The sequence below is a fragment of the Streptomyces tendae genome, assembly GCF_014650435.1.
Classification (GTDB): Bacteria; Actinomycetota; Actinomycetes; order Streptomycetales; family Streptomycetaceae; genus Streptomyces; species Streptomyces tendae.
This window is the reverse complement of record NZ_BMUY01000006.1, coordinates 284,726-400,068: the sequence shown is the minus strand read 5'-3', so window position 1 is coordinate 400,068 and position 115,343 is coordinate 284,726. Positions and strand designations below refer to the sequence as shown.

The window sequence follows — 115,343 nt, the reverse complement described above, 5'->3', positions numbered from 1 at the left end:
ACGAACTGCGTGCGCTCACGCACCTCTTCCGCTGCCACGGACATGAGCTGCTTCGAGGGCACTGCGACACCGTCACACAGCTCGTCCGCCGCCCGGGCGCCCGGGTGCTTGTCGCTGAGCCGAGCGCGAAGATGGTCCATGAAAGCGCCACGGCGTTCCCCGGTGAAGAGCAGGCCGTGTCCGTCCCGCTCGATCTCCCGCAGTCCCGCGACTCCGAACTCGGTGGCGTTGTGCAGGAAAGCCACCCCACTGACCCTGTGCCCGTGCTCCGCGACGGCACCATTGAAGTTGACCAGGTACTCGCAGTACCGACGTACCTGCTCAATAGGGTTGAGGACGGGGTGGGCGTAAGCGTCCACATGACACAGGGTGGGGTCGTCCTCGTTCGGGAGTGCCTGGCTCCACTGCTTCAGTTCCACGATGACATACGACGGTTCACCCGTGTCCGGATGCACTCCGGCGAGTACGACGTCTGCGCGCTTGCTGTTGAGCGGAAGCGCATACTCGAGCATTACCTCGACGTCACCGAGACCCGCGTCGTTGAGGACCGCTGTCAGCGCGGGGATGCTCCGCTCCCAGGAGCGGACCTCCGCGGCACTGGGCCGGTAACCATGCATGTAGGCGAATTGCTCAGTGAGATGGAGGTAGAGCGAGCTGTCGAGCGCCCTCGCGGCGATCGACTTGGCGGACTCGCGGAACAGCAAGGACTTCCCCCAGGCAGCACGAAGTGACTCGTGCGGGTGGGGGCATGTCCTTCGAGACTCCACCAGGGTGGAGCGGAAGCCCGTCGGGCCGCGTTGACGATGGGTCCGAGACTACCCGCCGCCCCGGCCATTACGTAGGCGGCCTGCGTCCAAACCGGAGCCAGGTGTCAGGACGCCCGCTCGGCGGCTGGCTGGGCTCCGGTGTAAGGCTGGAACGCGGCACTTCGAGCCTGTTCTGGTAGGCGCGCGGCACGACCGGACGTGGCGCTTCTTGCCACGGATCGTGGCGGCGGGCCGCAGGGGACGACCGTGCGCCGTTGCCTGTACGGCAAACTCCCGCACAGGCACCGCGCTCTCGGTGACCCGCCCGGTGCTGGGCGGGGCTGTCCAGGGGTCCTGCCCGCGTCTCACACCGGAAGCGCGTGCAGCTCCTTCCCGTGCAGGGCGAAGACTCGCTTGCCGTCGGTTGCCACCAGCCAGGCGTGGTAGTCGCCCGTCTTGTCGTTGAACGTCCAGCGCACCGCGCCGGTCCCCGCGTCCATGGCGATGATGCCGCCCTGCTTGTCCAGGTCCGTGGCGCCGTAGAGGGTGTCGCCCGCCTTGACGTACTGCCGCGGCACCTGGAGGCCCGCGTCCGCGAGGGCCTCGGACTTCCAGAGCTGCTTGCCGGTGCGCGGGTCCACGGCCCGCATCGCCCTGGCGCTGTCGGCGACGTAGAGGACGTCCTCCAGTACCGCCGGTTCCCTGAAGAGCGCCCCGTCCGACGCTTCCAGGGTCCACTTCTCCTTGCCGTCGGCCAGGTTGAACGCCTGGAGGGCGTTCCCCTGGGGGACGATGACCAGGTTCTGGTGGACGGTGAAGAAGCCGTAGTTCGTCTTGGTCGTCTTGTGCGTCCACACCTGCCCGCCGCTCGCGGTGTCGCGCACGGTGAGGTTCTTCTTGAAGTCGGTGTAGACGAGGTGTCGGCCCTGGACGGCTGCGTGGATGCCGTTCTGCTCGGTGCCGACATCGCGCTGTTCCTTCCAGGCAACCCTGCCCGTGGTGCTGTTGAGCGCGGCGATGACGTTGGTCTTGGACGAGCCGTCGTCCTCGAGGATCTCGGCGATGACGTACACCTGCTCGCCGTCCACCGCGATCGGCCGCGGCTGCCGGTACTCCTTGCCCAGTCGGCTGCGCCAGGTCTCCTTGCCGGAGGCCGGGTCGTAGCCGATGACGGAGCCGTCGTACTCGCTGCTGGCCAGATACAGGGTGTCCTCGCTGAGCAGCAGGGGTGCGCCGGGGACCGCACCGCCCGGTAGGGACCACTTCTGCTCGCCGGTCGCGGCGTCGAGGGCGGCCAGTGGACTGCCGCTGGCGATGACGACGCCGCCCGCGGCCACCAGCTCGTCGTTGTCGCCGTAGGTCTCGGCCGAGGTCGGCTTGGTCCAGAGCGGTTCGGGAGCCTGCCCCTTCCCGTTCCCGTTCGCGTTCCCATTCCCGTCGGTGCCGGCGCCGGTCTCCTTGCCACCGTCACCGCCGGCGTTTCCCGGCTCCTCGACGTCCACGGCGTCCTCGTCGCAGCCGACCGTACCGGCGGTCAGCGCCGCCAGGGCCAGACCGCCGCCGGCCAACCGCAGTACACGTCGCCGGGAGGAGAAACCGGACTCCTCAGGTGTTCTGCCGTCCGACGTGACGTCTCGCATGGTCATGTGCCGTACCCCCGTGATCGGTCAGTGCAGGAATCCCGCCAGGAAGGCCCACGCCGTACCGAACACACGGACGTACGCCTCTGCGACCAGGAACGTTAGCCGGGCTCCCCCGTGCGCTCACACCGTCAGGTCCCAACCGCGACACCACCGTGAAGCAATCGAGACAACTCGTCGCCGATCAACTCACGACGGTGTCGCGGGCGGTCGTCCCGCATGGGCTCGGGCTTCCTCAGCCTTCCTCGGCAGCCGGATCGAGGGCCTTTCCCAGAAGGTCCACCAGCCGGCGCAGCTCGTCCTCCCCCAGCCTTGCGAACGGGGTCAGCGCCAGGGTGGCCTCGATGACCGCCGAGCGCACGCGGCGTCCGTGTTCCGTCAGGGCCACGACGCGTGAGCGGCGGTCCGCGGGGTCGGGGGAGCGTTCGACGAGGCCGCGGTCGGTGAGTTGGTTCATGACGAAGCTGAGGTTGGGCGCGTTGCAGTACAGGCGGCCGGCCAGGGTCTTCATCGAGGGCGGTGCCTGGTCCGGGTCGATGGCCCAGAGGGCCTGGGCGGTCGCATGGGTCAGGCCGTGCTCCGCCAGGACTGCCTCGATCCGGTCGCTGGTCTGCATGAACAGCTCGTGGTTCGCCGCCACCGCCGCCTCGAGGGTGCTTCGCGTCATGGATGCATCGTACGCCTATTTACTTCGAGGCTCGAAGTGTATGTTGGAGTCAATTGGTTCGAGACTCGAAGTATCTATCCCGATCCTTCGCGGGCCCTCCATGCCTTCTTCCAGTCGCACAGGAAGCACTCACCCATGCACGCATACACGAACACCACCGCCCTGGTCACCGGCGCTTCGAAGGGGATCGGCGAGGCGTACGCACGTGAACTCGCCTCTCGGGGCGCGCACTTGGTCCTGGTCGCCCGCTCGGCCGACGCGCTGCACGCCCTCGCCGACGAGATCCGGAGCACGCATGCCGTCCGCGTCGACGTGATCGCCGCGGACCTGTCGGACCGGCAGGCGCCGCAGCGGGTCGTCGATGCCCTCGACGGACTCGGTCTGGACGTGGATCTCCTGGTCAACAACGCCGGGATGGGGGCCGTGGGGCCCTTCTTCAGCCGTCCCCTCACACCCAACCTGCAGTCCGTCGACGTGAACGTCACCGCGCTGGTCGGGCTGGTCCACCTCCTGGGCGCCCGCATGGTCGAGCGCGGCCGCGGTGGCATCGTCAACATCGCCTCCACCGCCGCCTTCCAGCCCATGCCGTACCAGGCGAGCTACGCCGCGACCAAGGCGTTCGTGCTCTCGTTCACCGAGGCGGTCGCCGAGGAGGTGCGCGGCACCGGTGTCCGGGTGATGGCGGCCCACCCGGGAGCCACCGCCACCGGGTTCTTCGACCGTACGACCGCGTCCATGGATCCCAAGTTCACGGACGACCCCGCCGACGTGGCCGCCAGGACGCTCGACGACTTCGCCCGGGGCCGGGCCGTCTCCTTCCCCGGGCGTGCGTCCCAGCGCGCCGGTGTCTGGGCCTCGCGAGTGCTTCCCCGCACCACGGTCACGCGCCTCACGGGCGTGCTCAACCGCCGGCTGGGATTCCACCAGGTCGGCGATCTCGACCCTGCTGCCGCGCGGGAGCACTGATGACCCTGCTGAGCGAGCCGCTGCGGCTGCGCAGCGGTGCCGTGCTGCCCAACAGGATCGCGAAGGCGGCGATGGAGGAGTTGCTGGCCGAGCCGGGGCAACTGCCCGGTGACGCGCTCACCACGCTCTACCGCCGCCTGGCGGCGGGCGGCGCCGGGCTCCTGATCACCGGCCACGTCATGATCGACCGGAGGGCGGTCGCCCAGCCCGGCGACGTCGTGCTGGAGGAGGACACACCACTGGCCCCCTTTCGGGACTGGGCGGCGGCCGGGCAGAGCGCAGGTGGGCAGGTCTGGATGCAGATCAACCACCCCGGGCGCGTCGTCCCCAAGGACCTCGCCCGCACCACCTGGGCGCCGTCCGCGGTGCCGATCGATGTCGGGGGACTGTCCGGCATGTACCCGACTCCCCGTGCCATGACCGCCCTGGAGATCGACGAGACCGTGGAACGGTTCGCCGTGACCGCGCGGCGGGCGCGGGAGGCCGGCTTCGACGGAGTCGAGATCCACGCCGCGCACGGCTACCTCCTCTCCCAGTTCCTCTCGCCCTTGGTGAACCGGCGCGACGACCGCTGGGGCGGCAGCCTCCCCAACCGCGCCCGTCTGCTGCTCGATGTCGTGGCCGCGGTCCGTGAGCGGGCCGGTACGGGCTTCGCGGTCGCGGTCAAACTGAACTCGGCCGACTTCCAGCGCGGCGGCTTCGACAGCGACGACGCGCGGGACGTGATCAAGATGCTCGCCGACGTGGGAACTGACCTGGTCGAGGTGTCCGGCGGCAGCATCGAGAGCCTGGCCACCGCCGGCTTTCCGGCGGACGGCCGCACCCTTGCCCGCGAGGCGTACTTCCTCGCACTCGCCGAACAGCTCCTCGCCACCTCTCCGCTGCCCCTGATGCTGACCGGTGGCATCCGGCGCCGTGCGGTCGCCCAGCAGGTGATCGACTCCGGGGTGGAGGTGGCGGGGGTGGCCACGGCGCTGGCGATCGACCCCGCCCTGCCCGGGCAGTGGCTCGCCGGCCGGGACGCCCGGGCCGAACCGCCCCGCACCCGGCTGCGGAACAAGACGCTGGCCGCCGCGGCCGTCCAGGCCCTCACCTCACGCCGACTCGCCCGCCTGGGCCGGGGCAAGTCGTCCAGGCCGCCCTACTCCCCCGCCGTCGCCCTGGTCCTCGAACGTCTCGTCCGCGGTCGGCGGCGACGCGGCTATCTCGAGTGGCGTCGGCCCGACTGAGGCCGGGTTCCGGTAAGCAGTCGGTTGGGCACTCGGTCGGGCACTCGCTTGAGCACTCGGTACGGCGCGGTAGTTCACGCCTGCTGTCGCTCGCTGCGCCGGTTGGCTCGGTCCGCCTCGGCCATGTGTGCCTCTGCCCACTCGCGGAGTGCGGCCAGTGGTTCCTCCAGGGTCAGGCCGAGCGGGGTGAGCCGGTAGTACACGCGCGGCGGGACGGTCGCCTCGACCCTGCGGCCGACCAGGCCGTCGCGGGCGAGGCCCTGGAGGGTGGCCGACAGCATCTTCTGCGAGATGCCGGCCATCCTGCGTTGCAGTTCCGCGAACCGCACCTCCTCCGGGGACGCCTCGGCCAGCACCTTGACGGCCATGGATGTCCACTTGGTGCCGATCCGGTCGAGGAGGCGACGGGTGGGGCACTGCGGGTCGAACAGGTCGCCCCGGGCGCCGTCCGGGGATCGTGACGCCCTTGACGTCGGGGAGGAGGTCACCTGCGGCTCACCACCTGTGGCAGAAGTGCGGTCTTGGCTCCCCCAGCCTAGTTACCTACCGTTCTGTTGTCACCATTGGTAACCGCTCCGACAAGGGGACCCCCGTGCCCGCACACGTCACTTCGCCTCGGCCTCGTCCCTCCAATCCCCGTCCCTCGGATCGCCGTCCCTCCGACCCCCGTCCCTCCGACGACGTCGAGCTCCGGCGTGTCGCGGTCAACGGCATCGAAGTCAGCGTGGCCCTCCAGGGCGAGGGCCCCGCCGTGCTCCTGCTGCACGGCTTCCCGCACACCTGGCAGCTGTGGACCCGCGTCATGGGCCCCCTCGCCGTACGCCATCGTGTGATCGCACCGGACATGCGGGGTGCGGGGGCCAGCACGCGTGCGGCGGGCGGCTACGACGCCGGCACGCTCGCGTGCGACGCGGAGGTCCTGCTGGACGCCCTCGGAGTGCGCTCGGCGGCCGTCGTGGGCATCGATGCCGGTACCCCGCCCGCGTTCCTGCTCGCCATGCGGCGGCCGGACCTCGTCAGGCGGCTCGTCGTCATGGAATCACTGCTGGGCGGGCTGCCGGGAGCCGAGGAGTTCCTCGCGCAGGGGGCTCCCTGGTGGTTCGGCTTCCACGCGGTGCCCGGCCTCGCGGAGACGGTGCTGACCGGGCACGAGGCCCAGTACGTCGACTGGTTCCTGGGCGCCGGATCCCTCGGGGAGGGCGTCGATCCCGCCGTCCGGGACGCCTTCGTGCGGGCGTACACCGGAACCGACGCCCTGCGCTGCGCCTTCTCGTACTACCGGGCGCTGCCCACGAGCAGTGAGCAGATCGCGGCTGCTGTCGCCGGTGGGCGGTTGACCGTCCCCGCCATGGCCGTCGGCGCTCGTCCGGTGGGTCGGGCCCTCGAACGGCAGCTGCGTCCGGTCGCCGACCACCTCGTCGGCCATGTGATCGAGGACTGCGGGCACATCATCCCGCTGCACCGCCCCGAGGCGCTGCTCCGCCTGCTCCAACCGTTCCTCGGCTCGGGGCCCGGTGCCGAAGGCTCGCCCGCCAGGGGTTGAGGATCACGGCGTCGGACATACCCCGTCCGGCCCACCGATGATTTCCGGCCCGGCCGGCAGTCGTTACGGACAAGAGAGCAAGGAGTCCGCCATGTCCGTGCAACGATCCACCGCCGAGCAGCACCCGACCGAGCACCCCACGACCGAACAGCACATGACCGAACAGCCCAAGACCGAGCTCGACGCCCGCTACAGCTCAGCGCTCAATCCCCGCCCCGGCGCCGGGGACGTCACCGCCACCGAGTGGGCCGAGGCCCGGCGTCGGGTGGACGCGGCCGAGATCTTCTGGGCGGTCACGATGCGGCCCGGTGGCGGTCCGCACATCACGCCGGTGATCGCGGCGTGGCACGACGGTGTGCTGTATTTCTCCACCGGGCCGGGCGAGCAGAAGGCCCGGAACCTGGCGCACGATGCGCACTGCGCGCTGCTCACGGGCGGGAACTCGCTCACCGAGGGGTTCGACCTCGTCGTCGAGGGCGAGGCCGAGCCGGTCGGCGACCCCGCGGTGCTGGAGGAGGTGATCGCGGCGTACGAGGCGAAGTACGGGGCGCACATCACCTCGGCCGAAGGCACCTTCCACGGCATCGGGGACGCCATGCGGCGCTCGGCCGCGGTGCTCTTCGCGGTGGCCCCGGTCACCGCGTACGGGTACGGCCGGGACGACGGCGTCTACAGCCATACGCGGTGGACCTTCTGAGTCACCGGCTCACCGTCCAGGTAGCTGAGTTGGACGTGAGGTCCCTGACAGCGCCGCTGCGGACGGCGGTCGTCGTGTCGACCACCGTGGCGGTCACCTTGTGGGTGCGCCGGTCGGACGGGACGCCGAGGGCCGCCGGGAGGACCGACGTCCTGCCGCGGGCCTGTCGTGCCTCGCGTCCGTCGACGTACCAGCGGAGCTGCGGGCGGGAGAGACCCGTGTCCGGGCCCAGGTCGGCGAGTTCAACGGAGAGGCGGGTGAAGCGGGTGGCCTTGACGGCGGTGTTCCGCAGCGGGGTGAGGGCGTTGGCGGAGCGGTAGAAGCCCGCGATCATCGCCTCGCGGCCCGGGAGGTTGAACCGGTCGGTGTTCAGCGAGCGCATGATGGAGTTCTCCGTGGGACGGTAGACCCCGTACTCGTAGTAGTCGGCGCCCTCGTAGGTGCCGACCACTCCACCGCTCGGGTCGGGCTCGCCGAGCCATGCCGCCCACTTGGTGCGCTGTGCGGCCATGCGGTCCGCGGTCAGGGTCGAGGCGTTGGGGTACACCGGCTCGGGGTGCGGGTAGTCGCCGTAGCCCGCGTACTGGTACTCGTCCGCCAGGAGGCCTATGGAGTGGGCCATCTCGTGGGCGGCGATCAGGGTGGAGCGGTCGTTGTCGGAGGAGAGCGTGGAGACGCCGTCGTAGCCGTAGTCCGGCGCGAGGCCGGAGTAACCCGCGCCGCCGTACTTGGCGGAGTTGGAGACCACGATGACGAGGTCGGTCGCGGGGGCCTTGGCCGCGTAGGTCTTCGTCCTGTCGAGGTCGACACAGATCAGGCGCTCCGTGTCGCCGCACCAGAAGTACGAGCCGAGCGCGGTGTTCCTGACGACCTCCCGGCTCGGGTCGCCGGTGACGCCGGAGTCCTCGGAGACGGCCTTCACCGCCCAGACGTTGAAGAGGCCCTCGTAGCTCTTGTACGGGTCGATGTCGGTGACCTCGTCCCACTTCGTGCGGGCGTCCTCGAGGAAGTCGTCCTGCTCCGCCGCGGTGTAGCCGTCGCCGATGATGGTGACGTCGAGCCGGTCGGCGGTCGGGCCGGTCTCGGCGAGCGGGACGACCTCTCCGTCCTCGGAGTCGGTGGCGGTGCCGCGTTGGCGGGAGTCGGACGCGGTCGGCCGGGCCTGTTGCGTGTGCGGGCTGTCCGTCGGGACGCTGGTACGCGCGCCCTCGCCGGCCGGCTCCGGGAAGTACTCGACGTCGACGTACGAGCCGTTGCCGGCCGTCGGTGTGTCGGCGGCGCCCGCGATGTCGGCCGCGGCCAGGGAGACAGCGAGGGCGAGGACGGTTGCCGCCGCCGATGTACGCATGCCTGTGTGCACGAAGCTCTCCCCGACCGATCGAGTAACTGAGAATGTAAATGCGATTAACTGCGCACTTAAGTTAGGGGTCGACAGGGCGGCTGGCAAGGGGTGTTGAGTTGATGCGAGGCCATGACCCGCCACGCATCAGGTGTCGAAGGTGTCGAAGGTGTTCAGGAGCCGACCGACCTCGGACGGGTCAGTCGCCCACCCCCAGCGCCCCGAGCAGCATCGGCAGCGACGCGTGCAACTCCCGCTCCCAGTAGGCCCAGCCGTGCGTCCCCGGGCCGTAGAAGTTGGTGGTGACGTGCCTTGCGCCCACCCGCTCCAGTTCCGCCGCGAGCGCGTGGTTCTGGCGGTTGAAGTCCGCCTCCAGGGCGCTGGTGGCGCCCGGTGGGTCCAGGGGGCCGGTGGTGCCGTCGCCGCAGGAGAGGTAGACCGGGATCGACCTCAGTCGCTTGGCGAGGTGGAAGGGGTCGTGGGCCTGCCATATCCGGCGTTGGGCGACCGGGTCGCCCCAGACGCGGAGCGGGTCGTTGTCCTGGCCGGCGAAGAAGCCCATGATGCGGTCGATCGACTCCTCGTTGAGGAGGGGATGGGCGGAACCGGAGAAGGCCGCCGTCGCCTTGAACATTCCGGGGTGTCTGGCGGCGTACAGCAGGGCGCCCTGACCGCCCATGGACAGGCCGGCGACCACGCGGTTGCTCCCTGCGCCCCAGTCCCGTTCCAGGAGGTGGCGCAGTTCCTTGGTGTGGAAGGTCTCCCAGGCCGGGTCGCCGCCCTGTCCGTGGTTCCACCAGTCGCTGTACCAGCCGTTCCAGCCCGCCTCGGGCATCACGACCAGGACGTCGCGCAGGCTGTCCGTCTCCGCCACGTCGGTCATGCTCGTCCACGAGGTGTAGTCGCCGCAGCAGCCGTGCAGGAGCCAGAGAGTGGGCCAGTGCCGCCGGTGGCGCCGGTCGTTCGGGTTCCAGCCGTCCGGGGTGAGCAGGCGGACGTCGACCGTGCGGCCGCCCAGGGCCGTCGAGCGGACCGACAGGTCGACCTGCCGGTCCGCGACCCGGGTGACGGCGACGACCTCCGCGCCGGGGCTGGCGGCACCGGCCTCCGGCTTCCCGGCGGCCACGGCCCCCGGGGCGGTCGGCGCCAGGACGGCCAGCAGTACGGCGAGGACCAGGAGGAGCCTGGCTCGCAGCGGGGTGAGGACGGTGGGCACGTTCGCGAACACGGCGGCTCCCTGGGTGGGTTGCTGTTGTTGCGCGGTGCTTCGGTGCGGCTGTGCTTCGACGGAGCAGTGCATCGGTGGGGCGGTGCTTCGGTGGAGCGGTGGCACGTACGGCGGTCGGCCGTGGCCGGCCGGGTCGCGTCAGGTCAGGTCAGCTGCCGTGTCGGTGCGGCAGGATCAGCAGCGCGTCGCCGACCGGGCGTTCTCCCGCGGCATCCGAGGGAGAGTTGAGTACGGTGCCCTCGGCCACCATCGTCGTCGAGCCTCCACCGTCCAGGTTGACCGCGTCGCGCAGGCCGAGTGACTTCGCGACCTCGGCGCTCTCGCCGATGCTGAGTCCCAGGGAGCCCGTGCCGCGTCCGTCGGCGGTGACCAGGACGGTGCGGCCCGCGGCGTCCACCCCGGCCAGGGTGCGCGGGTTGCGCTTGTGGACCCAGCCGTAGTACCAGCTCGGATCGCCGGGGTGGACCATGCCATCGGTGGCGGGCGTGACGTGGATACGGCCGTCGCGGACCAGTTCCGGGCCGCCGTTGACGATGTCGGTGCGGGGCGACGGGGAGATCCGGCGGCCGCGGGCGTCCAGCAGGGTCGTGCTCACGCTCAGGCGGTGGCCCACGTGCGCCAGGGCGGTCAGTTCGGCGACGCGTTCGCCCGTCGCCTGGATCGAGCTGCCGCCCGGCGGGATGGTCCCGCCGCGCGGTGAACGCAGTTCCACGACCCGCTCGTGGGCGTCGAGTACGGCTTCCACGCCCTCGCCCCCGGGTGTGCGGGCGCCGTATTCGGGGGTGAAGGTGACCAACTCGTCGGGGTCGGTGCAGGTGACGTCGTGCAGTGGGAGCGAGGTCGGGGTGTCGCCCGCTCCGCCGCCGCAGTTCCTGATCAGGCCGGGTACCCGGTTGACGCCGTCGAGGGGGAGGGAGGAGTCCCGGCCGGTGATCCGGCCCCGCCAGGTGAGACGGGTGATCTCCGTGCGCCGGCCGTTGTCGTGGACGACGAGGCCGGGGCGCCCGGCGACCGGTTCGCTCAGCAGGCGCCCGTCGTAGACGCCCACTCCGGCCGGGTCGCCCGGTGCCCCTGCTTTGGGGTCGAGGACGAAGAAGCCGGCGTTGACCGCGGCGGTCGCGGTGGCGGACGCCGAGAGTGCGCTGGTCGTCTCGCGGCCCTCCAGGTCCGGGCCGTACGACGCGCCCAGGGTGCCGCGGAAGGTGCGCGGGTCGATGGTGAGTACGTCGACGTGCCACGGGCCGCGGTCCGTCGTCGCGCCGTCCCAGCCGGTGTAGACGGCCGAGCCGGTGTGGCCGGCCGCTCGCAGGCGGGTGCGTTCGGCCGTCGCGGCGGCCTGCGAGTCGAACGTGCCGACGCGGACCCGCCAGCCGAGGGTGCCGCCCCGGTAGTCGGCCGTTGCGGGTGTCCTCACCTCCTCCGCGCGGGCTTCGAAGCCGTCCCGTCGTAGTTCGGCGGTGAGTTCGTCGGCGCTCGCCCGGTCCTTCAGCGCCGTCGGCGGCGCGTCGGGGTCGGGGGAGGTGTCGCCGCCGGGGATGGACACCTCGACGGTCCAGTGGAGGGCGGGGTCCTGGGCGTTCCCGCGCACGATGCGGGTCAGGGTGACGCCGGGCTGGAGGGTGGTCGTGGTGCGCGTCTCCGGGAGACCGGCCGGGCCCAGGGGCAGTGCGTGCCGATGCGGCGAGGGGTGCCCGCCCGGGTGCGGGGACGCCTCGGCGGCCGGTGGGAGCGCGGCCCACGTCGTGAGGACGCCGAGAACGGCACCCGTGGCCCACAGTCTCTTCTTCATCTGTCGTCCCGCCTCGCGCCGACCACGGACACCGACCGACCCATGCTGCGCACAAGTATCGGCCGGTTGCGGCTCACGTCAAGGCGGCCCGGTGGGGGTGGGCGGCGCGGCCCCCTGCGTACGGCTCGATCCGCTCAGGGCACCCGCGCGACGCCCACGTAGAAGCCGCTGCGTTCCCGCGCCGGCGCCGGTTCCTCCTGGTACCACTCGGTGGCGAACACCAGGCCGGGCGCGACGAGTTCCAGCCCGGTGAAGAAGGGCTCCACCTCGCTGCGGGTGCGCATCCGCAGCGGGATGGCGCCCTTCTTGTACGCGGCCTCGGTGTCCTGCTTCAGTTCCGGGTGCTGGTCGGCGGTGCCGTGCGAGAGGAGCAGGAAGCTGCCGGAGGGGAGCGCGTCCACGAGGGTGTGCACGAGACCGTACGGGTCCTCGTCGTCGGGCAGGAAGTGCAGGAGCGCGATCAGGGAGAGGGCGATCGGACGGTCGAAGTCCAGTGTCTCGCGGGCCCGTTCGAGGATCGTCCCGGGCTGCCGTACGTCCGCGTGGAGGAAGTCCGTGACGCCCTCGGGGGTGCTGGTCAGCAGCGCCTCCGCATGCCGGAGGACGATCGGGTCGTTGTCCGCGTAGACGATCCGGGCCGCCGGGCGGATCGCCTGCACGATCTGGTGCAGGTTGGGTTCGGTGGGGATGCCGGTGCCGATGTCCAGGAACTGGTCGACGCCGTTCTTCGCCAGCCAGGCCGCCGCGCGGTGCATGAACGCCCGGTTCCTGGCCGCGTTGCCCCGTGCCTCCTCGGGGAGGGTCTCGCCGACCTGCTGGTCGACGGGGTAGTTGTCCTTGCCGCCGAGCAACCAGTCGTAGACGCGGGCGGGGTGCGGCTTGCTCGTGTCGATGTGGGGTCTGGGTGTACCGGCGGTCACAGAACACTCCTCCGTACGCGGGACGGCACCGTCGGGACGCCACCCTATGATGATGTTCCGACAGGCACTCAGCAGCCGCTCACCGGGTGCTCACCACGCTTGTGCCGTGGGTGGCCCGGGAGTTGAGGACGGAGTCAGGCAGCATGACCTCCCTGAGCGGTGGCGAGAACGCCGCCCACCCCGACCGGATCGACACCAGCAGGCCCCATCCCGCCCGGATGTACGACTACTTCCTCGGCGGGAAGGACAACTACGAGGTCGACCAGCGGGCCGCCGAGCAGTTCATGAAGGCGGCGCCCGAGGTGCGCGAAGGTGTCGTCGCCAACCGGCACTTCATGCACCGTGCGGTGCGGCACGTGGTGGCCGAGGGCGGCGTCCGTCAGATACTCGACGTGGGCACGGGTCTGCCCACCGAGCCCAACGCGCACCAGATCGCGCGGTCCCTCGCCCCCGGGACCCGGGTCGCGTACGTCGACAACGACCCCATCGTCGCCACTCATTCCCGGGCCCTGTCGGACGACCCGGACACCGCCGTGGTCCTGGCCGACCTGCGGGACCCCCGCGCGATCCTCGACCATCCCGAGGTGCGGGCGGTCATCGACTTCGACCGGCCGGTGGCACTGCTGCTGGTGGCCGTCGTGCACTTCGTCGCCGAGGCCGAGGACCCGGCGGGCATCGTCGCCACACTGCGCGACGCGCTGCCGGCCGGCTCCTACCTCGTCCTGTCGCACGCGACGGGCGACGTCCACGAGGACCGGCGGGAAGACGCGGCGGCCGTCTACAGCAAGGCCACCGCCTCCCTCAACCTGCGGCCGCACGCGGCGGTCCTCGACCTGTTCGGCGACTTCTCGATGGTCGAACCGGGGCTGGTGCGGGTCACCGACTGGCGCCCCGAGGAGGCCCGGCGCCCCGACGCCCCGCCGATCGGCATCTACGGCGGAGTGGCGCGCAAGGACGCCTGACGCCGAGGGACAGGGAGCCGTGGTGGGGGGAGCCGTGGTGGGGGGGCCGTGGTGGGCGCGGACTCCCGCATCCGCACCCACCACGGGGTCTCAGGCGGCCTTGCGCTCCCTCCCCCGCGCCCGGCCGATGATGTCGGCGTAGTGGTGTCCGCTGCCCTTGATGGTGCGGACCTGGGTCGCGTAGTCGACGTGGACGAGGCCGAAGCGCTTGTCGTAGCCGTACGCCCACTCGAAGTTGTCCAGCAGCGACCAGGCGAAGTAGCCGGCCAGCGGGGCTCCCCTGCGGGCGGCGGAGGCACAGGCCGCGAGGTGGGCCTTCAGGTACTCCTGGCGCTCGGGGTCGTCGATCGTGCCGTCGGGGCGGACCGTGTCGGGGAAGGACGAGCCGTTCTCGGTGACGTACAGCTTGCGCGGCCCGTACTCCTCGGTCAGGCGCAGCAGCAGCTCCTCGATGCCGCCGGCGTCGATCTCCCAGTCCATGCCGGTGCGCGGGACGCCGACGCGGCGGACGGTGCGGACCTGCGGGGCGGGCCCGGTGGGGTCGGCGGCGACGGTCTGGGGGAAGTAGTAGTTCAGGCCCAGCCAGTCCAGCTCGCCGCCGATCAGCTCCATGTCGCCGGGGTGCTCGGGGAGTTCGACGCCGTAGACCTCGCGCATGTCCGCAGGGAAGCCGCGGCCGTGGATCGGGTCCAGCCACCAGCGGTTGGTGTGGCCGTCCATGCGGCGGGCGGCGGCCAGGTCCTCGTCGCTGTCGGTGGCGGCGTGGATGGTGGAGAGGTTGTTGACGATGCCCACCTGGGCGCCGGGGGCGGCCGCACGGATGGCCTGCATCGCCAGGCCGTGGCCGAGCAGCAGGTGGTAGGAGGCGCGGACGGCGGCCGTCAGATCGGTCCAGCCGGGGGCCATCTTGCCCTCCAGGTGGCCGATCCAGGCCGAGCACAGCGGCTCGTTGAGGGTGGCCCAGTGGCCGACGCGGTCGCCGAGGCGTTCGGCGACGACGGCGGCGTAGGAGGCGAAGTGCTCGGCGGTCGCGCGCTCGGGCCAGCCGCCCCGGTCCTGGAGCACCTGCGGCAGGTCCCAGTGGTAGAGGGTGACGGACGGGGTGATGCCGGCCGCCAGCAGGTCGTCGACGAGCCGGTCGTAGAAGGCGAGGCCCTTCGCGTTGACAGGGCCGTCGCCGCCCGGCAGGACGCGCGGCCAGGCGACGGAGAGGCGGTAGGCGTTGGTGCCCAGCCGCCGCATCAGCTCGATGTCCTCGTGGGTGCGGTGGTAGTGGTCGCAGGCGACGTCGCCGTGGTCGTTGTTGTCGATCTTCCCGGGGGTGTGCGAGAAGGTGTCCCAGATCGACGGCGAACGTCCGTCCTCCGCCACGGCTCCCTCGATCTGGTACGCCGATGTGGCCGTGCCCCACAGGAAGTCGTCCGGGAGTGCGGCGAAGTCGATGGTCACGAAGGTCCTTTCGGGTTGGGGAAGAGCGGAGTGCGGCGGGACGGCCGTCACTTGACGGCTCCGGCCGTCAGGCCCGCCACGAGGTAGCGCTGGAGGAGCAGGAAGCCCGCGACCACGGGGACGCTCACGACCAGCGAGGCGGCCATGATCTGGTTCCAGTACACGTCGTTCTGCGTGGAGTAGCCCTGGAGTCCGACCGCGAGGGTGCGGGTGGCGTCGTTGGTCATGACCGAGGCGAACAGGACCTCGCCCCAGGCGGTCATGAAGGCGTAGACGGCGACGGCGACGATGCCGGGGATCGCGGCGGGCACCACGACCTTGAACAGGGCGCGCAGCGGCCCGCAGCCGTCGACGAGGGCCGCCTCGTCCAGGTCTCGGGGCACCGAGTCGAAGTACCCGATCAGCATCCAGATGGAGAAGGGCAGGGAGAAGGTCAGGTAGGTGAGGATGAGGCCGCCGCGGGAGCCGAACAGGGCGATGCCGGTGGCGTTGCCGATGTTGACGTAGATCAGGAAGAGGGGCAGCAGGAAGAGGATGCCCGGGAACATCTGCGTGGACAGGACGGTCACCGAGAAGACACGCTTGCCGCGGAACTCGTAGCGGCTGACGGCGTAGGCGGCGAAGACCGCGATCACGACCGAGCAGAAGGTCGCCGCGCCCGCCACGATCAGCGAGTTCACGAAGTACTTCGCCAGCGGGACCGTCGACCAGATGTCGATGTACGGGCGGATGGTCAGGTTGCTCGGCAGCCAGTGGAACTGGCTGGAGACGTCCTCGAGCGGCTTCAGCGAACTGGAGACCATGACGTACACCGGCAGCAGGACGAAGCCGGTGAGCAGGGTGAGGAAGACGCGGCGGGTCCAGGTGAAGGAGCGCGGCGCCGCCATCGGGGACCTGGACATCGGGGACCTAGACATCGGCCGTCCGCCTTTCCTCGTGCTTCCGCGGCGCCCGTGGGGTCCTGGTGGCCCGGGAGGTCACGAACAGGTACACGCCCGTCACCAGCAGCAGGAAGAGCAGCAGCAGGACCGACATCGCGGAGCCGGTGCCGAAGTTCCAGGTGACGAACGACGACTGGTAGATGTGGATGGAGATCAGGTCCGCGGCCTCCGGTGCGGCCTTGCCGAACAGGACGAACGGTGTGTTGAAGTCGTTGAACGTCCACAGGAACAACACCAGGACCAGGACCTGGTTGACGGGGCGCAGCGACGGCAGGGTGATGCGGCGGATCTGCTGCCAGACGCCGGCGCCGTCCAGGGCGGCGGCCTCGTACAGCTCCTTGGGGATGTTCTGCAGCCCTGCCATGACGATGAGGAAGGCGAACGGCCAGCCCTTCCACACCGACACGACGAGCAGCGCGACGAAGCTGTTGTCGCCGATCAGCCAGAAGGAGGGCTTGTCGGTGAGGCCCAGCTGGTCGTGCAGGACGTGGTTCACCAGGCCGTTGTCGTGCTGGAACATGAACGCCCAGGTGATGACGGCCGCGTAGACCGGCAGGGCGTACGGCACCAGGAAGATCGCGCGGAGCAGGCCACGGCCGCGGAAGGCGTCCTGCATGCAGATCGCGGCGGCGGTGCCGATCAGCCAGCACAGGCCGACGGAGAGGATCGTGAAGGCGCAGGTGACGAGGAAGGAGTGGAGCAGTGCCTCGCCGACGGGGGCGTCGAAGTCCACCGACATGGTGAAGTTGTCGAGGCCGGTCCACGGGGCTGTGGTCCAGTCGCGGATGTAGAACTGGGTGAGTTCCTTGAAGCTCATCACGATGCCGATGACCATCGGCACCAGGTGGACGAGGAGTTCGAGGAGCAGGGCCGGCAGGAGCAGCAGGTAGGGCAGGCCGATGCGGCGGATCCGCCCGGGACGGCGGCGGGGTCCGCGCGCCGTCCCGGGGGAGCTCTTGCCGACCGTCCGCTCGCCGGGCTGCGCCGAGGCGGTCGTGGTGGTCATGGCGAGGTCCGTGTCCGTGTCGGAGTCGGTGGGGCCGGTTCGAAGTCGAAGGTCGGGGCGCTCACTTGTTGGGCATCTGCTGCTGTGCCTTGGCGAGCTTCTCCTTGACGGACTCGGTGGTCACCTCGCGTCCGTTCGCGGCGTCGGCGAAGAGTTCCTTCACGGCGGTGCCGACCGCGGTCTCGAACTGCGACTCGTCGGGCACCTGGGGCAGGGCCGCGGCGCTGGTGGCGAGGGTCTCGCGCAGGACTGCGGTGCCCTGGGTGTTGAACGCCGGGTCGCTCTGGGCGGCCTTGACCGGCGGGATGGAGCCGTACGCCTTGTTGAGGAGCTTCTGCTCGGCGTCGCTGGTCATGAACTTCACGAAGTCGGTGGCGCCGTCGATGTTGTCGCTGTTCTTGAAGACGGCCATGTTGATGCCGGCGACCATGGAGTTGGTGGCCTTGCCCGCGCCGGGGGCCCCGGACGGGACGGGGGCGGGGGCGACGCCCCACTCGTCGTCCTTCATGCCCATGGTCTTGAAGGTGGCGGAGGCGGTCTGCCACAGCACCATCGCGGTCTTGCCCTTGGCGAAGTCGCTGAGGGACTGGTTCTGCGCGTACTCGGCGTTGCCGGGCGCGACGACCTTGTCCTGGGCCATCAGGTCGACGTACTGCTTGACGGCCGCGACGGCGCCGTCGGAGGTGAAGTCGGGCTTGCCGTCCGCGGTGAAGAAGTCGGCGCCGTGCTGCTTGGCGAGGACGAAGACCTGGTGGATGTTGTTGGACAGGTTGGAACCCTCGGCGCCCAGGCCCCACTTGCCGTCCTTGGAGATCTTCTTGCCGGTCTCGACCAGCTCGTCCCAGGTGGCCGGGGGCTTGGTGATGCCGGCGTCGGCGAACATCTGCTTGTTGTAGTAGAGCGCGTACGCCATCGAGTACAGCGGGACCGCGGCCGGGTCCTGGCCCTCGACGCCGGTGGAGCCGAGCGCCGAGTCGACGAAGCGGTCCCTGCCGCCGATCTTCTCGAAGTTCTTGGCGTCCCAGGGCAGCAGTGCGCCGGTGGCCTGGAGGGAAGCGCTCCAGGTGTTGCCGATGTTCAGGACGTCGGGACCCTGTCCCGAGGTGGTGGCGGTGAGGATCCGGTTCAGCAGGTCGGACCAGGGCACGACCTCCAGCTTGACCTTGATGCCGGTCTGCTTCTCGAACTTGTCGAGTTCGGGCTGGAGGACCTTCTTGTCGACCTCGACGCTGGCGCCCTGGTTGGACGCCCAGTAGGTGAGTTCCTTCGGCGAGTCGTTGGATCCGCCGCCCGAGGAGGAGCCCCCTCCGCAGGCCGTGGCGGCGAGTGCGAGAGACATGGTGACGGCGCCTACGGCCGCGGCTCGGATGCTGCGCATGGCTCCTGGGTTCCTTCCGGGAGTCGGTCGGGAGTCCCCGACGGCGGCTTCGGCTGTTTCCCCTCCGAAGCCCCTCATGGCTTAATTTAGGACGTGAGTTAAACCCCGAGAGAAAGACTCGTCAAGGTCTCGCGCAGGGTTGACGGTGGCGCGAGGGCACGGAAGGAAGGCTCCGGATGGCCAGGCACGGCGGGCGTACGGTCCGTGACCTGCGGCGGGAGAGCCGCAGCGCCGTTCTGCAACGGTTGTATTTCGACGGGCCGATGAGCCGGCTCGCGCTGGGCTCGGCGGCGGGCCTAAGTTCGGGTTCCGTCAGCACCGTGGTCGCGGAGCTGATGGCCGACGGGCTGGTGGAGGAGGCGGGCAGCCTCGGCGCGGACGGCGGCCGGCCGCGCACCCTCGTCCGGGTCGCGGCGGACCGGGGGCGCCTCGTCGGGGTCGACGTCGGCGAGACCCGGGTGCGCGTGGAGCTGTTCGACCTGTCGATGTCCGAACTGGCCCGGACGGAACGCTCGTTGCCGGGCCACGGGTCGCGCTCCTACGACGTCGGCGTGGTCGCCGGGCACATCCTCGACGGGGTCGCGGAGGTGCTCGGCGCCGACGCCGCCGACGGCCGGGCGCAGGGCCGCGGTGAGCTGCTGGGCGTCGGCATCGGTGTCCCCGGGATCGTCGAGCGCACGGCCGACGGCACCCTGGTGCACGGGCAGACCGTCGGCTGGGACGCGGTCCCGCTGGAGGCGCTGCTGCGCACGGCCGGCCGACTGCCCGCGCACGTACCGCTGTTCATCGAGAACGGCGCCAGAACGCTGGGGCAGGCAGAGATGTGGTTCGGCGGCGGACGCGGCGCGCACAACGCCGTGGTCGTGCTCTTCGGCTCCGGCGTCGGCGCGTGCGTCGTCACCGACGACGTGGAGCGGGGGCGGGCGGTGGAGTGGGGGCATCTGACGGTACGGGTGCGCGGGCGCCGGTGCCGGTGCGGTGCGCGGGGGTGCCTGGAGGCGTACGCCGGTGCGGAGGCGCTGCTCGCGCGGTGGCGGGAGGCGGGCGGCGAGCCGCCGTCCGGCGCCGACGAGGAGGCGGCGCTGACCGCGATGCTGTCCGCGGCCCGCCCCGGGGACGGGGGCACACCCGACCCGGTGGCGGCGCGGGTGCTCGCGGAGACCGCCGAGTACCTGGGCGCGGGGCTGGCCGACCTGGTCAACCTCTTCCAGCCCGAGCGGATCCTGGTGGGCGGCTGGGCCGGACTCCAACTGGGCCCGGCGTTCCTGGAGTCGGTACGGGCCCACACGCTGGCCCACGCCCTGCGGCACCCCGCCGGACGGGTGGGCATCGCGCTGGGCCGGCTCGGCCCCGACGCGGTGACGGTGGGCGCGGCGACCCTGCCGCTGGCGGCGTTCTTCGCCCGCGGCGGCCGGCGTCTGCCGGTCGCCTCCCCCGCCCCGGTCCCTGCGTGGCGGGCGGCGCTCGGGGGGCGGCTGGCGGGGCGGTAGGGCGCGCCGCGCCGTCGCGCCGGGCCGCTGCCCGTCCCCGACGGCCGTCGTGCGTGCGGTGCGGCCCGCCGTCAGGACCGCCGCGGCGGTGCGAGGTGGGCGAGCAGGCCGTCGAGTGCCGTCGTGAGCGCCCGCGCGTTGGCCGGGGCGAACCAGGTGGTGCGGATCCGTTCGTTGTTCCCGTTCGGCGTCTCGTGGTCGGCGGCGAGCCGGTCCAGGGAGCGGGACTCGTCGCCCAGGGAGCGGCCGACGCCCTCGAAGAGCCCGCGCACGTAGCGGTCCGCGTCGTCGGGGGCGATGCCGTGGCGGGTGGCCCACGAGGCGAGAGTGGCGAGGTAGGCGTAGTGCGTGGTCAGCGTCCCGGTCAGCGCGGAGAGGACGTCGAAGGCGGCCTCGTCCGCGACGGGGAGCGCTCCGCCGAGCCGGGCGAAGAAGGAATTCACCTCCGGGTGCGAGGGGTGCACCACCGTGACGGAGCGGCGTTCGCGGATGGTGGGCAGGGGGATGGCCCGGACCAGCGCGGCGTCGGTGCCCAGGGTCTCGCCCAGTTCGTCGTTGCACACGCCCGCCATCACGTTGACCACGATCCGGTCGCCGCCCACGTGCACTCCCGCCAGGGCCTCGCGCCATTGTTCGCGGCGCACGGCGAGGGCCACGATCTCAGAGCGGTCCACCACCTCCTGGTTGTCGGCGCACACCTGTACGCCCTCGTGGCGCTCGGACAGCGCCGCGGCCGTGCGGGCTCCCCTCGGGGAGAGGAACACCTCCGGCGCGGGGCCGCCGCCGTGATGCAGACCCGTCACGATGGCCCTGCCGATCTCGCCCACCCCGATGATGCCGATGCTCTTCACTGTGCCCTCCTCCGATGCCATTCCGGTCGCGGTCGCCTCTGCAACAGGGTGACGGCCAGGAGGCCCGCCGGGCAGGGTGGCGTCCGGACGCAGCCCAGCGTCGGCGGCAGGCCCGTCGCACCGGAGGTGTCCTCGGCTGGCAGCCCGGCCGACCCGGCGCTCGCGCCGGGCGCGGACATCACGGTCGCGACGGGCCGGGCCCACCGACCGCCCACCCTGACGAACCGTGTCGGCCAATGTCCGGCCCGGACGTCGGCCGGCCGGAGCCGCCGTCGCGACGACGGTCAGCCCGGGCTCGGTGTACACCGCTCCGAGTACGCCTCGGCCAGGGGTTGTCGTGCTCACCGGCCCGCCCCCCGTCGCTGGTGTCGCATGTCGTTCCGCTGTCACATCGTCAGAACCGCGCGAAGGAACGCGTGGATCCCGGTACGGGCCGCCGCGGCCCGCGGTTCCACACCGGGCAGCGTGAGGAACGCGTGCCCCGCTCCCACATGTTCGTCGAGCCGTACGGGCGTCCCGGCCGCGCGCAGCCGATCGGCGTAACGGCGTCCGTGATCGGCGAGCGGGTCATGGGTCGGCACCACGATCAGCGCGGGGGCGAGCCCGCTCAGGTCCTCCGCGTACAGCGGCGAGAAGGCGCGGGCGTCGGTCCCCGGCGGGGCGGCGAGCCGCTCGAGGAGCCTGAGTTGGGGCATGGCGAGGGTCGGGGTGTCCGCGTGCTCGGCGATCGAGGGGTAGTCGTACATTGCGGGGGTCATGTCGACGGCGGGATTGACCAGCACCTGCGCCTTGAGTCGCAGGCCGGCGTCCCGGGCACGGATCGCGGTCAGTGCGCTGATCAGCCCGCCGAAGCTCTCGCCGAAGACGGCCGTGCGCTCCGGATCGACTCCCCACCCCGCGGCGTGTCGCAGCACATGCCGCAGCACGTCCCAGCCGTCGTCGGCGGCGTCCCCGAGCGGGCTCCCCGGAGCGACGAGGCGGTGCTCGACCGAGACGACGACCGCGGGCAGCCGGACGGCGAGGTGGCTGTTGGCCCAGTCACACTGCGCCGCCGTGCCGACGAAGCTGCCGCCGTGGACGTGGACCACGAGCGGCAGGCCGTTCCGGCCGGCGGTCTCGCCGTCGCCCGTCGGCGCCGGCCGGTACACCCGGACCGGGAGGTCGCGGCCGGGCAGCGCGACGTCCTGCCACTCGATCGCGGCTCCGGGATCCGGTTCACCGAGGATCGCCCGCGCCGCGCCGGACGCCCGGTAACGGTTCTCCGCCTCGCGATAGGCGATCAACTCCTCGGTCGTGATCGCCTCGAAGTCCGGCTGCGGCGGCCGTGTCACAGCCCTGGTCTCGCGCATGTCCACGCCTCTCCCCGTCGTTTCCCTTGCCGCCCCGCTCTTCCGGCAAGCATGTGTCCTCAGTATGCACGCGGTGCGTGCAATGGCAAGTGCATAAGCTAGTCTGGTCCGGACAGGAGCGACGAGAGGGGCGAGATGGCAGGGCGCAGGCGTTGGTCGACCGAGCAGATCCTGGATGCGGCGGCGGAACTGCTGCTCGCGGGCGACGCCGAGACGTTCAGCGTGCGCAAGCTGGCCGCCGCACTGGGGACGGACTCCTCCAGCCTCTACCGGCACTTCCGCAACAAGACCGAGTTGCTGCGCGCGGTCGCCGACCGGATCCTGCTGTCCGCCATGGACGGCTACCGGCCCGCGGGCGACTGGAAGCAGCGTCTCACCGCCGTGGCCCTGCGCCTGCGTGACGCCTTCGGGCAGCAGCCCCAACTCGCTGCGGTCTGGGGCCGCCACGGATCGGGGGGCACGGGTTCCCGGCTGATGATGGAAGAGGTGCTGCAGAGTCTGCGCGCCTCGGGGCTGCCCGACCATGAGATTCCGGCGCGCTATCACCGGTTCGTGGTCCTGGTCGCTTCGCTGATCACCGCTGAAGGCGCATTCGGTGGCGTGGGCGCCCAGGAGCACGAGCAGGGCATGGAGCAGTTCCGGGTCGCGGTGCTGGGCGCCGATCCCGAGCGCTTCCCCGCCCTCGCCCACTTCGCCCGCGAGATCCGCCCGCTCGGTGCGGACCGGGTCGCCGCCTTCGAGGAGATCCTCGCCGCCCACCTCGCCCACCTCGAGGCCGCGCTTCCCTGACCGCCCTCGACGCGTGGCCTCCACGCGGGCCCCGGCGCTACGCCGAGTCCCGTACCACCAGTTCCGGGTCGAAGATGACCGACGTGGGTTCGCTGCGCGCACCCTTGATGTGGTCGTCGAGCAGGCGGGCCATCGCGGCCGCCATCTCCTCCACCGGCTGCCGTACGGTGGTCAGCCGGGGCCGGCAGGTGACGGCCACGCTGGAGTCGTCGAAGCCGACGACCGCGACGTCCTGCGGCACCCGGCGGCCGTGGTCGCGCAGCACCTGGACGGCACCCTGGGCCATCAGGTCGTTGGCGGTGAACACCCCGTCGGTGTCGGGGTGCTCGGCGAGCAGTGACGTCATCGCGGCCATGCCGCTGTCCACGGTGAAGCCGCCCTCGGCCACCGGCACGTAGGGGTGGCCGTGCCGGGCCAGGGTGTCGCGGAAGCCGGCCAGGCGCTCCTGGCTGGCCGCGACCGCCAGCGGGCCCGCGACGGTGGCTATCCGGCGGCACCCCAGCTCCAGCAGGTGCTCGGCGGCGAGCCGGCCGCCGTCGCGGTGGGCCAGGTCGACGTAGCTGAGCGGCACCGGTCGGCCCGGACGGGCGAAGAGCACCGCCGGCAGTCCGGCGCCGGCGAGCAGCGCGGGCAGCGGGTCGTCGGGGTGGGTGGACACCACCAGGGCGCCGTCCGCCCCGCCCTGCCTGAGGTAGGCGACGACCTCCTGCCGGGCCTCGGGCGTCTCGGCGAACATCAGCACCGGATGCATTCCGCGCGGCCGCAGATGCGCGACCACCCCGCCGACGACCCGGCCGAAGAAGGGGTCGGCGAACACCCGGGTGGCGAAGGCGTTCTGCTCCGTGTCCGAGGCGTCGCCCGCGCCCGACACGACCAGGGCGACGGTCGTCGTACGCCGGGTGACCAGCTGCCTGGCGGCCTGGTTGGGTGCGTACCCGGTCCGTTCGATGGCCCGGCGGACCAGGTCCTGGATGGCCGGGTCCACGTTGCGGACGCCGTTGACGACGCGCGAGACGGTGGCCCGGGAGACGCCGGCCTCCCGGGCCACGTCCTCCAGGGTCGGGGCCTGTCTGCTCATGCCCGCACCCTAACCGGCGGGGTCCGGCGGGTGGTAGAGCGCTCTCCGCCGCCGTCTCACGCCGGAGGCGCTACCACCTCCAGGTCCGCGACCAGCGGCAGGTCCCCCGCCGACCTCCCGGCCTGTACACGGCAGGGCCCCGGCTCCGTGCGCCAGGCGTGCTCCGCCACCGACCAGTGGGACAGCGACCGCGCCGGGACCCGTATGGTCGCCGTCACCGTCTCTCCCGGGCGCGCCCGCACCGCCGCGTACCCGGCGAGCCACCGGGCGGGACGGTCCAGCGCCGACGCGGGGCGGGCCAGGTACACCTGCACGACCTCCCGGCCCTCCCGCGCACCGGTGTTGCGCACCCGCACGCGCACGGTGAGGTCGTCGCCCGCGCGGGTCACCGGCGGGGCGGCCAGCGCCTCGTACGTCCACGTGGTGTAGCCGAGCCCGTGACCGAACCAGTAGGCGGGCGTGCGGTGGTGGCGCAGCCAGCCCCGGTAGCCGAGGTGCAGGCCCTCGTCGTAGGCGAGGCGGCCGCCGCCGTCCGGGCGGGTGCGGGTTACGGGTGCGTCGGCGAGGACGGCCGGCCAGGTGGTGGGCAGCCGCCCGCCCGGCTCGGTACGGCCGAAGAGCACGTCGGCGAGACCGGCGCCGCCCTCCTGCCCGGGGAACCAGGCCAGCAGCACCGCGCCCGCCTCCTCCCGCCAGGGCAGCTCGACCGGACCACCGCTGTTGACGACGGCGATGGTGCGCGGGTTGGCGGCCGCGACGGCGCGGACCAGGGCGTCCTGGGGGGCGCCGAGCGTCAGGCCGGTCCGGTCGTAGCCCTCCGACTCGCCGTGCTCGGTGGTGCCGACGACCACGATCGCGGCGTCCGCCGCCCCCGCCGCGCGGGCGGCCTCGGAGAGCGACGCGGTCACGTCCGGGGCGGGTGGCGCCGCGACGACGACGGTGGCTCGCCCGGTGCCGGGGGCCAGTTCACGGCGGGCCACCAGCAGGGCGTCCCGGTCGGCGGCGAGATCGGCGGTGGCGTACTGGGTCGGCGGGCTGACGTGCACCACCGCCGGGTCGTCGGTCAGGCGCGGGAAGTCGCCCTCCAGCAGGGTGCGTCCGTCCAGGGCCAGGCTCATCCGGCCGAAGCCGGCCACGCCCAGGGTCCAGGAACCCCCGGTGCACGCGCCGAGCCGGGCGCGGATCTCGACGGTGTGCGCGCCCGGCACCAGGCGGGGCTCCAGCAGCCGCCCGCCGCGGCGCCGTTCGGCGTACAGCTCGCGGCCGTCCGCGTCCAGCATCCGCAGCAGCACGCCGGGCAGGCCGGAGCGCGGGTCGGTGCAGATGCCCTGGTCCAGTGGGGGCGCGGGGCCGTCCGGCCGGGGGCCGGGGACGTGGACGACGCGGGCCCGGCCGCGCAGCGCGTCCCGGACGCCGTCCAGGACGGACACCTCGCCCTGCGGGAAGACGCCGGCGCTGCCGCCGCCCTGGGTACGGGTCCGCACGGCGTGCGCGCCGATCACGGCGACCGTTTCGAGGCGCTCGGGGTCGAGCGGCAGGACGTCCCTGTTGGCCAGCAGGACGGTACCGGCGGCGACGGCGCGGCGGGCCAGGCCCCGGACGTCGCGGGCGCGTGCCGGGCCCGGCACCGGCGGGCGTTCCGCGTCCCGCCACTCGCCGATGGCGGGCGGCCGGGGCGTGTCGCGCCCGCCCAGCGCGCCCAGCCAGGCCGCGAGGCGCAGCAGGCGCCGCGCCTTGTCGTCGACGGCGGCCTCGGGCACGTGGCCGTCGGCCACCGCGCGTGCCAGCGCCTCGCCCCAGGGGCCGTCGGGCCCCGGCATGGCGAGGTCGAGACCGGCGCGGGCGGTGTCGGTCGTGCCGCGCACCGCGCCCCAGTCGGAGACGACGACGCCGTCGAAGCCCCACTCGCTCTTCAGTGGATCGGTGAGCAGGGCGTTCGCGGTCATCGTGGTGCCGTTGACCGCGTTGTACCCCGCCATGACGAGCCGGACCCCCGCGGTGACCGCCGCCTCGAAGGGGGCGAGGTAGACCTCCCGCAGCGCCCGCTCCCCCACCCGCACGTCGACGGTGAGCCGGTCGGTCTCGGAGTCGTTGGCCACGTAGTGCTTGGCGGTGGCGGCCACACCGTGGGCCTGGACGCCGCGGACGAGCGCGGCGCCGATGCGGCCGGTCAGCTCGGGGTCCTCGGAGAGGCACTCGAAGTGCCGGCCGCCCAGCGGGCTGCGGTGCAGGTTGAGCGTGGGGGCGAGGAGGACGTCCACGCCCTTGCGCCGGGCCTCGGCGGCGAGCACGCCGCCGAGGCGTTCGACCAGGGCCTCGTCCCAGGTGGCGGCGAGCGCCGAGGCGGAGGGCAGCAGGACGGAGGTCTGCCGCTCGTCCCATGCCTCGCCCCGTACGCCCGCCGGACCGTCCGACATCACCAGCTCCCGCAGGCCCACCGCCGGTTCCGCCCGGGTGCGCCAGGTCGTGGCGCCGCTCAGCAGCAGCGCGCGGGCGCGTGGTGTCAGTTTGCCGAGCAGCCGGTCGATCTCTTCGTCACTCGTCCCCACCAGGGTCTCCCCTCCTCCCGACTCGTCCCCGGCGTCAGCTGTAGACGCCGAACTCGTACAGCGAGTAGCCGTATCCCGTGCCGCGCGCGGTGCCGTTGACGCGTACGTAGCGGCCGGTGCCGGACGCGTCGAGGGTGTCGACGCCGCCGTTGCCGTCCGTCACCGTGGACACGGTCCGCCAGTTCTGTCCGTCGTCGGAGGTCTGGACGGTGTATGCCTTGGCGTAGGAGGCCTCCCAGTACAGCTGGACGTGCCGGAACGCGGTGCGCGCGCCGAGGTCGACCTGGACCCACTGCGGGTCGCTCCAGTCGCTGGCCCACCGGGTGTTCGGGTTGCCGTCCACGGCGTTGGCGGCTGTGCAGGGGCAGTCGCCGTAGCTGGGCTGGAAGGAGGACGCGGTGGCCGGCTTGCCGAGGGCGACGTTCGTGCCGTCCACGGCGGGCGGCACGACCCGCGCCGAGAGTGTCTCGACGCCCACGTTGCCCTTGCCGTCCGTGGCCTTGACGTACAGCTTCCAGACGCCCGGCCGGTCGGGGGCGGTGACCTTGAGGCGTCCGCCGCCGAGGTCGGTGAGGGGGAGGGTGGTCAACTGCTTGCTCTGGTCGATGTAGTTGCTGTTGGCCAGCACCTCGTACGCGATCGGGTCGCCGTCCGGGTCGGTGGCGCGCACGGTGAGGACCAGGTCCTTGCCCGCCTGTACCTGGCCGGCGCCGCCCTCGACGCCGAAGCCGGAGACCACGGGCGGGGTGTTGTCGTGCGAGGTGTCACCGCCGTAGGCCCGCTTCACGGCGTAGTAGGACAGCCGCTTCTGGCCCGCGGGCAGCAGGTTGAACCAGATGCCGCCGAAGTCGTACTCGGTGCCGTAGTGGAACAGGGTCGCGCCCAGGGCGACGCCGCGGTGCCCGGTGACGCAGTTCCACGCGTCGGTGTAGCCCTGCGCCTTGGCCTGGTCGGTGGGTTCCTGCGGCACGCCGTTGGCGTCGTCGGGCACCTCCCACTCGCCGGCCGGTCCGGACTCGGTGACGATGTACGGCTTGGTGTAGCCGCCCTGTTCCCACGCGGAGCGCACATCGCACACGGCGTCGTAGGAGTTGACGGCGTACAGGTCCAGGTCGGGGGCGTTCTTCTTGTAGTAGGGCCAGGCGCCGACCCATGCGTCGGTGGAGGTGACCGGGTGGTTCGGGTCGACGGCGTGGATCTTCTTGGTGACGTCATTGACGAAGGTGGTGTAGGCGTCGCGCTGGCGCTCCAGCTCGTCGCCGCTGTAGCAGTTCTGCAGACCGAGCACCGACTCGTTGCCGACGTTCCACATCAGGACGCCGGGGTGGTCCTTGTACTCCTGTACCCAGCGCGGGAACTCGGCCAGCATCTGGTCCTTGTACGCGGTGTCGGTGAGGTAGTCGACGCAGCCGCCGCTGCCCGGACCGCCGCCGGGCTGAAGCCAGAAGCCCGCGATGACCTTGACTCCGTGGGCGGCGGCGGAGTCGAGGAGCGGGCGGCTGCTCGCGTCGGTGCCCCAGGTGCGGATGGTGTTGACGCCCATGGATTGCAGGTCGGGCATGTACCGCTCGGCGTCGGCCGGGGACGGCCCCCAGGTGAGGCCCTTGACCGTGTACGGGCTGCCGTCCACGGTCAGTTGCCAGTTGCCCTGGTTGCCGGTGACCTTCACGACGCTGCCGGCGGCGTGCGCCTGCGCGGCGGGCAGGGCGGTGAGCGCGCCGAGCGTGAGCAGGCCGGCGGTCAGGGGGGCGGTGACTCTGCGCACGGGGGTGAGTCTGCGGGTGGGCGTGGGGGTGTGGGGTCGGCTCATCGGGGTTGTCTCCGGTCTGCGGGGGGGGCCGCGTCTGCGGGTGTCCACGTCCGCGGGGTATGGGGGGTGGCCCGGCCGTGGCGGGGCATGGACGGCCGGGCCGGTACGAGGAGGGGTGGGGGGCGGAGTGGGGCCGGGTCAGGGCAGTTCGTAGTCCTCGTTGAGCGCCGCTCCGGCCTCGGGGTGGGTCTGGTCGTAGCCGCGCGCGTCGCACTGCAGCCCGCCGACGATGCAGTGGCCGACCATGGCGGCGAGGGTCGGCTCGTCCCAGGCGTTGAAGAAGTCGTAGTGGAACGAGTAGCTCGCGCCACTGGCCAGTCGGACCCGGGAGAGGTCGCCGTTGACCGGGAAGGCCATCTTGAACTCGATCATCGGCAGGGCCACCGGGTGGTCGGCCGGGCAGATGTTGTTGTTGGTCCCCGGGTTGACCACCGGATACGCCATGTGGCTCTTGTGGTCCGGCGTGTCCAGGTTCTTGCCGTCCCAGCAACTGGGCGCCTGGAAGCGGATGTTGACCTGGACGTCCTGACGCTCGGGGCAGTCGGCCGGGAAGTCGACGTTGAAGAAGCTGTCGCCGCACTCCCAGCCCTCGACGAAGCCGGGGTGGTCGCGGAACTCCTGCGCGCTCTGCATGGGGCTGGCGACGACGTAGCGCAGGCCCTTCGGGAAGGGGCGCACGCTGGTGTAGTCGGTGACGCCGGCCTTGTAGTAGATGGTCTGCGGGCCGACCGGGAGCACCGGGCGGTCGCCGTCGTACATGGTCGGCATCCAGTAGCCCGAGCGGTCGCCGGGCGCCAGACAGGTGGTGGACCCGGCGTCGAGCGAGGCGGTGGTGCTGTAGGCGTTGGTCGTCGTGTTGCCCATGAAGGTGTGGTCGTGCGACTTCCCGGGCTGCTGGGCGTAGACGATGGGGTCGTCGGGCGCGGTGTGGCTGACCCCGCAGTTGGCCTGGAACTCGTGGAAGTAGCGGTGCGGCGGCTCCTTCGTGGACGGGGTGACACCGGTGACCGGCGGATTCGCGGGGATGTAGCCGTCGCCGTCCGGGTCCTCGGGCGAGAAGGCGGTCGAGACCGCCATGGTGTGCCCGGTGTGCGCGGCGGAGGCCGGGGCGGGGGCGGCGGGGGTGTCCGCGTTGGCGGCGACGGTGCCGATGCCGATCGAGGTCAGCAGTAACGCGCTCGCGACGAGGGTGCCGGACAGAACTTTCGATCTCCGTGGCATGGAGACCTCCTGGGAAGGTCGGGCTGAGACGGTCGGAGAATTTCTCGGAGAGCGCTCTCCCGACTCGGAGTGTTGAGGGCGCGAGGGGAGGGTGTCAAGGGATGCGGCAGGAGGAACGTGGGCCGGACCAACACACGTCGTGCGCCTATTTGTTGAACGCAACACACAAGAAGTGGGCGCAACTCTTGACGTCCCGTGGCGGGCGGATGAAGCATGCACACCCAGAGAGCGCTCCCCCACCCCCACTTCGTTCACTTCCCGAACAAGGAGAGCCGCCCGCATGCCCTCTTCCCCCACGCCCTCCCCCACACCCGAGCCCTCCGGCGTGCGCCGCCGCAGCCTCCTCGGGGCGGCCGCGGCGGCGCCCGTGCTGGCCTCGCTGGCGGGCGCCGGATCCGCCTCCGCGGCCCCCGCCGCCTCCGCCACCGCCGGCCCCCGCGCGCTGCCCGGCGGTGGTGACCTCGGACCGAACGTCATCGTCTTCGACCCGTCCACGGCGAACATCCAGGGCAGACTGGACGAGATCTTCAAGCAGCAGGAGTCCGCCCAGTTCGGCACCGGCCGCTACGCGCTGCTGTTCAAGCCCGGCACCTACAGCGGCCTCAACGCCCAGCTCGGCTTCTACACCTCCATCGCCGGCCTCGGCCTCTCCCCCGACGACACCACCATCAACGGCGACGTCACGGTCGACGCGGGCTGGTTCGACGGCAACGCCACGCAGAACTTCTGGCGTTCGGCGGAGAACCTCGCCCTGGTCCCGGTCAGCGGCACCAACCGCTGGGCGGTCTCGCAGGCGGCGCCCTTCCGGCGGATGCACGTGCGCGGCGGCCTCAACCTCGCCCCCGACGGCTACGGCTGGGCCAGCGGCGGCTACATCGCCGACAGCCGGATCGACGGCACGGTGGGCCCGTACTCCCAGCAGCAGTGGTACACCCGGGACAGCTCGGTCGGCGGCTGGCTCAACGCCGTGTGGAACATGGTGTTCTCCGGTGTGGAGGGCGCGCCCGCGCAGAGCTTCCCCGAGCCGCCGTACACGACGCTGGAGACGACGCCCGTCTCCCGTGAGAAGCCGTTCCTGTACCTCGACGGCGCCGAGTACCGCGTCTTCCTGCCGGAGAAGCGCACCGACGCCCGCGGCGTCTCGTGGGGCAACGGCACCCCGCGCGGCACCTCGCTCCCGCTGGCCCAGTTCTACGTGGCCAGGCCCGACGACTCGGCGGCCACCCTCAACCAGGCGCTGGAGGAGGGCCTGCACCTGCTGCTGACGCCGGGGATCTACCACCTCGACCGGACCGTCGAGGTGAACCGCGCGGGCACGGTCGTCCTGGGCCTCGGCTACGCCACCCTCATCCCCGACAACGGCGTCACCGCGCTGAAGGTCGCCGACGTGGACGGCGTACGGCTGGCCGGGTTCCTCGTGGACGCCGGTCCGGTCAACTCCGCGACCCTGCTGGAGGTCGGGCCCGAGGGCGCGTCCGCGGACCACTCGGCCAACCCGACCACCGTGCAGGACGTGTTCGTCCGGATCGGCGGTGCGGGTCCCGGCAAGGCGACCACCAGCCTGGTCGTCAACAGCCGGCACACGATCGTCGACCACACCTGGGTGTGGCGCGCCGACCACGGCGACGGCGTCGGCTGGGAGACCAACCGCGCCGACTACGGCGTCGTCGTCAACGGCGACGACGTGCTGATCACCGGCCTGTTCGTGGAGCACTTCAACAAGTACGACGTGCAGTGGAACGGCGAACGCGGCCGCACGGTCTTCTTCCAGAACGAGAAGGCGTACGACGCCCCCGACCAGGCCGCGATCCAGAACGGCTCGGTCAAGGGCTACGCCGCCTACAAGGTCGGGGACGACGTCGCCGAGCACGAGGGCTGGGGCCTGGGCAGCTACTGCTACTACAACGTGAACCCGTCCATCGTGCAGCACCACGGCTTCGCCGCGCCGAACCGTTCCGGCGTGCGCTTCCACGGCCTGCTCGTCGTGTCGCTCGGCGGCAACGGACAGTACGAGTGCGTCATCAACGACACGGGTTCGCCCACGTCGGGGACGGACACCGTGCCGTCGAAGGTCGTGCAGTACCCCTGAGCCGTGATGCCCCGGGTGCCTCCGAGCGGGGGGTGCCCGGGCAGGCGGGGCGGCCGTGTCGTGGAGTGCGCGGGCCCCGGTGGCGGCGGGTCATCCGGCGCCGCCCGGGGGCGCCTTCGGCACGCCCGGTGACTGGGCGATCTCCCGCTCGGCGGCTTCGATCAGGGCCAGCGCGGCTTCGGCCGCGGCCGCGGGGTCGCGGGCCTCGACGGCCCGCACGATGGCGCGGTGCCCCGGCAACGACGCCTCCACCGCTCCCGGGGTCTGCGTGCTGATCAGAAAGCTGTGCTCCAGGGCGATCTCGACGGCCCGGCCGAGTGAGCCGAGGAGACGGTTGCCGCTGGCAGCGAGCAGGGCCCGGTGGAAGGCGAGGTCGGCCTCGACGTAGCCGCTGCGGCCGGGTGCCGCCGCCGCGGCCTCCATGGCGGCCAGCGACTCGTGCAGGACGCGCAGGTCGTCGGGTCCGGCCCGGTGGGCGGCGAGGCGAGCCGCCTTCGGCTCGACGATCAGACGCAGTTCACCCGTGTCGCGCAGCAGCGACGCGGCGTCCCCGTCCTGCTTCCAGCGCAGGACGTCCCGGTCGAGATGGTTCCAGTGTTCCGGAGGCAGCACCCGGGTGCCGGTGCGCGGCCGTACGCGCAGCATCCCCTTGGCCATCAGCGCCTTGACCGCTTCTCGCACCACCCCGCGGCTGACGCCGAGTTCGGCCGCGAGCGCGTCCTCGACGGGCAGCGGGTCCCCCGGGGTCCAGACGCCGCCCACCACGCGCCGCCCGAGCTCGTCGACCACTCGCTGGTGCGTGGTCGGGAAGTGTTCCACTACCTCTGCCCGCCCCCTGGACGCCATTCATCGAATCATTTAATGATTGTGCCACAGGGTACGGCTCGCCGACCCTCACCCGAGAACGCCCCTTCGTGAGACGGACGACGCCACAGCCGACGGGAGTGACCGCATGACCGACGGGCAGAGGACGAGCCGGCGCAGCCAGGCATGGTTCGGCGCACAGGGCCGCGGCGGAATGATCTACCGCTCCTGGATGCGCAACCAGGGACTCGGGCACGAGGTGTTCGACGGGCGCCCCGTCATCGGCATCGCGACCAGTGCCTCCGAACTCGCCCCGTGCAACGCCCATCTGACGCACGTCGCCGAAGCCGTCAAACGCGGCGTGTGGCAGGCGGGCGGACTGCCGCTGCAGTTCCCCACCATGGCCACCGGCGAGACCCTGATGCGCCCCACCGCCATGCTGTACCGCAACCTGATGGCGATGGAGGTCGAGGAGCTGATCCGGGCCAACCCGCTCGACGGGGTCGTGCTGCTGTCCGGCTGTGACAAGACGACCCCCGCCATGCTCATGGGCGCCGCCAGCGTCGACCTGCCCGCCGTGATGGTCACCGGCGGGCCGATGCTCAACGGCAAGTACCGGGGCCAGGACGTGGGGTCCGGCACCCACGTGTGGAAATTCGAGGAGGACCTCAAGGCCGGCCGGATGACGGAGGAGGAGTGCTTCTTCGCGGAAGGCTGCATGGCCCGCTCGAACGGGCACTGCATGACGATGGGGACCGCCTCGACGATGGCGTGCGTGGCGGAGGCGCTCGGCATGCAGCTGCCCGGCTCCGCGGCCTGGCCCGCGGTCGACTCCCGCCGGATGGAGACCGCGCAGGCGGCCGGGCGGCGCATCGTCGGCATGGTGGAGGAGGAGCTGCGCCCCTCGCGGATCCTGACCCGGGAGGCGTTCGAGAACGCCGTCCGGGTCAACGCGGCCGTCGGCGGCTCCACGAACGCCGTCATCCACCTCACCGCGCTCGCGGGCCGCGTCGGCGTCGAGCTGAGCCTGTCCGACTTCGACGACCTGGTCCGCGCGGTGCCGACGCTGGTCAACCTGATGCCCAGCGGCAAGTACCTCATGGAGGACTTCTGCTACGCGGGCGGCCTGCCGGCCGTCCTGGCCGAGCTGCTCAAGGGCGAGCTGCTGCACGGCGACCAGATCACGGTCACCGGACGCACGGTCGCCGACAACACCGCGCACGCCGAACGCGTCGGCTCCGACGTCATCACCCCGCTCGACGCCCCCTTCCAGCCGGCCGGCACCGGCATCGCCGTGCTCCGCGGCAACCTGTGCCCCGACGGGGCCGTGATCAAGCAGTCCGCCGCGTCGCCCCACCTGCTCACCCACCGCGGCCCCGCACGCGTCTTCGACTCCCCGGAGGCCTACCACGAGGTGGCCGACGACCCGGACCTCGACGTCGACGAGAACACCGTCGTCGTCATCCGCAACGCCGGTCCCAAGGGGTACCCCGGTATGCCCGAGGTCTCCAACGTCCCGCTCCCCGCCAAGCTGCTGAAGGCCGGCGTCACGGACATGGTGCGTGTCTGCGACGGCCGGATGAGCGGCACGGGGTACGGGACGGTGGTCCTGCACGTGGCGCCCGAGGCCGCCGTCGGCGGACCCCTCGCCCTGGTGCGCGACGGCGACCCCGTCGTCCTCGACGTACCGAACCGCACCCTGCACCTGGACGTGGACGACGCCGAGCTCGCCCGGCGCCGGCAGTCGTGGAGGGCATCGGCCGAGCAGTACGCCGGCGGCTACACCTGGCTCTACACGCAGCACGTGGAACAGGCGGACCGGGGCGCCGACTTCGGTTTCCTGCGCGGAAGCCGTGGACACGGTGTCCCCCGCGACTCCCACTGAGCACGGCCCCGGGCCACCGCACTCCCCCGAACCCAGGAGGGCATCGATCGTGGAATCGGCAGCAGCGCACCCCCGTCCGGTCCTCACCAGCTCCTGTGTCCTGCCGGAGGACGCCGACCGCGCAGCCCTCGTCGCACGCGTACACGCCCCGGAATGGGACGGGCCGTGTGTGGCCGCGGTGCGCGGGGAGCGTGTCATCGACCTGACGGACGTCGTTCCCACCGTCTGCGACCTCATGGAACGCGACGACGCGGCGGCCGTCGTCCGGGAGGCCGCCGGAGGACGCGTCTGGCACCTGGACGAACTGCTCGAAGCACCCCCCGGCCGTCGTGACGTTCCCCGTCTGCTCGCGCCCGTCGACCTGCAGGTGATCAAGGCCGCCGGCGTGACCTTCGCCCGGAGCCTGCTGGAACGCGTCATCGAGGAGCGCACGGGGGGCGACCCGGCGCGGGCCGCCCGGGTACGGGCCCGGGTCGAGCGGGCGGTGGGCGGCGCGCTCGACGGTGTCCGTCCCGGATCGCCCGAGGCGGACAGGGCGAAGGAACTGCTCGTCGCCGAGGGACTGTGGTCGCCCTACCTGGAGGTGGGCATCGGGCCGGACCCGGAGGTCTTCACCAAGGCGCCGGTCCTGTCCGCGGTCGGCGTCGGCGCCGACATCGGAGTGCTCGGCGCCTCGGTGTGGAACAACCCCGAGCCCGAGGTCGTCCTCGTCGTGGACTCGCACGGCCGCGTACGCGGCGCGACGCTCGGCAACGACGTCAACCTCCGCGACGTCGAGGGACGCAGTGCGCTGCTGCTGGGCCGTGCCAAGGACAACAACGCCTCGTGCGCGATCGGCCCGTTCATCCGCCTGTTCGACGACGGCTTCGACCTCGACACCGTCCGCGGGCTCGACGTGGGCCTGCGGATCGACGGCCCGGGGGGCTACGCGCTGCACGGCAGCAGCTCCATGCGCGAGATCAGCCGCGACGTCCTGGACCTGGTGGCCGCCACGCACGGTCCGCACCACCAGTACCCCGACGGCTTCGTGCTGTTCACCGGGACCCTGTTCGCCCCCACCGAGGACCGAAGGGCACCGGGGTCGGGCTTCACCCATGAGCACGGCGACGTGGTGCGCATCTCCAGCCCGCGACTCGGCACGCTGCTCAACACCGTCGTCACCAGCGAGCAGGCCGCGCCGTGGACGTTCGGCGTACGCGCGCTGACGCGCAGCCTCGCCCGGCGCGGCGTGCTGTGAGCCACCGGAGTCTCAAGCGGCTCCCGGCGGACGGTCCCACTCCCGGACGATCACCGAACGCAGGCGCCGTGTGTGGTCCGGGTACCGTGCGGCCCCGGTCAGCGTGAGCCTGGCGACGAGGCGGTGATCCGCGCTGGAGGCGGCCAACCGCAGTTCCAGCTCGCCCGGTTCGACCACGCGCCGGCCGTCGCGTCCGGTGAAGGAGGCGAGGTCGGCCGGGACCGTGGCACGCAGACGTCCGGCCTCGCCCGGCTCCAGGTCGACCCGGGCATGGCCGACGAGACGCTGCACCGGCTGGACGACGGAGGCGACGGGGTCGTGCAGATACAGCTGCACGACCTCGGTCCCGGACCGCTCGCCCGTGTTGCGGACGGTGAAGGCGAGACGGAACTCGCCGTCCGTCGGCGCCTCCCGCACGTCGACCGTCAGGTCCGTCCACTCGAAGCACGTATAGGACAGGCCGTGGCCGAAGGCGAACGCGGGCGTCGGGTCGACGTTCGACACCGTGCCGGCGTGGGCGAGCCGCGCGCCGAGGTAGGTGGCCGGCTGCGCACCGGGTCCGCTCGGCACACCGACCGGTAGCCGCCCGGAGGGATTGACGCGGCCACTGAGCACACCGGCGATCGCGTGCGTACCCTCCTCCCCCGGGAAGAAGCACTGCACGATCGCGGCGCACTCCCCCACGGCACGGCCGAGTGCGTACGGCCGCCCCGCGAGCAGCACGGCGACCACGGGGGTCTCCTGGTCGAGCAGCGCGTCGAGCAGCTGCTGCTGCGCCCCCGGCAGCGCCAGCGTCTCGGCGTCGCACCCCTCACCGCTGGTGCCCCGCCCGAAGAGCCCGGCGCGGTCCCCGAGCACCACGACGGCGATGTCGGCCGCGCCTGCCACGCGTGCGGCCTCCGGGATGCCGGTGAGCTCCCCGTCGTCGATCCCGGTGCCCCGGGAGAGCGTGATCTCGGCCTCGGGGAACTCGGCGGCGAGGGTGTCGCGCAGCGTCGGCAGCGCGATGCCGTGCGGGGTCCCGGGGTGGCGGACGCCGATGTGCTGGGGGAAGGAGTAGCAGCCGAGTACGGCGGTGGGCTCGTCGGCGTTGGGTCCGAGCAGGGCGATGCGGCGAGGCCGGCCCAGCGGCAGGGTGCCGTCGTTGCTCAGCAGGACCACCGCCTCCTGAGCGATCGTGCGGGCCAGTCGCCGGTTCTCCGGGCCGTCCAGGTCGATCCGGCCCCTCAGGGCTTCCGGATGGTCGAGATCCGCCCCTTCCAGTGCGGCCGGCACCGGGTTCCAGTCCGGATCGAGCATGCCGAGTCCCGCCTTCTGCGCGAGTGTCCGGCGAACGGCGCGGTCCACCAGGGCTTCCGGGACGCGTCCGGCGGCGACAGCCTCGGCCAGGGGAGCGCCGTACGTCTTGACGTTGGGCAGCTCGACGTCGACGCCCGCTCCGAGTGCCAGTGCTGCGGCGCCGGCCCAGTCGGCCGCCACGCCGTGCAGGGTCGTGAGGAAGGCGATGGCGAAGTAGTCGGCGACGACGGTGCCGTCGAAGCCCCAGGTGTCGCGCAGCAGCCCGGTGAGCAGGTCCTCGTCGGCCGCGGAGGGGATGCCGTCGGTGTCCGTGTACGCGTTCATCACCGACCGGGCGCCGCCTTCGCGTATCGCCATCTCGAACGGGGGCAGCAGGACGTCCGCCCGCTCGCGGGGACCCACGGAGGAGGGCGCGAGGTTGCGGCCGGCGCGCGAGGCCGAGTAACCGGCGAAGTGCTTGAGGGTGGCGACGATCCCGGCCGACTCCAGCCCGCGCACGTAGGCCGTACCGACGGTGCCGACGAGGTACGGGTCCTCGCCGATGGTCTCCTCGACCCGGCCCCAGCGGGCGTCCCGCACCACGTCCAGGACGGGGGCGAGTCCCTGGTGGACGCCGACGGCGCGCATGTCGCGGCCGATGGCGGCGGCCATGCGCTCGACCAGGTCCGGGTCGAACGTGGCGCCCCAGGACAGCGGGACCGGGTAGGCGGTCGCGCCCCAGGCGGAGAATCCGGCCAGGCACTCGTCGTGAGCGAGCGCGGGAATGCCGAAGCGGTTCCCGGAGGCGATCCGGGTCTGGGTGCGGGCCAGGGAGAGGGCCCCCAGCGCCGGGTCGACCGGGACCGTCCCGAAGGGCCGGGTCAACTGGCCCAGCCCGGTGGGCAGGAGCGCTTCGAGATCCACGGCCTCCTCCATGTCGTGCTGGTGCGGGGCCACCTCGTCGCCTTGGTCGGAGGCGCCCACCCAGACTCCGTACAGCTGGGCGGTCTTCTCGGCGAGCGTCATCGCGGCGACGAGCGCATCGACGCGCGCGGCGACGGAAGCGGTGGTGTCGTTCCAGAGCGGGGCGGTGGTGGTGTTCTCTTCGGCCACGTTGGCGTTCACTTTCCTCCCACGCCCGGCAGGCCCATCCAGGGCATGACGGGCGAACAGGTAGACGGCAGGTACCGGGCACCGCGCCGGCGTCGGTCAGCGACTGAATCCGGCGGTCAGACCGCTCAGCAACTGGCGGCGGCCGAACGCGTACAGGATCAGGACGGGCAGGGTGGTGAGGACGACGGCGGCCAGGACGGCGGGGACGTTGACCCCGTACTGGCCCTGGAAGGTCCACAGCGCGAGCGGCAGGGTCCGGCGCTGCGGGCTCTGGGTGAGCACCAGTGGCAGCAGGAACCCGTTCCAGATGGTCAGTGCGTTGAAGATGGTCACGGTGAGTATGGCCGGTCGGGTGAGCGGTGCCGCCAGCCGCCACATCGTCGTCCATTCGGTGGCGCCGTCCACCCGCATCGAGTCGAACAGTTCGTTGGGCACGTCCCGGACGAAGTTGGCCAGCACCAGCACCGACAGCGGGATGGCGAAGGCGATGGACGGCAGGATCAACGCCAGCAGGCTGTCGTACAACTGGAGCTTGATGATGATCAGGTAGACCGGGATCACGGTCGCCTGCAGCGGGATGGCAAGGCCCATGAGGAACAGGCCGTTCATCGCGCGCAGTACCCGCATGCGCCGGCCTCGGACGATCGCGTAGGCCGCCATGAAGGAGAACAGGACCGCCGGCACCACGGCGCCCACCGTGACCACGACGCTGTTCGCGAAGTAGCGGAGGAAGTCGGACTCGATGACCAGCCGGTAGTTGTCCAGCGTCGGGTCGGCCGGAGGCGCCAGCGGGTTCTCGGCGTAATAGCGGCTCTGGGCCTTGAGACTGGTGATGAGGGTCCAGTACAGGGGCACGGCGACGACGACCAGCCAGAGCCATCCCGCCAGGCCGCCGGCCCAGTTGCGCCGGCCCGGTCACCCGGGCCGAGCGCTGCGGCCGGTCGCGGTCGGCGGCCTCGGCCGGCCGACGCGCCTCGGGCAGTGTGGTGGTCACCTCAGGCTCCCTCGAGTTGGCTCGCGCCGGCGTCCCGGCCCCCGAGCCTGCGCAGCAGCAGCGCGAGGGCCAGACCCACCAGGACCAGGATGACCGCGATGACGCTGGCCGGTCCCATCAGGCTGGCCTGGAATCCCCGCTTGTACATGTCCAGTGCGAGCACCCGGGTGGCGTCCCCGGGGCCGCCCTCGGTCAGCACGAAGATGAGGTCGAAGAAGGTCAGCGACCCCACCACCATCAGCGTGGACGAGGTGATGACGGTGTACCTCAGCTGGGGCAGGGTAATGCTGAAGAACTGCCGGATGCGTCCGGCCCCGTCCAGCTGTGCCGCCTCGTAGAGGGACTTGGGGATCTGCTGGACGCCGCCCTGGTAGATCAGGGAATGGAACGGGACGAACTGCCAGGAGACGACGAAGACGACGACCCCGAACGCGAGCCCCGGCCGCCCCAGCCAGTCCTGGACCAGCAGCGGTAGCTTCAGCCCCGCTCCGAGCCCGAAATTGGGATCCAGCAGCGCCTTGTACGCGATCGCGATGGCGGCGGAGCTGAGCATCAGGGGGATGAAGTAGACCACGCCCAGCACCGCGCGGTACCGCTGGCGGCCCGCCAGGAACGTGCCGAGCAGAATGCTCAGCGGTGTCTGAACGGCCCAGGACACGGCCATCACCAGGAACGTCACCCACAGGGCGTGCGGCAGCCCGGGGTCGGTGAGCACCGCGCGCCAACTGTCCAGCCCCGAGCCGTGGATGGTGCCGATCCCGTCCCACGTGGTGAAGCTCAGCGCGAAGACACCGACGAGCGGCACCACCGCGAAGCCGACGAAGACCACCAGCGCCGGCGTCGCCAGCCACGGCAGGATGCTGCGCGGTGGGCGGCCGGGCGCGTGGCCCGTGTGTGGGCTCATGTGCCGATGACCGCGTTGAGGTTGCCGGCGAACTGCTGCGGCGAGACGGACAACTGGAAGAGCTTGGCGACGTTGTCCAGCAGCGTCTCGGCGGCCGTCGGGCTGAGGGCCTGGTCCCAGGACTGCACGAACGTCTTGGCCTTGCTGGCGATGCCGTAGTTGAGCTGGAGGAAGTCGGCGCTCTTGGAGGCGGCCAGGAGCTTCTCCGTGCCGACCCGGACCGGTACGGACCCGTTGTCGATCCACGCCTGCACCTCGGCGTCCTGGAGGACGCCGGTCGCGAAGAACTCCTTGGCGATCTTCTTCTCCTCCTCGGTGGCCTTGGAGGAGAGGGAGAGGTACTGGGCGGGGTTGCCGACCGCGTTGCTCGGATCGCCCTTGCCGCCGTCGACGGGTGGGAAGTTCATGTAGCCGAGGCCGCCGCTGGGGACGAAGTCGCCGCCGTCGGCCTGCTGGATGCCGTACGACCACGCCCCGTGCAGCATCATGGCGGCCTTGTCGGTGTAGAGCAGCGCCTGGTCCGCGTTGGAGTCGGCGGTGATGGACGAGAAGCCCTTGATGAACCCGTCGGCCTCGACCAGCTCCTGCACCCTGGTCAGCGCGGTGATGGCGTCCGGGTGCGACCAGGCGTCCTTCTGGCCCTCGATGACGGCCTGGAACACCTCGGGACCGCCGATGCGGTCGAACAGGAACTCCAGCCACATCATGTTCGTCCACCGGGACTGACCACCGAGGGAGAACGGCGCTATGCCCTTCGCGTTGAACCGGGGCACCAGCGCCATGATGTCTTCCCAGGACTCCGGTGGCTCCGCGCCGACCTTCTCGAAGACCCTCTTGTTGTAGTAGAGGACGATCGGCTGCACGGCGTCGCACGGGACCGCGTAGATCTTGCCGTCCACGGTCGCCGCGCCGAAGGACGACGGGAACCGCGCCTTCTTGACCTCGGGATGCTGGTCGAACCACGAGGTGAGGTCGTCGACCTGGCCGGCTTCCGCGTAGGTGCGCAGTGTCCCGCCGCCCCAGCCCCAGATGACGGTGGGCGCCTGCCCCGCGCCGATGGCCGTCTTGATCTTGGTCTTGTAGGCGTCGTTCTGGAACGTGGTGTCCTTGATCCGGCCGTCCGGATGGGCCTTGTTGAAGGCGTCCACCGCACCGGCCCGGACTCCTTCCTGCGGTTGGCCGTTCAGGTACCAGTACGTGGCACCGCCACCGCTCTTGCCGGGTCCGGACGAGCCGCAGGCCGCCAGCGCCGCGGAGACCGGCACACCGGCGGCCAGGCCTAGGAGAGTACGTCGGGAGAGCGCCATGTCTTTTCTCCGCACCCGAGAGCCGTCGGCTTCTCGTGACTCGTGGTGAAAGGTTTTCGAAATCGCCTTCTCCGAGCTCTGCTCATGCAAGTTAGGGAGCAGACTGACAGGGTGTCAAGGCACGTGCGGATGTGTTCTCCCGCCCCAAGGACCCTTGCTACGACTGGGATCTATCGACCATCAAGGAGCCCTGACAACCTCGAAACAGTTTCGAAATGCATGACTGCAGGACAGAGAAGGTGAGGTGACACGAGTTGCGTTGCCGTACTGTTGACCGGTTCCACCCGCGTTGCCGCCCGAGCGGCGACTCACCACACGGTGGACGTACCCGTGGGAGGGAACCGATGCGACCGGACGCGAGGCGCACCACGTTGGCGGACATCGCACGAGCGGCCGGGGTGTCCGTGGCGACGGTGTCCAAGGTGGTCAACGGCCGCGGTGACGTGGCCCCGGGGACCCGCACCCGGGTGCAGGAACTGCTGCACGAGCACGCCTACCTCGCGCCCGTGTTCCGGCACACGGACGCGGGGGAAAGCCCCACCATCGAGGTGCAGTTCAGGGGCGGACTGAAGTCGTACGTGGCCGAGACCCTGGAAGGGATCGTCGACGCGGCCTCCGAGTCGGGGGCCTCGGTGGTGGTCAGCAAGGCGTCCGCTGCCCCGCACTGGGCCCGGAACCTGGTGTCGGCCGGGCGTCGTGCCGTCATCGCGATCACCAGCGTGTACACCGCGGCGCACCTGAACGAACTGGCCCGCTCCGGGCTGCCGCTGGTGGTGCTGGACCCGTTGCACCTGCCGGACAGCCGGATCCACAGTGTGGGGGCCACCAACTTCGCGGGCGGCCTGGCCGCGACCCAGCACCTGCTCTCCCTCGGTCACCGCCGGGTCGCCTATCTCGGCGGACCCGCCATGGCCGTGTGCAACCAGGCACGCCTGCACGGCTACCGCGCCGCCATGGAGGCGGGCGGCGTGCCCGTACCCGAGGCCCACACCCGGCCGGGAGAGTTCACCTACGAGAGCGGACTGCTCGGAGCCGCGGCGCTGCTGGACCTGGAGGAGCCACCCACCGCGGTCTTCGCGGGCAACGACGAGATCGCCGTCGGCGTCGTCGAGGCGGCCCGCGCCCGGGGTCTGCGCGTCCCGGAGGACCTGAGCGTGGTGGGCTTCGACGACACGAGCCTCGCCCGGATGGCGTCGCCGCCCCTCACCACCGTCCGCCAGCCCCTGCGGGAGATGGGCGGTGCCGCCCTGCGCACCGCCCTCCGGCTCGCCAACGGTGAGCGGGTCGATTCCCACCACATCGAGCTCGCCACCGAACTCGTGGTGCGCGCCTCTACGGCGCCGCCCCGCGCGGCGTCTCCGGAGCGCGGGTAGCCGGGGCGGACGGGACCGGGTCTCGAAGACCGACCCCGCACGGGAACCCGCGGCGCGGCACCCTCGTGCCCGGGGGGCGTGAGGGTGCCGCGCCGCATGCCGTGGGCGTGTTGGTGCCGCGCCGCGTGCTCGGGGCGTGTGAGTGCCGCGCCGCGTGCCCGGGGCGTGAAGGTGCCGCGCCGCGCCTACCGCGTGGTCGGGCCGGCCGTCACGACCGGCGCCGGTGCGTAACCGGTGGGCCGGGCGGTGAAGGTGCCGCGACCCTGGGTGCGGCTGCGCAGCCGGGTCGCGTAGCCGAACAGTTCGGCCAGCGGGACGGTGGCCGTGACCACCGCCGAGCCGCCCCGCGTGTCGGAACCGGTGACCCGGCCGCGGCGCGCGGCGAGGTCACCGAGCACACCGCCGAGCCCGTCCTCGGGCACGGTGACCGTGACCTCCACGACCGGTTCGAGCAGCACCATCTCCGAGGCGCGCAGAGCGTCGCGGAGACCGAACCGGCCGGCGGTGCGGAAGGCCGTGTCCGAGGAGTCCTTCACATGGGTCTGGCCGTCGGTGAGCGTGACCCTCAGGCCGGTCACCGGGTGCCCGCCGAGCGGGCCCTCGGCGAGGGCGTCCCGGCAGCCCGCCTCGACGGCCCGGACGTACTCCTGCGGCACGCGCCCGCCGACGACGGCCGAACGGAACACGAACCCGTCGCCGCCCTCGATGTCCCGCTCCCAGGGCTCCACGTCGAGCACGACGTGCGCGAACTGACCGGCGCCGCCGTCCTGTTTGACATGCCGGTGCACGAAGCCGGTGACCCCTTCGCCGACCGTCTCGCGGTACGCCACACCGGGGCGGCCCACGGAGACCTCGAGACCGTGCTCGCGCCGTACGCGTTCCATGGCGACCTCCAGGTGCAGTTCGCCCATGCCCGACAGCACGGTCTGTCCCGTCTCCGGGTCGGTCCGCACGGCCAGTGAGGGGTCCTCCTCGGTCAGCCTGGCGAGCGCCGAGGCGAGCCGGTCGGTGTCGGTGGCGCGCCGGGCCTCCACCGCCACGTGCACGACGGGTTCGGGCACGCCCGGGGGTTCCAGGAGCAGCGGGGTGCCCGGCGCGCACAGGGTCGAGCCGGCGCGGGCCGACTTCAGCCCGACCACGGCGACGATGTCCCCGGCGACCGCGCGCTCCAGCGGGTCGTGCCGGTCGGCCCGGACCCGCAGGATGCGGCCGACGCGCTCGCTGCGGCGCGTACCCGCGTCCCACACGGTGTCTCCCTTCTCGATCGTGCCCGAGTAGACCCTCAGGTACGTCAGTCGTCCGGTCGGGGTGGCGTTCACCTTGAACGCCAGTGCCGCCATCGGTGCCGCCGGGTCGGCTGGCCGTTCCTGCTCCGTGCCGTCGTGGGTGCCCCGCACCGCGGGGACGTCCAGCGGCGAGGGCAGGTACGCCACCACGGCGTCCAGCAGCGGTTCGACGCCGCGGTTGCGGTAGGCCGAGCCGCACAGCACGACCACGCCGTCGCCGGTGCGCGTCAGGTCGCGCAGGGCGTCGGTGAGGGTGGCCGCGGTGAGCGTCTCCCGGTCGCAGAACTCCTCCAGCGCGGCCGGGTGGCGTTCGGCGACCGCTTCCTCCAGCAGCCGCCGCCTGCGTGCCGCCTCCTCGCGCAGGGCGTCGGGCACCGGCCCCTCCTCGGCCGTGTCCGCGCCGTCGCCCCATACGAGGGCGCGCATGCGCGGCAGGTCGACGACGCCGGTGAAGCCGTCCTCCGTGCCGATGGGCAGCTGCACGACCAGGGGTACGGGGTGCAGTCGTTCGCGGATGGAGGCGACGGCGGTGTCGAGATCGGCGCCCGCCCGGTCCATCTTGTTGACGAACGCGATCCTGGGCACGCCGTGCCGGTCGGCCTGCCGCCACACGGACTCGCTCTGCGGTTCCACTCCCGCCACCGCGTCGAACACGGCGACCGCGCCGTCCAGCACGCGCAGGGAGCGTTCGACCTCGTCGGCGAAGTCGACGTGCCCCGGGGTGTCGATGAGGTTGATCCGGTGGTCCGCCCAGGTGCAGCTGACGGCCGCGGCGAAGATGGTGATGCCGCGGTCGCGTTCCTGCGGGTCGAAGTCGGTGACGGTGGTGCCGTCGTGGACCTCGCCGCGCTTGTGGGTGGTACCGGTGAGGTAGAGGATCCGCTCGGTGACGGTGGTCTTGCCCGCGTCGACGTGGGCGAGGATGCCCAGGTTGCGGACGGTGGTGAGCGGGTTGGTGCGCATGGCCCGAAGCCTTTCGGAGGAACCGGAAAAGGGCAGCGCGATCTCCCCCGACGCATGTGCCGGACGCCCCGGCAAGGGACGTCGGCTCTCAGATGTGCGTCGCGGGCATCCGGCGCCGGCCGCGCAGCGGGCACCGGACGGCCGAAGACACCAGGATCACCTCGTGCCGGGCCGGGGGAACGACGGGTGCGGTGCGGCTGCGCACGGCCCTGCTCCCCTCACTCGGTCTCGGTGTCACGGTGAGTGTAGGGAGGCCCGGATCGGAGCCGCACCGTATTTTCGGCGGCCGGTGAGTGATCCGGCGGCCCGTGGAACGAGAAAAGCCGACCGGGACGTGTCCCGGCCGGCACCTCTCTGCCTGATCTTGTTTCTTGTGTCCGAGGGGGGACTTGAACCCCCACGCCCGATAAAGGGCACTAGCACCTCAAGCTAGCGCGTCTGCCATTCCGCCACCCGGACCAGGTGTCTGTCGCGGTGCGGGGGTGCTCCCCCGCGGCGACATGGACAACCATACCAAGCTTTCGCGGTGCCTTTCACCTGCGTTTCCTTCCCCAGCCGTTCCCCTGAGCGGCGGTCCGGGACCGGCGGCCGCGCTGCGCCTAGGGTCGCACCATGAGTGACTGGATGGTTACGCAGGGCCCGCTCCCGCGGCGCCGGCCGCGGGCGTTGTCGCCGCTCAGGGAGCATCTGCGGGACACGTTCTGGTTCGCGCCGACCGCGGCCATGGTGGGTGTCTTCGTCGTCTGGCTGGTGGCCCAGGAGCTCGACGCGGCGCTCGTCCGTTCGCTGCAGGACGACGGCGACTACGACACGCTCGCCGAGCTGCTGCGCTTCGCGGACGACGCGAAGACGGTGGTGTCGGCGGTCGGCTCGGCGATGATGACCTTCATCGGTGTGGTGTTCAGTATTTCGCTGGTCGCGGTGCAGATGGCGAGCGGGCAGTTCACCCCGCGGGTGGTGCGGCTGTTCGTCCGCAGCCGGATCACCAAGGCGACCTTCGCCGTCTTCCTGGCCACCTTCGTGCTGACGCTGCTCGTCCTGACCAGCTACGACAGCAACGCCGACCCCCGCATCGCCACGTCCGTCCCGCTGGTGCAGTCGGTGCTGACCCTCGTCATGGTCGCGCTGAGCCTGCTGCTGTTCGTGATGTACGTGAACGCCACCCTGCGGCTGATGCGGGTCAGCCATGTGATCGCCCGGATCGCCGCCGAGTCCTTCCGGGTGGCGGCGCTGATGCCCGCGCCGGCGGAGGGCGGCGGGGCGCCCGTCCTCGGGCCCGTGACGGCGTGGGTCGCCCACGACGGGCAGGGCGGTGTGCTGCGGGACGTGCACGTCGCCCGGTTGGTGCGGGTGGCCCGGGGGCACGGGGTGGTGCTGCGGCTGGTCCCGCGGATCGGTGACTTCCTGGTGCCGGGCACCCCGGTCCTGGCGGTGCACGGCGGGGCGGCCCCGCCGCGCCGTGCGCTGCGGTACGCCCTGTCCGTCGGCGTGGAACGCACCTTCCACCAGGACCTGGCGTTCGGGCTGCGCCAGCTCTCCGACATCGGACTGCGCGCCCTGTCCCCGGCGGTGAACGATCCGACGACCGCCGTGCAGGCGCTGGACCGGGTCGTGCAGATCCTGGCCACGCTGTCCCGGCGGCCGCTGGACGCCGTGCCGCACCGGGACCGGCGCGGCGTGGTCCGGCTGGTGCAGCCCGTGCCGGGGTGGGCGGAGCTGGTGGACCTGGGGTTCGCCGAGGTCCGGGCCTGTTCCGTCGGGTCGCCGCAGGTCACCCGGCGTCTGGTGGCGGGGCTCGACGACCTGCTGCGGCTCGTGCCGCCGGAGCGGCGCGAGCCGCTGTTGCGCCAGCGCGAGCTGCTGCGGCAGGCCGTCGAGCGGACCGCGCCGACCCCGGCGGACCGGGCCTTCGCCCTGCGGCCGGACCGCCAGGGCATCGGCTGACCGCCCCGGAAGCACCCGTCCCCTTCTCCCCCGTTACGGCATGAGGTGGTGGTCCGGGAAGTTGCCCGGCAGCTGCTCCCCCGCCGGGCCGTGCGTCACGGCGCGCACCAGCAGCTCGCCGCCCACGAAGGCACCGCGCCAGGACGCCCCGTGCCCGCCGAACAGCTCGTCGCGGTCCCCGCGGGAGCGCGGTACCCCGTGGCCGACCTTGAACGCGCGGATCTGCGGCGCCAGCCTGTCGTACGTCGCCGGGTCGTCCGTGGACAGCGTGGCGACCAGCGCGCCGTTGGAGGCGTTCATCGCGGCGAGCAGCTCGGCCTCGGTGTCGACCAGGACGATGGTGTCGACCGGGCCGAAGGGTTCCGCGTGGTGCAGCGGCGAGGACCGGGGCGGGTTGAGCAGGGTGACCGGCTGGACGTAGGCCGAGGTGTCCTGGCCGGGCAGGAAGCGGGCGTCGGAGGTTTTGCCGCGGTGCAGTGGGACGGCACCTCGGTCGACGGCCTCGGCGACCTGGTCGTGGAGCTCCTTGGCCTTGGCCGCGTTGATCACCGGGCCGAAGTCCAGCGCCGGGTACGGGGCGTCCGGTGCGGCGACGGCGAGCGGGTGGCCGACGCGCAGGGTGCGCACGGCCGGGAGGTACGCCGCGAGGAAGGCGTCGAACAGCTGCCGCTGGACGACGAACCGCGGGTAGGCGGTGCAGCGTTGCTTGCCGTAGTCGAAGAGTTTCGGGATCACCTGCGTGAGCGCGTCCCAGTCGGTGAAGTTCCAGATGCCCCAGGTGTTGAGTCCCTCCTGTTCGAGGATGTGCCGCTTGCCGAGGTCGGCGACGGCGGTGGCGACGGCGGCACCGGTGTCCCGGCCGCCGACGAAGGACACGCAGCCGATCTCGGGCGCGCGCACCAGCGCCTGGGACAGTTCGCCGCCGCTGCCGCTGACGAGGGTGACGGGCAGTCCCTCGCGGGCGGCGAGCGCCGAGGCCAGGGTGAGACAGGCGACGCCGCCGTCGGTCGGGGTCTTGGCGATGACCGCGTTGCCCGCGAGTGCCTGGACCAGCAGGGCGTGGACGAGCACGCTCATCGGGTAGTTCCAGCTGGCGATGTTGGAGACCGGGCCGTCCAGCGGGGCCCGCCCGTCGAGCATGTCGTCGATGCCGTCGACGTACCAGCGCACGCCGTCGACGGCGCGGTCGACGTCGGCCGTCGCCGACCGCCAGGGCTTGCCGATCTCCCAGACCAGCAGCAGCGCGAGCAGTTCGCGGTGCTGGGCGAGGGCGTCGAGGGTGGCCGCGACGCGGGCGCGGCGCTCGGGCAGGGGGACGTGGCGCCAGGCCCGGTGCTGGTCGAGCGAGGCGCGTACGGCGTGCTGGGCGGTGGCGGCGTCGATCCGGGGCGGACCGGCGATCGGGGTGCCGTCGACCGGGCTGGTGGCCGGCAGCACCCGGCCGTCCGTCCGCCAGCCTGCGTCCCAGAGGTTGAGCACGCGGTCGTCGCGGAACGCCTCGGGCGCGACGGTGCGGCAGCGCCGCCAGGCTTCCGCCCAGGAGGTGCCGGGCTTCAGGGCGAGGGCTTCGGCGGCGCCCTGCGCGTCGGCCGCCGTCATGCGCGGGCTCCGTCGCGCACCGCTTCGTCGCGCACCACTCCATCGCGCACCGCTCCCTCGCGCACCGCTTCGCCGCGCACCACTCCGTCGCCCACCGCTCCGTCGAGTACGGCGAGCACGTGCCGTGCCGTCTCGGTCGGTGTGCTCCCGACCCGTACGCCCGCCGCTTCCAGTGCCTCCTTCTTCGCCCGCGCCGTGCCCGAGGAGCCGGACACGATGGCACCGGCGTGGCCCATGGTCCTGCCCTCGGGTGCGGTGAAGCCGGCGATGTAGGCGACGACGGGCTTGGTGACGTGCGCGCGGACGTGGGCCGCCGCGCGTTCCTCCGCATCGCCGCCGATCTCGCCGATGAGGACGATCAGTTCGGTGTCGGGATCCTCCTCGAAGGCGGTGAGGCAGTCGATGTGACTGGTGCCGACGACCGGGTCGCCGCCGATGCCGACGCAGGTGGAGAAGCCGATGTCGCGCAGTTCGTACATGAGTTGGTAGGTGAGTGTGCCCGACTTGGAGACCAGGCCGACGCGGCCGGGCTTGGTGATGTCGGGCGGGATGATGCCTGCGTTGGACTGGCCGGGGGTGATCAGGCCGGGGCAGTTGGGTCCGATGACGCGGGTGCCCCTGGTCCGGGCGTGCGCGGTGAGGGCGACGGAGTCGTGGACCGGGATGCCCTCGGTGATGACGACCGCCAGGCCGATGCCGGCGTCGGCGGCTTCCACGACCGCCGCTCTGGCGAAGGCGGGCGGCACGAAGACCACGGTGACGTCGGCGCCGGTGCGCTCGATGCCCTCGCGGACCGAACCGAAGACGGGTACGGCACGGTCGTCGAAGTCGACGGTGCGGCCCGCCTTGCGCGGGTTGACGCCGCCGACGACGTCGGTGCCGGCGGCCAGCATGCGGCGGGTGTGCTTCATGCCCTCGGCGCCGGTCATGCCCTGGACGAGGACCTTGCTCTCCTGGGTGAGGTAGATCGCCATGTCGTCCTGTCTCCTTTATCCGGCGTGTCCGGTGCATCCGGCGGTGGACGCCGCGGTGGCGAGTCGGGCGGCACGGCTGGCGGCGCCGTCCATGGTGGTGGCCTGTTCGACCAGCGGGTGCGCGCGTGCGTCGAGGAGGGCCCGGCCGCGGGCGGCGTTGTTGCCGTCGAGGCGGACGACGAGCGGCTTGGTCGGCCGTACCTCGTCCAGGGCGCGGACGATGCCGTCGGCGACCGCGTCGCAGGCGGTGATGCCGCCGAAGACGTTGACGAGGACGGACTTCACGTCGGGGTCGGAGAGGACGACGGACAGTCCGTCGGCCATGACCCGGGCGGAGGCACCGCCGCCGATGTCCAGGAAGTTGGCGGGACGGGCGCCGCAGCCCGCGACCACGTCCAGGGTCGACATGACCAGTCCGGCGCCGTTGCCGATGACGCCGACCTCGCCGTCCAGCTTGACGTAGTTGAGGCCCTTGGCACCGGCGCGCGCCTCCAGGGGGTTGTCGGACGTGGGCCGTTCCTCGCCCCAACGTGACTGGCGGAAAAGGGCGTTGTCGTCGAGGGTGACCTTTCCGTCGAGGGCCACGATCCGACCCTCGACCGTCCTGACCAGCGGGTTGACCTCGACCAGCAGGGCGTCCTCGCGGACCAGTACCTTCCACAGCCGCACCAGCGTGTCGACGGTCTGCGGGGGCAGTCCCGCGGCGTCGGCGATGCGTACCGCGGTGGCCGTGTGCACGCCCGTGGCGGGGTCGACGGGGATGCGCGCCACCGCCTCGGGCCGCCGGGCGGCGACCTCCTCGATCTCCGTGCCGCCCTCCGCCGAGGCGATGGCGAGAAAGCCCCCGGACGCGCGGTCGAGGACGTAGGAGACGTAGAACTCCCGCTCGATGTCGCAGGGTTCGGCCAGCATGACGGTGCCGACCGTGTGCCCCTTGATGTCCATGCCGAGGATGTGCCGCGCCGCCTCCTCGGCCTCGGCGGGGTCGGCGGCGAGCCGCACTCCGCCCGCCTTGCCGCGTCCACCGGTCTTCACCTGCGCCTTGACGACGGCGCGTCCGCCGAGTGCGCGGGCGATCTCCCGGGCCCGCTGGGGCGAGTCGGTGACCTCGGCCCTCGGCACCACGATCCCGTGTTCCTTGAAGAGTTCCCTTGCCTGGTGTTCGTACAGGTCCATCTCGGCTCCTGACTGAAAGTGCCGCACGCCCCCTGGACACCACCCACCGGATGCGGGATAACAAGCTTCATACAGTATTCGTCGACTGTATGCAATGTACCGCGAGAGCGCCCCAACCCCTCGTGAAGGGACAGGACTTCGCCATGCCCGACGACACCCAGGACGTCATCTCCGGCGGCCACCTCGTTGCCAAGGCACTGAAGGCCGAGGGGGTCGACCGCATCTACACGCTGTGCGGCGGCCACATCATCGACATCTACGACGGCTGCGTCGACGAGGGCATCGAGGTCGTCGACGTACGCCACGAGCAGGTCGCCGCGCACGCCGCCGACGGCTACGCCCGTATCACCGGCAAGCCCGGCTGCGCGGTGGTCACCGCCGGGCCGGGCACCACCGACGCCGTCACCGGCGTCGCCAACGCCTTCCGCGCCGAGTCGCCCATGCTGCTGATCGGCGGCCAAGGTGCCCACACCCAGCACAAGATGGGGTCCCTCCAGGACCTCCCGCACGTCGACATGATGACGCCGATCACCAAGTTCGCGGCGACCGTGCCGGACACCGCGCGCGCCGCCGACATGGTGTCGATGGCGTTCCGCGAGTGCTACCACGGTGCGCCGGGGCCGTCCTTCCTGGAGATCCCGCGCGACGTGCTGGACGCCAAGGTGCCCGCGGACAAGGCGCGCGTACCGCAGCCCGGGGCCTACCGTGCCTCCACCCGGTCGGCCGGCGACCCGGACGCCGTCGAGCGGCTCGCCGACCTGCTGGTGCACGCCGAGAAGCCCGCGATCCTGCTGGGCAGCCAGGTCTGGACGACCCGCGCCACCGAGGACGCCGTCGAGCTGGTGCGCACGCTGAACGTTCCGGCGTACATGAACGGCGCCGGCCGCGGCACCCTGCCGCCGGGCGACCCGCACCACTTCCAGCTCTCGCGCCGCTACGCGTTCTCCAACGCCGACGTGATCGTGATCGTCGGCACGCCCTTCGACTTCCGGATGGGCTACGGCAAGCGGCTTTCCCCGGACGCGACCGTCGTGCAGATCGACCTCGACTACCGCACCGTCGGCAAGAACCGCGACATCGACCTCGGCATCGTCGGCGACGCGGGCCTGGTGCTGAAGTCGGTGACCGAGGCGGCGTCCGGACGGATCAACGGAGGCGCGGCCAGGCGCAAGGAGTGGCTGGACGAGCTGCGCGCGGCCGAGCGGACGGCGCTGGACAAGCGACTGCCGCAGCTCAGGTCGGACGCCTCGCCCATCCACCCCTACCGGCTGGTCAGCGAGATCAACGACTTCCTCACCGAGGACTCGATCTACATCGGCGACGGCGGCGACATCGTCACCTTCTCCGGGCAGGTCGTCCAGCCCAAGTCACCCGGCCACTGGATGGACCCGGGCCCGCTGGGCACGCTCGGCGTCGGCGTCCCCTTCGTGCTGGCCGCCAAGCAGGCGCGGCCCGACAAGGAGGTCGTCGCCCTCTTCGGCGACGGCGCCTTCTCCCTCACCGGCTGGGACTTCGAGACCCTCGTCCGCTACGACCTCCCGTTCGTCGGCATCGTCGGCAACAACTCCTCGATGAACCAGATCCGCTACGGCCAGGCCGCAAAGTACGGCAAGGAACGCGAGCGGGTCGGCAACACCCTCGGCGACGTGCCCTACGACCAGTTCGCCCGGATGCTGGGCGGCCACGGCGAAGAGGTCCGCGACCCCGCCGACATCGGCCCCGCACTGCGCCGGGCCCGCGAGTCCGGCAAGCCGTCCCTGATCAATGTCTGGGTCGACCCGGACGCCTATGCCCCCGGAACCATGAACCAGACGATGTACAAGTGAGGTGACCACCCATGACAGGCACGTCAGCGAAGGCTCTTGAGGGCATCCGCGTCCTGGACATGACGCATGTGCAGTCCGGCCCGTCGGCAACGCAGCTGCTCGCCTGGCTCGGCGCGGACGTCGTGAAACTGGAGGCACCGCACGGCGACGTCACGCGGGGCCAGCTGCGCGACCTGCCGGACGTCGACTCCCTCTACTTCACGATGCTCAACTGCAACAAGCGGAGCATCACCCTGAACACCAAGACCGAACGCGGCAAGGAGATCCTCACCGAACTGATCCGCCGCTCGGACGTCATGGTCGAGAACTTCGGGCCGGGCGCGGTGGACCGGATGGGCTTCACCTGGGACCGCATCAAGGAGATCAATCCACGGATCGTCTACGCCTCCATCAAGGGGTTCGGCGAGGGCCCGTACACCGCCTTCAAGGCGTACGAGGTCGTCGCGCAGGCCATGGGCGGATCGATGTCCACCACCGGTTTCGAGGACGGGCCGCCGCTGGCGACGGGGGCCCAGATCGGGGACTCGGGCACGGGCGTCCACGTCGTGGCGGGCATCCTCGCCGCCCTCTACCAGCGAGAGCACACCGGACGTGGTCAGCGGGTGAACGTGGCCATGCAGCACGCGGTACTCAACCTCTGCCGGGTGAAGCTGCGCGACCAGCAGCGCCTGAGCCATGGTCCACTCGCCGAATATCCCAACGAGGACTTCGGCGACGAGGTTCCCAGGTCCGGGAACGCGTCCGGCGGCGGGCAGCCGGGCTGGGCGGTCAAGTGCGCGCCGGGCGGCCCCAACGACTACGTGTACGTCATCGTCCAGCCGGTCGGCTGGCAGCCGCTCAGTGAGCTGATCGGCCGGCCCGAGCTGGCCGACGACCCCGAGTGGGCGACCCCGCGGGCCCGGCTGCCGAAACTGAACAAGATGTTCCAGCTGATCGAGGAGTGGTCGTCCACCCTGCCCAAGTGGGAGGTGCTGGAGCGGCTGAACGCCCACAACATCCCGTGCGGGCCGATCCTGTCCACGAAGGAGATCATCGAGGACGACTCCCTGGTCGCCAACGAGATGGTCGTCACCGTCCCCCACCCCGAGCGGGGCGAGTTCGTGACCGTGGGCAGCCCGCTCAAGCTCTCGGACTCCCCGGTGAAGGTGACCAGCTCGCCACTGCTGGGTGAGCACAACGAAGAGGTCTACGTCGGCGAGCTGGGCCTCGGTGACGAGGAACTGCGGCTGCTCAAGTCGAGCGGGGTGATCTGACGTGATGGCCGAGGACCGCCGGGCACGGGTGCGCGGGCTCCTGGACGCCGTACGGGCCGAGGGGCGCACCGCGCTCACCGCTCCCGAGGGCAAGGTGCTCGCGGACGCCTACGGGATCGCCGTACCCGGCGAGGAGCTGGCGCGGGACGTCGACGAGGCGGTGGCGTGCGCGGCGCGGTTCGGCGCACCGGTGGTGATGAAGATCGTCTCGCCGGACATCCTGCACAAGACCGACGCCGGCGGTGTGGTCGTCGGGGTCGAGGGCGCGGCGGACGTGCGGGCGGCGTTCTGCCGGATCGTCGACAACGCGCGCGCGTACGACGCCTCCGCGCGGATCGAGGGGGTGCAGATTCAAGAGCTGCTGCCGCAGGGGCAGGAGGTCATCGTCGGGGCGGTCACCGACCCGACGTTCGGCAAGGTGGTGGCGTTCGGGCTCGGCGGGGTGCTGGTCGAGGTGCTCAAGGACGTCACCTTCCGGCTGGCTCCCGTGGACGCCGACGAGGCGCTGTCCATGCTGGACTCGATCCGGGCGGCCGAGGTGCTGCGCGGGGTGCGCGGGCAGGCCGGGGTGGACCGGTGGGCGGTCGCGGAGCAGATCCGCCGGGTCTCCGAGCTGGTCGCCGACTTCCCGGAGATCGCCGAGGTGGACCTGAATCCCGTGATCGCCACGCCCGAGGGTGCGGTCGCCGCCGACATCAGGGTGATCCTGGCGACCGACACGCCGAAGGAGCGGCGCCGGTACACGCGCGAGGAGATCCTCACCTCGATGCGCCGCCTGATGCAGCCGTCCTCGGTCGCGGTGATCGGCGCGTCGGGCGAGCCGGGGAAGATCGGCAACTCGGTGATGCGCAACCTCGTCGACGGTGGCTTCGCCGGCGAGATCCACCCGGTGAACCCCAAGGCCGATGACATCTTGGGCCGCAAGGCGTACAAGAGTGTCACCGACGTTCCCGGTGAGGTGGATGTGGCGGTCTTCGCGATCCCCGCGCGGTTCGTGGCGGCGGCCCTGGAGGAGGTGGGGCGCAAGCGGATCCCCAACGCCGTCCTCATCCCCTCCGGCTTCGCCGAGACCGGTGAACAGGCGCTCCAGGACGAGATCGTGGCGGTCGCCGAACGGTACGGCATCCGGCTGCTCGGCCCGAACATCTACGGCTACTACTCGACCTGGCAGGACCTGTGCGCCACGTTCTGCACGCCCTACGACGTCAAGGGCGGCGTCGCGCTGACCTCGCAGTCGGGCGGCATCGGCATGGCCATCCTGGGCTTCGCGCGGACCACGAAGACCGGCGTGTCGGCGATCGTCGGGCTGGGCAACAAGTCGGACCTGGACGAGGACGACCTGCTGACCTGGTTCGGCGAGGACCCGCACACCGAGTGCATCGCCATGCACCTGGAGGACCTCAAGGACGGCCGCGCGTTCGTCGAGGCGGCGCGGGCGACCGTGCCGAGGAAGCCGGTCGTGGTGCTCAAGGCGGGCCGTACGGCGGCGGGCGCGAAGGCGGCCGGGTCGCACACCGGGGCGCTCGCCGGGGACGACGCCGTCTACGACGACGTCCTGCGGCAGGCCGGTGTCATCCGGGCGCCGGGGCTGAACGAAATGCTGGAGTACGCGCGCGCGTTGCCGGTGCTCCCCGCTCCCCAGGGCGACAACGTGGTCATCATCACCGGCGCCGGCGGCAGCGGGGTGCTGCTCTCCGACGCGGTGACGGACAACGGGCTGTCGCTGATGGAGATACCGCCCGACCTGGACACGGCGTTCCGCGCCTTCATCCCGCCGTTCGGTGCGGCGGGCAACCCGGTGGACATCACCGGGGGCGAGCCGCCGTCGACGTACGAGGCGACGATCCGGCTCGGCCTGGAGGACCCGCGGATCCACGCGCTCGTCCTCGGCTACTGGCACACCATCGTCACGCCGCCCATGGTGTTCGCCGAACTCACCGCGCGCGTGGTGGCCGAGTTCCGCGAACGGGGCGTCGAGAAGCCCGTGGTGGCCTCCCTCGCGGGTGACGTGGAGGTGGAGGAGGCGTGCCAGTACCTCTTCGAGCGCGGGGTCGTGGCGTACCCGTACACGACCGAGAAGCCGGTGGCGGTGCTGGGCGCCAAGTACCGGTGGGCGCGGGCCGCGGGCTTGTTGGGGGGCGGTTCATGACGTGAGACGGCGAGGGGTCGGCCGACGGGTGCGCGTCGGCCGGCCCCGGGGACCCGCGCGCGCACGAAAGGCATGGGACAGGGGGCGCTGGCCAGATCTTTCGACGCTAGGGGTGCAAACGACATGACAACCACCGATGTCACACGGGTCGCCGCCTACCAGGAGGTGACCGACAGGAACGGACGCGTCTACCGCGTGGGCGAGTCCGACATCGACATCATGGGGCGCAAGCGCAAGTGGATGGTGATCCTGCCCTGGATCGGGATGATGGGCATCTCCTCCGCCGAGTACGCGTTCGCGTCCGCCGAGGACACGCTGCACGAGGCCCAGCACTGGTCCAGCGGCAGCATCTACTGGATGATGACCGCCTGGGTGTTCTGCCAGGCCGCGGTCGCGTTCCCGGCGGGACGGCTGCGGGAGAGCGGCAGGCTCCCGGCGCGCTGGGCGATGATGCTGGGGTCGGCCGGCACGCTGCTGGGCTATCTGTCGCTGGCGTACGCGCCGCACGTCTCGCTCGCCTTCATCGGGTTCGGCGTGTTCAGCGGCATGGGTGCCGGCATGGTGTACGCGACCTGCGTCAACATGGTCGGCAAGTGGTATCCGGAGCGCCGGGGCGGGAAGACCGGCTTCGTCAACGGCGGTTTCGCCTACGGCTCGGTGCCGTTCGTCTTCATCTTCCACGGCTACATGGACACCTCCAACTTCCGCTGGGTGCTGGTTTCCGCGGGTGTCTTCCTCGCGGCGATGGTGGCGATCGCCGGTTTCTACTTCCGGGACCCGCCGAAGAACTGGTGGCCGGCCGCCGTCGACCCGCTGAACCCGCCGGCCGACCCGCGGGCCCGGCGTTCGCTGGAGAAGAACCCGCCGGCCGTCAAGCAGTACTCCCCGATGGAGGCGTGGAAGACCGGCCGGGTGGCGCTGATGTGGTTCTGTCTCGCCTGCACCTCCGGTGTGAACATCTTCGGCATCGCCTTCCAGGTCGACATCGGTGAGGAGGCGGGCTTCACGGCCGGGATCGTGGCCGCGGCGATGTCGCTGAAGGCGATCGTCAACGGCACCGGACGCGGCGTCATCGGCTGGCTCTCCGACCTGTACGGCCGCAAGCAGTGCCTGCTCTACGTGTGCGCCATCCTGGGTCTGGCCCAGTTCGGCATCATCTGGTCGGCCGAGATCAAGAACCTGCCGCTGTTCCTGATCTTCTCCGCCATCTCCGGTTTCGGCGGCGGTGCCATCTTCCCGATGTTCGCGGCGCTGACGGCGGACTACTTCGGCGAGAACAACAACGCCACCAACTACGGGATGGTCTACAGCTCCAAGCTCGTCTCCGGCCTCGGTGCGGGCATGGGTTCCGTGGTCGTCGGCGTCTGGGGCTACAACGGCGCTTTCAGCCTGGCGGGCAGCATCTCGATCTTCGCCGGGTTCGTGGCTCTGTCCCTGACACCTCCGGGGCGGCCGAAGAACAAGCGCGTCACTCCCAACCCCCGGCCACTGGGCGAGGGATGACCGGGCAACGCTTCCTCGCACGGACCGGGCGGCCCCTCCCGCGGTATGCGGAAGGGGCCGCCCGGTCCGTGTCGCGGTTCAGTGGCGCCGCTTGCGCAGGGCCGCCAGGTTGTCGTAGCTGATCTTGGCCTCCCGCAGGGACTGGGCGGGGTCGGTGGCGCTCGGGGAGTTGTCGTCCTCGATCATCGGGTTGTGGTAGTTCCGCTGCCCGACCCGGGAGAAGAACGTCGTGTAGTCGATGACGCCCGTCCCGAAGGGCACCATGTCGTAGCCCATGCCGTTGGTCGTGCTGACGACGCCGTCCTTGGCGTGGAAGAGCGGGTAGCGCCGGTTGTTGCGGACGACCAGCCCGGCCGGGTCGAAGACGTTCTTCCGGGTGGTGCCGTCGTGGGCGGTGTACTCGTGGAACTTGTACTGGGCGACGTGCGCCCAGAAGATGTCCATCTCCAACCAGACGACCCTCGGGTCGGTGACCTTGAGGAAGTACTCCAGCTTCCGGATGCCCGAACTGCGGGTGGGCCGGCCCTGGTCGTCCAGCGGGCCGCCGTCGAGCAGGAAGCCGTAGGCGCTGTCGTGGTTGTGGGTGTAGAGCTTGATGCCCTCCCGGTGGGCGATCGCGCCGAGCGCGTTCCACTTGTCGGCGGCCACGTCCCAGTCGGCCCGGTAGGAGCTGCCGGTGGGGTCGCCACCGGTGCCCATGTGGTCCATGCCGAGGATGTTGGCGATCTCCAGGTGCTTCTTGAAGGTGTCCTTGTCCGCCGTGGTCAGCGGCCAGGAGGACGGGATGAAGCCGTGGTTGCCCTGGGCACGCAGACCGTAGTCGTCGAGCCAGGAGCGCAGCAGCCGGGCGCCCTGGACGGACTCCAGGCTGGCGCCGCCCGGCGCGTTGGCGTGCTGGTTGTATCCGGCGAACTCCACCTGGCGGTAGCCGTGGCGGGAGAGCTGCTTGAACACCTCGCGGAAGCCGGAGGGCAGGTCGGAGGCGAGCGGGTCGCGGGCGGTGGCGTCACGGACGGTGTAGAGGATGATGCCGCGCTTGTCCGCCGGCACGAGGATCTGCCCGTGGCCGTGTCCGTGCCCATGGTCGTGGTCTCTGTCCCGGCCGTGGGCGAGGGCCGGGGAAGCGCCGAAGACCGGGGCCGCGACGGCTCCGGCCGCCACCGCGGTGCAGGTGCTGAGGAAGCGGCGCCGGTTCACGCCGAGGGAGCGGCGCAGGCTCTCGCCCGGGCCGTCGGCCAACGGGTCGGTGCCGGCGTCGCTGCGCGAGGGATCGGTGAACGGGGTCACGGGTGCCTGCCTTCTGGGTCGTGGCCTGCGCCGATGCGGTTCGGGCGGGCCGTTGTCAGTGCCGTGTGTTTCACTCTCAGTAGTCGGATTCGGCGGGCGTACCGGGTGGTGCGTCAACCGAGTCCGGCCAGCCGGAGCAGGAGTTGTTTCACGTCGGTGGCCGCGACGCGGTCTCCGACAGCGCGGGGGGTGGAGCAGATGAGGAGCGGACCGTCGTCGTCGCTCGCGGGGAGGCGGCCGTGGCTGCCTCGAATAGGTGAGGGGTCCAGCGGCACGACCGCCATGCGGTAGCGCATGCCGAGCTTCTTGCGGGCCAGGGCGCCGACCGCCTTGACCTTGACGTAGGGATCGAGCGGGTCCATGAACAGCTCGACCGGGTCGTAGCCGGGTTTGCGGTGGATCTCGACGAGCTGCGCGAAGTCGGGCGCGCGGTCGTCGTCGAGCCAGTAGTAGTACGTGAACCAGGCGTCCGGCTCCGCGACGGCGACCAGTTCGCCGGCGCGGGGATGGTCGAGGTGCTGCGCCTTCTTGCCCTCGTCGTCGAGGAGCTGCTCGATGCCGGGCAGCCCGTCCAGGGCGGCACGGGTCGCGTCGAGGTCCTCGGGGCGGCGGACGTACACATGGGCGACCTGGTGGTCGGCGACCGCGAAGGCGCGGGAGGCCATCGTGTCGAGGTACTCCATGCCGTCCTGGGTGTGCACCTCGAGCAGTCCGGCGCGGCGCAGGGCGCGGTTGATGTCCACGGGCCGGCTGACGGGGGTGATGCCGTACTCGGACAGCGCGACGACGGTGCGGCCCTCGGCACGGGCGTCGTCGAGCAGCGGGGCCAGCGCCGCGTCGAGGTCGGCGGCGGCCTTCAGGGAGCGCGGGTCGTCGGGGCCGAAGCGCTGCAGGTCGTAGTCGAGGTGAGGGAGGTAGCAGAGGGTCAGGTCGGGATGGCGGGTGGCCATGATGTGCCGGGTGGCGTCGATGATCCACTGGCTGGAGACCAGGTCGGCGCCGGGCCCCCAGAAGTGGAAGAGGGGGAAGGTGCCCAGTTTGTCGGTGAGTTCGTCGTGCAGGGCCGGGGGCCTGGTGTAGCAGTCGGGTTCCTTGCGGCCGTCGGCGTAGTAGACGGGACGGGGGGTGACGGTGAAGTCGGTGTCGGCGCCCATGGCGTACCACCAGCAGATGTTGGCGACTGTGTAGCCGGGGTGGGCGCGGCGCGCGGTGTCCCAGAGTCGGTCGCCGGTGACGAGCCCGTTGTGCTGGCGCCACAGCAGGACGTCGCCGAGTTCGCGGAAGTACCAGCCGTTGCCGACGATGCCGTGCTCGGAGGGCATGGTGCCGGTCAGGAAGGTGGACTGGGCGGCGCAGGTGACGGCCGGCAGGACGGTGCCGAGCGGCGCGCGGGAGCCGGACTGGCCGAGCTGCTTGAGGTGGGGCATGTGGTCGAGGAGGCGGGGGGTGAGACCGACGACGTCCAGGACCAGGAGGGGGGTGGGTCCCTCGGAGGGGGTGGGTGGGGTCATGGCAGTTCCTTCAGGCCGAGGTCCGTCAACAGGTCGCGGGCGAGGGTCAGCTCGGCGGCGATGCCGTCGGTGAGCTGGGCGCGGGCACGGGGCCGCAGCTCGGGCGGGAGGGCCTGCCAGGTGTAGGTCTCGACCTCCAGGTGGCGGGTGAGGGGGTGCGGGCCGCCGACGAGCCGGGTCAGCGCGGTCTTGAGTTCCGGGAGGGTGGAGGTGAGGGGCGCGGCGGGGGCCGCGTGCAGGGGGACGTGGAAGTGGGCGCGCCAGGGCGCGGTGTCGGGCAGTGGGCCGCCGTCCGCGAGGGCCTCGTCGAGGTCGTCGGTGCCGTGCAGGCCGCCGGAGGGGGTGGTGGTGCGGGTCTGGTGCAGGAAGCGCGGCTCGGCGAAGGCGGCCAGGGCTTCGCGGACCGCGGGGTCGGCGGGGTGTTCGGCGTGCAGGGCGGCGGACAGCTGGGACTTGACGACGGGCACGCGGGCGGCCGTGAGGGCGGCCAGAGCGGCGTGCGGATCTTCGAAGGAGGTGGCGAGGTGGCAGGTGTCGACGCAGACGCCGATGCGGTCGTGGGCGATCGCGGTCAGCGGGGCCAGGGCGTCGTGGGTGGTCTCGACGACGCAGCCGGGTTCCGGTTCCAGGCCGATGCGGATGGAGCGGCCGGTCAGGTCCTGGAGCGCGTCGAGGCGCTCGGCGAGGGTGACGAGGGCGGTGCGGGCCTTGTCGGCACGGGTTTCGTCGTACGCGGTGCGCCAGGCGAGCGGCAGGGTGGAGATGGTGCCGTCCGTGACGTCGTCGGGCAGCAGTCCGGCGAGGAGACGGGCCAGGGAGGTGGTGTGTTCGAGGCGTTCGGGGTCGGCCCAGTCCGGCTTGTAGACGCGGTACTTGACCTCTTCGGCGCCGAAGCCCTCATAGGGGAAGCCGTTGAGGGTGACGACCTCCAGGCCGCGCCGGTCGAGTTCGGTGCGCAGGCCGCGCAGCGCCGCCGGGTCGGTGACCAGGGCGTGGGCCGCGTCGCGGGCGAGCCACAGCCCGATGCCGAGGCGGTCTCGGCCCAGGCGTTTGCGGACCGGCTCGCAGTGGTCGCGGAGCTGGGCGAGGACGCCGTCCAGGGTCTCGGCGGGGTGCACGTTGGTGCAGTAGGCGAGGTGGACGGTGGAGCCGTCGGGGTGCCTGAAGCGCATCGCTCACTCCCCGCCGCGCAAGATGGAGTTGCCCTCGTGCGTGGCGTCCCCGGCGGCCACGTCGAGTTCCAGGCGTCCGCTGAGCCCGTAGAAGGCGACGGGGTTGCGCCACAGCACCCGGTCCACGTCGTCCTCGGTGAAGCCCTCGGCGAGCATCAGGTCGCCGACCTTGCGGGTCTTGAGCGGGTCGCTCCTGCCCCAGTCGGCGGCGGAGTTCACCAGCACCTGGTCCGGGCCGTACTCGCGCAGCAGGGCGACCATCCGGGCCTCGTCCATCTTGGTGTCCGGATAGACGGAGAAGCCGAGCCAGGCGCCGCTGTCCTTGGCCTCCTTGACGGTGGTCTCGTTGAGGTGGTCGACCAGGACCCGTTCGGTCGGCAGGGCGGACTCCCGGACCGCGTCCAGGGTGCGGCGCAGGCCGGCGAGCTTGTCGCGGTGCGGGGTGTGCACGAGGGCGGGCAGGCCGTGGTCGGCGGCGAGCTGGAGCTGGGTGGCCAGGGCGGTGTCCTCGGCGGGCGTCATCGAGTCGTAGCCGATCTCGCCGACCGCCACCACCCGGTCCTTGACGAGATAGCGGGGCAGCTCGTCGAGGACGGGCAGGCACCGGGGGTCGTTCGCCTCCTTGGGGTTGAGGGCGATGGTGCAGTGGTGGGCGATGCCGTACTGGGCGGCCCGGAAGGGCTCCCAGCCGAGCAGGGCGTCGAAGTAGTCGCGGAAGGAGTCCGGGGAGGTGCGGGGCTGGCCGAGCCAGAAGGACGGTTCGACGAGGGCGCGGATGCCGGCCGCGTACATGGCCTCGTAGTCGTCGGTGGTGCGGGAGGTCATGTGGATGTGGGGGTCGAAGATGCGCATCAGGACTCCTTGCCGTGGGGGTCGGCCGTGCCGGGCGCGGGGCGTCCGGACTCGGTCAGGGCCAGGACGCGGTGCAGGTCTTCGGGGACGGTGCGGTCCGCGGCGGTGCGTTCGGCGGCGTAGTCGGCGAGCATGCGGGCGAGTTCGTCGTCGCCGTGGGCCCGTCGGGCGAGGTCCGCCACACTGCCGACGGGGACGCCGGTGAACAGGCACTTCAGTACGGCGTGCCGCCACTGGTGGGCGTCGAGGTACCGGGCGGCGTACGGGCCGAGGGCGGCGGCGACGAGCCGGGTGTCGTTGGTGCGCAGGGCGTCCTCGACGAGCGGAAGGGCGTCCGGCCCCGGCACCAGGTGGGGCAGGGCGTGCAGGACGGCGCGGCGTTCGTCGGCGGTGCCCTGGGTGTAGACCCGGGTCAGGGCGTCCGTGTCGGCGCGGGCGGCGTGCAGGACCAGGACGCGGGCGGCGTCGGCGTGGGCGGGCCCGCAGCGGCGGCCGGCCTCGGCGAGGCGCAGTTCCCACACCGAGATGGGGCCGTGGGTGCCGGGGTGGGCGGCGGCCTCGTCCAGGGCCTGGTCCAGCCAGGCGCGGGCGGCTCCGCCGAGCTGGGCGGTGAGGGCGGCGCGCAGGTCGGCGGGCGGGACGTGGGCGGGGGTGGTGCCCTGGGGGTCCTGCCCGGCGGGGGTGCCATCCGTGTCCTGGGTGTCGGGGGTGACGTGGGTGGCGTGTGGCTGCGTCATGGTGTGGCTCCCTTCAGTGGGTGGCGGAGGGCTCGCCCGAGCGGTTGGTGTGTCCCGGCGCCGGTGCGGCGCGGCGCAGGAACGGGAGGGAGCGTTCGGCGAAGTGGGGTCCCGCGTGGGAGTGGCGGGGCAGTTCGACGACGGTCAGGCCCTGGTAGCCGGTGGCGGCGAGGGCCTCGAGGACGGGCGGGAAGTCGATCTCGCCGTCACCGAAGGGGAGGTGTTCGTGGACGCCGCGGCGCATGTCCTCGATCTGCACGTGGCGGAGCCAAGGCGCGGCGGCGCGCACGCAGTCGGCAGGAGGGAGCGGTTCGAGGCACTGGCAGTGGCCGATGTCCAGGGTGAGCCCGAGGAGTTCGGGGTCGTCGAGCATGCGGCGCAGGGTGTGGAAGTCGGCGAGGGAGGAGAGCAGGTGCCCGGGTTCGGGTTCGACGGCGAGGGGGATGCCCGCGGTGGCGGCGGCGTCCAGGACCGGGGCGAGGGACTCGGTCAGCCGTTTCCACGCCGTGTCCGTGTCCGTGCCCGCGGGTGTGACGCCGCTGAAGCAGTGCACGGCGTGGGCGCCGAGGTCGGCGGCGACCTCGACGGCACGGACGAGAAGGCCGGCGCGGCGTGCACGGTCGTCCGGGTCGGGGTCGAGCAGGGAGGGGCCGTGCTTGCGGCGCGGGTCGAGCACGTAGCGGGCGCCGGTCTCCACGGTGACGGCGAGACCGAGCGCGTCCAGGCGCCGGGCGACCCGTCGGGTACGGGCGGCGAGGTCGTCGGCGAGCGGGTCGAGGTGCATGTGGTCGAGCGTCAGGCCGACGCCGTCGTAGCCGAGGTCGGCGAGGAGGGCGAGGGCGTCGTCGAGGCGGAGATCGGCGAGGCCGTTGGTGCCGTAGCCGAAGCGGAGCGGGTGCGCGGCGGCCCCGGCCGCGGGACCGGCCTCGTTGGTTTCCTCGTCCGGCCGCCGCGCGGGCCCGTGGTTCGGGTTCCGGCTCATGTGATGCTCACCTTCCTCATGGCGGACCTCCTCGCGAACAGCCGGCCGGCCGGGGCGAGGGCCGCCACCAGGAGCGACGTGGCCGCCGCGCCGGACGCCCCGGAGCGGGCGGCGAGCGCGGCCTGGAGCGGGACGGTGGCCCGGATACCGCCGCCCACGGCGCGTTGGGTGAGCGGAGGTGAGGGGTTGAGCGCGGCATGGAAATAGGGACGGGCCGCCGTGGCGGCGTAGACGGCGCCCAGGGCGGCCGTGAGGGCTTCGGTGGCGGTGGGTGCCGGGGTGGAGCCCGACAGGCCGGGGGCGGCTGCTGCCCGCCGGCCTGCCGGGAGTCGGTGGCGGCGGCGGGCGACCAGGCCGGTCAGCGCCGCCGTCGTCGCGAGGGCCGCCAGCGGTGCCCGCACGGAACCGCCGGTGGTCTCCCGGCGGGAGACGGCCGTGACCGCGAGCGTGTGGCTGCCGAGCAGCGCGGCGGAGGGCAGCGCGGCCCGGGTGCCGCCGCCGGTGGCGGCCGCGCCCAGGAGCAGGTCCAGTCCGCGGGCGGCCGCCATGGCCGCGGGACCGGCCGGGGTGTGCTTCAGGGCGAGGTCGTAGGCCCAGACGGTGGCCGCCAGCGGCGCGGCGACCGCGAGGGCGGGGCGTCCGGCACCGGCCGCCAGCGCCAGGCCCGCGCCGGTGAGCACCCCGGCGGCGGTAAGGGCGGCGGCGGGGCGGATGCGGCCGGACGGGAGGGGGCGGTGCGGGCGTTCCGCGGCGTCCTCCGCGCGGTCGGCCCAGTCGTTGAGGGCCATGCCGGCCTCGTACAGGCACAGGGAGGAGCCGATGGCGAGCAGGGTGCGGGGCCCGGGGCGCGCACCGGCCGCCGCCGCGCCGGCCAGGGCGTCCCCGGGGACGGTGAACAGGGCGGGCAGGCGCAGGAGTTCGGCCCAGGCGCTGAGGCGGGCGGCGCGCGGGGACGCTTCGGCGCTCGCGGGCGGCGGCCCGGCGGTCCCGGAGGCCGCTCCCGGCACCCCCGCCGCTCCGGCCGGCGGCCGCGACGACGCGGCCGGGGCTCCCGACGGCCCGGCCGTGTCCCGCGCCGCGGCGGCGGCGCGGCTCATCGCCCGGCCCCGCCGTCGACGCCGAGGCCGTCGGACCGGACGGCAACGGCGTCACCGTTCTCCCCGGCGGAACCGTTCGTCCCGCCCTCGCCGCCGCCCCCGGCGGTGGGGGCGCCGTCCGCGTCGTCCCGCAGCCGTGCGGCGAAGCGTTTCAGCTCCCCGTACTGCTCGGCCAGGGAGGACGGTCCGTCCCCCACCGGGTCCTTGAAGAAGAAGCCCAGTTCGCCCAGGGGGCCGGACACGCCCCGCTGGTGGGCGCGGGCGACCAGGCGGGCCAGGTCGAGGACGAGCGGCGCGGCCAGGGACGAGTCGCAGCCCTGCCAGGTGGTCTGGAGGATCATGCGGGCGCCGAGGAAGCCGTCGAAGGCGACGTGGTCCCAGGCGGTCTTCCAGTCGCCGAGCGCGGGCACGTCGTCGATGTGGACCTCGCCCTCGACGGGAGCGCCGAGGGTGTCGGCCAGCACGCGTTCCTTGCCGGCGTTCTTCGCCGCGGCCGCGGCCGGGTCGGCGAGGGCGGCTCCGTCGCCCCCGCCCAGGAGGTTGGTGCCGGACCAGGCGCGCACCGCCAGCGCCCGCTGCGCGAACATCGGGCCGAGCACCGAGCGCAGCAGGGTCTGGCCGGTCTTGCCGTCGCGGCCGGCGTGGGGCAGGCCGCTCGCCTCGGCCGGTGCGGACAGCGCCGGGTGGTGCAGGCCGGTCGACGGGGTGAAGTTGACGTACGGGCAGCCGGCGCGCAGGGCGGCGGCCGCGTACAGGGAGCTGGCCGGGAGGGCGCCCCCGGCGGGCGCGGGTTCGGTGGAGGCCACGTTCACCACCACCGTCCGCTCCACACCCGAGCGGCGCGCGAAGTCGGTGATGTCCGCGGCGAACGCGGCGATCAGCTCCTCCTCGTCGCGGGTGTCGCCGGGCAGCGGGCCGCCCGGTCGGATCTCGCGGTCGGCCGCGGCCAGCTCGGCGCCCACTGCCGAGGGCAGTCCGTGCGGCAGCACGCCCCCCGCGGCCAGGGCCTCGGCCCGCTTGGGCAGGGGGCAGTCCACGGTGTCGTGACCGCCGAAGACGAGGGAGGGGAGCGCGGGGAGTCCCGCGTCGGCGAAGTCGGGGGTCTCGGTGACCATGCCGGTCGGGGGGTGCAGTCCCGCGGTCACGGCGGCGCAGCCCGCCACCACCGTGGTGGCGACGGAACCACGGGCTCCGATCAGCCAGACACCGGTACGGGAGCCACGGGAGGAAGCAGAGGGGGACGCGGACATGGGCAGCCTCCTTGTCGAGCGCGTCGAGCACACACGAGCGGTGGTACGGCCGGGCGTGGGACAGCCCGTGGTGGTACGGCCGGAGGTGTTCCGTGCGGGGTGACGGCGGGCGGAGGTCCGGCGTCCTCCGCCCGCCGCCGTTCCGGTCGCCCCTCGGGGGTGCCTCCCTCGGGAGGTCACCCCTCAGGGGCGGTTCGCCCTAGGAGGGCAGTTCCTTGAGCTGGATGTCGCGGAAGGAGACCTGGTCGTCGGCGCCGTGGTTCTGCAGGCCGATGTAGCCGTCGGTCAGGCTCCGCTCGGGGTCCTTGTTGGTGAAGTCGTTGATCTTGACTCCGTTGAGGAACACCTGGAGGCGTTCGCCCTGGACCTTGATCTCGTAGGAGTTCCACTGGCCGGGCGGCCGCAGAACCTGGTCGCGGGCCTTGATGTTCGCCGCCTTGAAGGTGTAGATCGCACCGGTGGTGCGGTCCACGGCGTCCGTGGCGTCGATCTGGATCTCATAGCCCTTGTTGACGGCGGACCAGGGGTCGTCGGAGGCCGGGAAGCCCACGAAGACACCGGAGTTGTCGTCGCCCCGCATCTTCCAGTCGAGCTTGAGGGAGTACGACTTCAGTTCCTTGGCCTGGTACCAGAGCAGGCCCATGCCGCCCTCGGACTCCAGGACGCCGTCCTTGACGTTGAACTTTCCGGGGCCGGCCTGCTTCCAGCCTTCCAGCGTCTGGCCGTTGAAGATGTCCCGGTAGCCCTTGCTGGGCTTGCAGTTCGCCTTGACCTGCCCTGTGGCGTACTGCATGCCGCCGAGCAGGTGGCCGCGGAAGGTCTCGTCCGCGTAGGACTCCTTGGTGTGGCCGAGGCCGGTGTAGAAGGAGCGGCCGCCGCCGTAGCTCTGGCACCAGGCGATCGGGTGGTCGCCCTTCATGTTCCCGCCCTGGTAGGTGGTCTCGTCGAGGGTGGCGAGGACCTTGGCCTGCTCGCGCGGGTTGGTGCGGTAGTTGTACAGCTCGTCGGTGTGCTCCCAGGTGTCGTCCAGGTGCGCGGTGGCGGGGTGGTCGTGGTCCTCGACGCGGACGGTGGCCTTCTGGATGGCCGGGTGGGAGTCGAAGTAGGCGCCGACGAGGCCGCCGTAGAACTCCCAGTCGTACTCGGTGTCGGCGGCGGCGTGGATGCCCATGTAGCCGCCGCCGTTCTTGACGTAGTTCTCGAACGCCTTCTGCTGATCGGCGTTGAGTACGTCACCGGTGGTGGACAGGAAGGCGACCGCGTCGTACTTGGCGAGGTTGGCCGTGGTGAACTGTCCGGCCTCCTCGGTCGCGGTGACCGAGATGCCGGCCGGGGTGCCCAGCTCCTTCAGGGCGGCGACGCCCGTCGGGATGGAGTCGTGGCGGAAGCCGGCGGTCTTGGAGAAGACCAGGACCTTCTTGCCGGCCTTGAACGGCTCCGTGGAGAACTCGAAGTCGTCGATGTCGAACAGCGCGCCCTCGCCGCCCTTGAAGACCAGGTAGATGTCGGTGGTCTTCTTGGGCAGGGCCCGCAGCGGCACGTCGACGTTCTGGAAGGTCTCCCAGCTGCCGGTCGGCGGGATGTACGCCGAGCCGTGCAGCGGACCGGTGGGCGAACCGGTGCGCAGCTCGAGGTAGCCGCCGGCGCCGCCGGAGGAGGCCCGTACGGTCAGCTTCTTCTGCCCGTCGAACTTGTAGGGGCTGAAGGAGATCCAGTCGCCGTCGTTGATGTCGCCGACGGTCTTGCCGCCGTTGGCGCCGGTCTTGTCGATCGGCGACACGCCCTGCTGGGTGCTGAAGTGCTCGGCCTGGCGGTGCGGGGGCTGGATCACGGTGCGGGCGGTGCCGGTCAGGGCCTCCTGGCCGTTGGCCCCGCCGTCGGTGTAGCTGGCGCCGACGACGCCGTAGATGTTGGCGTTGGGGTCGTGGCCGCCGTCGCCCGGCGGCGGGTTGAGGGTGCCCTCACAGCCCATCTCGCTGGTCAGCTCGTGGGCGTGGGAGTCGTGGCCGAGGCTGTAGGCGACCTTGACCTTGGAGCAGTCGATCGTCTCCTCGGGGTCGGTGACCTTCACCTTGAAGGGGATGGGCTCGCCCATGGGCAGCAGGGTGCCGTTGCCGGGGGTCTCGATGACCACCTTGGGCTCGGTGTTGCCGACCACGATCCGGACGCTGGCGTTGCCGGTGTTGCCCTCGGGGTCCTTGGCGGTGAAGGTCGCGGTGTAGGTGCCGACCTTCTTGTACTTGTGGGTGGGCGTGAGGCCCTCGCCCTTGGTGCCGTCGCCGAAGTCCCAGCTGTAGGTGAGGTCCGGGGAGTCGGCGTCCTTGGCGGTGGCGGTGAAGGCGACCTTCAGTCCGGCCGCGCCGGAGGTCTTGTCCGCGCTCACCTCGGCGATCGGCGAGAAGCCGTCCGCGGCGTTCTCGATCCGGTACAGGGCGGAGTCCTTGTCGCCCTGGAACCAGGACAGGCCGTAGTCCAGGACGTAGAGCGCGCCGTCGGGGCCGAACTCCATGTCCATGATCTGGGTGCCGGTCCACGGGAAGTCGTTGATCTTGGAGACCGCGCCGTCCTCGGTCTGCTCGATCCGCTTGATCCACCGGCGGCCGAACTCACCGGCGAAGAAGTCCCCGTCGTACTCCTCGGGGAACTTGACGCTGGAGTCGAGCTCCGGGTCGTAGCGGTAGACCGGACCGCCCATCGGGGATTCGGAGCCGCTGCCGAACTCGGGCACGGAGTCGTCGTCGTAGGGGATCCACGCGGCCTGCGCGGGCGGCAGGTCGGTGAGGCCGGTGTTGTGCGGCGAGGTGTTCTTCGGGGCCGCGCAGTCGAAGGTCTCGCCGGAGGCGCCGGTGGCGAAGTCATAGTCGACGTACGGGTCGTTGTCGCCGGTGCAGAAGGGCCAGCCGAAGTTGGCGGCCTTGGTGACCTTGGCGAACTCGACCTGTCCGGCGGGGCCGCGCTTCGGGTCGGCGGCGCCGGCGTCGGGGCCGTAGTCGCCGACGTAGACCGTGCCGGTCTTCTTGTCGACGCTGATCCGGAACGGGTTGCGGAAGCCCATCGCGTAGATCTCGGGCCGGGTCTTCTCCGTGCCGGGCTCGAAGAGGTTGCCCTCCGGGACGGTGTACGAGCCGTCCTCGGCGACCTTGATGCGAAGGATCTTGCCGCGCAGGTCGTTGGTGTTGCCGGCGCTGCGGCGGGCGTCGAAGGCCGGGTTGCGGTCGGCGCGCTCGTCGATCGGCGTGTAGCCGTCGGAGGCGAACGGGTTGGAGTCGTCGCCGGTGGAGAGGTAGAGGTTGCCCTCGGCGTCGAAGGCGATGTCGCCGCCGACGTGGCAGCAGGTGCCGCGGGAGGCCGCGACGTCCAGGACCTTCTTCTCGCTGGCCATGTCCAGCGTGCCGTTGGCGTTCAGGACGAAGCGGGAGAGGCGGTTGACGCCGTCGAACTTCTTGAAGTCCTCGGCGGTGCCGTTCTCCGGGGCGTCGCCCGCGGGGGTGTCGAGCGGCGGGGCGTAGTAGAGGTAGATCGCCCGGTTGTTCTCGAAGTCCGGGTCGATGCCTACGCCCTGCAGGCCCTCCTCGTCGTGGTTGTAGACGGGGATCTTGCCGGCGACCTTGGTGACGCCGCCCTGGTCGGTCAGGCGCAGTGTGCCGTCGCGGGCGGTGTGCAGGACGCTGCGGTCCGGGAGCACCGCGAGCGACATCGGCTCGCCCATCTCGGGCTCGCCCTTGGCGAGGGGAACCTGCTGGAACTGCCCCTCGGCGGCGGCCGCCGTCTCGTCGTGCTCCGGGTGGCCGGGGTGGGCGCCGGCGACGGTCGCCGGGGTGCCCACGGCCAGCAGCAGGCCGGTGAAGAGGGCGAGGGTGGTGCGAAGCCTGGGGCGCCTCGCGGTCGTGGTGCCTTTGAGTCTGGTTCTGTGCACGAAGTCCCTCCGGGAACGGGTGGGCCGTACGGGATGGGTGCGATGACGTGCGATGCGGGCGCCGGGGTGCGCCGTCACCCCGGAGGCGTGAGTGTCCTGAACACTTCAGGGACGGTAACCGCGTTCTTCCGGGGCCAACACCCCTTGGGTCAGGACTCGTTGAACTTTTACCCAACTCAGGACAAAGCGGGATTCGGGCAGCCCCGACCGGGGACCGGCGGTTGCTCCGGTCCCCGTCCCGACCGACCTGCGCCGGGTGCGCGGATCAGCTGTTGAACGCTGCGTCGAAGGACGCGGTGGGCGGTTCGAAGTCGAAGCCCTTGAGCCGGGTGAGGGCCTCGGGAGCGCCCTGCAGCCGGTCCATGCCGGCGTCCTCCCACTCGACGGAGACGGGTCCCTGGTAGTCGATGGAGCGCAGCATGCGGAACACGTCCTCCCAGGGGACGTCGCCGTGGCCGGCCGACACGAAGTCCCAGCCGCGCCGCGGGTCGCCCCACGGGAGGTGGGAGCCGAGCCGCCCGTTGCGGCCGTCGAGGCGCTTGCGGGCCTCCTTGCAGTCGACGTGGTAGATGCGGTCGCGGAAGTCCCACAGGAAGCCGACGGGGTCGAGGTCCTGCCACACGAAGTGGGAGGGGTCGAAGTTGAGGCCGAACGCGGGCCGGTGGCCGACCGCCTCCAGGGCCCGCTGCGTGGTCCAGTAGTCGTAGGCGATCTCGCTGGGGTGCACCTCGTGCGCGAACCGCACGCCCTCGGCGTCGAAGACGTCCAGGATCGGGTTCCAGCGGTCCGCGAAGTCCTGGTAGCCGCGCTCGATCATCGATTCGGGCGCGGGCGGGAACATCGCGACCAGGTGCCAGATCGCCGAGCCGGTGAATCCGATGACGGTGTCGACGCCGAAGCGGGCCGCGGCCCGTGCGGTGTCCTTGATCTCGGCGGCGGCGCGCTGCCGTACGCCCTCCGCGTCGCCGTCGCCCCAGATGCGGGCGGGCAGGATCGCCTCGTGGCGCTCGTCGATGATGGCGTCGCAGACGGCCTGGCCGACCAGGTGGTTGGAGATGGCCCAGCACTTGAGGCCGTACTTGTCGAGCAGTTGGTGCCGGGAGTCCACGTAGGAGGGGTCGGCGAGGGCCTTGTCGACCTCGAAGTGGTCGCCCCAGCAGGCGAGTTCCAGGCCGTCGTAGCCGAAGTCGCGGGCGAGGCGGCAGACCTCCTCCAGCGGCAGGTCCGCCCACTGTCCGGTGAAGAGCGTGAAGTTGCGTGGCATGTCGCTGCCGGCCTCCTCAGAGTGCGATGGGGGCGATCGGGGTGTAGACGGAGTTCTTCTCGGCGCTCTCCTCCACGGCGGCGAGCACGCGCTGCACCTGCAGCCCGTCCGCGAAGGAGGGTTCGGGCCCGCGGCCCTCGGCGAGGGCGTGCACGAGGTCGCGCGCCTGGTGCACGAAGGTGTGCTCGTAGCCGAGTCCGTGGCCCGGCGGCCACCAGGCGTCCAGGTAGGGGTGTTCGGGTTCGGTGACCAGGATCCGGCGGAAGCCGGCGTGCTCTCCGGGCTCGGTGCCGTCGTGGTACTCCAGCTCGTTGAGCCGTTCCAGGTCGAAGGCGAGGGAGCCGCGCTCGCCGTTGAGTTCGATGCGCAGGGCGTTCTTGCGGCCGGTGGCGTACCGGGTGGCCTCGAAGGACACCAGGGCGCCGGAGGTGAGGCGGCCGGTGAACACGGCGGCGTCGTCGACGGTCACCTGTCCCGTCACCCCGTCCGCCGAGCCCGCCGAGAGGCCGCGCGGGGCGCCCGCGGGCAGCGGACGTTCCCGTACGAAGGTCTCGGTGAGGGCGGAGACGCCCGCGATCCGCTCCCCCGACAGGTACTGGGCGAGGTCGACGATGTGGGCACCGAGGTCGCCGAGCGCCCCCGACCCGGCCAGCTCCTTGCGCAGCCGCCAGGTGAGCGGGGCCTTCGGGTCGACCAGCCAGTCCTGGAGGTAGGTCACCCGCAGGTGCCGCAGCCGTCCGACCCGGCCCTCGGCGACCATCCGCCGGGCCAGCGCGGTGGCCGGCACCCGGCGGTAGTTGAAGCCGACCATCGCCAGCTGTCCGCGAGCTCCGGCCTCCTCGGCGGCGCGGGCCATCGCCTGCGCCTCCTCGACGGTGTTGGCGAGCGGCTTCTCGCACAGGACGTGTTTCCCGGCGGCGAGCGCGGCCAGCGCGATCTCGGCGTGGCTGTCGCCGGGGGTGCAGATGTCGACGAGGTCGATGTCGTCCCGTTCGACCAGGGTCCGCCAGTCGGTCTCGGTGCTCGCCCAGCCGTGCCGGTCGGCCGCGAGGCGCACGGCGTCGGCGTCCCGCCCGCAGATCGCGGCCAGCACCGGGTTCAGCGGCAGGTCGAAGACCCGGCCGGCGGTGCGCCAGCCCTGGGAGTGGGCGGCACCCATGAAGGCGTAGCCGACCATGCCGACGCGCAGGGGCGGTCTGGTCGCGGACGCCCCCGTCGCCGCCCCGGCCCCGGCGTCGGTCCCGGTATCGGTCCCGCTGTCGGTCCCGGCGGCTGCCTCCTCGGCGCCGGCCCCCTCGGGCTGCTGCGGCTGTCCCATGCGGATGTCCTCCTCGTCGTGGTGGCGCGGTGGGGTGGGCCCCGCCCCGGCGGCGGCTGGTCAGGCCGCTGCCGGAGCGGCAGCCCTCACTTGAAGCCGGTGGACATGTACTGGTCGACGTTGTCCTTGTCGACGACGGCCGAGTAGCAGGTGACGGTCGAGGGGATCTCGAACTCGGCGAGGCCGCTGACGCCCTTGCCCTGGCCGAGGGCGCGGGCCAGGTCGATCGCGGAGGCGGCCATGGTCGGCGGGTAGAGCACCGTCGCCTTCAGGACGCCGCTGTCGGCCTTGATGGCCTGGAAGGCGGAGAGCGCGCCCGCGCCGCCGACCATCAGGAAGTCGTCGCGTCCGGCCTGCTCGATGGCGCGCAGGGCGCCCACGCCCTGGTCGTCGTCGTGGTTCCACAGGGCGTCGAAGTCCGACTGGGCCTGGAGCAGCTGGGCCATCTTGGACTGGCCGGACTCGACGGTGAACTCGGCGGCCTGTCGGGCCACCTTCTTGATGTTCGGGTAGTTCTTCAGTCCGTCGTCGAAGCCCTGGGTGCGCTGCTGGGTCAGTTCCAGGTTGTCGATGCCGGCCAGCTCGATGACCTTGGCGTTCGGCTTGTCCTTGAGCTTCTCGCCGATGTAGTGGGCGGCGTTGAGGCCCATGCCGTAGTTGTCGCCGCCGACCCAGCAGCGGTAGGCCTGGGGGCTGTTGAAGATGCGGTCCAGGTTGATGACGGGGATGCCGGCCCGCATCGCCTTCAGGCCGACCTGGGTGAGGGCCTTGCCGTCGGCCGGCAGGATGACCAGGACGTCGACCTTCTTGTTGATGAGGGTCTCGATCTGGCCGATCTGCTGCGCGGTGTCGTTGGAGCCCTCGGTGATCTCCATGGTGATCTCGGAGTACTTCTCGGCGCGCTTCTTGGCCTGGTCGTTGACGGCGTTGAGCCAGCCGTGGTCGGCCTGCGGGCCGGCGTAGCCGATGGTGACCGGCTTGCCGGGCTTGTCGTCGGCGGCCGGCTGGGTGTCCGCGGCGGCCTTGTCGTCGCCGTCGTCGGGGTCGTTGCTGGTGCACCCCGTGAGGACGGCACCGGCGGACACGGCGGCGGCTCCGAAGAGCAGCCCTCTGCGACTCGTGAGCTTCGTCATGACGGTGAACCCTTTCCTCAATGCGTGCTTGCGGTACGGCGCTGGACCAGCACGGCGGCGACGATGATCGCGCCCTTGGCGATCTGCTGCACGTCGGTCTGCAGGTTGTTCAGGGCGAAGATGTTGGTGATCGTGGTGAAGATCAGGACGCCCAGCACGGAGCCGATGATGTGGCCCCGGCCGCCGGTCAGCAGGGTGCCGCCGATGATCGCGGCGGCGATGGCGTCGAGTTCGTAGAGGTTGCCGTTGGTGTTCTGGCCGGAGCCGGCGAGGGCGATCAGCAGGAAGGCGGCGATGCCGCAGCACAGCCCGGACAGCAGGTAGAGGTAGAGCCGCTGGCGCCGGACGTCGATGCCGGCCAGCCGGGCGGCCTCGGCGTTGCCGCCGACGGCGACGGTGCGGCGGCCGAAGGTGGTCCGGTTCAGGACCAGCCAGCCGACGACGGTGACGGCCGCGAAGACCAGGACCAGCGGCGGTATGCCGAGCACGTACGAGTCGCGCTCGGCGAGGTCGAGGACGCTCGGGACGGTGACGACCTGGGTGCGGCCGTCGGTGATCTGGAGCGCGAGTCCACGCGCCGAGGCCAGCATCGCGAGGGTGGCGATGAAGGGGACCATCCCGCCGAAGGAGATGAGCAGGCCGTTGACCAGGCCGCAGCCGACGCCGACCACGATCGCCGTGAAGAGGATCCCGGCGAAGCCGTACTCCTGGGTGGCCACCGTGGTCGCCCACACCGAGGAGAGGGCGACGATGGCGCCGACCGACAGGTCGATGCCGCCCGAGACGATGACGAAGGTCATGCCGACGGTCACGACGCCGATCACGGACGCCTGGGTGAGCACCAGTTGGAGGTTGTGGGTGTCGAGGAACGAGTCGGGCTGGGTGATGCCGCCGATGAGGACCAGTACGGCGAGCACGCCGAGCAGGGTGAGGGTGCGGACGTCGGCGCGGCCCAACCGGACCCGCCAGGCGGGCGGACCGTCCAGGGGTGCCGCCTTGCCGGTGCCGTCCCGCGGCGGGGACACGTGCTGCGTCATGACGCCGGACTTCCTTCCATCACGAGGTCGAGTACGCGGGGTTCGTCGAGTTCGCGGGCGGGGGCCTCGTGCACGACGCGGCCCTCGCGCAGTACCAGTACGCGGTCGGCGAGACCCAGTACCTCGGGCACCTCGCTGGAGACCAGCAGTACGGCCAGGCCCTCGTCGGCCAGCCGCCGGATGACGGCGTACAGCTCGGCGCGGGCGCCGACGTCGACGCCGCGGGTGGGTTCGTCGAGCAGCAGGACCCGGCAGCCGCGCAGCAGCCAGCGGGCGAGCACCGCCTTCTGCTGGTTGCCGCCGGACAGGGTGCGCACGGGCACGGACGGGTTGTCGGGCCGCAGCGACAGTTCCCGGGTGGCCTTGCGGGCCGCGCCGAGTTCGGCGCCGCGGTCGATCCAGCCGCCGCGCGAGAAGCGGGACATGGCGGAGACCGACACGTTGCGGGTGACGGACTCCAGCATCAGCAGGGCCTGGGCCTTGCGTTCCTCGGGGGCGAGTCCGAGTCCGGCGCGCACGGCGGCGCGCACGCTGCCCGGCCGGAGCGGGCGCCCGTCGACGAGGACCTGGCCGGCGCTCGCCTTGCGGGCGCCGTAGACCGTCTCGAGGATCTCGGAGCGGCCGGAGCCGACGAGCCCGGCGAGGCCGACGATCTCGCCGGGGCGCACCTCCAGGTCGAGCGGGGCGAACTCGCCGTGGCGGGCCAGTCCCCGGACGCTGAGCACGGGTTCGGCCGCGGGGGGTGCGGTGGGCCGTTCCGGGAAGACGTACTCGACGTTGCGTCCCGTCATCAGCGCCACCACGTCGCGGGTGGGCGTGGACTCGGCGGGCAGACCGCGGGCCACCGCGCGGCCGTCCTTGAGGACGGTGACCCGGTCGCCGATGCGGCGGATCTCCTCCAGGCGGTGCGAGATGTAGACGACGGCGACTCCGTCGGCGGTGAGGTCGGCGACGATGCGGAAGAGGTGGTCGACCTCGTCCGGGTCGAGCGCGGCGGACGGCTCGTCCATCACGATCAGCCGTACGTCGTGGGACAGCGCCCGTGCCATCGACACGATCTGCTGCTGGGCCGCCGACAGGTCGCCGACCAGCCGCCCCGGGTCGACCTCGGGGTGCCCGAGCCGCTTGAGCAGCGCGGCCGTCGACGCCTTGGCCGCCTTGCCCCGGACGACGAAGCCGGCGGCGGTCGGCTCGTGTCCGAGGTGGACGTTCTCGGCCACCGACAGGTGCTCGACCAGGTCGAGTTCCTGGTAGATGGTGGCGATGCCCAGGCGCATGGCCGCGATGGGCGAGCGCAGGGTGACCTCCTCGCCGCGCCAGCGGATGGTTCCGGTGTCGGGCTGGTGGGCGCCGGCCAGCACCTTGATGAGGGTGGACTTCCCGGCGCCGTTCTGGCCGAGGAGGCAGTGCACCTCGCCGGCCTGGACGTCGAGGTCGACGCCGTCGAGGGCCCGGACTCCGGGGAACGACTTGGTGATGCCGGACATGCTGAGCAGCGGTGGTTCTGGTGCCATGTGAGGTCCCCTCGGCGGGCGTGCGGGCCGGTGTCAGGGCAGAGCAGAGCAGGGCGTGGCGGAAACAGGATGTGGCAGAACAGGACGTGGCGGTACGGAGCAGGGCAGAGCTGAGCAGAGCGCTGTGCTGGGTGGGGCTCGGGAACCGAACGGTGACTACGCGGGTGAGAACAGGTGGTCGCTGATCAGCCGGGCCGCGCCGATGACTCCGGCGGTGGGTCCCAGCTCCCCGAGGACGATGGGCAGGTTGCCGGTCGCCAGGGGCAGCGACTGGCGGTAGACCTGGGTGCGGATCGCGGCGAGCAGGTTGTGGCCGAGGCCGGTCACCCCGCCGCCGATCACCACCAGGCCCGGGTTGAAGAAGCTGACCAGGCCGGCGATGACCTGGCCGGTGCTGCGGCCGCCCTCCCTGATCAGGTCCAGTGCGGTGGCGTCGCCCGCGGCGGCCGCGGCGGCGACGTCGGCGGCGCTGAGGCCCCCGTTCGCCTCCAGCCGGTTCGCGAGCTCGGCCGACTGGCCCTGCTGGGCGGCCTCCGTGGCGTCGCGGGCCAGGGCCGCGCCGCTGAAGTGGGCCTCCAGGCAGCCCCGGTTGCCGCAGGCGCACTGGCGGCCCTCGGGCACGGCCTGGATGTGCCCGATGTCGCCCGCGCTGCCGGTCGTACCGCGGTAGACCTCCCCGCCGACGACGATGCCGCAGCCGATGCCGGTACCGATCTTGACGACGAGGAAGTCGTGCTGGGTGCGGGCGACGCCCGCGTGCTGCTCGCCCAGCGCCATCAGGTTCACGTCGTTGTCGACCATGACCGGGCAGCCGAGTTCCTGGCTGAGCGCCTCCCGGACGGGGAAGCCGTCCCAGCCCGGCATGATCGGCGGAGCCACCGGCACGCCCTCGGGGAAGCGGACCGGCCCCGGGACGCCGATGCCGGCGCCGTCGAAGCCCTCCGCGAGCCCGGAGGCGCGCAGCTTGGCGGCCATGGACAGCACCTGCTCGAAGACCGCGACCGGGCCCTCGCGCACGTCCATGGGCTGGTTGATGTGCCCGAGGATCTCCAGTTCGGCGTTGGTGACGGCGACGTCGACCGAGGTCGCGCCGATGTCGACGCCGAGGAAGCGCAGTTCGGGGTTGAGGCGGACGTTGTGGCTGCGGCGCCCGCCGCGCGAGGCGGCGAGTCCGTCGGCCACGACGAGACCGGTCTCCAGCAGCCGGTCCACCTCGACGGCCAGCTTGGACCTGGAGAGGTCGACCTGGTCCCCCAGCTGGGCGCGGGAGTTGGGCCCGCCGTCGCGCAACAGCTGGAGCAGTCGCGCTTGGTGGGCGTTAGCGGGTCGTGCGGTCATGCGTCTCACGAGCCCCTCCCCGCCTCAATCGGCCTTGAGTCCGCCGGTTTCCGGCCACGTCGTGACGTGCTGTCGTGGCGTGCTTTCGGAGGGAACGTAGCAGCGGGCGCCGGGTGTGGGAAGAAGTCACGCATGAATTGCTGCGAACTTTCTCCTCTGAGTGGACAAAGAACGGCGCGGCGTCCGACGCCCCCGAACACGACGAGCCCGCCCGGCACGATGGCCGGGCGGCCTGTGAACGCCCTGTGAACGGGCTCTGACCTCGGGCGCTGTGCTTTCAGGACTCTCCGCGCGCGTGGTAGGAGCGGCGGGTGTGCTCCGTGTGCTCGCGCATCAGCCGGGTCGCCGCCTGCTCGTCCCGTTCGGTGATGGCCGCGATCAGCTTGCGGTGCTCGATCCAGGACTGGCGGCCGCGCTGCCGGGCGACCGGCGTGTAGTACCAGCGCACCCTCCGGTCGACCTGCGCGGCGAGTTCGGCCAGGACGGCGTTGCCCGCCAGCTCCATGACCTTGCCGTGGAAGCGGGCGTTGACGGCGACGGTGGCGTCCACGTCCTCGGCGGCGACGGCCCGCTCCCCCTCCTCGCACAGCTCCTCCAGCGCGGCGATGCCGGCCGAGGAGGCGTTGGCCGCGGCGAGCCGGGCCGCCTCGGCCTCCAGGAGCGTACGCACCGTCAGGAGCTGGTCCGCCTCCTCCTCCGTCGGCTCGTGCACGAAGGCGCCCTGCGCGGGGCGCAGATCGACCCAGCCCTCGGTGTTGAGCCGCTGCAGCGCCTCGCGCACCGGCTGCCTCGACACCCCGAGATGACCGGCCAGTTCGCTCTCGACGAGGTGCTGGCCGGGGCGCAGGGCCCGCGTGGTGATGAGTTCGAGCAGCGCCTCGTAGACACGGTCCCGCAGCGGGCCGGGCCGTTCGAGTCTGGGCACCGCGCCCTGCGGCAGTCCTGCGGACAACATCGGTCCCCCCTCGACGACCGGAACACAACCAGTACGCGAAGTATTGATTGTCTTTCGTCTACAGTCTACGGCGCGCTCTCGCCCGGGACCGGGGTGTAGGCCACGTCACACCGAGGGGGCCGGCGCATCAGGGGCAGCGGACGACCTGTCCGGCGTAGGAGAGGTTGCCGCCGAAGCCGAAGAGGAGCACCGGGTCGCCGGTGGTGATCTCGCCCCGCTCCACCAGCTTGGAGAGCGCCAGCGGGATGCTCGCCGCGGAGGTGTTCCCGGACTCGACGACGTCGCGGGCGACCACGGCGTTGACGGCGCCGATCTTCGCGGCGAGGGGTTCGATGATGCGCAGGTTGGCCTGATGCAGGACGACCGCGGCCAGGTCGGCGGGTTCGAGGCCGGACCGCTCGCAGGCCCGGCGCGCGATGGCGGGCAGCCGGGTGGTGGCCCAGCGGTAGACGCTCTGCCCCTCCTGTGCGAACCGCGGCGGCGTGCCCTCGATGCGGACCGCGTTGCCCATCTCGGGCACCGAACCCCACAGCACGGGGCCGATCCCCGCCTCCTCGCCCGGCGCGCAGCCCTCCACGACGGCGGCCCCCGCCCCGTCGCCGACCAGCACGCAGGTGCTCCGGTCGGTCCAGTCGACGACCTCGGACATCTTGTCCGCGCCGACGACCAGTGCCCGGCTCGACGAACCGGCCCGTACCGCGTGGTCGGCGGTGGCCAGCGCGTGGGTGAAGCCCGCGCACACGACGTTGAGGTCCAGCGCTGCGGGGCCGGGGATGCCGAGGCGGGCCGCGACGCGGGCGGCGGTGTTCGGGGAGCGGTCGATCGCGGTGGAGGTGGCGACCACGACCAGGTCCACGTCGGCGGGGGTCAGGCCGGCCGCCGCGAGCGCCTTCGCGGCGGCGTGGCCGGCCAGCTCGTCGACCGGCTCGTCGGGTCCGGCGATCCGGCGCGAACGAATACCCACCCGGCTCCTGATCCACTCGTCGCTGGTGTCGACCATGCCCGCCAGGTCCTCGTTGGTGAGGACCTGGGCGGGCTGGTAGTGGCCGACGGCGGTGATCCGGGAGCCGTGGTGCATGGGTGGAGTCCTCGCTGCCTCGGGGTACGGGATCCACCAGTGTGATCAGTGACCGACGGGTACGACGGCAGGTGATACGACAGGAAACGGGCGCCCGGCTTGTCGGCTTCGGTCAGCATCCTCCGTCGCGCCCGGGCGGTCCGCTCGCCGGTGTCCGCCCTACCCGGTGAAGAGCTGGGTCGCCTTGCGCACGAGTTCGTACAGCCCGTAGGCGAGCGGCGCGCCGACCCAGAGCCAGGTGAAGGCGATCAGCGGCCGCCGGTCGGGCACCTCGGCCGCCTCAGGCGGACTCTGGCTGCTGTCGGGTGACATCGTTGCCCTCCTTCGGCGCGGGGTCGGTGGTCGCGGGCCCGGTGGTCGCGGGCTCGTGGTACCGGGCGTGGACGGGCCGGACGAGTTCGTTGGCGACGAAGCCGACGACCAGCAGCCCGATCATGATGAGGAACGAGGTGCCGTACAGGGCCGAGCCGTGCCGTCCCGCCTCCTCCTGGTGGTCGGCGATCCAGTTCACGATCAGCGGCCCGAGGACACCGGCCAGCGACCAGGCGGTGAGCAGCCGCCCGTGGATCGCGCCGACCTGGTAGGTGCCGAAGAGGTCCTTGAGGTAGGCCGGGGCCGTGGCGAAGCCGCCGCCGTAGAAGGAGAGGACGACCAGCGCGCACAGGACGAACAGCGGCTTGGAGGAGTCGCCGAACAGCGCGATCAGGGTGTACATCAGGGCGCCGACGCCGAGATAGACGCGGTAGATGTTCTTGCGTCCGATCAGGTCGGAGGTCGAGGACCAGCCGATCCTGCCCGCCATGTTGGCCGCCGACAACAGCGCCACGAAACCGGCGGCCGCGGTCGCCGACACCGGCGTGGACGTGTCGGCGAAGAAGTCCGTGATCATCGGCGCGGCCTTCTCCAGGATGCCGATGCCGGCCGTGACGTTCATGCAGAGCACGAGCCACAGCAGCCAGAACTGCGGGGTGCGCAGGGCCGAACGCGCCGAGACCTGGACGCCTTCGAGCGGGGCGGGCCGGCCGTCCGTCCGCTCCTTGGGCCTCGGCACCCGCACCAGCAGCACGCCGAGGAGCATGAAGACGGCGTACGTCAGTCCGTGCACGAGGAAGGCGAGGGCGATCCCCGAGTTGTCGGTGCCGAAGGACTTCAGCATCTGCGCCGACCACGGCGAGGCGATGAGGGCGCCGCCGCCGAAGCCCATGATGGCGATGCCGGTGGCCATGCCCGGCCGGTCCGGGAACCACTTGATCAGCGTCGAGACGGGCGAGATGTAGCCGATACCGAGGCCGATCCCGCCGACGAAGCCGTAGCCGAGGACGATCAGCCAGTACTGCTCCACGGCCGCGCCGAGCGCGGAGAGCAGGAAGCCGGAGGAGAAGCAGACCAGGGCGACGGTCATCGCCCAGCGGGGCCCGTGCCGTTCCACGAGCGTGCCGCCGAACGCGGCCGAGAGACCGAGCATGACGATGCCGAGCTGGAAGGGCAGCGCGCTCTGCGTGCCGCTGAGGCCGAGCGCGGATTCCAGGGGCGGTTTGAACACGGACCAGGCGTATGCCTGGCCGATGGAGAGGTGGACCGAGAGAGCGGCCGGGGGAACGAGCCAGCGGCTCCAGCCCGGGGGTGCGACGGGGGGACTCATGGGTCCCCAACCGTAGGCATCCGGAAAGCGCTTGAGAAGACTGTTGAGCAGACAACTACAGAAGCCGAACACCCGACTACGGACCACCACTACTGCTGCACGAAGCCTTGCCGCCCCAACCTCCATACTGTAGACAATATTTCGTCGACATCATCGCGTCCCGTCGACCCGTTTCTCCCAGTTCCTCGGTGTCCCTCGACCGAACGGAGCTCCCCCGCCATGAAAGTCGCAGTCCTCGGCGCCGGGGCGATCGGCGCCTACGTCGGCGCCGCGCTCCACCGTGCGGGCGCCGACGTGCATCTCATCGCCCGTGGACCGCATCTGGCGGCCATGAGGCAGTACGGGGTACGGGTGCGCAGCCCCCGCGGCGACTTCACCGCGCACCCTCGCGCCACCGACGACCCGGCCGAAGTCGGCCCGGTCGACTACGTGTTCCTGGGTCTGAAGGCGAACTCGTACGCGGCGTGCGGGCCGCTGATCGAGCCGCTGCTGCACCGGACCACGGCGGTCGTGGCCGCCCAGAACGGCATCCCCTGGTGGTACTTCCACCGGCACGGCGGCCCGTACGACGGGCGCCGCCTCGAAAGCGTGGACCCGGCCGGCGCGGTCAGTGCGGTGCTCGCGCCCGAGCGGGCCGTCGGCTGCGTCGTGTACGCGGCCACCGAGCTGGAGCAGCCGGGCGTCGTCCGGCATGTGGAAGGCACCCGGTTCTCGATCGGCGAGCCCGGCCGGGAGGTCTCGCCGCGGTGCATGGCGCTCAGCGAGGCCATGCGGGCGGGCGGCCTGAAGTGCCCCGTCGAGCCGGACCTGCGGGGCGACATCTGGCTGAAGCTGCTCGGCAACATCTCCTTCAACCCGATCAGCGCCCTGGCCCGGGCCACCATGCGCCAGATGTGCCTGCACGGCGGCACCCGCGAGGTCATCGAGACCATGATGACCGAGACGCTGGCGGTCGCCGCGGCCCTCGGATGCGAGGTCGGCGTCTCCATCGAACGCCGGATCGCGGGCGCCGAACGGGTCGGCGACCACCGCACCTCCACGCTCCAGGACCTGGAGCGCGGCAAGCCGCTCGAACTCGACGTGCTGCTCGCGGCCGTCGTCGAGCTGGCGGAGATCACCGGGGTCCCGGTGCCCACCCTGCGCACCGTGCACGCCCTGTCGGACCTGCTCGCGCTGAGGAGCGCCGCATGAGGAAACGCGACCGAACCCCCAAGACCTACACCCGCCTCACCCACCCCCTGGTCCGGGACTCGCGCGAGGAGCCCTTCCGCCGGGCGACCTGGGAGGAGGCCCTGGACCGCACGGCCCGGGGCCTGACGGCGGCGCGCGGCGCTTTCGGGATGTTCTCCTGCGCGCGGGCGACCAACGAGATGAACTACGTGGCGCAGAAGTTCGCCCGGGTGGTCATGGGCACCCACAACGTCGACTCCTGCAACCGCACCTGCCACGCGCCGAGCGTCGCGGGCCTGTCGGCCGCCTTCGGCTCGGGCGGCGGCACCTCCTCCTACGAGGAGATCGAGCACACCGACGTGATCGTGATGTGGGGCTCCAACGCCCGTTTCGCGCACCCGATCTTCTTCCAGCACGTCCTGAAGGGCATCCGGGGCGGCGCCCGCATGTACGCGGTGGACCCGCGCCGCACCTCGACCGCCGAGTGGGCGGAGAGCTGGCTCGGCCCGAACGTCGGCACGGACATCCCGCTGGCGCACGCGGTCGGCCGCGAGATCATCCACGCGGGCCTGGCCAACGAGGCGTTCATCGAACGCGCGACGACGGGCTACGACGACTACAAGGCCCTGGTCGAGCCCTGGACCCTCTCCCTCGCCGAGAAGGTGACGGGCGTGCCGGCCGCCGCCATCCGCGACCTGGCGCACGCCTACGCCCGCGCCGAGCGCGCCCAGCTGTGCTGGACCCTCGGCATCACCGAGCACCACAACGGCACGGACAACGTCCGCGCCCTGATCAACCTCTCCCTGCTCACCGGCCACGTCGGCCGCTACGGCTCCGGCCTGCAGCCGCTGCGCGGCCAGAACAACGTGCAGGGCGGCGGCGACATGGGCGCCATCCCCAACCGCCTCCCCGGCTTCCAGGACGTCCTCGACCCGGAGGTCCGCCGGAAGTTCGAGACGGCGTGGGACACGGTGGTCGAGCCGCACCACGGCCTCACCCTGACGGAGATGTTCGAGGCCATGGACGAGGGCACGCTCCGCGCCGTCTACTGCATCGGCGAGAACCCGGCCCAGTCGGAGGCGGACGCCGACCAGGCGGTACGCCGCCTGCGCGCCCTGGACTTCCTGGTGGTCCAGGACATCTTCCTCACCAAGACCGCCGAACTGGCGGACGTCGTCCTCCCGGCCACGGCGGGCTGGGCGGAGACCGAGGGCACCACCACCAACAGCGAGCGGCGTGTACAACGCGTGCGCAGGGCCGTGGCCCCGCCGGGCGAGGCCCGCGAGGACATCGACATCCTCTGCGACCTCGCGGCCCGCCTCGGCCACGACTGGAAGTACGCCGACGCGGAGGCGGTCTGGAACGAGCTGCGCTCCCTCTCCCCCGACCACCACGGGATGACCTACGCCCGCCTGGAGGAGCACCAGGGCATCCAGTGGCCGTGCCCGAGCACGGAGGACCTGGAACCCACGTACCTGCACGGCAGGTTGTGGTCTGCGGACCCTGCCGCCCGCGGCCGCCTCGCCCCCTTCGGCATCGTCCGGCACGACCCGCCCGTGGACCTCACCGACGAGCAGTACCCGATCCGGCTGACCACGGGACGCCGCCTCGACTCGTACAACACCGGCGTGCAGAGCGGCGGTTACGCCTCCCCGTTGCGCCGCGGCGAGTCCGTCGAACTCTGCCCGGAGGACGCCGAACGCTACGGGGTGGTGGTCGGCGAGGAGGTACGGGTGACCTCACGACGCGGCTCGTTGCTGGCCCCCGTCTGGGTCGACACGGCCCTGCGCCCGGGCCTGGCCTTCATGAGCTTCCACTTTCCCGACGAGGTGGACACCAACCAGCTGACCATCGAGGCGAACTGTCCCATCGCCGGGACGGCGGAGTTCAAGGCCTCGGCGATCCGGATCGAGAAGGTGAGCGCCAGTGGACCTGCGCTTCGGTGACAGCAAGCCCACGGACGAGGAACGCGCGGCCGTCGACGCGCTGCTCGGCCCGCCCGAGTCCTCCTGGGAGGGCGCGGACCGCTCCGACGCGGACCTCAGGTGGGCGCGCGGCGGCCGGGAGGCCCGGGACCGCCGCGACCAGCTCCTGCCGGCCCTGCACGCGCTCAACGACCGCGTCGGCTGGATCAGCGAGGGCGCCCTGGACTACGTGTGCCGCCGTCTGACCGTCCCCCCGGCCGAGGCGTACGGGGTGGCCACCTTCTACGCCATGTTCTCGGTCCGCCCCCGCCCGGCCACGGTCCTGCACGTCTGCACCGACCTGGCGTGCACGGCGGCGGGCGCGAGTGAGCTGTGCGCGGCCGTGGAGGCACGCCTGGGCCCGGAGAGCGGAGTGAAGGTCGAGCGATCTCCCTGCCTGGGCCTGTGCGAACGGGCCCCGGCAACTCTGACGATCCGGGCGGGCGAATCAGCCCGTCCGGGGGTACCCCCTCTGGGGGAGTTTGAGGACGAGGCCGTCCAGGCCGAAAGCGGGGGTCCGGGGGCGGCAGCCCCCGGGGACGGGAAAGGGAAGGGGCGGCGGGGGCGAAACACCCTCCACGCGACGGCGGTATGCGCCCCCGCAACCCCCGCCCAGGCGATCGCGGCGGCCACCGCCCCCGAATCCGCCCCCACCGAACCCGCCCCCGAGACCGCCGTCCCCCAGACCGGCACCCCCACCCTCACCCTGCTCCACCGCATCGGCACCGCGGACCCCACCTCCCTCGACGACTACCGCGCCCACGGCGGCTACACCGCCCTGCGCCGCGCCTTCGCCCTCGGCCCCGCCGCCGTCATCCGCGAGGTCACCGACGCCGGCCTGGTCGGCCGCGGCGGGGCCGCCTTCCCCACCGGCCGCAAGTGGCAGGCCACGGCCGCCCAGCCCGACCACCCGCACTACCTGGTCTGCAACGCCGACGAATCCGAACCGGGCACGTTCAAGGACCGCGTCCTGATGGAGGGCGACCCGTACGCCCTGGTCGAGGCCATGACGATCGCGGCCTACGCGACCGGCGCCCACCAGGGCTACCTCTACCTCCGCGGCGAGTACCCCCGCGCCCTGGCCCGCGTCACCCACGCCATCGAGCAGTCCCGCACCCGCGGCCTCCTCGGCGACGACGTCCTCGGCCAGGGCTACGCCTTCGACATCGAGATCCGGCGCGGCGCGGGCGCGTACATCTGCGGCGAGGAAACGGCCCTGTTCAACTCCATCGAGGGCCACCGCGGCGAGCCGCGCTCCAAGCCGCCGTTCCCCGTGGAGAAGGGCCTGTTCGGCAAGCCCACGGTCGAGAACAACGTGGAGACCCTGGTCAACGTCCTGCCCATCCTGACGATGGGCGCCGAGGCGTACGCCGCGATCGGCACCCCGACGTCCACCGGCCCCAAGCTGTTCTGCGTGTCCGGCTCCGTGGCCCGCCCCGGCGTCTACGAACTCCCCTTCGGCGCCACGCTCGGCGAGCTGCTCACCCTCGCCGGGGTCCGCGACAACCTCCGCGCGGTCCTGCTCGGCGGCGCCGCCGGCGGTTTCGTCCGCCCCGACGAACTCGACATCCCGCTCACCTTCGAAGGCACCCGCGAGGCGGGCACGACCCTGGGCTCCGGTGTCGTCATGGCCTTCGACGACACCGTCCCGCTCCCGCGCCTGCTGCTGCGGATCGCCGAGTTCTTCCGCGACGAGTCGTGCGGTCAGTGCGTGCCGTGCCGGGTCGGGACCGTCCGCCAGGAGGAGGCGCTGCACCGGATCGCCGACCGCACGGGCGCCGCGGCGGCCGACGACATCGCCCTGCTCCGCGAGGTCGGCCGCGCGATGCGGGACGCCTCGATCTGCGGTCTCGGACAGACCGCGTGGAACGCCGTGGAATCCGCCATCGACCGTCTGGGGGCGTACGAATGACCGCGATACCGCTCGGAGTGCCGCGCCGCCTGGTGGAGTTCACCCTCGACGGGCAGGAGGCCCGGGTCCCCGAAGGGTCCACGATCCTCGACGCCTGCCGGGCCGCCGGGAAGGACGTCCCGACCCTGTGCGAGGGCGACACGCTGACCCCGAAGAACGCCTGCCGGGTCTGCGTGGTGGACGTGGAGGGGGCCAGGACCCTCGCGCCGGCCTGCTCGCGCAGGGCGGAGCCCGGCATGGTGGTGCGCACGGACACCGAGCGCGCCCGGCACAGCCGCAAGGTCGTCCTCGAACTCCTCGCCTCCTCGGTCGACCTCTCCACCACCCCTTCGGTCGCCCAGTGGATCAAGGAGTACGAGGCGAAGCCCGACCGCTTCGGCCCGGACGCGGCGCGCGTCGACGAGGAACCGCGTGTCGACAACGACCTCTACGTGCGCGACTACGGCAAGTGCATCCTCTGCTACAAGTGCGTGGACGCCTGTGGCGACCAGTGGCAGAACAGCTTCGCCATCTCCGTCTCCGGCCGCGGCTTCGACGCCCGGATCTCGGTCGAGCACGACGGCCCGCTGACCGACTCGGCGTGCGTGTACTGCGGCAACTGCATCGAGGTGTGCCCCACCGGGGCCCTGTCCTTCAAGTCCGAGTTCGACATGCGGGCGGCGGGCACCTGGGACGAGGAGCGGCAGACCGAGACGACGACGGTGTGCGCGTACTGCGGAGTGGGCTGCAATCTCACGCTCCATGTGCAGGACAATGAGATCGTCAAGGTCACCTCACCGCACGACAACCCGGTGACCCACGGCAACCTGTGCATCAAGGGCCGCTTCGGCTACCAGCACGTACAGAACCGGGACTGACCGGCACACCGACCGGCGCAAGGGGCACGAACATGGGACGAGTCACGGAACGACGCAAGGTCATCCGCATCAGGGACGGGGCGGTCTCCACCCGCCCGGACACGCTCGTCGCCGAGGAACCGCTGGAGATCCGGCTGAACGGCAAACCGCTCGCCATCACGATGCGCACCCCCGGCGACGACTTCGCGCTGGCGGCGGGCTTCCTGGTGAGCGAGGGCGTGCTGGCCGAGCAGGGCGACCTGCAGAACATCGTGTACTGCGCCGGCGCCACCGTCGACGGCTCCAACACCTACAACGTGGTCGACGTGAAGACCGCCCCCGGTGTGCGGGTCCCCGACATCACCCTGGAGCGGAACGTCTACACCACCTCCTCCTGCGGCCTGTGCGGCAAGGCGAGCCTGGACGCGGTGCGTACGACGGCCCGCTGGCCGATCGCCGACACTCCCCCGGTCCGCGTCACCCCGGAACTCCTCGCGGACCTCCCCGACCGGCTGCGCGCCTCCCAGCGGGTCTTCGACCGCACGGGCGGGCTGCACGCGGCGGCGCTGTTCACCGAGGACGGCGACCTGGTGGACGTACGGGAGGACGTGGGCCGGCACAACGCGGTCGACAAGCTGGTCGGGCGCGCCCTGCAGAACGGGGACCTGCCGCTGTCCCGTTCCGTGCTGCTGGTGTCGGGCCGGGCCTCCTTCGAGCTGGCGCAGAAGGCCGTGATGGCGGGCATCCCGGTGCTGGCCGCGGTGTCGGCGCCGTCCTCGCTGGCCGTGGACCTGGCCGCCGAGACCGGGCTGACGCTGGTGGGCTTCCTGCGCGGCAGCTCCATGAACGTGTACGCGGGTGAGGAGCGAGTCGCCCTGCGGGCCGCGGCCGCCCAGGGCTGACCCCACCCTCCCCGCTGCACGGCGGCGGGGCCCCTGCCGGGCGGGGAGCGCCCCCTGCGCCCCGGGGGCCCCGCCTCGACCGCGTCGGTGTCCGACACGCGGGGGACTGCGCGGTCCCCGCGGACACAAGGTGTCTCTTGTACTGATGTCCGGACGAAAGGGTCCCCTCCACCAGCCGCCCGAAGGGCAGACCGCGCCATGCCCCCTCGAACCCGCCGTCCCTTCTGGCTCGCGCTCGCCACGTCCTGCGCGCTCGCCGCGTCCTCTCCCTTCCCGGCACACGCGGGACCCGGCGACCGCGCACCCGCGTTCGAGGAGCAGGTGCTCTTCGACGCGGCCCGCGACCCCGGCGGGTACGCCTGCTTCCGCATCCCGGCGATCGTGCGCACCACGGACGGCACCCTGCTCGCCTTCGCCGAGGGCCGCGTCCTCGACTGCGGGGACGCCGGTGACATCGACGTCGTCCTCAAGCGCTCCACCGACGGCGGACGCACCTGGGGCCCGCTGCAGGTCGTCAACGACGGCGGCGGCGACACCCACGGCAACCCGGCCCCGGTCGTCGACCGTGCCACCGGCCGCGTCCTACTGCTGGAGACGTACAACGCGGGCCGCACGGACGGCGCCAACTGCGCGGTGCCCTGCGCCCGCACGCCGCACCTCCAGCACAGCGACGACGACGGCCGCACCTGGTCCGCGCCCCGCGACCTGAGCCCCGAGATCCTCCCGCCCGACTGGAACTCCTGGTACGCCACCGGCCCCGTGCACGGCGTCCAGCTCACCGGCGGCGCCCACCCCGGCCGGCTCGTCGTCGGCGTCAACGCCGAGACCTGGGACGGCACCCGGATCACCGCCAACCACGCGGCCCTCGTGGTCAGCGACGACGGCGGCGAGCACTGGAGGACCGGCGCCACCGACACCTGGCCCGTCGCCGCCGACGGCACCTTCCGGCAGAAGCCCTCCGAACTGACCCTCACCGAACGCGCCGACGGTGCGCTCCTGGTCAGCGGCCGGGAGGAGAACGGCACCGACCTCGGCCACCGCACCCAGGCGCTCAGCCGGGACGGCGGCGACACCTTCGCGGCCCCGTTCCGGGCGCTGCCGGACCTGTACGCCCCGCAGGTGCAGGGCGCGGTGCTGCGCCTCGGCGACCGCACCCTGCTGTCCGTACCGGCCGACCCCGACCGCCGCCGGACGATGACGGTCCGCTCCTCCTGGGACGGCGGCGCGACCTGGGACAGCGTGGACCGCGGCACGCTCGTCACCCGGGACTGGTCGGGCTACTCGGACCTGGTGTCCGTCGACGACGCCGCCGTGGGCCTGCTGTACGAGGGCGGGGCGTCCGACGCCCGGGACGAGATCCGCTTCGCCCGCTTCACCGAGGACTGGCTCGCGCCGCGCCGGCCCGCCGACCCCACCAGCCCCGATCTCGCCCCCGGTGCCGCGCCCGCGGCCGTGCTCGGCGGTGCCGGGACGACGGACGGCGCGGTGGGCGGCGCGCTCGCCCTCGACGGCGCCGACGACGCCGTACGACTGCCCTACGACGAGCGGCTGGCGCTCGGGGAGGGGGACTTCACGGCGGCGCTGTGGTTCCGCTACTCGGCGTCCGGCGGGGAGCAGCCGCTGCTGTGGATGGGCGGGGTCGGCACGACGCAGCCCCAGGTGTGGCTGCGCGCCGAGCCCGGCAACGGGCGGGTACAGGGGCTGATCACCACGCGCGACGGCGCGGCGGCACCGCGCTCGGCGTGGGTGCGCGCCGACGGGGCCCACAACGACGGGCGGTGGCACCGTCTGGCGCTGCGCCGCGGCGGGGGCAGGATCACGCTGTTCCTCGACGGTGCGGCCGCGGCGGACGCGGCGGACGTACCGGGTTCGGTCAGCCGGAACTCGCCCTTCGGCGTGCACGTCGGTGAACGGGTGGACGGACGGGCCCGGTTCACCGGCGCCGTCGACGACGTGCGGGTGTGGAACCGGGCCCTGACGGACGCGGAGATCGCGGCGGGTGCGCCGCCCGCCGCGCTCGCGAGCACCGTCCTGCACCTGCCCCTGGACCGGGTGGACGGGGCGGCCGGGGCGGGCACGGGCGGCTGACCGGCACCGTGCGGGCGCGGACGCCTCAGGCGGAGCAGCCGCCGGTGCCGACCGCGGTGCGCACCGGGGCGGCGTCCGGCTCGGCCGGGGGCGCCTCCGGGTCGCGCGACCGGCGTTTGGCGATGACCGCGCACACCATCAGCTGCATCTGGTGGAAGAGCATCAGCGGCAGTACCGCCAGTGATGCCTGGGCGCCGAACAGCACGCTCGCCATGGGCAGTCCGGCGGCCAGCGACTTCTTGGACCCGGCGAACTGGATCGCGATCCGGTCCGCCCGCCCGAAGCCGAGGCCCTTCGCCCCGTACCAGGTCAGGAGCAGCATCACGGCCAGCAGTACCGCCTCGACGGCCAGCAGCCCGGCCAGCCGCACCGGGCTCACCTGGTGCCAGACGCCCTGGACCATGCCCTCGCTGAACGCCGTGTAGACGACCAGGAGGATGGAGCCGCGGTCGACGAGACCGAGCACCTTCCTGTGCCGGGCGACGAAGCCCCCGATCCACCGGCGCAGCACCTGCCCGGCCACGAACGGCAGCAGCAGTTGCAGCACGATCTCCACCACCGAGTCGGCGGAGAACCCGCCCCCGCCGCCGCCCAGCAGGGCGGCGGCCAGCAGTGGCGTGACGGCGATGCCGACCAGTGAGGAGAAGGACCCGGCGCAGATGGCGGCGGGCACGTTGCCGCGGGCGATGGAGGTGAAGGCGATGGACGACTGGATGGTCGACGGGACCAGGGTGAGGAAGAGCAGGCCCTGGTGGAGGGGGTCGGTCAGGAACACCGGGACCAGACCGCGGGAGGCGAGGCCGAGCAGCGGGAAGACCACGAAGGTGCAGGCCAGCACGGTCACGTGCAACCGCCAGTGCCGTACGCCGTCCATCGCCTCACGGGTGGACAGCCGGGCGCCGTAGAGGAAGAAGAGGAACGCGATCGCGCCGGTCGAGGCGCCGGAGGCGACGTCCGCGCCCGTGCCGCGGGCCGGCAGCAGCGCCGCGAGGCCCACCGTGCCGAGCAGCAGCAGGATGTACGGGTCGATCGGCATCCAGCGCGGCCAACGCAGGCGTTTCACGGTGCTCCACTTGCTCGCTGCTCACTCGTTCTGTTCACACGACGGGGTCACGGGTCCCCGCTCCATGGTGCTCCCCCGCCCGGCGATCGGGAATCCGGTATACCGCTCTGACTGTCATCGCGATCCTCGATGGCCGCCGTTAGTCTGGCGGCATGTACGACCCCTCCCACCTGCGTACCTTCCTGTCGGTGGCCCAGACGCTGAGCTTCACGCAGGCCGCCCGGCGGCTCGGGCTGCGTCAGTCGACGGTGAGCCAGCACGTGCGGCGCCTGGAGGACGCCACCGGGCGGCAGTTGTTCAGCCGTGACACGCACTCCGTGGAGCTGACGGAGGACGGGGAGGCGATGCTCGGGTTCGCGCGCCGGATCCTGGAGGTGCACGAGCAGGCGGCGGCGTTCTTCACGGGCACCCGACTGCGCGGGCGGCTGCGGTTCGGGGCCTCCGAGGACTTCGTGCTGACCCGGCTGCCGGAGATCCTGGAGGGCTTCCGGCACCACCATCCGGAGGTCGACCTGGAGCTGACGGTGGAGCTGTCCGGCACCCTGCACGAGCGGCTGGCGGCCGGGAAACTGGACCTGGTGCTGGCCAAGCGGCGGCCCGAGGACCCGCGCGGCGAGCCCGTGTGGAGCGACCGGCTGGTGTGGATCGGGGCGCCGCGACTGCGGCTGGACCCGGACCGCCCGGTGCCGCTCATCGTCTATCCGCCGCCCGGCATCACCCGCGCACTGGCGCTGGACGCCCTGCAACGCCAGGGCAGGGCCTGGCACGTGGCCTGCACCAGCGGCAGCCTGAACGGCCTGATCGCCGCCGCCCGTGCGGGTCTGGGCGTGATGGCGCACTCCCGCGGCCTCGTCCCGCCCGGGCTGGTCCGGCTGCCGGACCGGGCCGGGCTGCCCGAGCTGGGCCGCGTGGACTTCGTGCTGGTGCACGGCCGGCGCCGCCCCTCGGCGCAGGGCGCGGCGGACGCGCTGGCGGCGGCGATCCTGGCGAGCGGCGACCGGCTGCACCGGCCTCAGCGCACGGGCCTCGGATAGGTGAGCTGCTTGACCCGGCGCAGGAAGGGCGACGCCTCCACGTGCTGGACGCCCTCCAGGCGGCCGAGCGGACCGCTGAGGTAGGCGTAGAGGTCGGCGGTGTTGCGGACGACCGCGGTGGCGACGATGTTGGACGGGCCCGCGGTGGCGGCGGCGTGGGCGATCTCGTCGTGTGCGGCGAGGGCCTCGCCGACCCGGTGCAGCGCGGCCGGGCTGGTGGTGAGCCACAGCACGGCGGCGGTCGGGTAGCCGAGGATCTCCGAGTGGTACTCCACGTCGATGTACACGGCACCGGAGTCGAGCAGCGCCGCCAGACGGCGTTTGACCGCGGACTCGGACCGGCCGGTGGCACGCTGCAGTTCGGGGTGGCCGGCGCGCCCGTCGCGCTCCAGTACGTCGAGGAGCGGCTCGTCCTCGGGGTCGATGCGGGCCGGACCCGGCGGGCGCGGTGCGCTCTGCGGCCGCAGCGCCGCGACCTGGTCGTCGCCGAGGACGCCGAACTTGCGGAGCCAGCCACTGGGGCCGCCGTAGAAGCGGTGCAGGATCTGGTGGGCGTGGATCTCCAGGACGCGCGGGGTGCGCGGCAGCTTGCCGAGCAGCAGGTCGTCCCGGTCGCCGGGGCTGCGCGGCCGGGTACCGAAGATGATCTCCGTGCCGCCCGCGGCCAGCCCGATCCAGTTGGTGTCGGGCCGCTTGGCGAGGGCGTCCGCGATGGCCGGCGCGCTGTCGGGGACGCAGCGCAGCCGCAGTGTCCAGTGGTCCTGGCCGAGCCGCTCGGCGTCCCGGACGGCGACCACCCGCAGCCCGCCCTCGGCGCACAGCCTGCGGTAGCGGCGGGCGACGGTCTGGTCGGAGACGCCGAGCACCGCCCCGATGCGGCTGAAGGAGGCGCGCCCGTTCACTTCCAGCGCGTCCAGCACGCGCAGGTCCAGTTCGTCGAAGGTGTCGGATTCCATCCGCATCACGGGCTCTCCCATCGGATTCCGTCATGCGAGCGCCATGAACGGGGTCGATCTGCCGGTTTCGGTCCATCGTACGGAGGCACGGACACTCGTAGCACACAGGAAGAAGACGGAACATGCGTACATGGGGGCCGCTCACGGCGGTGTGCCTGGGGACGTTCATGCTGCTCCTCGACGTGACCATCGCGGTGGTCGCGCTGCCGGACATGTCCAGGGGGCTGCACGCGTCGCTGAGCGATCTGCAGTGGGTGATGGACGGCTACGCGCTGGCGCTGGCCGCGCTGCTGCTGGGGCTCGGAGCCGCGGCCGACGTCCTGGGACGGCGCCGGGTGCACGTGGCGGGCGTGGTGCTGTTCGCGGCGGCGTCGCTGCTGTGCGGGCTGGCCACCGGACCCGGGATGCTGATCGCCGCGCGCGGACTGCAGGGAGTGGGCGCGGCGGCGATGTTCGCCACCACGCTGCCGCTGCTCGGCTCGGTCTACCAGGGGCGCCGGCGGTCGATGGCGCTCGGGGTGTGGGGCGCGGTCAGCGGCGCGGCGGCGGCCGTGGGGCCGGTGCTGGGCGGGCTGCTCACCGACGGTCCGGGCTGGCGCTGGATCTTCTGGGTGAACCTGCCGGTGAGCGTGGTGGCGGTCTGGCTGACGCTGCGCGTGGTGCCGGAGTCCCGCGGCGCGGCCGGACGCCGCGTGGACTGGGCGGGGACGGCGCTCTTCGCGGCCTTCGCCGGGGCGCTGACGTACGGGGCGGTGCGGGCCGGGTCGCACGGCTGGACGGAGGGCGGCACGCTCGTCTCCTTCGTGCTGGCGGTGGTGGCGCTGGGCGCGTTCGTCGCCGTGGAGCGCCGGGTCGCCGATCCGCTGCTGGACCCGCGGCTGTTCCTGCGGCCCGCGTTCTCGGGCGTGATGCTGGGCGGGCTGGCCTTCAACGCGGCGGCGTTCGGTGTGATGGCGTACACCTCCATATGGCTGCAGACGATGCTGGGGATGAGCCCGGTGCGCGGCGGTCTGGTGTTCGTGTGGCTGTCGCTGGCGTCGTTCGTGGTGGCCGCGGCGGGCGGGCGGCTGCTGCACGGGGTGCCGGCCCGGCTGACCATCGGGGGCGGGCTGCTGCTGATCGCGGCGGGCCAGTTCTGCATGGCGTTCCTGGACGCGGGCTCCACGGCCTCCGCCCTGGTGCCGGGGCTGCTCCTGGTGGGCGTCGGGACGGGTCTGGTCTCGCCGGGCATCGCGGGCGCGGCGCTGGCGGCGGTCCCGGCGGAGCGGTCCGGCATGGCCGGGGGCGCGGTCAACACCTTCCGGCAGCTCGGGTACGCGCTCGGCATCGCCGTGTTCGGCACGGTGCTGACCTCGCGGATGGGGGACTCGCTGCCGCACGACGCGGCGCACGGCCTGGCGGGCGGTGCGGCGGGCGCCCTGCGGGGTGCGTTCGGCGAGCATGCGCTGCGGGCCGCGTTCGCCTCCGGACTGAACGCGGCCGCGGTGGCCGCGGGCGCGGTCGCGGCGGTCGCCGGGGTGCTCGTGCTCGTCCTGGTCAGGGCCGAACGCGGAGGGCGAGTTGCCGGTGTGACAGATTCCGCGCCGCCCGCGCTGAAAGAGGAAGAGGCCGCTCCGGTAGCCCCGTACCGGCGGTAAGCGGGTCGTACAGATTCGGTGGAGATTACGGCACCGAACCTTACTCAACCGTCAGGAAACTGTCCGACCCTTCCCCATGTGAGCGCATTTCCTCTCGCTGACCAGCGCGAACATGAGCCCTGTTCGATTTTGACGCCCCTCCCGTCCCCGCGTCGGGTGGGGTAGCTTTCACCGCGCTGTGCGGGGGCGGCATCGAAAAGCGGGGATCGAAAAGCGGGGAGCGGGGTTTGCGCGAGTTCACCAGTCCTCCGTTGACGTTGGCACCACCGGTGGGCGGTCTGGCCGACGTCGTCTTCGAGCATGCCGAGGAGGATCCGCGGTACATCGCGCTCGGCCGCAAGGACGAGGCCGGGCAGTGGCGGGACGTCACCGCCGGCGCCTTCCGCGACGAGGTGCTCGCCCTCGCCAAGGGGCTGCTGGCCCAGGGCATCCGCTTCGGCGACCGGGTCGCCATCATGTCCCGCACCCGCTACGAGTGGACCCTGTTCGACTTCGCCCTGTGGACGATCGGTGCCCAGGTGGTGCCGATCTACCCGACCTCCTCGGCCGAGCAGTGCATGTGGATGCTCTACGACGCCGAGGTGACGGCCGCGGTCGTGGAGCACGAGGACCACGCGATGACGATCGCCACCGTCATCGACCGGCTGCCGCACCTGCGCGGCCTGTGGCAGCTGGACTCCGGCGCCGTCCAGGAGCTGTACGACGCGGGCGCGCACCTCGACGACGAGGTGGTCCACCGGCACCGCAAGGCGGTCACCCCGGACTCGGTGGCCACCGTCATCTACACCTCGGGCACCACCGGCCGCCCCAAGGGCTGCGTCCTGACCCACGGCAACTTCATGTACGAGGCGGACACCGTCATCGAGCGCTGGGAGCCGGTGTTCCACTCCAAGCGGGGCGACGAGGCGGCCACCCTGCTGTTCCTGCCGCTCGCGCACGTCTTCGGGCGGATGGTGGAGGTCGCGGCGATCCGCGGCCGGGTCCGCTTCGGCCACCAGCCGCAGCTGAACGCCGCGGCCCTGCTGCCCGACCTGGCCGCCTTCCGGCCCACCTTCATCCTGGCGGTGCCGTACATCTTCGAGAAGGTGTTCAACGCGGCGCGGCGCAAGGCCGAGAAGGAGGGGAAGGCCGGACCCTTCGAGAAGGCCGTCGACGTGGCCGTGAAGTACGCGGAGGCGGTGGAGGCGAAGGCCTGGGGCGACGGCCCGGGCCCGTCGGCGGGCCTGCGCATGCAGCACCAGTTCTTCGACAAGCTCGTCTACTCCAAGGTCCGGGCCGCGATGGGCGGACGGATCCGCAACGCGATGTCGGGCGGATCGGCGATGGACCGGCGCCTCGGGCTGTTCTTCGCGGGCGCGGGCGTGCAGATCTACGAGGGCTACGGCCTGACCGAGTCCACGGCGGCCGCCACCGCCAACCCGCCCGAGCGCACCCGCTACGGCACCGTCGGGCAGCCGATACCGGGCATGACCGTGCACATCGCGGACGACGGCGAGATCTGGCTCAACGGCGACAACGTCTTCGAGGGCTACCTGAACAACCCCAAGGCCACCGACGAGACCCTGCACGACGGCTGGCTGGCCACCGGCGACCTCGGTGCCCTGGACGAGGACGGCTACCTCACCATCACCGGCCGCAAGAAGGAGATCCTGGTGACCTCCGGCGGCAAGAGCGTGTCCCCGGGGCTGCTGGAGGAGCGGGTGCGCGACCATCCGCTGGTCAACCAGTGCATCGTCGTCGGCAACGACCGGCCCTACGTGGCCGCCCTCATCACGCTGGACCAGGAGGCGGTCGAGCACTGGCTGACGATGCGCAACAAGCCGCAGCTGGCCCCGGCCGACCTGGTGCACGACGCCGACCTGGAGACGGAGGTGCGGCGCGCGGTCGTCGCGGCCAACACGCTGGTGTCCCAGGCCGAGTCGATCCGCACCTTCCGCATCCTCGCCCAGCCGTTCACCGAGGAGCACGGGCTGCTGACCCCCTCGCTGAAGCTGAAGCGCAAGGCCATCGAGAACGCCTACGGCACCGAGGTCGAGGCGCTTTACACAGCGTGAGTTCCACGGTCAGGAATGCGTCGGGGCTCGTGATCGTTGACGATATGAGTACCACCTGACCACAACCGAAGGATCAAGAGCTCGTGAGCAGCAAGGTCCCCCCGATCACCCTGAACAACGGCGTCGAGATGCCCCAGCTGGGCTTCGGCGTCTGGCAGGTGCCGGACGACGAGGCGCAGACCGCCGTCGCCCTGGCCCTGGAGGCCGGGTACCGCAGCATCGACACAGCGGCGATCTACGGCAATGAAGAGGGCACCGGCAGGGCGATCGCCGCCTCCGGTCTGGCCCGCGAGGACCTCTTCGTCACCACCAAGCTCTGGAACAGCGACCAGGGGTACGACTCCACCCTCCGCGCCTTCGACGCCTCGATGGCGAAGCTCGGCCTGGAGTACCTCGACCTCTACCTGATCCACTGGCCCATGCCGGCCAGGGAGAAGTACGTCGACACCTACAAGGCGTTCGAGAAGCTCCTGGCCGACGGGCGGGTCCGCGCCATCGGCGTGTCCAACTTCCTGCCGGAGCACCTGGAGCGGCTGACCGCCGAGACGTCGGTGATCCCGGCCGTCAACCAGATCGAGCTGCACCCGCACCTGCAGCAGCACGCCGCCCGCGAGGTGCACGCGGAGCAGGGCATCGCCACCGAGGCATGGTCCCCGCTCGGCTCCGGCAAGGGCATCCTGGACATCCCGGCGATCGTCGCGATCGCCCAGAAGCACGGGCGCACCCCGGCCCAGGTCGTGCTGCGCTGGCACCTCCAGCTGGGGAACGTGGTGATTCCGAAGTCCGTGACGCCGTCCCGGATCAAGGAGAACATCGACGTGTTCGGCTTCTCCCTGGACACCGAGGACCTCGCGGCGATCAGCGCGCTCAACGAGGACCGGCGCCTGGGCTCGGACCCGGCGGACGTCAACTCCTGAGCGACACGCACGGACGCGGGGGCCCGGCCGCGGACGCGGCCGGGCCCCCGCGTCCGTGTTCAGTTGGGCTGCCCCAGCGGCCGTACGACCACGGTGTTGACGTCGACCCCGGCGGGCTGGGTCATGGCCCAGACGACCGAGTCGGCGATCTGGTCGGCGGTGAGGAGCTCGCCGGGCGGCAGTCCGCCGGTGCCGTCCCAGAACGGGGTCTCCACCCGGCCGGGCGCGATCAGGGTCACGCCCACGCCCCACTGCGTCACCTCGCGCCGGGTGTTCTCGGCGAGCCCGGTCACCGCCCACTTGGTGGCGCCGTAGATGTTGCCCGGGGTGTTCACGAAGCCCGCGACGCTGCCCACCAGCACGATCCGTCCGCGGGTCTCCTTGAGCGCGTCGATGGAGGCCCTGATCAGCAGGGCCGGGCCCAGCACGTTGGTCAGCACCATCTCGGTCCAGCCCGCGGGGTCGCCCTCGGCGACCGAGTCGTGGGTGGCGAAACCGGCGTTGGCGACGACCGTGTCGAGACGGCCGAACTCCTTGAGCGTGGTCTCGACCGCGGCGGCCACCTGGGCGTGCTCGGCGGCGCTGCCGCGGATCGTCAGCAGGCCCTCCGGGTCACCGAGTTCCGCGCTGAACCCCCGCAGCCTCTCCTCCCCGCGTCCCGTGACGGCCACCCGCTGCCCCGCGTCCAGCAGCCGCCGGGCGACGGCCGCTCCGATGCCCCTGCCGCCGCCGGTGATGAGCGTGACCGGTGTGTCGGTCATGAGTCCCCCTGTGTCTGTTCCTGCTTCTCGCACGGACAGCGGGGAGTCCATCACTTGGAGCGCTCTCGATGTCAAGCGCGAGCGTCGGCGGCGACGGCCTCAGACCGGCCGTACCGCCGTGTACACGGTGTGCGCCACCAGCAGGAAAACGTCCTGGCGGCGGTGCAGGCCCGCCTCGTCGGCGGGGTCGAGCAGCCGGTCCAGGGTGGCGCGGTCCTCGGCGTCGAGACGCTCGCCGATCCGCTCGCGCAGCCGGGTCAGTGACGTGGTGACGTAGTCGCGGGCCGCGTCGGAGACGGGTGCGGGCAGGTCAAGGAGGAAGCTGCGGGTGCCGGTGTGCTTCAGTCCGGCGGCCGTCAGCATCGCGGCCCAGTCCTCGGCCTCGGCCACGGAGTCCGGCAGGTCCGCGCGCATCTCGGCGAACGCGTCCTCCTCCACGGCGCGGATCCTGGCCTGGAGCCCGGGGCGCCCGATCCCGATGTCGCGGGGCAGGAACCGGGCGGGCAGTCCGCCCTCCAGGATCGCCAGGGTGCCGCCGGGTGCGAGGTGCCCGCCGAGCGCGGCGAGGGCGGCCCTCTGGTCGGGCAGGTGGTGCAGGCTCTGGCTGGCCCACATCAGGTCGGCGGGGTAGTCCAGCTCGGCCAGTGCGCCGGGCAGGTCCCCGGCGAGGGTGCCGAAGCGGTCGCCGAACCCGAGCCGTTCGGCACGGGCGCGGGCCCGTTCGAGCAGCGGTGCGGCGCCGTCGGCGGCGACCACGCGGGCGCCGGGGAAGGTCTCGGCGAACAGGCAGGAGACGACGCCGGGTCCGCTGCCGACGTCGACGACGAGGCCGGGCTCGGTCACCTCCCGGGCCAGCCAGGTCATGGCCTGCCGGTACAGCGGCGTGTACAGCTCGGCCTGCGCCTCCAGGTGCGGGGCCATCTCGGACCAGTCGATGTCGGCGTGGTCGTGCGTGTGCCCGTGTCCGTGCCCATGTCCCTGCCCGTGTCCCTGCTGGTGGGCGGGGTCGTGTGTGTCGTGGTGGTGGTCGTGCGCCATGCCGGTAGCCTCCCGTTCGCGGTGCCGCCAGCGTGCGACGACTCACCGCCGGGGTGCAACCGATGTTGCCGCTCCCGCAAAAAAGAGGAGGCCGCCGGGGCCCGGCCCGCAAGGACCGGACCCCGGCGGTTCACCCGCGCCGCGCGCGGGTGAAGCCGCTCACGACAGGGGCGGGTAGGCGTTCTTCATCAGCTCCTGGAACTGCGCGGAGAACCAGGCCCCGGAGATCGGGGCGTCGGGCAGGGCGCCCGACATGTTGTTGCCGTTGCGCTCGTTGCCCGTGTAGGTGGGGTCGCACATCCGGTCGAAGCCCTTGCCGTCCGGGTTCTCGATCAGCTTGCTGGAGCCGTCGGACTCGCCCGGGGGCTTCATCCACACGTACGCGTCGATTCCGGCGGCGGGGCTGGCCTGCGGGCGCTCGCCGAGGCCGGCTCCGGACTGGTTGCACCAGTTGCCGAGGTGGATGCGGCGGTCGTAGCGCCCGCCGTCCACGTAGGTGTTCACGTCGGTCGTCGCGCCCGGTCCGGTGGGCCGGTCGGCGCCGCCCCAGCCGTTGCGGGAGGTGTCGATCAGCATGCCGAGGTTCTGGTCGAAGCCGATCGAGACCAGCTTGTCGCGCATGGCCTGGGCGTAGGACAGCTCGTCGGTGTACTGGTTCCAGTCGACCCAGTCGGACTGGCGCACCGAGGTCCCGTTCACCGAGTCCGTGATCTTGAAGTTCTCCTCCTTCAGGGCACTGTAGTTGGCGGTGTTGACGATGAAGCCGTGCACGTCGTCGAGGGTCGCGCCCTCGGTGGTGGCGGCGGTCTTGAAGATCTCGGCGGACGGGCCGAAGTTGCTGTCCCAGCCGAGCCAGCCGTGGTGGCCGGCGTCGACGTAGTTGTAGACGTTGCCGGCGTCGGCGAGCTTGTTCAGGGCGTATCCGACGCCCTTCTGGTAGTTGCCGTTGGCCTTCATCACGTCGCAGTTCTCCGTGACGGTCGGCCGCCCGGAGACGTTGGTGATCAGGTTGGGCAGCGAGTCGATCTCGACCGTGGTGACGATCCTGAGGTCCGCGTACTTCGAGTCGGAGACGATCTCGGCGATCGGGTCGATGTACTCGGTCTTGTACCGGTCGATCTCCGTCGGACCCAGCTCGCCGTTGGAGGCGAGGGCGGAGCAGTCGCGCCCCGGCAGGTTGTAGATGACCAGCTGGACGACCATCTCGCCGGAGCCCTTCTGCTCCAGCGCCGCGTCCAGGTGGTCGCGCAGGCCCATGCCGCCGTTCGCGCCCTCGATGGCGGCGATCCGGTCGAGCCACACACCCGTCGGCTCGTCGGCGATGCGGTCACCGCCGGGCTCGGCGGCGGCGTGGGCGGACCACTCGGGGTTCACGTAGACCTGGGCGCCGTCATAGGGGTTGTCCACCCGGTCGCCCGGGCCGGTGGGGTCGGTCGGCGGGTCGGTCGGATCGGTGGGCGGGTCCGTGGGGTCGGTCCCGCCGTCGACGTTGCAGGTCACGCCGTTGAGGGTGAAGGTGGCCGGGATCGCGTTGCTGCCGCTGTAGGTGCCCTGGAAGCCGAAGCTCGCCGAACCGCCGGTGGACAGGGTGCCGTTGTAGGACTCGTTGGCCGCGGTGACGGCGGCACCGCTCTGCGTCACCTTCGCGTTCCAGCTGTTGGTGACCTTCTGGCTGCCGGCATAGGTCCATCCCAGCGACCAGTTGGACGTGGCGGCACCGTTGTTGGTGACGGTCACGGCAGCGGTGAATCCGCTTCCCCAGTCGTTCTGCACCTGGTAGTCGACGGTGCAGGCGGCGGCCGCGGCTCCGGCGCTCGCGGAATGGGCGGCCAGTGCCGTGCCGGAGGCGCCGGCGACCAGGGTCAGGGCGGCGAGCATCGCGGTTCTGGTACGGGTCATGAGTGCGGGTTCCTTCTTTCGTGGGGGTGCTGCTGTCGTCCCGGGCCGCGCTTTCGTCGGCGCGGCCCGCTGCCGATCGGCATGGGGGTGCCGTCGTGATCGGAGGTCAGGAACGGCCCGCGGGCACGGCGGAGCGGCCCGAGGGGTGAGCGAACCGGCACACGGGCCGGTGGGGCGTGGGACGGGTAGCGGCCGCGGCTGCGGCAACGGCTAAAAGTCCTGAACGCGGGAGGTGGAGCGGGGGGTGGCGCATGAGCGACTCCTTGCAGTTCGGACGCGCCGTGACGAACGCGTCGACTGGTGGAACCGCTCCCACTGGTGCAGCGAAGGTAGCGCCAAGTGACGGTAAAGAACAGAGGAGTTACCGACTTTCTCCCCGTCGAACCTGTCGAATCTTTTCGACTGTTCACACATCTTGACCGCGCCAGGCACCCTCCTCACTATGGGAGCGCTCCCACTGGTTCAAGGCTTGTTGCTCCTCCCCCACCCCTCCCCGAGCCGCAAGGAGGAACCAGCACCATGCACGCACGACACAGACCCGGACGCCGCACCGCGCGGCGATGGTGGACCGCCGCGCTGGCGGCCCTCGCACTTCCCCTCACGATGCTGGGCACAGGTTCAACTCCGGCCCAGGCGGCCGCACTTCAGTGCAGCGTGGACTACAAGACCAACGACTGGGGCGCCGGCTTCACCGCGGAGCTGACGCTGACCAACCGCGGCACGGACGCCATCGACGGCTGGACGCTGACGTATTCCTACGCGGGCAACCAGAAGCTGACAAACGGCTGGAACGGCACCTGGTCCCAGTCCGGACAGAACGTCACCGTGAAGAACGCCTCGTACAACGCGCGGATCGCCGCCGGGGCCGCCGTCTCCACCGGCGGACAGTTCACCTACAGCGGCAGTAACGCAGCGCCGACGAACTTCGCGGTCAACGGCACCTCCTGCGTGGGCGCGCACCAGCCGCCGATCACCGTGCTGACCAGCCCCGAGGCGGGCGCCGTGTACTCGCGGGGCGAGGCGGTGCCGCTGGCGGCCACGGCGGCCGCCGCCGACGGCGCCACCATCAGCAAGGTGGAGTTCTACGACGACGCCACGCTGCTGGGCACCGACACCAGCTCGCCCTACACGTACTCGGCCTCTGGCTTGACCGTGGGCAGTCATTCCTTGGTGGCGAAGGCGTACGACAGCATGGGCGCCTCCGCGGACTCGACGCCGGTCGGCGTCACGGTGGCCGCCGGGCCGACCGTGGTCGCCTCGCCGGGTCAACTGGGCGTGCAGCAGGGCGAGTCGGGGACGTACGAGGTCAAGCTGTCGGAGCAGCCGACGGCGAACGTGACCGTCACGACCTCCCGCGCGAGCGGCAACACGGGTCTGACGCTGACCGGCGGCGCGAGCCTCACCTTCACCCCTTCGAACTGGGACACCGCCCAACGGGTGACCGTCTCGGCGGACGCCTCCGGCAGCGGCTCGGCGGTCTTCGAGTCGACGGCCCCCGGCCACGGCAAGGCGGCGGTCACCGTGACCCAACTGGCGGCGGCGAAGGACTACGACGCCCGCTTCCTGGAGCTGTACGGCAAGATCACCGACCCGGCGAACGGCTACTTCTCGCCCGAGGGCATCCCCTACCACTCGGTGGAGACCCTGATCGTCGAGGCGCCGGACCACGGCCACGAGACCACGTCGGAGGCGTACAGCTATCTGCTGTGGCTCCAGGCCATGTACGGCAAGGTGACCGGCGACTGGACCCGGTTCAACAACGCCTGGGAGATCATGGAGACGTACATGATCCCCACCCACGCCGACCAGCCGACCAACTCCTCCTACAACGCCTCCAAGCCGGCCACCTACGCGCCCGAGCTGGACACGCCGAACGAGTATCCGGCGCCGCTGGACGGCACCGTGTCGGTGGGCTCCGACCCGATCGCCGGTGAGCTGAAGTCGGCGTACGGCACGGACGACGTCTACGGCATGCACTGGCTCCAGGACGTCGACAACACCTACGGCTACGGCAACTCGCCCGGCAAGTGCGAGGCGGGCCCCGCCGACACCGGCCCCTCCTACATCAACACCTTCCAGCGCGGTGCGCAGGAGTCGGTGTGGGAGACGGTGCCGCAGCCGACCTGCGACGCCTTCAAGTACGGCGGCAAGAACGGCTACCTGGACCTGTTCACCGGTGACGCCTCCTACGCCAAGCAGTGGAAGTTCACCAACGCCCCGGACGCCGACGCGCGCGCCGTGCAGGCCGCGTACTGGGCGGACATCTGGGCCGGGGAGCAGGGCAAGAGCGACGAGATCTCCGCGACCCTCGACAAGGCCGCGAAGATGGGCGACTACCTGCGCTATGCCATGTTCGACAAGTACTTCAAGAAGGTCGGCAACTGCGTAGGGCCGTCGGCCTGCCCGGCCGGTACCGGCAAGGACTCCTCGCACTACCTGCTGTCCTGGTACTACGCCTGGGGCGGCGCGGTCGACACCTCGGCGGGCTGGGCCTGGCGCATCGGCTCCAGCCACACCCACGGCGGCTACCAGAACCCGCTGGCCGCGTACGCGCTGAGCACCGACCCCGACCTGAAGCCGAAATCGGCGACGGGCCAGTCGGACTGGGCCAAGTCCCTCGACCGCCAGGTGGAGTTCTATCGCTGGCTGCAGTCCGACGAGGGTGCCATCGCGGGCGGCGCGACCAACAGCTGGGCGGGCCGGTACGCGACGCCGCCGGCCGGTACGCCGACCTTCTACGGCATGTACTACGACGAGAAGCCGGTGTACCACGACCCGCCGTCCAACCAGTGGTTCGGCTTCCAGGCGTGGTCCATGGAGCGGGTCGCCGAGTACTACCAGCAGAGCGGTGACGCCGACGCGAAGGCGGTCCTGGACAAGTGGGTCGACTGGGCCCTCTCCGAGACGACCGTCAACCCGGACGGCACCTTCCGGATCCCCTCGACGCTCCAGTGGTCGGGGCAGCCCGACACCTGGAACGCCACGTCCCCGGGTGACAACGGCGACCTGCACGTCACGGTCGCGGACTACACCAACGACGTCGGTGTGGCGGCGGCGTACGCCAAGACCCTCACCTACTACGCCGACCGCTCGGGCGACACCGAGGCGGCCTCGACCGCCAAGGCGCTGCTCGACGGCATGTGGGAGAACAACCAGGACGCGCTCGGCATCGCCGTCCCGGAGACCCGCGCCGACTACAACCGCTTCGACGACGGCATCTACGTCCCGAGCGGCTGGAGCGGCACCATGCCGAACGGCGACACGATCGACGCGTCGTCGACCTTCGCCTCGATCCGCTCCTTCTACCAGGACGACCCTGCCTGGTCGAAGATCGAGAGCTACCTCCAGGGCGGTGCCGCGCCCACGTTCACGTACCACCGGTTCTGGGCCCAGGCGGACATAGCCCTCGCCATGGGTTCGTACGCGGAGCTACTGGAATAGCCCCCGCGAAGCGCTCCGCGGGTTGGGCGGTTCGATTTCGGCTGCGGGCCGTGTGTGGCCGGCCGCGCAGTTCCCCGCGCCCCTTGCAGGGGCGTGGTGGGCACCGCTTCTTTCCCGGTAGCGCTTGACGGCTCCGCGTAATCGGTCTCGTCACCGGACGACGGGACCAACCGACCGGGCGGCCCCTGCCCACGCCTGGGGCCGCCCGGTCCTCGCATGTGTTCTGTTCCTGACGGAAGGACGGTTCCCCACCGTGCGAAGAACCCGGATCCTCACCGTGTTGCTGGCCCTCGCGGCCGGCCTGCTCGCCGGCAGTCCGCCCGGCGCGCTGGCCGCGGAGACCCCGGAGGCGGCGATCGCCGCCGACAGCTACACCTGGAAGAACGCCCGCATCGACGGTGGCGGTTTCGTCCCCGGCATCGTCTTCAACCGGACCGAGAAGGACCTGGCCTACGCCCGCACCGACATCGGCGGCGCCTACCGCTGGCAGGAGGAGTCGCACACCTGGACGCCGCTCCTCGACCACGTCGGCTGGGACGACTGGGGGCACACGGGCGTGGTCAGCGTCGCCTCCGACCCGGTCGAGCCCGACCGGGTGTACGCGGCGGTCGGCACGTACACCAACGACTGGGACCCGACGAACGGAGCGGTGCTGCGCTCCGCCGACCGGGGCGCGAGCTGGGAGAAGACGGACCTGCCGTTCAAGCTGGGCGGCAACATGCCGGGCCGCGGCATGGGCGAGCGCCTGGCCGTCGACCCGCACGACAACGACGTGCTGTATCTGGGCGCCCCCAGCGGCCACGGCCTGTGGCGGTCCACCGACGCGGGCGTCACCTGGTCCGAGGTGACGGCCTTCCCGAACCCCGGGAACTACGCGCAGGACCCGAGCGACACGTCCGGCTACGCCTCCGACAACCAGGGCATCACCTGGGTCACCTTCGACGAGTCCACGGGCGGCGGCGCGGGCACGGCGACGGGGACCGTCTACGTCGGGGTGGCGGACAAGGAGAACGCGGTCTACCGCTCGACCGACGCGGGCGCGACCTGGGAGCGGCTCGCCGGGCAGCCGACGGGCTACCTGGCCCACAAGGGCGTGCTGGACGCCGAGAACGGCTACCTGTACCTGGCGTACAGCGACACGGGCGGCCCGTACGACGGCGGCAAGGGCCGGCTGTACCGGTACGCGACGGCGACCGGCACCTGGACGGACATCAGCCCGGCCGCGGAGGCGGACACGTACTACGGCTTCAGCGGCCTGACCGTCGACCGGCAGCACCCGGGGACGGTGATGGCGACCGCGTACAGCTCGTGGTGGCCGGACACGCAGATCTTCCGCTCGACGGACAGCGGCGCGACGTGGTCCCAGGCGTGGAACTACACGTCGTACCCGGACCGCGAGAACCGCTACACGATGGACGTCTCCTCGTCCCCGTGGCTCACCTGGGGCGCGAACCCGACACCGCCCGAGCAGACCCCGAAGCTGGGCTGGATGACGGAGGCGCTGGAGATCGACCCGTTCGACTCGGACCGCATGATGTACGGCACGGGCGCCACGATCTACGGCACGGAGGACCTGACGAACTGGGACGAGGCGGGCGGCACGTTCGCCATCGAGCCGATGGTGCGCGGCCTGGAGGAGACGGCGGTCAACGACCTGGCCTCTCCCCCGTCGGGTGCCCCGCTGCTCAGCGCCCTGGGTGACGTCGGCGGCTTCCGGCACACCAGCCTGACCGAGGTCCCGTCGATGATGTACACCTCGCCGAACTTCACCTCCACGACGAGTCTGGACTTCGCGGAGACGAAGCCGGACGTCGTCGTCCGGGCGGGCAACCTCGACTCCGGCCCGCACATCGCGTTCTCCACGGACAACGGCGCCAACTGGTTCGGCGGCACCGACCCGTCCGGGGTGAGCGGCGGCGGCACGGTCGCGGCGGGCGCGGACGGCAGCCGCTTCGTGTGGAGCCCCGAGGGCGCCGGCGTGCAGTACACGACCGGCTTCGGTACGTCCTGGCAGGCGTCGACCGGCATCCCGACGGGCGCGATCGTCGAGTCCGACCGGGTGAACCCGAAGACCTACTACGGCTTCAAGTCCGGGAAGTTCTACGTCAGTTCGGACGGCGGCGCCACCTTCACCGCCTCGGCCGCGACCGGGCTGCCCGCAGGTGACAGCGTCCGCTTCAAGGCGCTGCCGGGCGGGGAGGGCGACGTCTGGCTGGCGGGCGGGGCGGCGGACGGCGCGTACGGCATGTGGCACTCCACGGACGGCGGCGAGACCTTCACCAAGCTGCCGGGCATCGACGCGGCGGACACCGTCGGCTTCGGCAAGGCGGCCCCGGGAGCGTCGTACCAGACCCTGTTCACCAGCGCGGAGATCGGCGGGGTGCGCGGCATCTTCCGCTCCACCGACGCGGGCGCGACCTGGACCCGCGTCAACGACGACGCCCACCAGTGGGGCTGGACCGGCGCCGCCATCACCGGCGACCCCCGGGTCTACGGCCGGGTGTACGTGGCCACCAACGGCCGCGGCGTGATCTACGGCGACACCTCGGACACCGGCGGGGGCACCGATCCGGGCCCCGACCCGACGCCCACCGGAGCCTGCGAGGTGACGTACACGGTCACGAACCAGTGGTCGGGCGGCTTCCAGGCGGACGTCCGCCTCACCAACACCGGCACGTCGGCCTGGAACGGCTGGTCCCTCGACTGGTCCTTCCCCGGCGACCAGAAGGTCACCCAGATGTGGAACGCCGAGCACACCCAGTCCGGTACGTCGGTGACGGCCAGGAACGTCGGCTGGAACGCCGGTGTGGCCCCCGGTGCCTCGGTCGGCTTCGGGTTCACCGGGAGCTGGTCGGGGACCAACGCGGAACCGGAAGGGTTCGCCGTCGCCGGACGCGCGTGCCCGACCGCTACCTGACGGGGCCGGTGAAGATCGCCGTCTCCGAGTCGAAGTCGGGGGCGACCTCGATCTGGATCAGTTTCTCGCCCTTGGGGAGTTCGCAGCCCCAGGGCACGCTGATCGACCGGCCGGCGAGGAGCTTGGTCTGGGGAGTGCCGTCGAGACCGGTGTCGGAGTCGAACACGGACTCGCTGCTCCGGCCGTCCTTGCCGTAGGAGCAGTTGACGGTGAGCAGCGTGGTGTCGAGGGTCTTGGTGCCGCTGTTCTTGACCTTGACCGTGAACCGCGCGTACGGGGTCTTCTCGGGTGTGGCGTACTCGCTCGACACCGCGCGCTCGAAGCCGGACAGGCCGACCTCGACGTCGGACTCGTAGGTGACCGTCTCGTCGAGCGCGTAGACACCGTCGTCGGTGTCCTCGGAGGCCGCGGGGGCTTCCTCCGCGGCCTCCTCCTCGGCCGCGGGGGTGTCGCCCCCGCTCACGGACGCCGTCTCGGTGACGGTGACCGTGGGCGCGGGTCCCGCCTCGTCGTCACCGGTGACTCCCGCGGTGACGGCCGCCGACACGGCCGCGGCCACCACCGCGGCGGCCACGGCGACGAGCACCGTGCGGTTCTTCTTGGGCGGCGGGGGCGGAGGCACCGGTGGCGGCCCGTAGGACGGCATGGGCGGCGGTGTGAAGTTGTTGCTCATGGTTCCCCCCGGGGGATGGTGCTGTTGCGTGGTGCATCATCTCCCGGGGCACCGTCATGTGGAGATCCTGTGACGAAATCGTGTCCGTGATCGCCGGAACGGGCACGTCCGTCCGGCCCCGGTCGGGTCCGCGGCCGAGACGACCGCCCGGGAGGCGCGTGCCGACGGCGCCCTCTGTCGGGTTCGTGCCTCATGTGCTCGCTTCACGCCCTTGTGGCTCTGCTGCCCTTCTTCGACCGTTGAGTGGGCGGGAGTGGTGGCGAGGACTGGGGGAACCGGATGGCACGAACCTGGGAGGGGCCGGCGGGGCGGCTGCTGCTCGGACTTGCGGTGCTGCTGCACCGGACGGTCACGGACAGGGCCGCGAAGAGAAGACTCGAGCACTGGCGCAACGCCGTTCTGCGCGCCGCGTACCGGCGGGGCGTGCCGGTCGAGGTGCTCGCCTCCCGGACGCGGCTGACGCAGAGGTGGGTCAGGACGGTGGTCACCGGCGGGAAGCCCCCGCCGGTGGACGAGGCCGCATGAGGGTAGAGGCGTGCGGTCAGGGTGTGTAGACCGAGGGCCGCGGCGCCGTCGGCATGTCCGCGCCGATGAAGAAGCTCGGGTGCGGGGGCTGGTTGTACGCCGTGTTCTGCCAGGCCAGTGCGGTGCGGTACTGGGTGTCGTGGAGGAGGGTCGTGATGCGGGTGTCCGTGTCGTACGGGGTGGAGTAGATGCGCAGGGCCGTGTTGTTCGACGTGCGCCAGACGACCTCCTCGCGCCAGTCGCCGAGGATGTCGCCGGCCAGCACCGGGGTGGCCTTGGTGCCGTTGTTGGAGGCGACGCCGGAGCCGGTCAGCAGGCGGGTGTCACCGGACGTGCCGTACTTGTCGATGCGGGTGCCGTCCAGGAGTTCGCGGACGGTGTCGCCGTCCCACCAGGACAGGAAGTTGGTGCTGGAGGGCTTGCGGCTGTTCACCACCGTGCCCCTGGGGCTGCGGATGCCGCTCTCCGCCGACGACCAGGACTCGGCGCCCGCGCTGCCCGACCAGATGTCCCCGGAGACGCCGCGGCCGTTGTCGCCGCTCGCGCCGGTGGACCAGAGGATCTGGCCCGTGCGGGCGTCCGCCATCCAGGAGGAGGGCTTAGAGGAGTCCTCGTCGACCTTGAACTCCTCCAGACCCGCGCGGGAGGGGTCGAGGTCGCCGACGTGCATGGCGTCGCCGTGGCCGTTCCGGGTGGTCCACAGGGCGTAGCCGTTGTCGTCGACGGCCATCGCGCCGTAGACGATCTCGTCCCGGCCGTCGCCGTCGACGTCCGCGACGGAGAGCTGGTGGTTGCCCTGGCCGTCGTAACCCTTGCCGCTGTTGGTCGAGGAGTTGGTGTCGAAGGTCCAGCGGCGGGTGAACTGCCCGTTCCGCCAGTCCCAGGCGGCGATCACCGTGCGCGTGTAGTAGCCGCGCGCCATGATCACGGAGGGGCGGGAGCCGTCCAGGTACGCGGTGCCCGCCAGGAAGCGGTCGACGCGGTTGCCGTAGGAGTCGCCCCAGGAGGAGACCGAGCCCCGGGCGGGGACGTAGTCGACGGTGCCCATGGCCTTGCCGGTCTGGCCGTTGAACATGGTCAGGTACTCGGGGCCCGACAGGACGTAGCCGCTCGAGTTGCGGTAATCCGCCGAGGAGCTGCCGATGACCGTGCCGGTGCCGTCCCTGGTGCCGTCGGCCGTCTTCATGGCGACCTCGGCTCGGCCGTCGCCGTCGTAGTCGTACACCTGGAACTGGGTGTAGTGGGCGCCCGAGCGGATGTTGCGGCCCAGGTCGACGCGCCACAGGCGGGTGCCGTCGAGCCTGATGCCGTCGACGATCGTGTTGCCGGTGTAGCCGGACTGGGAGTTGTCCTTGGCGTTGGTCGGCTGCCACTTGAGGACGAGGTCGAGCGCGCCGTCGCCGTCGAGGTCGCCGACGGAGGCGTCGTTGGCCTCGTAGGTGTAGGAGACGCCGTCGGAAGTGGTGCCGCCGGCCGGCGGGCTGATCGGCACGTCCTTGTAGCCGGCGCGGAACTGGATCGCGTGGACGGAGTCGCCCTGCTCCGTGCCGTTCACGACCGCGCGGACGGTGTAGTCGGCCTGGGAAGGGGCGCCGGAGTGGAAGTAGGTGGTGGAGCCGGTGATCGGGCTGGAGTTGACCTTCGTACCGGCCCGGTAGACGTTGAACGCGACGTTGTCCGGGTCGGTGCCCAGCCAGCGCCAGCCGACCAGGTTCCCGTCGCCGGTGTGGACGCTGACGACGCCGCGGTCCAGGGCCTCGACCTGGCGTGCCGTGGCGGCCTCGGCGGTGTCGGGGGCCAGTGTCGTCAGACCCGCGCCCATCAGTCCGGCGGCGGCGAGGGCCGCGGCCAGGGCCAGTGGGCGTCTGCGGTGCGTGCGGGGTGTGCGCGAGCCGGTGTGGGGGTGCCTCACGGGACGAACCTCCTGGAGGACGGACGGATTCCGCCTCTCAGTCGCCGCCCGGGGCAGCCGGGTTGCCGCCCTCGGCCTACGACTTCGTGAAGGCCGCGAGGGTGAAGACGGGGTCGGGCCGGGGCCGGTCCTGGTCCGGCAGGGCAGCCAGCCGCGCGGCGAACTCCTCGGCGAGCGGCTCGCCCGGCGGCAGCGTGACGAACCAGCCGCGCCGCAGGTCGGCGACGGTCCGGCGGGGGCTGCGGCCCTGGCCGTGGCCGGTGAAGCGAGCCGTGCCCGCGGGGACCAGGCCGTGGTCGCGGGCGTACTCCCCGACCAGGTGGGCGGCGTCGTGCGCGGTGCTGGGCGGGCGGGCGGCGAGCACGGCGTCGATGTCGCTGCCCACGTTGTGCGAGGCGCCCTTGTCGACCGTGGTCACGTAGGTGCCGCCGGGCCGCAGCACGCGCGCGCACTCGGCGACGATCGCCCGCACGTTCTCGGCGCCGCCCGCGAGATGCAGCAGCCACACGCTGGCGACGGCGTCGAACGTCCCCTCGTCGAAGGGGAGTCGGCGGCTGTCGGCGAGCGCGACGGCGCCGGGCAGCCGGGCCGCGGCGCGGCGGGCCATGGCGGGCGCGAGGTCGACGCCCACCACCCGCAGGCCGTCCCGTCCGGCGACGATCCGCCGGGTGACGATGCCGGTGCCGCAGGCCACGTCGAGCAGTCGGCGGGCCTGCCGCGGCACCAGACTCAGTACGGCTTCGGCGGCCGCCGCGGCCCGGGGCTCGCCGCCGCGGGAGTCGTCGTACCGTTCCGCTTCCTTGTCGTAGTCGAGCACACCGTCAGTGTGCCCCGTGACCGGCGGCCAGGTCCTCCACCCTGCGGGCGAGCTCCACGTCCTTCTCGGTGACGGCGCCGCCCGCGCTGTGCGTGTGCACGGCGAGGGCGACGGTGTTGTAGCCGAGGGTGAGGTCGGAGTGGTGGTCCAGCTCCTCCTGCACCTGGGCGATGTGGACGACCATCGCGGTCGCCGCGAAGTGGGAGCCGAGCCGGTAGGAGCGGGTGAGGCGGCCGGCGTCGAGGGACCAGCCGGGCAGGGCGGCCAGCCGCTCCTCGATCTCCTGCGGCGACAGCGGTTCGACGGGCATGTGCTGCGCTCCTTCACTGGTGGTGCTCGACGGGCGGGTTCGTCTCAGCGTGCCACAACGCGACCGCACCGGCGCGGCCCGCCGTCGACTACCGTTCGAGGCATGACCGCACTCGTGACCGGTACCCCCGCCACCGACCGGGGCGTGGGACCGATGCTGCGTGCCTGGCGGGAGCGGCGGCGGGTCAGCCAGCTGGAGCTGGCGCTGCGCGCCGACTCCTCCGCCCGGCACATCAGCTTCGTCGAGACGGGCCGTTCCAGGCCGAGCGAGGAGATGGTGCTGCGCCTCGCCGAGCACCTGGACGTCCCCGTGCGTGAGCGCAACGCGCTGCTGCTCGCGGCCGGTTACGCCCCGCACTACCCGGAGACCCCCCTGGACGACCCCGCGCTCGGCGCCCTGCGCGAGGGCATGGAGCGGCTGATCCGGGGCTACGAGCCGTATCCGGCGCTGGTCGTCGACGCGACGTACCGGGTGCTGGCGGCCAACCGGGGGATCGCGATGCTGATGGACGGCGTCGCGGAGCACCTGCTCGCGCCGCCGCTGAACGCCATCCGGCTGACGCTGCACCCGGACGGCCTGGCGCCGCGCATCCGCAACCTGCGCGAGTGGCGCGGGCACCTGCTGGAGCAGATGGGGCGGCAGATCGCCCTGCACCGCTCGCAGCCGCTGCGGGAGCTGTACGACGAGGTGGCGGCGTATCCGGTGCCGGAGACGGGGTCGGGCCGTGCGCCGAAGGAGCCGGTGCCGTACTTCGCGCTGCCGATGCAGATCGAGCACGAGGGCCACGTCCTGTCGTTCATCTCGTCCATCTCCACCTTCAACACCCCGATGGACGTGACGGTCGCCGAGCTGGCCATCGAGACGCTGCTCCCGGCCGACCCGGCGACGGTCAAGTACCTTCACTCGTTGCTGCCCTGACCCTGCCGCAGGGCGCCGTACTGGAGCAGGGCGAAACCGGTGACGACGAGGGCCTGGAGCACCGTCCACACCGCTCCGGGCGTGGTGGGGGTGAGCCACAGGGCGAGCGCGGCGAAGCTGACGGCCGCCCAGGCCAGGTTGGCCTCGACGACGGCCCGGACGGCGAGCACCGGGGGTCGCGGGCGGGCGGCCACCAGGCCCACGCACCCGGCGTACACCGCGAGGAAGGCCCCGAGGGCGAGGAGCAGCCCGGAGCCGGCACCGAGGTAGCGGCCGAGCGGGCCGGAGAGTGCCAGGTAGGCGAGCGCGTTGGCGCCGGTCACCGCCGCGTCGAGGGCCAGGAAGCGGCGGAGCATCAGCCGCGGTTCGGCCGTACGGGCGAGTGCGGCAAGCTGGTGCGTGGACATGACGAGTCAGCCTCCGTCGGTTCGGACATGCTGGGGTGGGCCGGGTCCCGGACCGGAGTGCGCCGGACCGGAACCCGGTGGCTCCACGATCCCGCCCGGCGCGGGCACCGTCGATTACCCGCCGGGTAATGCGTCCGGCACATGAATGATCCACGAACACCCCTGTGAGACTGACAGAGGAACATGACAGACTGCGGTGAGACTTGGGCGCGTTGGGGAGGCGTGGCGTGAGCGAGCGGCGGGCCGCACCCACCGTGGGCCAGGTGGTCCTGGGCAGGCGGCTGCAGGAACTGCGGGAGACGGCGGGCCTCAAGCGCGAGGAGGCCGCCAAGGTGCTCCGGGTGGCGCCGGCGACGGTGCGGCGCATGGAGATGGCCGAGGTCGCGCTGAAAATACCGTACGTCCAGATACTGCTGACGGCGTACGGGGTCGCGGGCGACGAGGTCGCGGCCTTCGTCGCCCTCGCCGAGGAGGCGAACCAGCCGGGCTGGTGGCAGCGGTACCACGACGTGCTGCCGGACTGGTTCAGCCTGTATGTGAGCCTGGAGGGCGCCGCGCGGATCGTCCGGTCCTACGAGCCGCACTTCGTCCCCGGGCTGCTGCAGACCGAGGACTACGCGCGCTCGGTCCTGGAGGCCGGGACGATCGGCAACGCGGGCGCGGACGCGGTGGAGCGGCACGTGTCGCTGCGCATGGAGCGGCAGCGGCTCCTCGACCGCCCGGACCCGCCCCACCTGTGGGTCGTGATGGACGAGACGGTGCTGAAGCGGCCGGTGAGCATTCACGGCCGGGTGATGCGCGAGCAGCTCGACAAGCTGCTGGAGTTCGCCGGCCGGGACCGGGTGACGCTCCAGGTCGCCGAGTTCGAGGACGGGCCGCACCCCGGTACGTACGCGCCGTTCACCCTGTTCCGGTTCGCGGAGCCGGAGCTGCCCGACATGGTCTTCACCGAGTATCTGACGGGCGCCCTGTACCTGGACTCCCGCACCGAGGTCTCGGCGCACCTGGAGGTCCTGGACCACATGACGGCGCGCGCCGCCTCGACCCAGCGCACCGAGAAGATCCTGCGCGAGTACCGCGAGACCTTCTGACCGGCGACGACCCGCACGCAGTCCACGCAGCCCCTGAGGAGACGACACCGCATGACCGGATCCGAGCCCGCGCCCCTCGACACCAGCCGGCCGCACCCGGCCCGGGTCTACGACTGGTGGCTGGGCGGCAAGGACAACTACCCGGTGGACGAGGAACTGGCGCGCAGGATTCTCGCGGCGGACAGCACGGCGGTGCGCGGGGCGCGCGCGAACCGGCGGTTCATGCACCGGGCGGTCCGTACCCTCGCCGAGGCCGGGATCCGCCAGTTCCTGGACATAGGCACCGGCATCCCCACCGAGCCGAACCTGCACCAGGTGGCCCAGGCGGTGGCGCCCGAGTCGCGGATCGTCTACGCCGACAACGACCCGATCGTCCTCAGGCACGCGGAGGCGCTGCTGCACGGCTCGGCGGAGGGCACCACCGCCTACGTCCACGCGGACGTCCGGGACCCGGACCGGATCCTGCGGCTGGCGGGCGAGTCCCTGGACTTCGACCGGCCGGTGGCCCTGTCGCTGGTGGCCCTGACCCACTACCTCGGCGACGCGGCCGAGGGCGACGACGTGTACGGCCTGCTCAGGCGCTACGCGGACGTGCTGGCGCCGGGCAGCTACCTGGTCCTCTCGCAGGTCACGCCCGACCTGAACCCGGAGGCGGTGGGCAAGGCCGCGGAGCTGTTCGCGCGCGGCGGCACACCGTTCCACCCGCGCTCCCTGTCCGACTTCG

87 protein-coding genes, 1 tRNA gene and 1 pseudogene (2 of these 89 running past the window's edge) are annotated in these 115,343 nt (G+C 71.9%); 32 read left to right on the top strand and 57 right to left on the bottom strand.

The genetic code is table 11. From position 1 onward, the window contains the following. The 3 genes from IE258_RS18940 to IE258_RS18930 all read right to left on the bottom strand — a co-directional run. Nucleotides 1–704: the 5' end (the start) of a DUF2075 domain-containing protein gene (locus IE258_RS18940; protein WP_189744965.1), read on the bottom strand. Its footprint begins 1,186 nt before the window's first position; only the first 704 of its 1,890 coding nucleotides appear in the window; the start codon lies at nucleotides 702–704; its stop codon lies beyond the left edge, outside the window. Nucleotides 705–1,111: 407 nt separating this feature from the next. Further along, nucleotides 1,112–2,392, bottom strand: coding sequence for a PQQ-binding-like beta-propeller repeat protein (locus tag IE258_RS18935; protein ID WP_189744963.1), 1,281 nt, complete (start codon nucleotides 2,390–2,392; stop codon nucleotides 1,112–1,114). A 229-nt stretch (nucleotides 2,393–2,621) separates the two neighbouring features. Then, nucleotides 2,622–3,053: a MarR family winged helix-turn-helix transcriptional regulator gene (locus tag IE258_RS18930; protein ID WP_189744961.1), complete on the bottom strand. Its 432-nt coding sequence runs from the start codon at nucleotides 3,051–3,053 to the stop codon at nucleotides 2,622–2,624. Nucleotides 3,054–3,188: 135 nt separating this feature from the next. Here IE258_RS18930 and IE258_RS18925 point away from each other — a divergent pair, with 135 nt between their 5' ends. Both IE258_RS18925 and IE258_RS18920 read left to right on the top strand, forming a co-directional pair. After that, a complete protein-coding gene (locus IE258_RS18925) occupies nucleotides 3,189–4,019 on the top strand; it encodes an SDR family NAD(P)-dependent oxidoreductase (protein ID WP_189744959.1) in 831 nt (276 codons plus the stop codon). Beyond that, nucleotides 4,019–5,248 carry an NADH:flavin oxidoreductase/NADH oxidase family protein gene (locus IE258_RS18920; protein ID WP_189744957.1) on the top strand — a complete coding sequence of 410 codons (1,230 nt, stop codon included), beginning with the start codon at nucleotides 4,019–4,021 and terminating at the stop codon, nucleotides 5,246–5,248. Before IE258_RS18925 ends, IE258_RS18920 begins: the two co-directional genes overlap by 1 nt. A 74-nt stretch (nucleotides 5,249–5,322) precedes the next feature. Here IE258_RS18920 and IE258_RS18915 read toward each other — a convergent pair whose 3' ends face one another. Further along, the gene (locus IE258_RS18915) at nucleotides 5,323–5,736 is read right to left on the bottom strand and encodes a winged helix-turn-helix transcriptional regulator (RefSeq protein WP_189744954.1); all 414 of its coding nucleotides are present in this window, start codon (nucleotides 5,734–5,736) and stop codon (nucleotides 5,323–5,325) included. Nucleotides 5,737–5,972: 236 nt separating this feature from the next. On the opposite strand from IE258_RS18915, the gene IE258_RS18910 reads away from it, so the two are divergent. Together IE258_RS18910 and IE258_RS18905 are read left to right on the top strand one after the other, a co-directional pair. Next, on the top strand, nucleotides 5,973–6,791 hold the full coding sequence (locus IE258_RS18910) for an alpha/beta fold hydrolase (RefSeq protein WP_308434191.1): 819 nt from the start codon (nucleotides 5,973–5,975) through the stop codon (nucleotides 6,789–6,791). 154 nt (nucleotides 6,792–6,945) lie between these two features. After that, nucleotides 6,946–7,488 (top strand): pyridoxamine 5'-phosphate oxidase family protein, encoded by a 543-nt coding sequence (locus IE258_RS18905; RefSeq protein ID WP_189745057.1) that lies wholly within the window; start codon nucleotides 6,946–6,948, stop codon nucleotides 7,486–7,488. A 1-nt stretch (nucleotide 7,489) separates the two neighbouring features. Here IE258_RS18905 and IE258_RS18900 read toward each other — a convergent pair whose 3' ends face one another. From IE258_RS18900 to IE258_RS18885, 4 genes are all read right to left on the bottom strand, one after another. Continuing rightward, nucleotides 7,490–8,848 (bottom strand): M64 family metallopeptidase, encoded by a 1,359-nt coding sequence (locus tag IE258_RS18900; protein WP_189744952.1) that lies wholly within the window; start codon nucleotides 8,846–8,848, stop codon nucleotides 7,490–7,492. A gap of 178 nt (nucleotides 8,849–9,026) precedes the next feature. Next, nucleotides 9,027–10,055 (bottom strand): alpha/beta hydrolase, encoded by a 1,029-nt coding sequence (locus tag IE258_RS18895; RefSeq protein WP_189744950.1) that lies wholly within the window; start codon nucleotides 10,053–10,055, stop codon nucleotides 9,027–9,029. Between the two features lie 148 nt (nucleotides 10,056–10,203). Next, nucleotides 10,204–11,844 carry a phosphodiester glycosidase family protein gene (locus IE258_RS18890; protein ID WP_189744948.1) on the bottom strand — a complete coding sequence of 547 codons (1,641 nt, stop codon included), beginning with the start codon at nucleotides 11,842–11,844 and terminating at the stop codon, nucleotides 10,204–10,206. A 134-nt stretch (nucleotides 11,845–11,978) separates the two neighbouring features. After that, nucleotides 11,979–12,764, bottom strand: coding sequence for an SAM-dependent methyltransferase (locus IE258_RS18885; RefSeq protein WP_189744946.1), 786 nt, complete (start codon nucleotides 12,762–12,764; stop codon nucleotides 11,979–11,981). Between the two features lie 143 nt (nucleotides 12,765–12,907). Here IE258_RS18885 and IE258_RS18880 point away from each other — a divergent pair, with 143 nt between their 5' ends. After that, nucleotides 12,908–13,726, top strand: coding sequence for an SAM-dependent methyltransferase (locus IE258_RS18880; protein ID WP_189744944.1), 819 nt, complete (start codon nucleotides 12,908–12,910; stop codon nucleotides 13,724–13,726). 90 nt (nucleotides 13,727–13,816) lie between these two features. On the opposite strand, the gene IE258_RS18875 is transcribed toward IE258_RS18880, so the two are convergent. The 4 genes from IE258_RS18875 to IE258_RS18860 all read right to left on the bottom strand — a co-directional run bounded on the left by IE258_RS18875 (nucleotide 13,817) and on the right by IE258_RS18860 (nucleotide 18,500). Beyond that, a complete protein-coding gene (locus tag IE258_RS18875; RefSeq protein WP_189744942.1) occupies nucleotides 13,817–15,175 on the bottom strand; it encodes a GH1 family beta-glucosidase in 1,359 nt (452 codons plus the stop codon). Between the two features lie 47 nt (nucleotides 15,176–15,222). Continuing rightward, a complete protein-coding gene (locus IE258_RS18870; protein ID WP_189745055.1) occupies nucleotides 15,223–16,062 on the bottom strand; it encodes a carbohydrate ABC transporter permease in 840 nt (279 codons plus the stop codon). A 22-nt stretch (nucleotides 16,063–16,084) separates the two neighbouring features. Further along, nucleotides 16,085–17,122, bottom strand: coding sequence for a carbohydrate ABC transporter permease (locus tag IE258_RS18865; RefSeq protein ID WP_127891628.1), 1,038 nt, complete (start codon nucleotides 17,120–17,122; stop codon nucleotides 16,085–16,087). 61 nt (nucleotides 17,123–17,183) lie between these two features. After that, a complete protein-coding gene (locus IE258_RS18860; protein ID WP_189744940.1) occupies nucleotides 17,184–18,500 on the bottom strand; it encodes an ABC transporter substrate-binding protein in 1,317 nt (438 codons plus the stop codon). A gap of 176 nt (nucleotides 18,501–18,676) precedes the next feature. Here IE258_RS18860 and IE258_RS18855 point away from each other — a divergent pair, with 176 nt between their 5' ends. Beyond that, nucleotides 18,677–19,990: an ROK family protein gene (locus IE258_RS18855; RefSeq protein WP_189744938.1), complete on the top strand. Its 1,314-nt coding sequence runs from the start codon at nucleotides 18,677–18,679 to the stop codon at nucleotides 19,988–19,990. Between the two features lie 71 nt (nucleotides 19,991–20,061). On the opposite strand, the gene IE258_RS18850 is transcribed toward IE258_RS18855, so the two are convergent. Together IE258_RS18850 and IE258_RS18845 are read right to left on the bottom strand one after the other, a co-directional pair. Further along, complete coding sequence (locus tag IE258_RS18850; protein WP_229892199.1) at nucleotides 20,062–20,841, bottom strand: NAD(P)-binding domain-containing protein; 780 nt, start codon at nucleotides 20,839–20,841, stop codon at nucleotides 20,062–20,064. A gap of 386 nt (nucleotides 20,842–21,227) precedes the next feature. Then, nucleotides 21,228–22,190 carry an alpha/beta hydrolase gene (locus IE258_RS18845; protein ID WP_189744934.1) on the bottom strand — a complete coding sequence of 321 codons (963 nt, stop codon included), beginning with the start codon at nucleotides 22,188–22,190 and terminating at the stop codon, nucleotides 21,228–21,230. 135 nt (nucleotides 22,191–22,325) lie between these two features. On the opposite strand from IE258_RS18845, the gene IE258_RS18840 reads away from it, so the two are divergent. Further along, nucleotides 22,326–22,979 carry a TetR/AcrR family transcriptional regulator gene (locus IE258_RS18840; RefSeq protein ID WP_189744932.1) on the top strand — a complete coding sequence of 218 codons (654 nt, stop codon included), beginning with the start codon at nucleotides 22,326–22,328 and terminating at the stop codon, nucleotides 22,977–22,979. A gap of 37 nt (nucleotides 22,980–23,016) precedes the next feature. Here the strand turns inward: IE258_RS18840 and IE258_RS18835 are convergent, their stop codons facing one another. From IE258_RS18835 to IE258_RS18820, 4 genes are all read right to left on the bottom strand, one after another. Beyond that, on the bottom strand, nucleotides 23,017–24,057 hold the full coding sequence (locus IE258_RS18835) for a LacI family DNA-binding transcriptional regulator (RefSeq protein ID WP_189744930.1): 1,041 nt from the start codon (nucleotides 24,055–24,057) through the stop codon (nucleotides 23,017–23,019). Nucleotides 24,058–24,113: 56 nt separating this feature from the next. Then, a complete protein-coding gene (locus tag IE258_RS18830) occupies nucleotides 24,114–26,606 on the bottom strand; it encodes a glycoside hydrolase family 3 C-terminal domain-containing protein (RefSeq protein ID WP_189744928.1) in 2,493 nt (830 codons plus the stop codon). Nucleotides 26,607–26,640: 34 nt separating this feature from the next. Next, a complete protein-coding gene (locus IE258_RS18825; protein WP_189744926.1) occupies nucleotides 26,641–28,416 on the bottom strand; it encodes a discoidin domain-containing protein in 1,776 nt (591 codons plus the stop codon). A gap of 138 nt (nucleotides 28,417–28,554) precedes the next feature. Beyond that, a complete protein-coding gene (locus IE258_RS18820) occupies nucleotides 28,555–29,637 on the bottom strand; it encodes a DUF1996 domain-containing protein (protein ID WP_189744924.1) in 1,083 nt (360 codons plus the stop codon). A gap of 280 nt (nucleotides 29,638–29,917) precedes the next feature. On the opposite strand from IE258_RS18820, the gene IE258_RS18815 reads away from it, so the two are divergent. Beyond that, on the top strand, nucleotides 29,918–31,726 hold the full coding sequence (locus tag IE258_RS18815; RefSeq protein ID WP_189744922.1) for a pectate lyase-like domain-containing protein: 1,809 nt from the start codon (nucleotides 29,918–29,920) through the stop codon (nucleotides 31,724–31,726). 90 nt (nucleotides 31,727–31,816) lie between these two features. Here the strand turns inward: IE258_RS18815 and IE258_RS18810 are convergent, their stop codons facing one another. Next, nucleotides 31,817–32,572, bottom strand: coding sequence for a FadR/GntR family transcriptional regulator (locus IE258_RS18810; RefSeq protein WP_189744920.1), 756 nt, complete (start codon nucleotides 32,570–32,572; stop codon nucleotides 31,817–31,819). 106 nt (nucleotides 32,573–32,678) lie between these two features. Between IE258_RS18810 and IE258_RS18805 the strand changes: the two genes are divergently transcribed. Together IE258_RS18805 and IE258_RS18800 are read left to right on the top strand one after the other, a co-directional pair. Then, complete coding sequence (locus IE258_RS18805; RefSeq protein ID WP_189744918.1) at nucleotides 32,679–34,415, top strand: IlvD/Edd family dehydratase; 1,737 nt, start codon at nucleotides 32,679–32,681, stop codon at nucleotides 34,413–34,415. 49 nt (nucleotides 34,416–34,464) lie between these two features. Further along, the gene (locus IE258_RS18800) at nucleotides 34,465–35,652 is read left to right on the top strand and encodes a fumarylacetoacetate hydrolase family protein (protein ID WP_189744916.1); all 1,188 of its coding nucleotides are present in this window, start codon (nucleotides 34,465–34,467) and stop codon (nucleotides 35,650–35,652) included. 12 nt (nucleotides 35,653–35,664) lie between these two features. On the opposite strand, the gene IE258_RS18795 is transcribed toward IE258_RS18800, so the two are convergent. The 4 genes and pseudogenes from IE258_RS18795 to IE258_RS18780 form a co-directional block, all read right to left on the bottom strand. Then, entirely contained in the window at nucleotides 35,665–38,055 is a 2,391-nt protein-coding gene (locus tag IE258_RS18795) for a beta-xylosidase/alpha-l-arabinosidase (RefSeq protein WP_189744914.1), read from the bottom strand. Between the two features lie 84 nt (nucleotides 38,056–38,139). After that, a pseudogene (locus IE258_RS18790) lies at nucleotides 38,140–39,037 on the bottom strand (carbohydrate ABC transporter permease). Between the two features lies 1 nt (nucleotide 39,038). After that, entirely contained in the window at nucleotides 39,039–39,941 is a 903-nt protein-coding gene (locus IE258_RS18785) for a carbohydrate ABC transporter permease (RefSeq protein WP_189744911.1), read from the bottom strand. Then, nucleotides 39,938–41,248 (bottom strand): extracellular solute-binding protein, encoded by a 1,311-nt coding sequence (locus IE258_RS18780; protein ID WP_189744909.1) that lies wholly within the window; start codon nucleotides 41,246–41,248, stop codon nucleotides 39,938–39,940. The genes IE258_RS18785 and IE258_RS18780 overlap by 4 nt, the downstream gene beginning before the upstream one ends. Nucleotides 41,249–41,592: 344 nt before the next feature. Here IE258_RS18780 and IE258_RS18775 point away from each other — a divergent pair, with 344 nt between their 5' ends. Further along, nucleotides 41,593–42,621, top strand: coding sequence for a LacI family DNA-binding transcriptional regulator (locus IE258_RS18775; RefSeq protein WP_189744907.1), 1,029 nt, complete (start codon nucleotides 41,593–41,595; stop codon nucleotides 42,619–42,621). Between the two features lie 185 nt (nucleotides 42,622–42,806). On the opposite strand, the gene fusA is transcribed toward IE258_RS18775, so the two are convergent. Together fusA and IE258_RS18765 are read right to left on the bottom strand one after the other, a co-directional pair. Beyond that, on the bottom strand, nucleotides 42,807–44,870 hold the full coding sequence (gene fusA, locus IE258_RS18770) for an elongation factor G (RefSeq protein ID WP_189744905.1): 2,064 nt from the start codon (nucleotides 44,868–44,870) through the stop codon (nucleotides 42,807–42,809). A 374-nt stretch (nucleotides 44,871–45,244) separates the two neighbouring features. Then, nucleotides 45,245–45,329, bottom strand: a tRNA-Leu gene (locus tag IE258_RS18765). A gap of 153 nt (nucleotides 45,330–45,482) precedes the next feature. On the opposite strand from IE258_RS18765, the gene IE258_RS18760 reads away from it, so the two are divergent. Beyond that, nucleotides 45,483–46,814, top strand: coding sequence for a DUF2254 domain-containing protein (locus tag IE258_RS18760; RefSeq protein WP_189744903.1), 1,332 nt, complete (start codon nucleotides 45,483–45,485; stop codon nucleotides 46,812–46,814). Nucleotides 46,815–46,847: 33 nt separating this feature from the next. Here the strand turns inward: IE258_RS18760 and IE258_RS18755 are convergent, their stop codons facing one another. The 3 genes from IE258_RS18755 to sucC are packed head-to-tail and all read right to left on the bottom strand — an operon-like array spanning nucleotide 46,848 to nucleotide 50,563. Further along, nucleotides 46,848–48,413, bottom strand: coding sequence for an aldehyde dehydrogenase family protein (locus IE258_RS18755; protein WP_189744901.1), 1,566 nt, complete (start codon nucleotides 48,411–48,413; stop codon nucleotides 46,848–46,850). After that, nucleotides 48,410–49,387, bottom strand: coding sequence for a succinate--CoA ligase subunit alpha (sucD, locus tag IE258_RS18750; RefSeq protein ID WP_229892195.1), 978 nt, complete (start codon nucleotides 49,385–49,387; stop codon nucleotides 48,410–48,412). The genes IE258_RS18755 and sucD overlap by 4 nt, the downstream gene beginning before the upstream one ends. A gap of 15 nt (nucleotides 49,388–49,402) precedes the next feature. After that, entirely contained in the window at nucleotides 49,403–50,563 is a 1,161-nt protein-coding gene (sucC, locus tag IE258_RS18745; protein WP_189744899.1) for an ADP-forming succinate--CoA ligase subunit beta, read from the bottom strand. 143 nt (nucleotides 50,564–50,706) lie between these two features. On the opposite strand from sucC, the gene IE258_RS18740 reads away from it, so the two are divergent. From IE258_RS18740 to IE258_RS18725, 4 genes are all read left to right on the top strand, one after another. Then, a complete protein-coding gene (locus tag IE258_RS18740) occupies nucleotides 50,707–52,389 on the top strand; it encodes a thiamine pyrophosphate-binding protein (protein WP_189744896.1) in 1,683 nt (560 codons plus the stop codon). Nucleotides 52,390–52,400: 11 nt separating this feature from the next. Then, complete coding sequence (gene frc, locus IE258_RS18735) at nucleotides 52,401–53,642, top strand: formyl-CoA transferase (RefSeq protein WP_189744894.1); 1,242 nt, start codon at nucleotides 52,401–52,403, stop codon at nucleotides 53,640–53,642. 4 nt (nucleotides 53,643–53,646) lie between these two features. After that, entirely contained in the window at nucleotides 53,647–55,791 is a 2,145-nt protein-coding gene (locus IE258_RS18730; protein ID WP_189744892.1) for an acetate--CoA ligase family protein, read from the top strand. Nucleotides 55,792–55,914: 123 nt separating this feature from the next. Then, nucleotides 55,915–57,294 carry an OFA family MFS transporter gene (locus IE258_RS18725; RefSeq protein WP_189744890.1) on the top strand — a complete coding sequence of 460 codons (1,380 nt, stop codon included), beginning with the start codon at nucleotides 55,915–55,917 and terminating at the stop codon, nucleotides 57,292–57,294. A gap of 78 nt (nucleotides 57,295–57,372) precedes the next feature. Here the strand turns inward: IE258_RS18725 and IE258_RS18720 are convergent, their stop codons facing one another. From IE258_RS18720 to IE258_RS18630, 19 genes are all read right to left on the bottom strand, one after another. Next, complete coding sequence (locus IE258_RS18720; RefSeq protein WP_189744888.1) at nucleotides 57,373–58,581, bottom strand: sugar phosphate isomerase/epimerase family protein; 1,209 nt, start codon at nucleotides 58,579–58,581, stop codon at nucleotides 57,373–57,375. A gap of 113 nt (nucleotides 58,582–58,694) precedes the next feature. Continuing rightward, nucleotides 58,695–60,092 (bottom strand): alkaline phosphatase family protein, encoded by a 1,398-nt coding sequence (locus tag IE258_RS18715; RefSeq protein WP_189744887.1) that lies wholly within the window; start codon nucleotides 60,090–60,092, stop codon nucleotides 58,695–58,697. Further along, complete coding sequence (gene eboE / locus IE258_RS18710) at nucleotides 60,089–61,264, bottom strand: metabolite traffic protein EboE (RefSeq protein WP_189744885.1); 1,176 nt, start codon at nucleotides 61,262–61,264, stop codon at nucleotides 60,089–60,091. Before eboE ends, IE258_RS18715 begins: the two co-directional genes overlap by 4 nt. A gap of 3 nt (nucleotides 61,265–61,267) precedes the next feature. Further along, nucleotides 61,268–62,116 (bottom strand): TatD family hydrolase, encoded by an 849-nt coding sequence (locus tag IE258_RS18705; RefSeq protein ID WP_189744883.1) that lies wholly within the window; start codon nucleotides 62,114–62,116, stop codon nucleotides 61,268–61,270. Beyond that, nucleotides 62,116–62,853, bottom strand: coding sequence for an EboA domain-containing protein (locus IE258_RS18700; RefSeq protein WP_189744881.1), 738 nt, complete (start codon nucleotides 62,851–62,853; stop codon nucleotides 62,116–62,118). The genes IE258_RS18705 and IE258_RS18700 overlap by 1 nt, the downstream gene beginning before the upstream one ends. Before the next feature lie 13 nt (nucleotides 62,854–62,866). Further along, nucleotides 62,867–63,835: a sugar phosphate isomerase/epimerase family protein gene (locus tag IE258_RS18695; RefSeq protein WP_189744879.1), complete on the bottom strand. Its 969-nt coding sequence runs from the start codon at nucleotides 63,833–63,835 to the stop codon at nucleotides 62,867–62,869. Then, nucleotides 63,832–64,932 (bottom strand): SCO3242 family prenyltransferase, encoded by a 1,101-nt coding sequence (locus IE258_RS18690; protein ID WP_189744877.1) that lies wholly within the window; start codon nucleotides 64,930–64,932, stop codon nucleotides 63,832–63,834. The genes IE258_RS18695 and IE258_RS18690 overlap by 4 nt, the downstream gene beginning before the upstream one ends. Next, on the bottom strand, nucleotides 64,929–66,182 hold the full coding sequence (locus IE258_RS18685; protein WP_189744874.1) for an inositol-3-phosphate synthase: 1,254 nt from the start codon (nucleotides 66,180–66,182) through the stop codon (nucleotides 64,929–64,931). Before IE258_RS18685 ends, IE258_RS18690 begins: the two co-directional genes overlap by 4 nt. 199 nt (nucleotides 66,183–66,381) lie before the next feature. After that, entirely contained in the window at nucleotides 66,382–70,098 is a 3,717-nt protein-coding gene (locus tag IE258_RS18680; protein ID WP_189744872.1) for a ThuA domain-containing protein, read from the bottom strand. Between the two features lie 265 nt (nucleotides 70,099–70,363). After that, on the bottom strand, nucleotides 70,364–71,362 hold the full coding sequence (locus IE258_RS18675) for a sugar phosphate isomerase/epimerase family protein (RefSeq protein WP_189744870.1): 999 nt from the start codon (nucleotides 71,360–71,362) through the stop codon (nucleotides 70,364–70,366). A 16-nt stretch (nucleotides 71,363–71,378) separates the two neighbouring features. Further along, complete coding sequence (locus IE258_RS18670) at nucleotides 71,379–72,680, bottom strand: Gfo/Idh/MocA family protein (RefSeq protein ID WP_189744868.1); 1,302 nt, start codon at nucleotides 72,678–72,680, stop codon at nucleotides 71,379–71,381. 86 nt (nucleotides 72,681–72,766) lie between these two features. Then, the gene (locus tag IE258_RS18665; protein ID WP_159325715.1) at nucleotides 72,767–73,813 is read right to left on the bottom strand and encodes a substrate-binding domain-containing protein; all 1,047 of its coding nucleotides are present in this window, start codon (nucleotides 73,811–73,813) and stop codon (nucleotides 72,767–72,769) included. A 17-nt stretch (nucleotides 73,814–73,830) separates the two neighbouring features. Next, entirely contained in the window at nucleotides 73,831–74,850 is a 1,020-nt protein-coding gene (locus tag IE258_RS18660; RefSeq protein ID WP_127892655.1) for an ABC transporter permease, read from the bottom strand. Beyond that, on the bottom strand, nucleotides 74,847–76,364 hold the full coding sequence (locus IE258_RS18655) for a sugar ABC transporter ATP-binding protein (RefSeq protein ID WP_189744866.1): 1,518 nt from the start codon (nucleotides 76,362–76,364) through the stop codon (nucleotides 74,847–74,849). The genes IE258_RS18660 and IE258_RS18655 overlap by 4 nt, the downstream gene beginning before the upstream one ends. Nucleotides 76,365–76,520: 156 nt before the next feature. Continuing rightward, nucleotides 76,521–77,702: an ROK family transcriptional regulator gene (locus IE258_RS18650; protein WP_087805968.1), complete on the bottom strand. Its 1,182-nt coding sequence runs from the start codon at nucleotides 77,700–77,702 to the stop codon at nucleotides 76,521–76,523. Between the two features lie 277 nt (nucleotides 77,703–77,979). Next, nucleotides 77,980–78,657, bottom strand: coding sequence for a GntR family transcriptional regulator (locus IE258_RS18645; protein ID WP_189744864.1), 678 nt, complete (start codon nucleotides 78,655–78,657; stop codon nucleotides 77,980–77,982). Between the two features lie 127 nt (nucleotides 78,658–78,784). Beyond that, the gene (locus IE258_RS18640) at nucleotides 78,785–79,735 is read right to left on the bottom strand and encodes a beta-ketoacyl-ACP synthase III (protein ID WP_189744863.1); all 951 of its coding nucleotides are present in this window, start codon (nucleotides 79,733–79,735) and stop codon (nucleotides 78,785–78,787) included. Between the two features lie 159 nt (nucleotides 79,736–79,894). Next, nucleotides 79,895–80,047: an MFS transporter small subunit gene (locus IE258_RS18635; protein ID WP_171987485.1), complete on the bottom strand. Its 153-nt coding sequence runs from the start codon at nucleotides 80,045–80,047 to the stop codon at nucleotides 79,895–79,897. Then, nucleotides 80,016–81,377, bottom strand: coding sequence for an OFA family MFS transporter (locus tag IE258_RS18630; RefSeq protein ID WP_189744860.1), 1,362 nt, complete (start codon nucleotides 81,375–81,377; stop codon nucleotides 80,016–80,018). The genes IE258_RS18635 and IE258_RS18630 overlap by 32 nt, the downstream gene beginning before the upstream one ends. Before the next feature lie 219 nt (nucleotides 81,378–81,596). Between IE258_RS18630 and IE258_RS18625 the strand changes: the two genes are divergently transcribed. The 6 genes from IE258_RS18625 (at nucleotide 81,597) to IE258_RS18600 (ending at nucleotide 90,249) form a co-directional block, all read left to right on the top strand. Beyond that, the gene (locus IE258_RS18625; protein WP_189744858.1) at nucleotides 81,597–82,568 is read left to right on the top strand and encodes a 2-dehydropantoate 2-reductase; all 972 of its coding nucleotides are present in this window, start codon (nucleotides 81,597–81,599) and stop codon (nucleotides 82,566–82,568) included. After that, entirely contained in the window at nucleotides 82,565–84,493 is a 1,929-nt protein-coding gene (locus IE258_RS18620; RefSeq protein WP_189744856.1) for a molybdopterin oxidoreductase family protein, read from the top strand. The genes IE258_RS18625 and IE258_RS18620 overlap by 4 nt, the downstream gene beginning before the upstream one ends. After that, the gene (locus tag IE258_RS18615; protein ID WP_189744854.1) at nucleotides 84,474–86,423 is read left to right on the top strand and encodes an NAD(P)H-dependent oxidoreductase subunit E; all 1,950 of its coding nucleotides are present in this window, start codon (nucleotides 84,474–84,476) and stop codon (nucleotides 86,421–86,423) included. Before IE258_RS18620 ends, IE258_RS18615 begins: the two co-directional genes overlap by 20 nt. After that, a complete protein-coding gene (locus IE258_RS18610) occupies nucleotides 86,420–87,280 on the top strand; it encodes a 2Fe-2S iron-sulfur cluster-binding protein (protein ID WP_189744851.1) in 861 nt (286 codons plus the stop codon). The genes IE258_RS18615 and IE258_RS18610 overlap by 4 nt, the downstream gene beginning before the upstream one ends. A 32-nt stretch (nucleotides 87,281–87,312) precedes the next feature. After that, the gene (fdhD, locus tag IE258_RS18605) at nucleotides 87,313–88,161 is read left to right on the top strand and encodes a formate dehydrogenase accessory sulfurtransferase FdhD (RefSeq protein ID WP_189744849.1); all 849 of its coding nucleotides are present in this window, start codon (nucleotides 87,313–87,315) and stop codon (nucleotides 88,159–88,161) included. Between the two features lie 198 nt (nucleotides 88,162–88,359). Further along, on the top strand, nucleotides 88,360–90,249 hold the full coding sequence (locus tag IE258_RS18600) for an exo-alpha-sialidase (protein WP_189744847.1): 1,890 nt from the start codon (nucleotides 88,360–88,362) through the stop codon (nucleotides 90,247–90,249). 25 nt (nucleotides 90,250–90,274) lie between these two features. Here the strand turns inward: IE258_RS18600 and IE258_RS18595 are convergent, their stop codons facing one another. Beyond that, the gene (locus tag IE258_RS18595; protein ID WP_189744845.1) at nucleotides 90,275–91,312 is read right to left on the bottom strand and encodes a bile acid:sodium symporter family protein; all 1,038 of its coding nucleotides are present in this window, start codon (nucleotides 91,310–91,312) and stop codon (nucleotides 90,275–90,277) included. Between the two features lie 152 nt (nucleotides 91,313–91,464). Here IE258_RS18595 and IE258_RS18590 point away from each other — a divergent pair, with 152 nt between their 5' ends. Next, nucleotides 91,465–92,346, top strand: a complete 882-nt coding sequence (locus tag IE258_RS18590; protein WP_159325701.1) for a LysR substrate-binding domain-containing protein — start codon at nucleotides 91,465–91,467, stop codon at nucleotides 92,344–92,346. On the opposite strand, the gene IE258_RS18585 is transcribed toward IE258_RS18590, so the two are convergent. After that, nucleotides 92,325–93,308 (bottom strand): Lrp/AsnC family transcriptional regulator, encoded by a 984-nt coding sequence (locus tag IE258_RS18585; RefSeq protein WP_189744843.1) that lies wholly within the window; start codon nucleotides 93,306–93,308, stop codon nucleotides 92,325–92,327. The genes IE258_RS18590 and IE258_RS18585 overlap by 22 nt on opposite strands. A 116-nt stretch (nucleotides 93,309–93,424) precedes the next feature. Between IE258_RS18585 and IE258_RS18580 the strand changes: the two genes are divergently transcribed. The 3 genes from IE258_RS18580 to IE258_RS18570 all read left to right on the top strand — a co-directional run bounded on the left by IE258_RS18580 (nucleotide 93,425) and on the right by IE258_RS18570 (nucleotide 97,910). Beyond that, nucleotides 93,425–94,939 (top strand): MFS transporter, encoded by a 1,515-nt coding sequence (locus IE258_RS18580; RefSeq protein WP_189744841.1) that lies wholly within the window; start codon nucleotides 93,425–93,427, stop codon nucleotides 94,937–94,939. A gap of 227 nt (nucleotides 94,940–95,166) precedes the next feature. Beyond that, on the top strand, nucleotides 95,167–96,993 hold the full coding sequence (locus tag IE258_RS18575) for an AMP-dependent synthetase/ligase (RefSeq protein WP_189744839.1): 1,827 nt from the start codon (nucleotides 95,167–95,169) through the stop codon (nucleotides 96,991–96,993). A gap of 83 nt (nucleotides 96,994–97,076) precedes the next feature. Continuing rightward, on the top strand, nucleotides 97,077–97,910 hold the full coding sequence (locus tag IE258_RS18570) for an aldo/keto reductase (protein WP_159325697.1): 834 nt from the start codon (nucleotides 97,077–97,079) through the stop codon (nucleotides 97,908–97,910). A gap of 59 nt (nucleotides 97,911–97,969) precedes the next feature. On the opposite strand, the gene IE258_RS18565 is transcribed toward IE258_RS18570, so the two are convergent. From IE258_RS18565 to IE258_RS18555, 3 genes are all read right to left on the bottom strand, one after another. Beyond that, nucleotides 97,970–98,671: an SDR family oxidoreductase gene (locus IE258_RS18565; protein WP_189744837.1), complete on the bottom strand. Its 702-nt coding sequence runs from the start codon at nucleotides 98,669–98,671 to the stop codon at nucleotides 97,970–97,972. Between the two features lie 99 nt (nucleotides 98,672–98,770). Then, on the bottom strand, nucleotides 98,771–99,709 hold the full coding sequence (locus IE258_RS18560; protein ID WP_189744835.1) for a class I SAM-dependent methyltransferase: 939 nt from the start codon (nucleotides 99,707–99,709) through the stop codon (nucleotides 98,771–98,773). Nucleotides 99,710–99,868: 159 nt separating this feature from the next. Next, nucleotides 99,869–101,608 (bottom strand): cellulose 1,4-beta-cellobiosidase, encoded by a 1,740-nt coding sequence (locus IE258_RS18555; protein WP_189744833.1) that lies wholly within the window; start codon nucleotides 101,606–101,608, stop codon nucleotides 99,869–99,871. Between the two features lie 519 nt (nucleotides 101,609–102,127). On the opposite strand from IE258_RS18555, the gene IE258_RS18550 reads away from it, so the two are divergent. Together IE258_RS18550 and IE258_RS18545 are read left to right on the top strand one after the other, a co-directional pair. Continuing rightward, the gene (locus IE258_RS18550) at nucleotides 102,128–105,049 is read left to right on the top strand and encodes a glycoside hydrolase family 48 protein (RefSeq protein ID WP_159325692.1); all 2,922 of its coding nucleotides are present in this window, start codon (nucleotides 102,128–102,130) and stop codon (nucleotides 105,047–105,049) included. Nucleotides 105,050–105,302: 253 nt separating this feature from the next. Beyond that, nucleotides 105,303–107,966: a xyloglucanase gene (locus tag IE258_RS18545; RefSeq protein WP_189744830.1), complete on the top strand. Its 2,664-nt coding sequence runs from the start codon at nucleotides 105,303–105,305 to the stop codon at nucleotides 107,964–107,966. Here the strand turns inward: IE258_RS18545 and IE258_RS18540 are convergent. Further along, complete coding sequence (locus IE258_RS18540; protein ID WP_189744828.1) at nucleotides 107,959–108,639, bottom strand: hypothetical protein; 681 nt, start codon at nucleotides 108,637–108,639, stop codon at nucleotides 107,959–107,961. The genes IE258_RS18545 and IE258_RS18540 overlap by 8 nt on opposite strands. 279 nt (nucleotides 108,640–108,918) lie before the next feature. On the opposite strand from IE258_RS18540, the gene IE258_RS18535 reads away from it, so the two are divergent. Continuing rightward, nucleotides 108,919–109,164: a hypothetical protein gene (locus IE258_RS18535; protein WP_159325689.1), complete on the top strand. Its 246-nt coding sequence runs from the start codon at nucleotides 108,919–108,921 to the stop codon at nucleotides 109,162–109,164. Between the two features lie 16 nt (nucleotides 109,165–109,180). Here IE258_RS18535 and IE258_RS18530 read toward each other — a convergent pair whose 3' ends face one another. The 3 genes from IE258_RS18530 to IE258_RS18520 form a co-directional block, all read right to left on the bottom strand. Beyond that, nucleotides 109,181–111,076 (bottom strand): rhamnogalacturonan lyase, encoded by a 1,896-nt coding sequence (locus IE258_RS18530; protein WP_189744826.1) that lies wholly within the window; start codon nucleotides 111,074–111,076, stop codon nucleotides 109,181–109,183. 76 nt (nucleotides 111,077–111,152) lie between these two features. Next, entirely contained in the window at nucleotides 111,153–111,893 is a 741-nt protein-coding gene (locus tag IE258_RS18525; RefSeq protein ID WP_189744824.1) for a class I SAM-dependent methyltransferase, read from the bottom strand. Nucleotides 111,894–111,897: 4 nt separating this feature from the next. Further along, the gene (locus IE258_RS18520) at nucleotides 111,898–112,203 is read right to left on the bottom strand and encodes a 4a-hydroxytetrahydrobiopterin dehydratase (RefSeq protein WP_161379476.1); all 306 of its coding nucleotides are present in this window, start codon (nucleotides 112,201–112,203) and stop codon (nucleotides 111,898–111,900) included. Between the two features lie 102 nt (nucleotides 112,204–112,305). On the opposite strand from IE258_RS18520, the gene IE258_RS18515 reads away from it, so the two are divergent. After that, nucleotides 112,306–113,121, top strand: coding sequence for a helix-turn-helix domain-containing protein (locus tag IE258_RS18515; protein ID WP_189744822.1), 816 nt, complete (start codon nucleotides 112,306–112,308; stop codon nucleotides 113,119–113,121). Here IE258_RS18515 and IE258_RS18510 read toward each other — a convergent pair. Next, nucleotides 113,103–113,528, bottom strand: coding sequence for a hypothetical protein (locus tag IE258_RS18510; protein WP_189744820.1), 426 nt, complete (start codon nucleotides 113,526–113,528; stop codon nucleotides 113,103–113,105). The two genes, IE258_RS18515 and IE258_RS18510, sit on opposite strands and share 19 nt — an antisense overlap. Before the next feature lie 227 nt (nucleotides 113,529–113,755). Here IE258_RS18510 and IE258_RS18505 point away from each other — a divergent pair, with 227 nt between their 5' ends. Together IE258_RS18505 and IE258_RS18500 are read left to right on the top strand one after the other, a co-directional pair. Next, nucleotides 113,756–114,619, top strand: a complete 864-nt coding sequence (locus tag IE258_RS18505; protein WP_159325683.1) for a Sco1979 family transcriptional regulator — start codon at nucleotides 113,756–113,758, stop codon at nucleotides 114,617–114,619. A 51-nt stretch (nucleotides 114,620–114,670) separates the two neighbouring features. After that, a protein-coding gene (locus IE258_RS18500; RefSeq protein ID WP_189744818.1) for an SAM-dependent methyltransferase crosses the window boundary here: on the top strand, nucleotides 114,671–115,343 show its 5' portion. It continues 137 nt past the right edge of the window; only the first 673 of its 810 coding nucleotides appear in the window; it begins with the start codon at nucleotides 114,671–114,673; its stop codon lies off the right edge, out of view.

Excerpts from the sequence above, each read along its gene's own strand:
- IE258_RS18935 (WP_189744963.1), bottom strand. The coding sequence starts at position 2,392 with ATGACCATGCGAGACGTCACGTCGGACGGCAGAACACCTGAGGAGTCC.
- IE258_RS18930 (WP_189744961.1), bottom strand. The coding sequence starts at position 3,053 with ATGACGCGAAGCACCCTCGAGGCGGCGGTGGCGGCGAACCACGAGCTG.
- IE258_RS18925 (WP_189744959.1), top strand. The coding sequence starts at position 3,189 with ATGCACGCATACACGAACACCACCGCCCTGGTCACCGGCGCTTCGAAG.
- IE258_RS18920 (WP_189744957.1), top strand. The coding sequence starts at position 4,019 with ATGACCCTGCTGAGCGAGCCGCTGCGGCTGCGCAGCGGTGCCGTGCTG.
- IE258_RS18905 (WP_189745057.1), top strand. The coding sequence starts at position 6,946 with ATGACCGAACAGCCCAAGACCGAGCTCGACGCCCGCTACAGCTCAGCG.
- IE258_RS18890 (WP_189744948.1), bottom strand. The coding sequence starts at position 11,844 with ATGAAGAAGAGACTGTGGGCCACGGGTGCCGTTCTCGGCGTCCTCACG.
- IE258_RS18880 (WP_189744944.1), top strand. The coding sequence starts at position 12,908 with ATGACCTCCCTGAGCGGTGGCGAGAACGCCGCCCACCCCGACCGGATC.
- IE258_RS18870 (WP_189745055.1), bottom strand. The coding sequence starts at position 16,062 with ATGGCGGCGCCGCGCTCCTTCACCTGGACCCGCCGCGTCTTCCTCACC.
- IE258_RS18865 (WP_127891628.1), bottom strand. The coding sequence starts at position 17,122 with ATGACCACCACGACCGCCTCGGCGCAGCCCGGCGAGCGGACGGTCGGC.
- IE258_RS18860 (WP_189744940.1), bottom strand. The coding sequence starts at position 18,500 with ATGCGCAGCATCCGAGCCGCGGCCGTAGGCGCCGTCACCATGTCTCTC.
- IE258_RS18855 (WP_189744938.1), top strand. The coding sequence starts at position 18,677 with ATGGCCAGGCACGGCGGGCGTACGGTCCGTGACCTGCGGCGGGAGAGC.
- IE258_RS18845 (WP_189744934.1), bottom strand. The coding sequence starts at position 22,190 with ATGCGCGAGACCAGGGCTGTGACACGGCCGCCGCAGCCGGACTTCGAG.
- IE258_RS18840 (WP_189744932.1), top strand. The coding sequence starts at position 22,326 with ATGGCAGGGCGCAGGCGTTGGTCGACCGAGCAGATCCTGGATGCGGCG.
- IE258_RS18835 (WP_189744930.1), bottom strand. The coding sequence starts at position 24,057 with ATGAGCAGACAGGCCCCGACCCTGGAGGACGTGGCCCGGGAGGCCGGC.
- IE258_RS18825 (WP_189744926.1), bottom strand. The coding sequence starts at position 28,416 with ATGAGCCGACCCCACACCCCCACGCCCACCCGCAGACTCACCCCCGTG.
- IE258_RS18820 (WP_189744924.1), bottom strand. The coding sequence starts at position 29,637 with ATGCCACGGAGATCGAAAGTTCTGTCCGGCACCCTCGTCGCGAGCGCG.
- IE258_RS18815 (WP_189744922.1), top strand. The coding sequence starts at position 29,918 with ATGCCCTCTTCCCCCACGCCCTCCCCCACACCCGAGCCCTCCGGCGTG.
- IE258_RS18810 (WP_189744920.1), bottom strand. The coding sequence starts at position 32,572 with ATGGCGTCCAGGGGGCGGGCAGAGGTAGTGGAACACTTCCCGACCACG.
- IE258_RS18805 (WP_189744918.1), top strand. The coding sequence starts at position 32,679 with ATGACCGACGGGCAGAGGACGAGCCGGCGCAGCCAGGCATGGTTCGGC.
- IE258_RS18785 (WP_189744911.1), bottom strand. The coding sequence starts at position 39,941 with ATGAGCCCACACACGGGCCACGCGCCCGGCCGCCCACCGCGCAGCATC.
- IE258_RS18780 (WP_189744909.1), bottom strand. The coding sequence starts at position 41,248 with ATGGCGCTCTCCCGACGTACTCTCCTAGGCCTGGCCGCCGGTGTGCCG.
- IE258_RS18775 (WP_189744907.1), top strand. The coding sequence starts at position 41,593 with ATGCGACCGGACGCGAGGCGCACCACGTTGGCGGACATCGCACGAGCG.
- fusA (WP_189744905.1), bottom strand. The coding sequence starts at position 44,870 with ATGCGCACCAACCCGCTCACCACCGTCCGCAACCTGGGCATCCTCGCC.
- IE258_RS18760 (WP_189744903.1), top strand. The coding sequence starts at position 45,483 with ATGAGTGACTGGATGGTTACGCAGGGCCCGCTCCCGCGGCGCCGGCCG.
- IE258_RS18755 (WP_189744901.1), bottom strand. The coding sequence starts at position 48,413 with ATGACGGCGGCCGACGCGCAGGGCGCCGCCGAAGCCCTCGCCCTGAAG.
- sucD (WP_229892195.1), bottom strand. The coding sequence starts at position 49,387 with ATGGCGATCTACCTCACCCAGGAGAGCAAGGTCCTCGTCCAGGGCATG.
- sucC (WP_189744899.1), bottom strand. The coding sequence starts at position 50,563 with ATGGACCTGTACGAACACCAGGCAAGGGAACTCTTCAAGGAACACGGG.
- IE258_RS18740 (WP_189744896.1), top strand. The coding sequence starts at position 50,707 with ATGCCCGACGACACCCAGGACGTCATCTCCGGCGGCCACCTCGTTGCC.
- frc (WP_189744894.1), top strand. The coding sequence starts at position 52,401 with ATGACAGGCACGTCAGCGAAGGCTCTTGAGGGCATCCGCGTCCTGGAC.
- IE258_RS18730 (WP_189744892.1), top strand. The coding sequence starts at position 53,647 with ATGGCCGAGGACCGCCGGGCACGGGTGCGCGGGCTCCTGGACGCCGTA.
- IE258_RS18725 (WP_189744890.1), top strand. The coding sequence starts at position 55,915 with ATGACAACCACCGATGTCACACGGGTCGCCGCCTACCAGGAGGTGACC.
- IE258_RS18715 (WP_189744887.1), bottom strand. The coding sequence starts at position 60,092 with ATGACCCCACCCACCCCCTCCGAGGGACCCACCCCCCTCCTGGTCCTG.
- eboE (WP_189744885.1), bottom strand. The coding sequence starts at position 61,264 with ATGCGCTTCAGGCACCCCGACGGCTCCACCGTCCACCTCGCCTACTGC.
- IE258_RS18705 (WP_189744883.1), bottom strand. The coding sequence starts at position 62,116 with ATGCGCATCTTCGACCCCCACATCCACATGACCTCCCGCACCACCGAC.
- IE258_RS18700 (WP_189744881.1), bottom strand. The coding sequence starts at position 62,853 with ATGACGCAGCCACACGCCACCCACGTCACCCCCGACACCCAGGACACG.
- IE258_RS18695 (WP_189744879.1), bottom strand. The coding sequence starts at position 63,835 with ATGAGCCGGAACCCGAACCACGGGCCCGCGCGGCGGCCGGACGAGGAA.
- IE258_RS18690 (WP_189744877.1), bottom strand. The coding sequence starts at position 64,932 with ATGAGCCGCGCCGCCGCCGCGGCGCGGGACACGGCCGGGCCGTCGGGA.
- IE258_RS18685 (WP_189744874.1), bottom strand. The coding sequence starts at position 66,182 with ATGTCCGCGTCCCCCTCTGCTTCCTCCCGTGGCTCCCGTACCGGTGTC.
- IE258_RS18675 (WP_189744870.1), bottom strand. The coding sequence starts at position 71,362 with ATGCCACGCAACTTCACGCTCTTCACCGGACAGTGGGCGGACCTGCCG.
- IE258_RS18670 (WP_189744868.1), bottom strand. The coding sequence starts at position 72,680 with ATGGGACAGCCGCAGCAGCCCGAGGGGGCCGGCGCCGAGGAGGCAGCC.
- IE258_RS18665 (WP_159325715.1), bottom strand. The coding sequence starts at position 73,813 with ATGACGAAGCTCACGAGTCGCAGAGGGCTGCTCTTCGGAGCCGCCGCC.
- IE258_RS18660 (WP_127892655.1), bottom strand. The coding sequence starts at position 74,850 with ATGACGCAGCACGTGTCCCCGCCGCGGGACGGCACCGGCAAGGCGGCA.
- IE258_RS18655 (WP_189744866.1), bottom strand. The coding sequence starts at position 76,364 with ATGGCACCAGAACCACCGCTGCTCAGCATGTCCGGCATCACCAAGTCG.
- IE258_RS18650 (WP_087805968.1), bottom strand. The coding sequence starts at position 77,702 with ATGACCGCACGACCCGCTAACGCCCACCAAGCGCGACTGCTCCAGCTG.
- IE258_RS18645 (WP_189744864.1), bottom strand. The coding sequence starts at position 78,657 with ATGTTGTCCGCAGGACTGCCGCAGGGCGCGGTGCCCAGACTCGAACGG.
- IE258_RS18640 (WP_189744863.1), bottom strand. The coding sequence starts at position 79,735 with ATGCACCACGGCTCCCGGATCACCGCCGTCGGCCACTACCAGCCCGCC.
- IE258_RS18635 (WP_171987485.1), bottom strand. The coding sequence starts at position 80,047 with ATGTCACCCGACAGCAGCCAGAGTCCGCCTGAGGCGGCCGAGGTGCCC.
- IE258_RS18630 (WP_189744860.1), bottom strand. The coding sequence starts at position 81,377 with ATGAGTCCCCCCGTCGCACCCCCGGGCTGGAGCCGCTGGCTCGTTCCC.
- IE258_RS18625 (WP_189744858.1), top strand. The coding sequence starts at position 81,597 with ATGAAAGTCGCAGTCCTCGGCGCCGGGGCGATCGGCGCCTACGTCGGC.
- IE258_RS18620 (WP_189744856.1), top strand. The coding sequence starts at position 82,565 with ATGAGGAAACGCGACCGAACCCCCAAGACCTACACCCGCCTCACCCAC.
- IE258_RS18610 (WP_189744851.1), top strand. The coding sequence starts at position 86,420 with ATGACCGCGATACCGCTCGGAGTGCCGCGCCGCCTGGTGGAGTTCACC.
- fdhD (WP_189744849.1), top strand. The coding sequence starts at position 87,313 with ATGGGACGAGTCACGGAACGACGCAAGGTCATCCGCATCAGGGACGGG.
- IE258_RS18600 (WP_189744847.1), top strand. The coding sequence starts at position 88,360 with ATGCCCCCTCGAACCCGCCGTCCCTTCTGGCTCGCGCTCGCCACGTCC.
- IE258_RS18590 (WP_159325701.1), top strand. The coding sequence starts at position 91,465 with ATGTACGACCCCTCCCACCTGCGTACCTTCCTGTCGGTGGCCCAGACG.
- IE258_RS18585 (WP_189744843.1), bottom strand. The coding sequence starts at position 93,308 with ATGCGGATGGAATCCGACACCTTCGACGAACTGGACCTGCGCGTGCTG.
- IE258_RS18580 (WP_189744841.1), top strand. The coding sequence starts at position 93,425 with ATGCGTACATGGGGGCCGCTCACGGCGGTGTGCCTGGGGACGTTCATG.
- IE258_RS18565 (WP_189744837.1), bottom strand. The coding sequence starts at position 98,671 with ATGACCGACACACCGGTCACGCTCATCACCGGCGGCGGCAGGGGCATC.
- IE258_RS18560 (WP_189744835.1), bottom strand. The coding sequence starts at position 99,709 with ATGGCGCACGACCACCACCACGACACACACGACCCCGCCCACCAGCAG.
- IE258_RS18555 (WP_189744833.1), bottom strand. The coding sequence starts at position 101,608 with ATGACCCGTACCAGAACCGCGATGCTCGCCGCCCTGACCCTGGTCGCC.
- IE258_RS18550 (WP_159325692.1), top strand. The coding sequence starts at position 102,128 with ATGCACGCACGACACAGACCCGGACGCCGCACCGCGCGGCGATGGTGG.
- IE258_RS18540 (WP_189744828.1), bottom strand. The coding sequence starts at position 108,639 with ATGAGCAACAACTTCACACCGCCGCCCATGCCGTCCTACGGGCCGCCA.
- IE258_RS18535 (WP_159325689.1), top strand. The coding sequence starts at position 108,919 with ATGGCACGAACCTGGGAGGGGCCGGCGGGGCGGCTGCTGCTCGGACTT.
- IE258_RS18520 (WP_161379476.1), bottom strand. The coding sequence starts at position 112,203 with ATGCCCGTCGAACCGCTGTCGCCGCAGGAGATCGAGGAGCGGCTGGCC.
- IE258_RS18515 (WP_189744822.1), top strand. The coding sequence starts at position 112,306 with ATGACCGCACTCGTGACCGGTACCCCCGCCACCGACCGGGGCGTGGGA.
- IE258_RS18510 (WP_189744820.1), bottom strand. The coding sequence starts at position 113,528 with ATGTCCACGCACCAGCTTGCCGCACTCGCCCGTACGGCCGAACCGCGG.